Consider the following 115,343-nt stretch of genomic DNA (forward strand, 5'->3'; position numbering starts at 1 on the left):
GCCCGCCGCCGTAGTTCATCACCGGCTGCGCGACGTTGATGCCTGTGATGTTCAGTTCACGCAGGAGTTCGTCGGCGCGCTGATACATCGCCGCGTAATTCATGCGTCCGCCGGGCAGCGTGATTTCGTTGCCGAGGAAAATGTTCTCGGCCACCGACAATTGCGGCACCAGCATCAGTTCCTGATGGATGATGACGATGCCTGCGCGTTCGGTATCGCGGATGTTCTGCGCGATGAGCGGCTTGCCGTCCCAAAGGATTTCGCCGGACCAGTCGCCATGCGGATAGACGCCGGAGACGATCTTCATCAGCGTCGATTTGCCTGCGCCGTTTTCGCCGCACAGTCCGACGCATTCGCCGGGCGCGACGACGAGATCGATGCCGTCGAGCGCCTTCACCCCGGCAAACGATTTGGCGATGCCGCGCAATTCCAGAAGCGCTTGTGCCATGCGTAAAGTCCTGGATGGATGAAAGATGCGCGGGCGCTTCTGTCTGTAACGATCAGAAGCGCCCGCGCCCGCTATCAGTTGCCAGCCAGTTGCGCCTGCGTGTAGAAGCCGTCCTTGATCACGACATCGACATTGCTCTTCGTGAGCAGTGTGGGTTGCAGCAGCACGGTGTCGACCTGCTTCTTGCCGTTGTCGTACTTCGCGTTGTACGCGGGCTTGTCACCCTTCGCGAGATCGACGGCGAGCTTGGCCGCTTCGCCTGCGATGAGCTTCAACGGCTTATACACCGTCATCGTCTGCGTGCCCGCGACCACGCGCTTCACCGCCGCAAGGTCCGCATCCTGGCCGGACACGGGCACCTTGCCTGCCATCTTCTGCGCGGCGAGCGCCTGGATGGCGCCGCCTGCCGTGCCGTCGTTCGACGCCACGATCGCATCGATCTTGTTGTTGTTCGCGGTCAGCGCATCTTCCGTGATGCGCAGCGCCGTCGCCGCGCTCCATTCCGGCACCCACTGCTGGCCGACGATCTTCACGTCGCCGCGATCGATGGCGGGCTTGAGTACCTTGAGTTGCCCTTCGCGCAGCATCTTCGCGTTGTTGTCGGTCGGTGCGCCGCCGAGCAGGAAGTAATTGCCCTTGGGCTGCGCGTTGAACACGCCTTGTGCCTGGAGTTCGCCGACCTTTTCGTTGTCGAACGAGATATAGGCATCGACGTCGGCATCGAGAATCAGCCGGTCATACGACACGACCTTGATGCCTGCCTTGTGCGCTTCGGCGACGACATTGCCCAAGGTCTTCGAATTGAACGGCACGATCACGATCACGTCGACGCCGCGCGAGATCAGGTTCTCGATCTGCGAGATTTGCCGCGCTTCGCTCGCGTCGGCGGATTGCACGGAGACTTTCGCGCCGAGCTTCGTCGCTGCAGCAACGAAATAGTCGCGATCGCGCGACCAGCGTTCGACACGCAGATCGTCGATACAGAAACCGATTTCTGGCTTGTCCTTGCTCGCGTGCGCGAGCGGCGCAATCATCGTCAGGCCGGTGGCCATTACGGCGCAAACGAGGGAACTCAATACGGAACGACGCATTGCAGATTTCATGTCTCACTCCATTTAGGGTTGCGTGCAGTTTCGAATGCGAGAGAGTCGAACCGCCGTCTTAACCTCAGGGTGCGCTGCGAATACCTGTTCGCTAGCGTCAATTTTGAAAGCTGCCCCATTTTGTTCGCACGACAGCGTGTGCCGTGCGCGCCGGCGGGGCAATTGCGAAATCTACCGGCGCTGCTAACGTTTTTTCGTGCCGTTGCCTTGTCTATTTAGCGGCTGAGTAGATTGCCTGATTGACGATGTTCTCGAGACGCTCCTGCTGTCCGCTGACATGACGTGGCGCAATGTTTCGCTGCACTGCATCGCTTGCCAGCGATTCGAGCGTATAGCCGCCCGCCAGCACCTTGCGTCCGAAATCGCTGTCCCAGCCCGCATAGCGCTGCTGTTTGAAGGCGCCCAGTCTGTCGTTCTCGACGAGATGCGCGGCACGCTCCAGCGCGACGGCGATCACATCGATTGCGCCGATATGGCCGTGCACCAGGTCTTCGGGATCGATACTCTGGCGGCGGACCTTTGCATCGAAGTTCATGCCGCCCGTCGAGAACCCGCCGTTGCGCAGGATTTCGAAGAACGCGAGCGTGAGTTCTTCGACACTATTTGGGAACTGGTCCGTATCCCAGCCGTTCTGCGCGTCGCCGCGATTTGCGTCGATACTGCCGAATATGCCGAGCGCGAATGCATTGGCGATTTCGTGATGAAACGAATGGCCGGCGAGCGTTGCATGATTCGCTTCGATGTTCACGCGGATTTCATTCTGCAAGCCGAATTGCGTCAGAAAGCCATGAACCGTCGCGACGTCGTAGTCGTATTGATGCTTGGTCGGCTCTTGCGGTTTCGGCTCGATCAGCAGCGCGCCTTTGAAGCCCAACTTGTGCTTGTGTTCGACGACCATGCTCATGAAGCGGCCAAGCTGTTCGCGCTCGCGCTTCAGGTCGGTGTTGAGCAGAGTTTCGTACCCTTCGCGGCCACCCCACAGCACGTAGTTTTCGCCTTTCAGGCGCTGCGTGGCTTCCAGTGCGTTCAATACCTGGGTTGCGGCAAACGCGAAGACATCGGGATTCGGGTTGGTTGCTGCGCCTGCTGCATAGCGTGGATGCGAGAAGAGGTTCGCTGTGCCCCACAGCAGCTTGATGCCCGTCTGCTCCTGCTTGCGCGCGAGGACGTCGGTCATCGTCTTGAAGTTGTTCACGTAGCTTTTGATGCTGTCGCCTTCGGGCGCTACGTCGGCGTCATGGAAGGTGTAGAACGGGGTGCCGAGTTTCTGGAACAGTTCGAATGCGTGATCGGCTTTGGCGTGGGCCATTTCCAGGGCGTCGCCCGAACGATGCCACGGACGCTCGAAGGTGCCCGATCCGAACATGTCCGCGCCAGGCCACACGAATGTATGCCAGTAGCAGACCGCCAGGCGCAGATGGTCTTCCATTCGCTTGCCGAGTACAAGCTTGTCCTTGTCGTAGTGGCGATAGGCGAACGGGTTCTCCGTGTGCGGGCCCTCGTAGCGCACGGCGGGCAAATGTTCGAAGTAGGACATGCGCGTCTCCTGGAGTGTCGTAGTGATGTGACGTCATGCTGACGCGGGCTCGTTGTCGCGGCAATTGCGAAATTCGCCAGCGAGGGTGGTGATTCTTGGTAGTGGCTGGCGCAGGGAAATGGAGGCGCCTAGAATTGGCGCGGTGGGGTTGGGGTTGGTTTTTGGGTTGGTGTGTCAGGGTTTTTACTGGCATCCGCGTTGTGTCTTTGGTCTGCATGCGTTGCCCCTGTGCGGGGCGGCACCTACTTTTCTTTGCCGCCGCAAAGAAAAGTAGGCAAAAGAAAGCGGCTCACACCGCCAGCACGTATTCTTATCCACGGGCCCCCAACGTCCCCACGCCGCACACGGCACCGCACTTGTTCACCTGCGTTGCCAACGCCTTGAATAAGCGCATCACCCGCTACGAATGCATTTGCACGGGTAAGCGGCAGCGAATGATATGTGCCGCCCAGGTGGCAAACTGTGTGTCGGTTGTTGCGTCGTACGGGGCAGCGCTCGCACAGGGTGGGACGCATGCGCGAGCGTCCGGAGTGAGGCGTGTGGAGCACAGGGAGCCGACACACAGTTTGCCACCTGGGCGGCCGTGGACTATCTGGCGCGGCGGACCAGAATATGGGTGCGTGAAGCGGGTGAGGCGCACAAGTAGCGTGTTGGCAACGGACATGGGTCACGTGGTTGCCGTGTGAAGGATAAGAACCTTTGGGGGCCCTCAGGCAAACACAAGAACTGGCGGTGTGAGCCGCTTTCTTTTGCCTACTTTTCTTTGCGGCGGCAAAGAAAAGTAGGTGCCGCCCCGCACAGGGGCGACGCGTGAAGCACGTATGCATCACGCGGATGCCAGCAAAAGCAAAAGCAAAAGCAAAAGCAAACCACCAATGCCAGCAAAAACCCAAAATCAACCCCCACTGCTCGGAGAGCAAATGCCGCAACGAACTCATCGAATCGCACTGCTCTTCAACGCAAACAAAGTCTACGACAGAGAAATCATCACAGGCATCGGCAATTATTTGCTCTCAACCCGCGTCGCCTGGGACCTCTTCCTGGAAGAAGACTTCCGCGCACGCCTGAACGGCATAGAACGTTTCGAAGGCGACGGCTTCATTGCCGACTTCGACGACCCCGCCGTCTGCGAAGCACTAGCCAACTCCCCTTTACCCGTCGTCGCCGTAGGCAGCTCATACGAAGACGCATCGAAATACCCAGCGAATCTCCCCTACATAGCGACCGACAACATGCAACTCATGTCGCTCGCGTATAAGCATCTGATCGGCGCCGGCCTGCAACGCTTCGCCCTCTACAGCCTGCCCGAATCCCCAACCAACCGCTGGGCGCAGGAACGCGAACTCGCATTCAACACGCTGCTGAAAGCAGACGGAATAGAAGGCGACGTCCACCGCGGCCTGCCGACCAGCGCGCCCGTCTGGCACCAGGCCAGCGTGCAACTCACCGAATGGCTGCAAAACCTGCCCAAGCCCGTCGGCATCATCGCGGTAACAGACGCCCGCGCGCGGCAAGTACTCCAGGCATGCCTGATCAGCGGCATCCCCGTGCCCGAACAGGTCGCCATCATCGGCATCGACAACGATCCGCTCACGCGCTCGCTCACCCGCATTCCACTTTCGTCCGTGATCCAGGGCACCGAGGAAATGGGCCGCACCGCCGCGCACCTGCTGCATCAGATGCTGGGCGGCGCACGCTTCGCAGGCCGCCGCATTCTCGTGCCGCCCGTCGGCATCAACGTCTGCGAATCGACGAAGCATGAGCCGCTCGCGAGCCCCTACGTGATGCGCGCACGTCACTACATCCGGCAATACGCCTGCCAGGGCATCAAGACGGAACAGGTCGCCGATTATGTGGGCGTGTCGCGTTCGTCGCTGGAGGACTACTTCCGCCGCGAACTCGGCTGCACCGTGCATCAGGAAATCCTCAAGCACAAGCTCGATGTCGCCAAGCAACTGCTCACGCAGCAGGACATGTCGAGCGCGGAAGTCGCGATCCGCTGTGGCTTCACTTCGTTGCAGTACATGTACGCCGTGTTCCGGCGCGAACTCGACTGCACGCCGCGCGAGTATCAGGAACGCATGCAAGCCGCCGCGCAATCGACTCACAATGCGCCATCCGCATAAATGCCTTAATCTGGTTTGATCCGCGACCGACATGAATTTCGCCGACATGCACAGCACCGATACCTCTCTCTCATCCAGCGTCCAGACCGAACGCTGGGGCACGTTGCCCGGTCTCGGCGACATTCGTCTGTTCACGCTGCGCAACGCGCACGGCATGCGCGTCACCATCAGCGATCTCGGCGCGACGCTCGTCTCCTGGCATGCGCCCGATCGCGCAGGTCGCGTCGCCGATGTGCTGCTCGGTCACGAAACACCCGCCGATTATCTGGCGAGCCGCTGGTTCTTCGGCTCGACCATCGGACGGTGGGCGAACCGCATCGCACAGGCGCGCTTCACGCTCGACGGCGTCGTCTATCAGCTCGACCGCAACGACGGCGACAATCTGCTGCACGGCGGGATCAACGGATTCCACAAGGCGCTGTGGCATGCGCGCGAAGTGGACGGCGCGCTGGTTCTGTCGCACGAATCACCTGAAGGCGACGCAGGCTTCCCCGGCGCGGTCGCGGCAACCGTGCGCTATGCGCTCGACGACGACGGCGCGCTCACGATCGACTACGATGCCACCGCCGATGCGCCCACGCCCATCAGCCTCACGAATCACGCGTACTTCAATCTGTCCGGCGACGCGTCCGCCGATGCGCCCGATATTCGCGGACATGTGATCACGATCGATGCCGACGCGTTCTTCGCCGTCGATGACGCGATGATCCCCATCGAAAGAAAAGACGTAGCCGGCAGCGTGTTCGACTTTCGCGCGGGCGCGCCGATTGGCGCGCGCCTCGACTGGCCGGATGCGCAACTCGCGCGCGCAGGCGGCTTCGATCATTGCTACGTGCTGCGCGATAGCGCCGCTGTCACGCGCAAGGCCGCCATACTCTACGATCCCGCCAGCGGACGTGAACTGACGGTATCGACGGACGCGAAAGGCATGCAGTTCTACACGGGCAACTTTCTCGCGGGCGTCGATGGTCGCAACGGCAAGACTTACGGGAAGCACGCGGCATTGTGCCTCGAAACAGGCGCGTTTCCGAATCAGGTCAACATGCCGGACGCCGAACAGGTCGTGCTGCGGCCCGGCGAACGTTATCGCCACACCACCGTCTACCGGCTCGGCGTGCGTTGAGCATTGACAGCGGCATAGCTTCCATATTCCTTACGTAATCTGTCGAAACATTGCCGCTGTTGTAATTCGCCCCCGATGATTGCGGCATTCATTACGCCGTGAAATCATAGGCGGCCTTTTCTGATCTCAAAGCCAGCCCACTGCGGCGCCCCGTTCAGGGCAACGCGGCCAGCCAGCCAAACGCCATCGCATCCCCCCGTCGATGGTCATTCCGTCACGAAGCATCACGCGCGTCGCGAGCATCGACAGCCCGACGCGTGCGCCAGCCATCTCGACGACGGTTGCGGTCAGTTGCAACCCTACGCTGTCTTGCCCCTGGAGCGACCTGTGAACACACCCGAAACCGTTGCCATCGATTCCGCCGCGCGCGCTAATGGACAAAGCAAAAGCGCCGGTAACGGCGCGCCGCCCGCCGGATCGCGCCGCATCACGTTCATCCGCTGGTTGCGCAAGGTGCATAGCTGGGTCGGACTGTGGGGCGCGGCGCTCGGTCTTCTGATGGGCACCAGCGGCTTTCTGCTGAACCATCGCGGCGGCCCGCTACGCGTGTCGACGGGCGAGCCGCAGGTCGAATCGCTGCAGGTGAAGCTGCCGGACCCGGCACCCGAATCGCCGCGCGATCTCGCCAAATGGCTCAAGCAGGACCTGAAGGTGCAAGGCAAACCGGGCCGCGTGCAGAAAGAGCCGTCGCATCCCGTCGCATGGGGCGACCGCAAGGCCGTTCAGCCGGAACACTGGCAAGTGAGCTTCGCATCGCCCGGCGAAAATACGCAGGCGGAGTACTGGGTCGGCAATGACTACGTGACCGTCAAGCGCAGCGCCAACACCTTCCTCGCGGCGCTGACGAATCTGCATAAGGGCGTCGGCCTGAGCGTCGGCTGGGTGCTCGTGATCGACACGTTCGCGGGCGGCGTGATCTTGCTGTCGCTCACGGGCGTCCTGCTGTGGACGCAGTTGAACAAGCGTCGCACGATCGGTGCGGTGCTGGTGCTCGGATCGATCGTCGCGGCGATCGTCGCAGGGATGTTCTGACGCGTCGCGCACATCGGATAGAACAAAGGGCGATGCACCGCTGTGCATCGCCCTTTTTCGTTGCGGCCTTGAACCGGCAAAGCCACTGAACCGCTGAACCGCTTAGCGGCGGAAGGCCGGCGCACCCATCGGCGCACCCGTGTTACCGCCGTCGACGACGATCTCCGCCGCCGTCATCCCCGACGCCGCATCCGATGCGAGGAACACAGCCGCTTGCGCCACTTCATCGGCCAGCGCGAAACGGCCCATCGGGATCATCGGCGAAAGCGCCGTTTCCGTCGCGTCGAGCGTCGCGCCTTCACGATCGCCGCGCGTCCAGATCGACGTGCGCGTGCCGCCAGGAATCACCGTGTTCACGCGAATGCCGCGCGTGACGAGTTCCGACGCGAGCACGCGCGCCATGCCGGAAATCGCCGCCTTCGAAGCCGAATACGCCGACGAGCCCGGCGCGCCGAGTTGCCGCATCACCGAGCCGTTCAGCACGATCGAGCCGCCCTCGCCCATCAGCGGCACGGCCGCCTGCACGGTCAGGAACACGGCCGTCACATTGGTGCGCATGATCGCTTCGAACTTCTCGGCCGTCGTGCTGCCGACAGGCGTCGCCCCGCTCACGCCCGCATTCGCGAACACGATATCCAGCTTGCCGAACTTGTCGGCGATCACTTTCATGACTTCATCGATGGCGGCAGGATCGTCGAGGTCCGCGCGGATCGGCAGCGCGTTCGGGCCGAGTTCCGCCGCCGCTTCGTCGAGCTTCTTCTGGTCCCGACCCGTGATCGCAACACGCGCGCCTTGCGCGATCAGGATGCGCGCCGCCGCGAAACCGATGCCGCCGTTGCCGCCCGTGATAAGCGCTGTCTTGTTTGCGAATGACATGACCATTTCTCCATAAATTGAGGGTTTGGGGCGGACTTCCGCCAGCAGCTGCCTTATAATTGCAGTTGCAATCTTAAATTAATGATAGTGACCGCAATCAATACGTGTCAAGCCGTTTTTCTCACCGGTTTGTTGCGGAAGGTGGATCAGCGATGAAAGTCAGCAAGGAAAAGGCGGCGCAAAACCGCGCGGCCCTTGTCGAAACGGCCGCGCGCCTGTTCCGGGAGCACGGCATCGACGGCGTCGGTGTCGCCGAGATTGGCAAGGCGGCGGGGCTCACGCACGGCGCGCTTTACGCGCACTTCCCGTCGAAGGAAGCGCTCGCGGCGGAGGCGCTCGCGCACGGTCTGCAGATTGGCCACGAGCGCATGACCCGAACGCCCGACGGCCGCGCGCCGAGCCTGAGCGAACTGCTCGACAGCTATTTGTCGGAGGAAAAACGCGACGACATCGCGAACGGCTGCGCGATGGCGGCGTCGGCGAGCGAGGTCGGACGTCAGGACGAGACGATCAGCGCGCGCTACAGCGAAGGCTTCGAACTGATGGCGGCTGTGTTCGAAAAGCACCTGCGCGCGCAGAAGGTGAAGGGCGACCCGCGCGAGAAAGCGATTGCGATTTCGTCGACGCTGATCGGTGCGATTGCGGCGTCCCGCGCGGTGTTGAAGGCGCAGCCGGAACTCGCGAACGACATTTTGCGCGCGGTGCGGCGCGCGGTCGGCGATATTGCGGGCGAAAAAGCCTGAGCAAACGCGCTCTGAGCGAAGAACTACTTCAAAAGCGCGACGTCATTCACGCGCGTCGCCTGTGCGCATGCGTCATGCCTTGAAGTCGCGGATGCGATGTCCAATAGTTAGAAGGGAATAAAGAGGACCGCGCCGTAGTTCGTCAATTCATGACGGACGCGCCATTCTTCGAGCAAGGAGTGCATCGTGCGCAAGATCATCGTTTCGCTTCAGGTCACTGCTGCTATCGCGCTGGGTGTTGGCGCGGCGCTATCCAACGCGCAAGGGCTTTCCACTTACGACGACGTGAACGCGCCCGTCAACAGCACGCGGTTGATGCCCAATGCGCCACGCGGCAGCGAGTATCCGACGCATGGCAACCAGCAGGCGGGGGAAATGAATCTGAATCCCACCGATCCGCGCGCGCAACTCGTCACAGGGACCCCGAATAACGCGCAATCAGGCGGGTATGGGTCGCCGCTGGCGGGGGTGCATTCGGCTGTTGCGCCGGGGCAATAGCGGTTTTGTTTTGGGTTCGGTTTGGTTGTTCTTGGCTTTGCGCTGGCATCCGCGTTTTGTTATTGGTGCTTCAAGCGTCGCCCCTGTGCGGGGCGGCACCTACTTTTCTTTGCCGCCGCAAAGAAAAGTAGGCAAAAGAAAGCGGCTCACACCGCCGGTTCTTGTGTTTGCCTGAGGGCCCCCACAGGGTCTTACGCTTCACACGGCAACCACGTGACCCACGTTCGTTGCCAGCGCTCTTGCGATGCGCCTCACCCGCTTCACCCTCCCGCGTTACAGCATGCCGCGCCACACAGTCCATCGCCGCCCAGGTGGCAAACTGTGTGTCGGCCCAAGTGCTCCACACGCCTCACTCCGGACCGATAGCGCATGCGTCCCACGCTGTAAGAGCGCTTACTTACACGACGCGACAACCTACACAGAGTTTGCCACCTGGGCGGCACATACCATTCGCTGCCGCGCACCGTTGTACGGGTGCCTGAAGCGGGTGATGCGATTGTTCGAAGCGCTGGCAACGAGCATCGGCGAGGGCACTGCCGTGTGAAGCGCGGGGACGTTGGGGGCCCGTGGATAAGAACATGGGCTGGCGGTGTGAGCCGCTTTCTTTTGCCTACTTTTCTTTGCGGCGGCAAAGAAAAGTAGGTGCCGCCCCGCACAGGGGCAACGCTTGAAGCACCAGTAACAAATCGCGGATGCCAGCGCAAAAAGCAAACTGCAAATCCCAGCACAAAAAACAAAAACCAAAAAAAGCCCGCTTGCGCGGGCAACCTTCTACCAGGAGACAAACAACAAAAAAAACCTACATCACCCTTTAGTCGCACCAAACGTCAACCCCGCGACAAAGTGCTTCTGCATCGCAAAAAACATCGCAACAGACGGCAGCGCCGCCAGAATCGAACCAGCAGACACCAGATTCCACGCCGTCGTCCATTGCCCTTTTAGCGCCGCGACACCAACCGTAATCGGCGCAGCATCGTCGCCTTGCGTGAGGCACAGCGCCCAGAAATAATCATTCCAGACGAACGTAAAAACGAGAATGGCAAGCGCGGCAAGCGCAGGACGAATCAACGGCAGCACGATACGGAAGAACACGGTCCACTCGCCCGCCCCTTCGATGCGCGCCGCTTCGACCAGTTCATACGGCAACTGCTTGATGAAGTTCCGCAGAAAGAGCGCGCAAAAACCCGTCTGAAACGAAACATGAAAAAGAATCAGCGCGCCAAGCGTATTGAAGATACCGAGGCTCAGCGACAGATCGCGCACGGGAATCATCAGAATCTGGATCGGCACGAAGTTGCCCGCGACGAAGGTCGCGAAGAGCGTCGTGTTGCCACGGAACTTGTAGATGGCCAGCGCGAAACCCGCCATCGCCGCGAGCGCGATCGAACCGACTACGGCAGGCACCGTGATCAGCACGCTGTTCCAGAAGTAATGCAGCATCGGCGACGTGGTGAGCGCTTCGCGATAGTTGTCGATGAGCGCGATGTGCTTCGGCCAGCCCCAGTAATTCCCTTCGCTCAGTTCTTCCGTCGAACGCATCGACGTAACGAGCACGGCGATCATCGGCAATAGCCAGATCAAAAGCGCAATCGGCAACGTCAGCTTGTACAACTGCCGGTTGATCGGCTTCCATTTGGCAACGGGCATCGGATACATATCGTCCCCTCCTTACTGTTCGTTGCGCAGCATGCGGCGCAGGTGATAGACGATGTACACGAGCATGATCGCGAACAGCACGACGGCAATCGATGCCGAATAGCCGATGCGGTAATACTTGATCGCCTGGTCGTACATGTAATAGGCGAGCACGGTCGAGCTTTCGAATGGCCCCCCGCCCGTCATCACCGAAATCAGATCGAAGCTGCGCAGCGCGCCAATCACCGTGACGACGATCGCCATGAACGTGACGGGCCGCAACTGCGGCAACACCACATGCCACAGCATCGACCAGCCCTTCGCGCCTTCCATGCGCGCGGCTTCGATCTGCTCGCTGTTCAGCGATGTCAGACCCGTCAGATAAAGAATCATGCAATACGCGGTCTGCGGCCATAGTGCGGCGAAGATGATGCCGAACGTCGCATAGTGTGCGTCGCCGAGCACGGGCACGCCGTGGCCGAGTATCACTGCAAAGAGGCCGAAGGTCGGATCGTAGAACCACGAGAAGATCAACCCGACCACCACGCCCGACAGTACGAACGGCGCGAAGAACAGCGACTTCACCACGCGTATGCCCGCCACCGCCTGGTTCAGATACAGCGCGACGGCAAGACCCATCGGCGGCGCGAGCAGGAACAGCACGAGCCAGATGAGGTTGTTCTTCAGCGCGGTGTAAAAAGTCGGCGCCTGAAACAGTTCGATGTAGTTCGCGAGACCGACGAAGACCTTGTCGGTCATGCCATCCCAGTTGTAGAAGCTGAGCCAGATCGACGACAGGATCGGCCAGACCACGTACACCGCGACCATGAAGCATGCGGGCGCTAGAAACAGCAGCGCGGCCTTGCGCTGCCGCCGCGCGGTGGGCGACGGGCCGCGCTTTTTGCCCGCGGCTCTGGGCGATGGCGACGCCTGCGGCTGCGACGGCGGCGTGCCGTTGATGTCCTGACGTGTAACGGAGTGCGACACGACGATTCTCCATGCAACGAGATTGCTGCTTCGCGCCGGGCTCGCATTGAATGCACGCCCGGCGCCACTGCTTCACATCCTTACTTCTTGTAGATACGCTTGCGCGTTTGCTCGAGCTGCGCAAGGATCGCATCGATCTTCGTCGGATCGGCGATGAATTGCTGCATGCCCTTCATCCCTTCGTCTGCCATTTCCTTCGTCATGTCGCGATCGTAGAACTGCGCGATGCCGCCCTTCGTGTTCGACAGAATCTGGAAACCGATCTTCGAAATGGGATCTTCCGGCTCGGGCGACTTGCTGTTCGCCGACAGCGAGCCGAGACCCGTCGCCAGCTTCGCGCCCTGCTCCGGCGTTTCGACGAACGCGAGGAACGTATGCGCGTCAGCCTTGTTCTTCGCTTTGGCCGGAATATGCAGCGATTCGACGGGACCATCTTCCGCCGTCGGCACGTTCGAGTCGATGATCGGGAACTGGAAGTAGCTCATGTTCGGCTTCACGTTCGGCGGGAAGCCGCCCGTGATGAACGTGCCCATCAGCATCATCGCAGCCTTGCCCTGGAACAGGAACGGTTGCGCCGCGTCCAGATCGTACGACAGCGAGTTGTCGATGAAATCCTTGTCGTCGAGCAACTGCTTCCACGTCGTATAGACCTTCTTCACGCGCGGATCGGTGTACGGCACTTCGCCCGCCATCAACTTCTGGTGGAACGCGTTGCCGTTGATGCGCAGGTCGAGATAGTCGAACCAGCCCGCCAGCGTCCATGCATCGCGGCCGCCCACTGCGAACGGCGTGATACCCGCCGCCTTCAGTTTCTTGCAGGCGTCCATCAACTGGTCCCACGTCTTGGGCTCCGACGCGATACCCGCCTTCTGGAACAGATCCTTGCGATAGAACAGACCCCACGAGTAGTACACGGTCGGCGCCGCGTACTGCTTGCCGTTGTACGTCGACGATTCCTTCGTCGATGCGTACATGCTGTCCCAGCCGTTCTTCTTCCAGTCGCCGCTCAGGTCCTCGAACAGACCGCGCCGCGCGTAGTACGCCATGCGCTCGCCGTTGTGCCAGTTGACGACATCGGGCGCGACGGTCGACAGCCAGCCCGGCAATTGCACCTTGTACGCTTCCTCATCGACGAACGACGCCTTCACGTCGATGTCGGGATGCGCCTTCTTGAAGTCGTCGATCACCGATTGCCACACCGCGCGCTGGCTTGCACCTTTGAACGCGATGTTGATCGTCATCGTGCCCGCTTCTGCCGTCGTCGCCGCGAACGGCGAGACGGCTGCGGCAACCGCGAGGGCGGCCGCTGCGATTGCGGTGCGCGCGTTGAATTTTCTTGCTGTCATCTTCCTGTCTCCTTGTGTCCTGGTTCTAACCTGCTGGGATCACTGCTACGTTGCGAAGTTATTCCGTGCTTTCCGTGCGATAGGCGGCGACGCCTTGCGGTTCGACCTCGTGCGCGCCGATCACGAAACGCGACGCATCGACGCCTTCGATCACATGCCGCGCATTCGTATAGTTGAAGACATACGTGAGCTTGCCGCGCCGGCTGATACGCACGCTGTCACCCAACGGCGTCGGCGTGAGCCCCGCTTCCGTCGCGATGCGCGCAAACAGCGACTCAGTCAGACGATCGTCGAACAGGCTCGCGAAGTAGTGAACGGAACCATGCTGCACATACGCGGGATGACCGTCGGCAAAACGTGCGCGCACGCCGAAGCTTCGTTCATCAGCGGCATCGATCAGATCGCGCCAATGGCGCGCCTGACCTTCGCGCAGACCGTCGCTTGCGCCGTTCACCTGCACGGGCTCCGTCACGTTCGGCCGCATCGATTCGACGCGCCATACGCGGATGGGCAACAGCGATGCGAGCGCGCCCGGCGGCAGGTTCGCGGGAATCTGCAGATCAGGTGTCTTAGAGCCCGTGCGCGGGCCGAGCACGATCTGCGCGCCCGATGCCGCGAGCCGCACCGCGAAGTCGCCCGGCACGACTGGCAACGGCGGTACGACGATCATCGCGTAGCCGTCGAGCGGCGCGTCGGCAGGAATCACATCGACGTCGAAGCCGAGCGAGCGCAGCGCCGAGTAGTACTCGAACGCGAAGCGCGGGTAATGAAAGTCCGCGCCCTGCGGATGAATTTCAAAGAGCCACTTGGCTTCGTAGTCGTAGATCAGCGCGACCTTGCTGCGCACATTCGCGTTCGCATCGGCATCGGCCGCCGACACCCTGGCGATTTCGTGCGCGACCTGCTCCGCTTCGCTGCCGCCAATATCGAGGCGATTGTCGGGCGTGTTCAGCCCGGCGTGCATCTGCTCCTGCGCGAACGGCGCCTGGCGCCACCTAAAGTAAGACACGCAGCCCGCGCCGTGCGCGAACGCTTCCCAGCTCCACAGACGCACCATGCCCGGCAGCGGCGCAGGATTCCAGTGCGCCCAGTTCACGGGACCGGGCTGCTGCTCCATCACCCAGAACGGCAGCTTCGACATGCCGCGATACACATCGTGATTGAACGACGCGAAGTCGGGATGCCCGGTGCGCAGGAACTTCGCCTTGATCTCCGGCGCGTACCACTGCTCTTCGAGCGCGCCGAGCGGATAGCTGTCCCACGTCGCCACATCGAGATCGCGCGCGACCTTGTAGTGATCGAACTCGGTGAACAGCTGCATGAAGTTGTGCGCGACAGGCCGGCCCGGCGAATGCGCGCGGATGATTTCGACCTGCATGCGGTTGTAGCGCGCGACTTCATCGGATGCGAAACGCCGGTAATCCAGCCGATGCGACGGATGCGCTTCCGTGACGGTCGCAATGGGCGCATCGATTTCGTCGAAGCTGCGGTACTCCATGCTCCAGAACACGGTGCCCCACGCGCGGTTCAATGCGTCGATGTTCTGATAACGCTCCTTGAGCCACAGGCGAAACCGCGCGACGGCAGCAGGCGAATAGCTGACCACTGTGTTGTGACAGCCGAACTCGTTATCCGTCTGCCAGTACGCGACAGCAGGATGCTTGCCGTAACGCTCCGCAACGGCCTCGCAGATCTTGCGCGACGCTTCGAAATACGACGGCGACGAAAAGTCGTAATGACGGCGCGAACCGAATGCACGCGGACGTCCATCCGCGCCCACGGGCAGAATGTCGGGATGTCGGTCGATCAGCCACTTCGGCGGCGTCGCCGTCGGCGTGCACATCACGACCTGCAGGCCAGCATCACCGAGTACGTCGATCGCACGATCGAGCCAGCCCCAATCGTATTCGCCCGGCGATGGCTCGATACGGCTCCATGCAAATTCCGCGATTCGCACCTGCTCGATGCCGAGCGCCTTCATACGGCGCGCGTCGTCTTTCCACATCGATTCCGGCCAGTGCTCCGGGTAGTAACAGACTCCTAGGCGCATGCGCATGTCCCTTATGCGTAGTGTTCGACGGAGTTGAGCGCCTTCACGGCGAATCCGTCTTCGGTGAAAAGATGGCAGGCACGGGCGGGCGCGGCGAATACCACGCGCTCACCCTGTTCGACGCGGGCGTTGCCGGGCACCTTCGCGATCAGCACGGCGCCGCCCGGTTGTTCGAGATGCACGTAGCTGTGCTCGCCCAAATGCTCGATCAGCGAAATGGTGCGCGCGAGCGTTGTATCACGTCGTGATGCATCGTCCGTGACGAGTTCGAGATGTTCCGGGCGCACGCCGAGCGTCACGGGTTGCCCGCCTTGCAAGCTGCTGCCGTCGACTTCGACGCGCAGCGTTTCATTCGTGTGATCGAGCGTGACGTCGACGCCTTGCGCGTCGATCGCCGTCACTCTGCCTGGCAGGAAGTTCATACGCGGCGAGCCGATGAAGCCCGCGACGAAGCGGCTATTGGGCCGGTGATACAGCTCGAGCGGCGCGCCGATCTGCGCGATGCTGCCGTAGCGCTCGGTGTCCTTGCCCGAATGCAGCAGCACGATCTTGTCGGCGAGTGTCATCGCTTCCGTCTGATCGTGCGTCACATAGACAACGCTTGCGGTCGCGAACTGCTTGTGCAGACGCGCGATTTCGATTCGCGTCTGGCCGCGCAAGGTCGCATCGAGATTGGACGAGGGTTCGTCGAACAGAAACACGCCAGGCTCACGCACGATCGCGCGGCCAATTGCGACGCGCTGCCGCTGCCCGCCCGACAGCGCGCGCGGCTTGCGGTCGAGCAGCGCTTCGAGCTGCAGGATGCGCGCGGCCTCCTTCACCTTGCTGTCGATTTCTGCTTTCGGCTTCTTCGCGAGCTTCAGGCCAAAGGCCATGTTCTCGTACACGCTCATGTGCGGAAACAGCGCGTAGCTCTGGAACACCATCGCAACGCCGCGCTCGGCAGCGGGCACGTCGTTGACGATGCGCCCACCGATCGACAGATCGCCGTCCGTCACGTCTTCCAGACCCGCGATCATGCGCAGCAGCGTGGACTTGCCGCAGCCCGACGGACCGAGGAACACACAAAACTCGTTTTCGCCGATCTCCAGATCGACGTTGCGGATCACGGGCGCGTTGTCTCCATACGCTTTCTGCACGCCCTTCAACGAAATGCTCGCCATCGCTTCGACTCCGTGATTTAATCAGCCCGAAGCGGAGATTAAGCGCTTAATCTGAATGGCCGAAAAAACGACCGCATTGCGATCGCTGGCCTTTCTGAAGGCCGTTTGTCGGCCGTGTAAGGCTGTCTCCGATAATTCGTTCTGTCGTTTTGCGCATGGTGCCCCGCCTTCGAAGCCAATGCAAATGATGAACGCGAGTCCCACATATTGAATAAGCGTTGCGAAACATGTCCACCTTGAGCGAAGTCGCACGGCGCGCCGGCGTCACGTCGGCCACCGTTTCGAACGTGCTGCGCAATCGCGGGCGCGTCGGCGAGCAGACGCGTCAGCGCGTCCTCGAAGCCGTCGAGGCGCTCAACTACCGTCCGCATCTTGCGGCACGCGCACTCGCCGAAGGCCGCGCGCCGACCATCGCGCTGATGGTGTCGAGCATCGCGAACCCGTTCTACCCCGAGTTTGCGCTGGCCGTCGAGCGCGCGGCGCGCACCAGCGGCCACTTCGTCATCATCTGCAACACCAATGAAGATCCGCACGCGGGCCGCGCGTATCTGGAGCAGATTGCGGGCACGCTGTCCGAAGGCGTGCTGGTGATGAACGCCAATCTCGACTTCGACGATCTGCGCAAAACGGAAGCGCGCGGCGCGCCCGTGGTGCTGTGCATGTGGGAACGTCCCGACGATCCACCCGGCCTGCCGTGCGTCGCCGTCGATTTCCGCCTTGCGGGCCAACTCGCTGCGCAGCATCTGATCGAGCTTGGGCACACGCGCATCGGCGCGGTTGTCGGCAGCAAACCCTCGGGTATTCACGCATCGCGCTACGAAGGCTTTGTCGATGCGATGCGCGAGGCGGGCCTCAAAGTACCCGCGAAAAACGTGCGTTACGCACCCGATACGACGCAAGGCGGCTATACCGCGGCGCGCGATCTGCTGGAGAAGGACCCGAAACTGACGGCCATCTTCGCGACCAACGACCTGCCCGCGCTCGGCACGATCCACGCTGCGGCCGATCTCGGGCGCGAAGTGCCGCGCGATCTGTCCGTAGTCGGCATCACCGACATTCAGCTTGCGCAGCAATCGCGTCCGCCTCTCACAACCGTCGCCGTGCCGACCGTCGAAGCCGCCGAACTCGCGGTCTCGTTGCTGCGCGAGCTGATCGAGCGGCCTTCCGGCAAGCATGGCGCGCATCAGAAAGCGCCGCGCGTATGCGTGACGTCCGAGCCGCAATTGATCGTGCGTGGTTCCACGCGCAAACGCTGAGCCCGCCGATGCTGCAAAGCTGAGCCTTTCCTCATACATCAGGCGACCAGGCATGACAGGTCCGCATCATTCGATCCTGGTCAAAATCAGTACAAACGCCTGTTGGCATCGTCCGCCACATTGGCGGGACAGAATGAGGACAAGAACCCGCAAAGGCTTGCGCGTCAAAGGCTTGCATTCCGCAGAGCGTTTGTTTATGCGGCTTTGCGCCAGCATTGAATAAAAAAATCCGCTTCAAATCATCGTCGCGCTTGTTAGACTCGAATCGACTTCCCCAAGGGTTTTCGATTCATGAACAACACAGTGGATGATCCAGAAGTCGTGCCGCGCTATCGCATCGGGGCCGTCGCCCGCATGGCGAATCTTCCCGTCGGCACGCTGCGCATCTGGGAGCGCCGCTATGGCGTCGTCGCGCCGCCCACCACGCAATCCGGGCATCGCCTGTACAGCGAAGCCGACGTGCGGCGCGTCGCGATGATCAAGGGGCTCGTCGATCGCGGCTATTCGATCGGCTCGATCGCCACGTTGCAGACGGGCGAACTCGAACGGCTCGCGTTCATGCATGTCGACAAGACGCCTGTGTCGCCGCTCACGGAGGGGCGGCCGGGCTTGCGGCTGCGCATCGTCGGCGCGGCGCTCGCGCAGACCATCCGCCAGCATCTGCACGCGATGCAGGCAGAGCTTGCAAGCGACCCGAAAGTCTTCGAGAACATGACGGCCGCGTTCACCGAACGCATGAACCAGCCCGCCGATGTGCTGATCATTCATCTGCCGTCGCTGCACGCGGACGATGTCGAGCGCGTGCTCGCACTCAGCGCGTCGACTCATGCGGAAAACATCGTCGTGGTGTATTCGTTCGCCGCCGCCAACACGATCAACCTGCTGGAACGCGTCGGCGTACGCACGATACGCGAGCCGCTCGATCAGGCATCGATCGCGCAGATGATGGGCGACATCCAGCGCAAGACGGGACAAGCCGCGATGCAGCCCGACATGCGCGAGCCCGCGCCGCAGCGGCACTACTCCGACGAGACATTGATGGCGATGGCGCATGCGTCGACCACCGTCGCATGCGAATGCCCGAAGCATCTCGCGAGCATCATCATGCAGTTGAGCGCGTTCGAGCAGTACAGCGTCAGCTGCGCTTCGCGCACGCCCGCCGACGCGCTACTGCATGTGTATCTGGCAAATATCTCGGGCCGTGCACGCGCAATGTTCGAGCATGCATTGCTGCGACTCGAACGCGAGGAACGCTGGGTGCTGGAAAATCGCTGAGACGTAAAAGCGCGTTGATGCAATGGGAGCGGCTACGCTAAACGTTTGCGCAGCCGCCCAGACTTCAGCGTTGCGAGCGCTTGTTCGCGTACATCGCACCGTCGGCTTGCGCCAGCAGGTCGTCGATACTCTGGGGGCTGTCGGGCGCAAACGTCGCCGTGCCCACGCTGCAGTGCAATTGATAAGGCGTTTGCGCGGACTGGTTGTGGCCGTCCAGCTGATGCCTGAGGCGCGCGATGGTCTGCGCCGTCCCTTCTTCGTCGGAATCGCTCAAGAGCACGACGAACTCGTCCCCGCCCAACCGGCCGATCACATCGCTGTCGCGCAATGCCGTTTTCAACACCGTTGCAAATGCAATCAACGCGCGGTCGCCTTCCGCGTGACCATACACATCGTTGATCTGCTTGAAGCCGTTCAGATCGAAGAACAGCAGCGACGCCGGTTTTTGCGCGCGCTTGCAGAGTCTGATGGCATGCTGCGCGAGTGCCTCGAAGCCTCGGCGATTCGACAGGCCCGTCAGTTCATCCGTGGTCGCGAGCTGCACGGCGGAGATTTCCTGCTCGGCCATACGCGCGAGATCGCGCAACAGCACCCGCTCTTCATCGTCCAGCGCGCGTGGCTTCACGTCGATCAGACACAGCGTGCCGAGCCGGCTGCCGTTGTCGACGGTGAGCGGATAGCCCGCGTAGAAGCGGATATTCGGGTCGCCGGTGACAAGCGGATTGTCGGCAAAGCGCACATCGAGCAACGCATCGTTCACGAGGAACAGTTCGTCGTCGAGAATCGCGTGGCCGCAGAAAGACACATCGCGCGACGTTTCCGAAGCGTCGATGCCGGGATGCGACTTGAACCACTGGCGATGACTGTCGACCAGCGTGACGGCCGCAATGGGTACGCCGAACAGGCGTCGCGCGAGCCGCGTGAGACGATCGAAACGTTCTTCGGGCGGCGTATCGAGTATATGAAGCGAGCGCAACGTTTCGACGCGTTCGCTTTCGTTATGTGGCATTGATGGTCGCAGCATTCGAGATCCGGATTAAACGCGAACGCACGATACTCCTTTAGCACCGCGCGATCCGCCGCAGGTTGAACGGAACCGGGTACAAATTCTATCCGCAGCCTGCGGTAAATGAAACGAATTAGCCCGCCCGGTCGACTCAAATGCATGCGTAATTGCCCTGGCTGAAAGCTAACCGACACCCGTCGGCCCATTCAGCACGATGCGCACCTTGCGCGCCAGTTCCGCGCGCCGATAGGGTTTGTGAATGATGTCGAACTCGCTGCCGCTCGCATCCGTCCTTTCGAGCGACGCATCGGCATAGCCCGTCGTCAGCAGCACCTTGATCTTCGGCAGCAGGCGCCGCGCCTCGCGCGCGAGCATCACGCCGTTCATGTTGCCCGGCATGATGAGGTCGGTGAACAGCAGATCGACCGTCGTGCCGTCCTGCAAAATCTCCATCGCCTCTTTCGTGTTCAGCACGACACGCGTGCGATAGCCGATCTGCTCGAGCATCGCCTGTGCGACTTCCGCCACTTCGACGCGGTCGTCGACGATCAGGATCATTTCGTTGCCCGCCTTTTCGATCGCCTTCGGCGCCGACGGACGACGCTGCGCATTGCCTTCGACAGCCGGGAAATAAAGCCGCAACGTGGTGCCGACGCCCGGCTCCGAATACAGATTCACCGCGCCGCCCGACTGCTTCGCAAAGCCATACACCATCGACAATCCGAGGCCCGTGCCCTTGCCTTCGTCTTTCGTCGTGAAGAACGGGTCCATCACCCTGTCGAGAATCTCAGGCGGAATGCCGCATCCGTTGTCGGAGATCGCGATACTCACATAGCGCCCCGTCCGCAGGTCGGCGAATCCGACCATTGCCTGATGCTCCAGTTCGACCGTTTCCGTGCGCACGGTCACGACACCGTCGCGCTGGTTCGCGAGTGCGTCGCGTGCATTGAGCAGCACGTTGAGCAAGGCGACCTCGAGTTGGGTCGAGTCGACACGGCAATTGCCGAGACCCTCTTCGTACTCGGTCTTCAGCGACACGTTCTCACCGAGCGTGCGCCGCGCGAGTTCGACCATGCTGTCGGCTAGCGTGTTCAGGTTGACGGTGCGCCCCACGAGCTTCTGCTTGCGCGCGAACGCGAGCAGTTGTTGTGTCAACGTCGTGGCTTTGGCGACTGCGCCGCGGATGCGATCGAGGCTCTGCGCCATCACCGCGTTTTGCGCATTGCCTTCGAGGCCCATCTGCAGCACATCGACATAACCCGCCATCACCTGCAGCAGATTGTTGAAGTCGTGCGCGATACCGCCTGTCAACTGCCCGAGCGCCTCCATTTTCTGAGCCTGATGCAACGCGTCTTCGGCATCGCGGCGCCGGCTCACGTCCAGTTGCGAGCCGAAGAAATACACCAGTTCGCCCTGATCGTTGAAGACGGGAGAAATGAACAACGCGTTCCAGAACGTCGACCCGTCCTTGCGATAGTTGAGAATCTCCGTCGCGATCTCGCGGCGATGCGCGACGGCATCCCGCACTTCGTCGAGAGTGGCGCGATCCGTCTCCGGCCCCTGCAAAAAACGGCAGTTGGTGCCGATGATCTCCGTCAGTTCATAGCCCGTCATGCGCAGAAACGCATGGTTCGCGAAGATCACGGGGTTGTCGGGCAGATTCGGATCGGTGACGACCATCGGCATGCGTGTCGTCGATACGGCTGCAAAGAAGATGTCGTCCCGATGATCGGTGATCTGATGCGCGCCGCTTCGAATGGTGGTGAGTGTACGGTTGGTATCCATGGCATTTGACGCAATACGGTGCGACAGCCACGGTTGTTTCGCTCGACTCTTTACGTGGGCAGTCACACTCCGGTTTGAGAAGCCGCATCGGTCTGCGCAGAGCGATGCGGAATTGCATTGCGTCCGTCAATGCGAAATTCATGCCGGGGCGAAAATGCAGCAGTAATTGCGCAACGGCTCACGAATAAAAGGGAAGAGTTACCGCGCAAAGCCGCCATGGGTCACTGGAAATGCCGGATAAGCGATGCGAGATTTCACAAAAGGAAAGGCGGATAGAAAAATTTTCAATCGGCTCTTACTGCTGGGTCCGCCGCAGCATCGACGCGTCATAGCCCAATGCGCGAACCCGTTCCAGCAGCGCGCGCTGCAGTTCGACAGCGGGCTTCGCTTCGCGCGTGAGAATCCATAGGTACGTGCCGCTCGGTTCGCCGACGATGGACCACGCGTAGTCGTCCGCGTGATCGAGCACCCAGTAGTCGCCGACATAGAACGGCCCGAAGAACGATACTTTCAGCTTTGCGTTGTCTGAATCCGGGACCACTCGGGCCTTGCCGCGCGCAACGCGCCGCAATCCATCCACACCGCCCTCGCGGCCCGTGTTGATCACGCTGATCAAGCCGTCGTCGCGCTTCGCATAGTCCGCGGTGACGAAATCGCGGCCGCGCTCGAAGCGGTTTTCATAGCGCGCGAACTCGTACCAGCGCCCCGTATAGCGGTCCACGTCGACGCTCCTGGCGGGTTCAGGCACGCGCGCATTGCCCTTTTTCCTTCTGATGACAATCGCGCATGCAACCAGCAGGCCCACGGCGACGACTGCCGCGCCAGCAATGACAGCACGCGTATGAGAACTGTTGTGCGCGATCTCCTGACTGACGTTTTCTTCGACACTCATTGGATATCAACCTCGCGGATATGAAACTCGACCCGGCGATAAAGCCGTTTAGACCTTACGCGTCTGAAAAGTTTTCGGCCAGGCGCAATACGGTGTCAGCGCAATGAATGCTTGACGGCAACCCCACCACGCAGATTCGCAATAGCCGCTATGCTCTCTCTTCTGCATTTCCATCCCGCTGCACTCAACCTCTTATAGTTTCCTTCTCGCGGAGTCGATCATGCAATACCGCAAATTCGGCCACACTGGTCTTACTGTCTCGCGTTTGTGTCTCGGTACGATGACTTTCGGCTTGCAAACCGAAGAAGACGTATCGCGCGGCATTCTCGACAAGGCGACGGACGCCGGTGTGAATTTCATCGATACGGCCGATGTCTATCCGCTAGGCGGTGGCGAAAATCTTGCGGGACGCACGGAGGAAATCATCGGGCGCTGGCTCAAGGGCAAGCGCGACCGCTTTATCCTCGCAACCAAAGCCGTCGGCAAGGTCGGTCCGCATGCGTGGAATCAGGGCGCGTCGCGCAAGCATCTGCTCGATGCCATCGACGATTCGCTGCGCCGCCTGAACACCGATTACGTCGATCTGTACCAGCTGCATTCCGACGACCGCGACACGCCGCTCGACGAAACGCTCGAAGCACTCGACGTGATCGTGCGCTCGGGCAAGGCGCGCTATATCGGCGTGTCGAACTATCTGGCGTACCGGCTCGCGCGCATGCTCGGGCGCTCGGACGTGCTGCGCACCGCGCGCTTCGTGTCGGTGCAGCCGCGCTACAACCTGCTGTTCCGGCAGATCGAACGCGAACTGCTGCCGCTCGCCGACGAAGAAAGCCTCGCCGTGATTCCCTACAATCCGCTCGCGGGCGGCCTGCTGACGGGCAAGCATCGACACGACGCGAAGCCCACGGAAGGACGCTTCACGGAAACGGTCGGCAAGGCGGGTGAGATGTACTCGGAGCGCTACTGGCACGAGCGCGAATTCAAGACCATCGAAACGCTGCGCGAGATCAACGCGAAAACGGGCGAACCGATGACGAAGACGGCGATTGCATGGGTGCTGGCGAATCCCACCATCACGTCGGCGATCATCGGCGCGAGCCGCGTCGAGCAGTTGAACGACTCGCTGGCGGCTGTCGACCTCGTGCTCGACCCCGAGATCAAGAAGCAGCTCGACGACGCGACCGTCGAATACCGCTGGGGCGATGCGCCGCGCTGAGCGTCGATGCTGCGCTAGCGTCCGTAGCGCAGCACGGTGCTGCTCGCGGCCAGCACGTGATTCGTGACGGCTGCGAGAAACGCGTCGTGATTGAGATTGGGCGGTAGCGCATCGGGCGCGAGATCGAGCGCGTAGACCTGCAATACATAGTGATGCGGCACGTCGCCGACGGGCGGGCAAGGTCCGTAATAACCGGGCTGCCCGGTGCGATTGATGCCGCTCACGCTGCCTGCGGGCGCCGATGCGCCATGCGGCATCGCGTTCATCGACGCGGGTATCCCGTACAACACCCAATGGATCACGCCAATGCCCTTGGCGCCGTCGGGATCGAAGAGCGTCACCGCAAAGCTGCGCGTACCGGATGGCGTATTGCGCCATTGCACGGCGGGCGACTGATTGCCGCCGCCGCAATTGTTCACGCCGGCTGCGTGGCTCGAATCGATGGTGCCGCCGTCGGGCGTGCCCGGCGACGTCACTTCGAAAGCCTCGGCCGCCACGGCATGCGTGAAGCCCGACGAGAGCGCCATACATAGCGCCATGGCTGCGAGCCGGGTGTGAGAGATAGTTGTTTTCATGGGACGGCTCCGTCGAAAGAGATGCGGTCACGCGTTCATGACCGCATCGGAGGAAACGAACGGCCATGCCCGTTTATTCCCCCGCCCGCTCCTTCAACGGAATACGCCCGACTTCTGGTTCGCTTCCGGCAACTGCCGCGTTTCCCGCACCGACTTCGGATGCCAGAGCCGCGCGCCGCCTTCGATACCCGCCGCGTTCGATACGGTCGCCGCATTCGACGGCAAGTCGAACGTCAGACGCTCCGCATTGCCGCCGCCGATCCACAGCTTGTCGTAGTTGACGAGCGAAGCGAGGATGGCGATCACCTTCTCGACGCGCCGGTTCCAGCGCTTGCTGCCCACCTTCTCGCGCGCCGCATTGCCGATGTACTCGTCATACGTGCGGTCCTTGCTGACGGGATGATGCGCGAGTTCGAGATGCGGCATCAGCTCGCCGTCGCGAAAGAGCGCCGTGCCCGCGCCCGTGCCCAGCGTCAGCACGAACTCGATACCATGCCCTTCGATCGCCGCGAAGCCCTGCATCTCGGCGTCGTTGATCATGCGCACGGGCAAGCCGCCTACACGCGCCGCCAGCTGATCTGCGAGCGCGAAGCCGCGCCAGCTCGCATCGCCGATATTCGGCGCGGTCAGCACGCAGTTATCGCGCACGACGCCTGGAAAACCGATCGACATCAAGGTCGGATGCTGCGCGTCGACGAGCGGCTGAACGAGCTTCGCCAGCGTATCGACGAGTTGCTGCGGCGTGCACGGATGCGGTGTCGCGACGCGCACGCGTTCGCTTTTCATGTCGCCGCCCGCGTCGATCACGGCCGCCTTCAACCCCGTGCCGCCGACATCGATCGCGAGTATCCGCTCGCCGTCGCTCCTGGCGCTGGGTCGTGTCTGTACTTTAGCTTTAGCCAAATCGTCCCCCTTTTCGTTTGTCGTCTGACGGATCTGGACAGGTCCAGACAGCACTACTCTTTGCTCTGCAACGAGCGCCACGCGCGGCCATCGCGCGCGAGCAGTTCATCGGCTTGCGCCGGCCCGCTGCTGCCCGCCGCATAGCCATGCACGGGCAACGCGCCGCCTTCGGGATGCAGCACGCGATCGACCGCGCACCATCCCGACTCGATGCTATCGGCGCGCTGGAACAGCGTCTCATCGCCGAGCATGCAGTCGTAGAGCAGCGTTTCATAGCCGACGTTCGCGCGCTCGTCGAAGAAGTCGTTGTAGTTGAACGCCGAGCGCACGGCGCCGATCTGCATCGCCGGTCCGGGCACCTTCACGTTGAAATCGAAGCGCGTGCCATGCGCGGGATCGATGCGCAGCGTGAACACGTTCGGCGTCAACGCCTCGACGGGCGTGTCGCGAAACATCAGAAACGGCACGCGCTTGAGTTGCACGGCGATCTCAGTGCGACGCGCAGTCATGCGCTTACCGGTGCGCAGATAGAACGGCACGCCTGCCCAGCGCCAGTTGTCGATGAATACGCGCGCGGCTGCGTAGGTTTCCGTCGTACTGTCGCGCGCGACGTCGGGTTCGTCGCGATAGCCAATGCCCGTATCGCCCTTTTCATACTGGCCGAGCACGACATCGTCGCGCTTGAGCGGCTCGATGGCGGCGAACAGTTCGGCCTTCTTGTCGCGCACGGCTTCGGCATCGAACGAATTGGGCGGCTCCAGCGCGACCATCGCGAGCAACTGGAACAGATGATTCGGCAGCATGTCGCGGAATGCGCCCGTCTGCTCGTAGAACTTGCCGCGCCCTTCGACGCCGAGCGTTTCAGCCGCCGTGATCTGCACGCTGTCGATATACTCGCGCCGCCACACGGGCTCGAACATCGCATTCGCGAAGCGCACGGCAAGGATGCTCTGCACGGTGTCCTTGCCGAGAAAATGATCGATGCGATAGACCTGCGATTCGTTCGCGAAACTGAGAATGTGCGCATTGAGATCGCGCGCGGATGCGAGGTCCGTGCCGAACGGCTTTTCGATCACGAGACGCCGGAAGCTCCCCTTGCGCTGCGAGTCTTCTTTCAGCAAGCCGTGCTTGCCGAGACGCTCGACGATCGGCCTGAAAAACCGCGCGCCCACCGCGAGGTAGAAGATTGCGTTGCCGTGCGACGTTTTCTCGATGCGCTGCTTGAGCGCCTCGAATACATCGTCGGTCTCGAATTCGCCCGCCATGTACTCCATGCGCGATGAAAGCCACTTCCAGGCTTTCTCGTCGACCTTGCCGGTATGCGCTTCGCTCGCCTTGTCGGCGGCGAACTGCTGCAGCGACTGGCCGAGATCGCCGAGCCACTCCTTCGTTTCGCGCTCACCGTGATTGACGCCGATGATGTTCATGCCATCGTCGAGCAGGCCGTCGACCGTCAGGTTGTACAGCGAGGGCGTCAGGAGCCGCTTGGTCAGATCGCCGCCCGCGCCGAAGATGACCAGCGTGCATGGCGGCGCAGGCCGCTTGCCGGCGGGACCCGCGGCGGGCGCATGCGGCCCTGCGCCGATCTTGCAGCTTGCTGACGAGGCAGTCGATGTAGCGTCGTTTGCGTCATTGGACATGGCAGTGTTCCATGAATGAGCCATACGGTTGGCGATATCTGAAAGACCCGCCGTCATGCCGCACAGTTCAATCGAACTGCGGCATCAGCTGCGGGCAGCGCGACCTATTTCACCGACGCCGCCACTTCGGCGTCCTGCGTCTCGCCCGCCGCAGGCACGGAGCCCGAGCTTGCGAGTTCGCGCGGCTGCAGCAGCAACGCGACGAGACCCGACCATCCCGTCTGATGCGACGCGCCCACGCCGCGTCCGTTATCGCCATGAAAGTATTCGTGAAAGAGTACGAGATCCTGCGAGCGCGGGTCCGCCTGCAACAGCGGATACGCGGCCATTACCGGACGTTCGTTGTTCTTGTCCTTCAGGAACAGCGTGGTCGTGCGATGCGCGAGCGCGTCGGCGATTTCGGACAATGAAAGCTGCTTGCCCGATCCCGTCGGGTACTCGACGCGAAAATCGTCGCCGTAATAGCGATGAAATTCATACAGCGACTCGATCAGCAGATAGTTGACGGGCATCCAGACCGGCCCGCGCCAGTTCGAATTGCCGCCGAATACGCGCGAATCCGATTCGGCGGGCAAGTACTTCACACAGAAGCTCTGGCCATTGTGCTGATACACATACGGTTGATCGCGATGCACACGCGACAGTGCGCGTATGCCGTGGTCGGACAGGAACTCGGCTTCGTCGAGCGCGCGCTTGAGCAGCGCTTTCATCCGATGCCCGCGCAACAGCGAAAGCAGCAGGCTGTTGCCGCGCCCCGGCTCGTTCCAGCGCGACACCAGCCGCGCGAGATCGGGCTTGTTGCGCAGGAACCAGACGAGGCGGTCGCGCAGACCGGGCAGCGAGCCATGCAGACGCTCTTCGAGCACATGTACGGCAATTAGCGGAATCAGGCCGACAATCGAGCGCACCCGCATCGGCACATTAGAGCCGTCGGGCAGGCGCAGCTTGTCATAGAAGAATTCGTCCTCGCTGTCCCACAGGCCCGTATCGCAGTTGTCTTCGCAACTCACCGCCTGCGCGATATACAGGAAGTGCTCGAAGAACTTCACGCCAATATCGACGAACACATGGTTCGCAAACGCGAGTTCAAGCGCGATGCGCATCAGGTCGAGCGCATACGCGGCCATCCATGCGGTGCCGTCGGCCTGATCGATATGGCCGCCCGTCGGCAGCGGCGACGAACGGTCGAAAATGCCGACGTTGTCGAGTCCGAGAAAACCGCCCTGGAAGATATTGCGGCCGTCAGCGTCTTTGCGGTTCACCCACCACGCGAAGTTGAGCAGCAGCTTGTGGAAGACCAGTTCGAGAAAATCGCGGTCGCCCTTGCCCGTCAGCGCGCGATCGATTTCATACACACGCCACGCCGCCCATGCATGCACGGGCGGATTGGCATCGCTGAACGCCCATTCGTAGGCGGGGATCTGCCCGTTTGGGTGCATGTAGCGATCCTTCACGAGCAGCAGCAACTGGCGCTTCGCAAACGCAGGATCGATCAGCGCAAATGCGGCGGCATGAAACGCGAGATCCCATGACGCGTACCACGGATACTCCCACTTGTCGGGCATCGACACGATGTCCGCGTTGCACAAGTGCCGCCAGTCGCGATTGCGTCCCTGCTTGCGCGATGCGGGCGGCGTCGGCTGCGAAGGGTCGCCGTCCATCCAGCGCTCGACGTCGAACTGGTAGTACTGCTTCGACCACAGCATGCCCGCCAGCGCCTGGCGCTGCACGAGGCGCTCGTCCATGCCTTCGATATGGTGCTGCAACGCCGCATAGAACGCATCGGCTTCAGCGATGCGCTGCGCGAACAGTTGCTCGGCATCGAGCGGTGTTTCATCGGGACAGAACTCGGGACGCCAACGCAGATAGACGACAGCCGTGCCATGGGGCGGCAGATTCAGCGGTACGTGCGCAGCCGCTTTGGTGCCCGCGTCGCGACGGATCGCGTCGGCGTCGCCATGTACGAGGTAGTCGTTGAAGCCGTCCTTGAACGGGCCTTCGGCCTCCATGTTGAAATGGCGCCGTACATTCGTATCGTTCTCGCAGAACAGCCATTCGAAAACAGTCGTATCGGGCGACCATGCCGTCGCCACCATCGGCTCGTGTCCGGGGTGCGTGCCGAGCAGACGCGTGACGCCGTGCACCGTTTCCTTCGTGAGCTTCGGGCGCTCGTCGTTCTCCTTCCACGACCATTTGTTGCGTGCCCAGATTTGCGGCAGCAGATCGAGACAGGCGGATTCGTCCGCCCGGTTCTCGACGGTGACGCGCATCACGATGTCTTCGGGCGTGTTCTTTGCGTACTCGACGGTCACGTCGAAATAGCGCAAGTCGTCGAAGATGCCTGTATCAAGTACTTCATATTCCGGCAGGTCCGCGCCGCGCCGCCGGTTCTCTTCGACGAGATCCTGATACGGAAACGCGCCATGCGGGTACTTGTAGAGCATCCGCATATACGAATGCGTCGGCGTGCCGTCGAGATAGAAATACAGTTCCTTGACGTCCTCGCCGTGATTGCCTTCCTGGTTCGTGAGGCCGAACAGGCGTTCCTTGAGGATGGGATCGGCGCGGTTCCACATGGCGATGGACACGCACCAGTTCAACGTGTCGTCGCCGAAACCCGCGATGCCGTCCTCACCCCAGCGGTAGGCGCGGCTGCGGGCGTGATCGTGAGGAAAATAGTCCCAAGCGGTGCCGTTCGGGCTGTAATCCTCGCGCACGGTGCCCCACTGACGCTCGCTCAGATAGGGACCCCAGCGCTGCCATCGCGCGCACTCGCTGGAGTGCAGACGTATTCCTTCGACGGTGGCAAGCAGGTTTCCGGCGCGCAGCGGAGGCATGGCAGCGTCCTCGTCTCTCGTGTGACGGTGGGAGTCACATCGTAGCGCGGTTTGGGGTGTTCGCGTCGGGGAGGTTGGCATGGGCACCTTCGCCCAACAAAACCCCCAAACGCACCCGCTCCCCCAGCGACCACGCCTGAAACGGCGTGCCGCCCGGCGCGTGTGGTGCGTCGCCCTCCGCGACTTCCGAGATGTGATCGAGGCCCGCGCGATCCAGATGCGCGTCGAGCGGCGCGAGAAAGCGCGTGCGCGCCGCGCTGCGGGCCGACTCATCGGGACGTTGCACGCGCAGCCATGCCTCGACGAATGGCCCGAGCAACCATGGCCACACTGTCCCCTGGTGATACGCACCGTCGCGCTCGAACGGCGCGCCCGCATAGCGCCCGCGATACGCCGGATCTTCCGGCGACAACGTGCGCAAACCCAGCGGCGTCAGCAGATGCGCTTCGACCTGCGCAACAATGGCGCGCGCCGTTTCACCTTCGACCAGCGCAAACGGCAAGCCGCCTGCCGCGAAAATCTGATTGGGCCGGATCGATCTGTCGGCCGTGCCGGACACATGGTCGACGTCGACGTTATCGAACAGCGCGCCCGTTTGCGAATCGACGAAGCGTTGCGCAAACGAGGCCGCCACACGCCCCGCAGCTTCAGTCCATCGCGCGTTCCACTGTGCTGCAATGCGCAATGCGTTGAACCACAACGCCTGGACTTCAACCGGCTTGCCGATGCGCGGCGTCACCACCCAGTCGCCGACCTTCGCATCCATCCACGTGAGCTGCACGCCGGGCACGCCCGCGCGCAGCAGGCCATCGTCGTCGGCGCGGATGCCGTAGCGCGTGCCTTGTGTGTAGCCGGCCAGGATCGTATCGACGGCTTCCTGCAGGCGCGCGCGCGTCGTATCCGATGCATGCCCTGTCGCCAGATAGTCGTGCACGGCAATCGCAAACCAGAGCGACGCATCGACCGAGTTGTATTCCGGCTCGTCGCCGTAATCGGGAAAGCGGTTCGGACACATGCCTTGCGAAATCGTGCCCGCCCAGGCGAGGAGGATCGACTCGGCTTCCGCGAGCCGCCCCGTGGCGATCAGCAGTCCGCGCATCGCGATGAACGTATCGCGGCCCCAGTCGGTGAACCACGGAAAACCGGCGACGATCGTGCGGCCCGCCGAACGCGCAACGACATAGACATCAGCGGACCGATGCAGGCGCGAAGCGAAAGAAACACGGCGATTCGTTTCGGTCTCGGCAAGTGCGTTCGCGTGTTCCATCGCGGCGGCGTGCGCAACAGGCGACGACTGGTTCGCCACGTCCGCGCTCAATATCATGACGGCCGCATCCGAACGAACATCGAACGTGAACACGCCGGGCGTCGCAAGGTCTTCTGTGAAGTCGAGGCCACGCTCACGTTCGCGCACGTAGCAGAAGTTGCGATACCAGTCGGGTGCGTGCTCATACGCGCCGTTCGTGACGACGCGAATCACAGGCAGATCGTGATACGGCTGCCACGCCACATGTTCGCCATCGACAGAAGCAGAAAAATCGAAAGCGCCGTTCTCGTGATGCAGCGCGTGATAATCGCGGCCCGACAGTAACGGACGAACGTGCAGCGTGATCGCATCGTCGCCCTTCGCTTCGCCATCGTTGAGAGCCACGCGCCAGCGCAACACCGTTTCGCAGGTCGCTTTCGCGACGAACGTTTCCGCGATCACACACGTCTGCGCATCGATGCGAAAACGCCATGTCGGCCACGGCGTCGTATCGAACGAGATCAGACTCGCAGCAATGTCGGGATAGACGATATCGGGCGCGTAACGCTGCATCGACAGCGGCGTGCGCACGCCCTTCGTCTCGATCCACGCCTCGATGCCGTTGACGAGCACGATACGGCCCGCTGGCGCACGCGTCGCCGTCAGCAGCAGTGCGTGATAGCGGCGCGTGCGCAGCATGCCGAGCGTGCCCGACGCAAAGCCGCCAAAGCCGTCGGCCTCGAGCCATTCGTCTTCCAGCCGTTCGTGATCGAAAGGAGATTCGACGCGTGTCATCGCAGTGGCCGCCGTGCACGGGCGACGGGATCAGGACAGCCGACAGATTAGCCGCTCGCACATGAAATGTCTTGTGCGTTCAGCCGGCCGCGGCCTTGGACTGCTCGCCCGCCCCTGCCGTGCCCGAATCGCGCTGGATCGGAAGCACGGCCCACACTTCCAGGCCGCCGCCATCGCGCGGATGGAACTCCAGCGTGCCGCCATGCAGCCTCGCAATGCGTTCGACGATAGCCAGCCCCAACCCCGTCCCGCCCGTTTTGCCATGCGCGTTCTTGCCGCGCTGGAATGGCGCCTTGAGCCGTTCCAGTTCTTCAGCGCTCAAGCCTTTACCGCGATCGGCGACGGCCACATGGATCGCGTGCGCGTCTGCCCACGTCCTCACGGCGAGTCCCGTTTGCCCGTACACGACGGCGTTCTGCATCAGATTCATCACGAGCCGCATCATCGTGATGGGCCGGAACGCGTGCTCGGGCAGTTCGCCCAGTTGCAGATCGAACTCGTGTCCAAGGCCCGCGAAGTCCGCGGCAAGCTGGCTGATCAGCGCGTTCAGGTCGCCCGACTGCGGCGTCTCGCGTTCGCCGCTGCCCGCGTAGTCCATGAACTGCTGAAGGATCGTATCGATCTGATCCAGATACGATTCCGCCGCGCCGATGAAAGCTTCGTCGCCATTCGTGTCGTTCGCCATGGCCATCGCGAGACGCAGCTTGGTCAGCGGCGTGCGGATGTCGTGCGAAATGCCTGCGAGCATCAGCGCGCGCGTCGCTTCCGCCTGTTGCAACGCCTGCGTCATCTGGTTGAACGCGCCGCTCACCTGCGCGATTTCCGTCGGACCGTCGACGGGTAAAGGCGGCGGGACTTCCCCCGCGCTCACGCGGCGCGCCGCTTGCGCAAGGTCTTGCAATGGACGGTTCAGATGCGCCTGTAGTGCGAAGCCCGTCAACGCAGCAAGCATGGCCAGTCCGATCGATAGCAACACCGCCGTCAGCATGCCGCCGCCCTGCGCTTCTTCCGGCACCTGCAAGCCGATCCAGTAAGGCGTGCCCGCCACATGCATGCGGATCCACATGCGCGGATGCGGTGCACCTTGCCAGCGTACTTCGGTGCCGGCAGGCAGGTAGCGGTGCAGCGTATCCAGAAACGTCGCCAGCTGATAGGTCCGGTAGAACGCGAGCAGCCGCACGCGCGGCTCGGACACGGCTTCCGCTGGCGGCTCGCTGCGCGCGTCGAGCCGCGCGACGAGCGTGTCGCGCGCGTCCACGGGCGACGCGGCGAGCGCGTTGTCCAGCGTCTTGATGTACGTGCCGAACACGGCCGCGGCGCGTTCGACGCGCGGCTTCTGCACGTAATGAATCAGCACGCTCAACGAGCACACCTGGGTGAAGGCAACAAGCACGATCAGCAGCGCGATGTTGCGTGCAAGCACGCTGCGCGGCAGCAGGCGCGACATGCGCGTGCTCATGCGTCGACGTCGGCGACGAGCATATAGCCGACGCCCCACACGGTCTTGATGTAACGCGGTTTGGACGGATCGCCTTCGATCGCCTGCCGCAGACGCAGAATCTGCACGTCGATGCTGCGGTCGAGCGCATCGTGGTCGCGCCCTCTCGCGCGCGCGATCAGATTGTCGCGGCTTACCGCACGGTTCGGCGACGCGGCGAGCGCCGTCAGCAGCAGCATCTGCGCCGAATGCAGTTCGAGAAGCTCGTCCTGTTTGTAGAGACACTGCTTGCCGACATCGAGCCGGAAGTCGCCGAAACGCAAAGTTTGCGTGGTGACGGTCGGATCGTTCGAAGCGATTTTCTGGCGGCGCAGCAACGCATTGATGCGCGCCACCAGTTCGCGCGGCAGGAATGGCTTGGCGAGGTAATCGTCGGCGCCCGTTTCGAGGCCGATCACGCGATCGAGCGGATCGCCTTTGGCCGTGAGCATCAGAATGGGCAGCGTGTGCCCTTCCGCCCGCAGTTTTGCGCAGATCTGCAAGCCGTCTTCTTCGCCGATCATCAGATCGAGTACCAGCAGGTCATACGGCTCGCGCTGCAGATAGCGTTCGAGCCGCTTGCTGTTTTCGACGGCGCGGACTTCGAAACCATGTCCGCTCAGAAAGCGCTGCAGCATATTGCGGAGTTCCGCTTCGTCGTCGAGCACGATGATGCGGGCGGGTCGGTCCATGCAAGGCTCCTTCGTCGCTTATGGTTTCATTCGTCTAGCAACAGTGTAGCTTCATGCCGACCCGTTTTTTCGTCAGTGCGATCCCGCGCGCTGGGCCATGAACTGCTCGATCTGCGCGAGCGTCACGTAGCCCTGCTTCTGCGTGTCGATCTCGTTGAAATGCTGCGCCACGCGTGGCATACCCGTCTGCGCCTGAGCGAGCGTCAGTTTGCCGTCATGCGTCGCGTTGGCGGCGGCGAAGCGCTCCTGCAGCTGCTGCATCATGCGCTCCATGCGCGGCGATCCCGCCATTGCTTGCGGCGCGGTCTGAGCCATCACGCCCGTCGATGCAATGCACAAAGCCAGAATAGCGATCAACTTCTTCATTTCCCATCTCCATCATCGGTTCGTTCAACTTCTTCGCTACGTCGTGTTGCGATTCGTCGTTGGCGAAGCGAATTCTGGTTGTCCGGGACGCTCGAGGCAATTTCAAAGTTATGTCGATCTATGTCATGTCGGCGCCCCGCATTTTCACGCACGATGCACCGCGTACTACGAAGCAGACGCTTCAAACACGGGCGTGCTTTTTACGACATCGAATGAAATAAGTCATTGCTGCCCTTCATCGAAGGCGTTGCGTATCGTTTGCACGTCGGCGGTCTCATCAGCACTTCACATCGCAATCCGCCGGCATCTGTTTCGGGAGTTTCATGTGAACATTCGCTCTGCTTATACGTCCGCGATCGCCGCCATGGGGATCGCCTGCTCGACGAGTGCCTATGCCGGCACCGTCTTCGTTCATGCGGCCTATGTGCCTGCCGCCGTCTATGCACCGGCGCGCACGCTCTATTACGTGCCGCCGCAACCGCCTGCCGTGGTGCCCATCGTGCCGGCGGCGCCCGTCGTGCCCTACGTCGCCGTCGTGCCGCCACCCGTGCCCGCGATACCGCTGCCTTATGCGACCGTACCCGTCCCGATCATCATTACCCGCTGATCGCAGTCGCGCCGCGATTCACTTGATCTTTGATGAGGCGAGGCCAACAATGAAAGACTCTTTCGTCGTCGACGAATATCGTGGAGGGCCACATGCCAGACATCGAAAAGGACAAGGTCATCGCCGTGCTGAACCAGATTCTCGAATCCGAGCTGGCAGGCGTGGTCCGTTATACGCACTACTCCTTCCTCGTGTTCGGCTTTGGCCGCATTCCGATCGTGTCGTGGCTGCGCCAGCAGGCTGACGAATCGCTGCTGCACGCGCATCAGGCGGGCGAATGGATCACGACGCTCGGCGAGTATCCGTCGCTAGGCATCGGTGCCCTGCTCGATTCGCATACGACGGACATCACGACCATCCTGCGCGAATCGCTCACGGCGGAAGACGTCGCGCTCGGCCTGTATCGCGATCTGCTCGCGCTGGTCAAGGACCGCTCGGTCGCGCTCGAAGAATATGCGCGGCAGATGATTACCGTCGAAGAGATGCACGCGGGCGAAGTGGACAAGATGTTGCGCAAGCCTGGCACGGTGGGCACATCGGGCGAGCGCGGCGCGGCGCATTGAGTTTCTTTGCCGGGTTGTAAGGGTGCAATCGCAAGCACTCTGTTCAATTGTCAAATCAGTCGGCACGCTTGGATCGCGCGCACAACTTTCCATCTAGTCCACCTCCCGGCAAGCGCCGCATACATCAAACCATGATGCATGCGGCGCTTGCGTTTCTGACACCTCGCGCACTGCATTTAACGTTTCGTCCGCCGTCTGGCGCGTCTATTCCCCTAAAGCTTCTGCAAGCATGATCTCGTTTGCAACGACCCATGCTAGGCTATGCGCGGCATCAGGCTGTTGAATTCTGCATTCGCAATTTCGTTCGTAGTCCGCGCGGGTAATACAAGGTGGATAGATGATCGATGACGTCAATGGCAGTTTCAGTCGCAGTCGTTTGCATAGACCTTCACGTTTCGCGTTCGACGCTTCGATCAGCGTAGCCGTCGTCATTCTGGGCGCGGCATTGCTTCCCCTGTCCGGCTGCATGGTCGGCCCCGATTACCGCACGCCCGCCCCGCCCGCCACTGAAACCTATACGCCCACGCCGTTGCCCGATCAGACGGCGTCGTCGCCTGGCGCATCGGGTGTGCCACAGCAATTCATCGCAGGACAGGACATTCCCGGCCAATGGTGGACGCTCTTTCATTGCGAGCCGCTCGACGCGCTGATACGCGAGGCCCTCGCCAATAGCCCGAACGTCGCCGCAGCGCAGGCGGCGCTCAGACAGGCGGCCGAAAACTATCGTGCGGAAGTGGGCAGCGCGCTGTATCCGTCCGTCGATGCAAAGCTCAATGCGACTCGCGAGAAGTTCAACGGTGTCACCTTCGGTCAGCCCGGACTCACGGAAATACTGAACCTGTACAACGCATCGGTGAATGTGTCGTACAACCTCGACGTGTTCGGCGGCTCGCGGCGCGAACTCGAAGCACTGCGCTCGCAAATCGATTACCAGGGCTTTCAGTTGCAGGCCACGTATCTCGCACTGTCGGCGAACATCGTGACGGCAGCGGTCAAAGAAGCGTCGTTGCGCGAACAGATCGATTCGACCGAGCGCATCGCCGCCGATGAAGACGCGCAACTCGGCGTATTGCGCAAACAGTTCGAGCTGGGCGGCGTGGGCCGCACTGCCGTGCTTTCGCAGGAAACGTTGCTCGCGCAAACACGCGCGACGCTGCCGCCGCTGCGTCAATCGCTCGATCAGACGCGGCATCAGCTTGCCGTGCTCGCGGGCAAGCCGCCGAGCGATACGGCCGTGCCCGAGTTCAGGCTGTCGATGTTCACGTTGCCGCAGAGCCTGCCCGTGAGTCTGCCTTCGTCGCTCGTCAGGCAACGGCCCGACATTCTCGCCGCCGACGCCACCTTGCATCAGGCGAGCGCGCAGGTCGGCGTAGCGACGGCGAACCTGTATCCGCAGATCACGCTGTCCGCGAGCTATGGCCCGCAGGCGCTCACGCCCGCCGGACTGCTCAAATACGCGGACATGATCTGGAGTCTCGGCGCGGGTATCACACAGCCCATTTTTCACGGCGGTCAGTTGAACGCGCAAAAGCGCGCGGCCGAGGCCGCATTCGATCAGGCCAACGCGCAGTATCGGCAAACGGTGTTGCTCGCGTTCCAGAACGTCGCCGATACGTTGCGCGCGCTCGAGCACGACGCGACGGGGCTCGCCGCGCAAACGGACGCATGGCGCGCGGCGAGTACGTCGCTCGATCTGACGCGCGGCCAGTTTCGCGTCGGCGGCGTCAGCTATCTGGCGCTGCTCGATGCGCAGCGTCAATACCAGCAGACCGTCGTGAATCTCGCGCAGGCGCAGGCCGCGCGCTATGCGGATACGGCGGCGCTGTTCCAGGCGCTCGGCGGAGGCTGGTGGAACGACGCGACCACGAGCCAGGCCAATCAGGCAAATCCCGCCACGCCGCACTGATTTTCTGCAGTCGCCGCGCGTCGCATGCGATGAGCCCGCAGCGCCGCCGGACGCGTTTCGTGCCTCACCCGTTTGCCGTGCAAGGACATGACGATGACGACGAAAAGACCGATGACAAAGCGGATGATCATCATGCTGATCTGCGTGGGCGTGCTGCTCGCCGCGCTGGTCGGCTTCAACCTGTTCAAGGCGCACATGATCCGGAAGTTCATGGCGAGCAACGCGGCGCCCGCCGCGACCGTCACGTCCGCGGTCGCGCGCTATCAAAGCTGGCAGCCGCAACTGTCCGCCGTCGGCAGCCTGCGCGCGGTGCGCGGCGTCGACGTGACGACGGAAGTGCCCGGCCTCGTGCGCGAGATTCCGTTCAGTTCGGGACAGGAAGTGAAAGCAGGCCAGGTGCTGGTGCGCCTGAACGACGATTCGGACCGCGCGCTGCTTGCGTCGCTGCAAGCCGCAGCGGAACTCGCGCAAACCGTCTATAAGCGCGACAAGGCGCAGTACGACATTCAGGCGATCGCCAAGGCGCAACTCGACGCCGATGCCGCCGACCTGAAAAGCAAGCGTGCGCAGGTGGATCAACAGGCTGCGCTCGTCGAAAAGAAAACCATCCGCGCGCCGTTCGCGGGGCGCGTCGGCATCACGACCGTCAATCCCGGCCAGTACCTCAACCCCGGCGACGCCATCGTCACGTTGCAGGCCATCGACCCGATCTACGCCGACTTCTATCTGCCGCAGCAACAGCTCGGGCAATTGCAGGTCGGGCAAACCGTCGTTGTCGATACGAACGCGTACAACAGCCGCACGTTCGACGGCAAGATCCGCTCGATCAATCCGCGCGTCGACAACACGACGCGCAACGTGCAGATCGAAGCGACCGTCGACAACCGCGAGCGCAAGCTGCTGCCCGGCATGTATGCGAACGTGAAGATCGACGCGGGCAATGAAGAACGCTATCTGACGCTGCCGCAAACGGCGATCACCTATAACCCGTACGGCGCGACCGTGTTCGTCGTCAAACCCGGCGAGCACAAGGACGCGCATGGCAAGGTCATGCCCATCGCGCAACAGGTGTTCATCACGCCGGGCCCGACGCGCGGCGATCAGGTGGCGATTCTGAAGGGCATCGGCGAAGGCACGCAGGTCGTGACGAGTGGCCAGTTGAAGTTGAAGAACGGCACGCCGCTCGTGATCGACAACCGCGTGCTGCCTGCGGACAGCCCGAACCCGACGCCTCAGGAACAATAAGAGGCCGCCCGATGAAATTCACCGATATCTTTATCGAACGGCCGGTGCTCGCGTCCGTCGTGAGCCTGCTGATTCTCGTGCTCGGCCTGCGTGCGCTGTCGACGCTCAAGGTCAGCGAATATCCGCAGACGGAAAACGGCGTGGTCACGATCATGACCGCGTACTACGGCGCGAGCGCCGACACGATGGCCGGCTTCATCACGCAGCCGCTCGAGTCCGCGATCGCGCAGGCGCAGGGCATCGACTACATGTCGTCGTCGAGCACGACGGGCCTCTCGACGATCACCGCGACGCTGCGTCTGAACTACGACTCCAACCGCGCGCTGACGGAGATCAATACCCAGATCGCGTCGGTGCGCAACCAGTTGCCGCCGCAAGCGCAGCAGCCGGTGCTGACCGTGCAGGTCGGCCAGACCACCGACGCGATGTACATGGGCTTCTACAGCGATGTGCTGCCGAGCAACAACGTCACCGACTATCTGCTGCGCGTCGTGAAGCCGAAGCTCGATTCCGTCCAGGGCGTGCAGACGGCGGAAATTCTCGGCGGGCGGCAGTTTGCGTTGCGGGCTTGGCTCGATTCGACGAAGCTCGCCGCGCACAACGTGACGGCTTCCGACGTGTTCGCGGCACTCGGCAACAACAACTATCTGGCGACGCTCGGCACGACCAAAGGGCAGATGATCAGCGTCGATCTGAACGCGGGCACCGACCTGCATTCCGTCGAAGACTTCAGGAAGCTCGTCGTCAAGCAGAAGAACGGCGCGATCGTGCGCCTCGAAGATGTGGGCAATGTCGTGCTCGGCGCGGACAGCTACGACTTCAACGTCGCGTTCAGCGGCAAGCGATCGGTGTTCATCGGCATCAAGGTCGCGCCGGACGCGAACGTGCTCGATGTGGCCAAGCGCGTAAAGGCGATCTTTCCCGACCTGCAGAAGCAGTTCCCGACGGGCATGACGGGCGACATCGTCTACGACGCGACGGACTTCATCAACACCGCGATCGAAGAAGTGGTGAAGACGCTCGTCGAAGCGCTGCTGATCGTGACGGTCGTGATCTTCCTGTTCCTCGGCAGCTTCCGCGCGGTGATCGTGCCGGTGATCGCGATGCCGCTGTCGCTGATCGGCACGTTCTTCGTGATGCAGCTGCTCGGCTATTCGATCAATCTGCTGACGCTGCTCGCGCTCGTGCTCGCGATCGGACTCGTGGTCGACGACGCGATCATCGTGGTCGAGAACGTCGACCGGCACATGAAGGAGGAAGGCAAGCAGCCGTTCGAAGCCGCGATGATCGCCGCGCGCGAGCTGGGCGGGCCGATTCTCGCGATGACGGTCGTGCTGATCGCCGTGTATCTGCCCATCGGTTTTCAGGGCGGGCTGACGGGCGCGCTATTCACCGAGTTTGCGTTCACGCTGGCGGGCGCGGTGGCCGTATCGGGTGTGATCGCGCTGAGCCTGTCGCCCATGATGTGTTCGCGATTTTTCCGCATGGATCAGGAGTCGGGACGCTTCGCGCGTTTCGTCGACAGACAGTTCGAGCGTGTGCATCACGGCTATCAACGGCTTTTGCATTCGATGCTCGACACGTGGCCCGTGTTCATCGTGATGGGAGCGCTGCTGTTGTGCGGCACCGTGTATCTGTTCATGACCTCGCAATCGGAGCTTGCGCCGCAGGAGGACCAGGGCATCGTGCTGTCGCAGATCCAAGGGCCGCCGAATGCGACGATCCAGCAGATGCAGACCTACGCGGACCAGGTGTTCGACATCTCGAAGGACATGCCCGAGTATTCGCAGATGTTCCAGTTGACGGGTGCGCCGACGCTGAATCAGGGGATTGGCGGCGTGCTGTTCAAGACGTGGGACAAGCGCAAGAAGAACGCGACGCAGTTACAGCAGGAGTTGCAGGCGAAGTGGAACGGCATCGCGGGCGCGCGCGTGGCCGCGTTCCAGTTTCCGCCATTGCCGGGCGCGCAGGGCTTGCCGGTGCAGTTCGTGATCAGCACGACGGAGCCGTTCGAGAACCTGAACGAAGTGTCGCAGGCCGTGCTGCAGAAAGCGCGCGAAAGCGGCATGTTCTTTTTCGTCGATAGCGATCTGAAGATCGACAAGCCGGAGAGCGTGCTGGTCGTGGATCGCGATAAGGTTGCGTCGCTTGGGCTCACGCAGAGCGATGTCGGGCAGACGCTGGGTGCAGCGCTGGGCGGCAACTACGTGAATTACTTTTCGATTGCGGGGCGCTCGTACAAGGTGATTCCGCAGGTACTGCAAACGGATCGTTTGAATCCGACGCAGGTGCTCGACTATTATTTGCGTACGCCGGATGGCAGCGTGATACCGGCGTCGACCGTCACGCATCTGAAGCAGAACGTGGTGCCGGAGTCGATCAATCACTTTCAGCAGTTGAACTCGGCGACGATTTCCGGTGTGATTGCGCCGGGGATTTCGCAGGGCGAAGTACTCGACTTTCTGCGCAAGGCCACGACCGATGCCGCGCCGACTGGCTATAGCGCGGATTACTCCGGGTTGTCGCGACAGTTCGTGCAGGAGTCGGGCGGATTTGTGATTACGTTGATGTTCGCGACGATCATTGTGTTTCTGGCGCTGGCCGCGCAGTTCGAAAGTTTTCGCGATCCTGTTGTGATTCTTGTGTCGGTGCCGATGGCATTGTTTGGGGCGTTGATCTTTATTAATCTCGGGCTGTCGACGCTCAATATCTATACGCAGGTTGGGCTGGTTACTTTGATGGGGCTTGTTAGCAAGCACGGTATTTTGATTGTGCAGTTCGCTAATGAGTTGCAACGTGCAGGGCGTTCGAAGCGCGAGGCGCTTGAGGAGGCTGCCGCTGTGCGATTGCGGCCTATTCTGATGACTACCGCCGCGATGGTGCTTGGGGTTTTGCCTTTGGTGATCGCGTCGGGCGCTGGCGCCGCTGGGCGGAATGCAATGGGGCTTGTGATCTTCTCCGGGCTTTCTATTGGCACGCTGTTTACGCTGTTTGTTGTGCCTGCGATGTATATGCTTTTGGCCGCTGATCATCATAAGGATCGGAGTCAGCCGGTTGTGGTTTGAGGATGCAAAGGGGGCTTTTTTGGTTTTGTTGTTGTTTTCGTCTTTTGCCTTTGCGCTGCATGCGTCGCCGCGCGGTGTGCTTGCCTTTGCGCTGGCATCCGCGTTATGTCTTCGTGCTTCAAGCGTCGCCCCTGTGCGGGGCGGCACCTACTTTTCTTTGCCGCCGCAAAGAAAAGTAGGCAAAAGAAAGCGGCTAACACCGCCAGCTCTTGTTATTACCCACGGGCCCCCAACGTCCCCACGCTTCACACGGAAGCACACTTGTTTGCGTGGATTGCCAACGCTCTAAACAAGCGCATCACCCACTTCGAATTCCCATAAAATAGCCAGCGTCGCCAAACACTTTCAGCCCAATAGCGGCAAACTGTGTGTAGGTTGTCGCGTCGTATAGGCGAGCGCTCCTACAGAGTGGGGCGTGTACGCTACCGGTCCGGAGTGAGGTCTGTGAGGTACTACGGCCTACACACAGTTTGCCACCTGGGCGGCGGTGGACTATCTGGCGCGGCGTGCTGTGATGCGGGTGCTTGAAGTGGGTGAGGCGTACGGCAAGAGCGCCGGCAACGAACGTGAGTCACCTGGTTGCCGTGTGAAGCGTAAGACCCTTTGGGGGCCCTCAGGCAAATACTAGATCTGGCGGTGTGAGCCGCTTTCTTTTGCCTACTTTTCTTTGCGGCGGCAAAGAAAAGTAGGTGCCGCCCCGCACAGGGGCAACGCTTGCGAACCGGAAACAAACCGCGGATGCCAGCGACAGCAATATCAAACCACACCAGCGTTCGCAGACAAAAACCCAGGAGCAAAAAAATGTTCAACGCATCACTCTTCCTGACAGCCGCAGGCGTAGGCCTCGCAGTGGCCGCCCCCGTCGGCCCGATGGGCATGCTCTGCATCCGCCGGACGTTGACGGACGGCCCCCGCGCGGGCCTCGCGATCGGTTTGGGCATAGCCGGCGGGGACGCCATCTACGGCCTGATCGCCGCGCTAGGCCTGGTGAGCGTCTCCCATTTCATGCTGGCCTACGACAAGCCGCTCCACATCATCGCAGGCCTCTTCCTGCTCTACCTCGGCATCCGCACGATGCTGCAAAAAGTCCCCGCCGACAACGGCGACAATGGCAACAACACCGAAGGAAAACTCAGCACCATAGGACACTCAGGCGCCATAAAGGCCTTCGCCAGCGCCCTGCTGCTCACCCTCACCAATCCGCAAACGGTCATCATGTTCGCCGCCCTCTTCACGACGCTCGCGCCGCGCGGACCGTTTTCATCGAGTGTCGCGCTCACGACCGTGCTCGGCGTGTTCTGCGGATCGATCGCGTGGTGGTGCTTCCTGGTGACGGCCGTGTCGCTCGCGCGGCATGCGATCGGTCACAAGCTGCGCGTGATCATCGACCGCATCGCGGGGCTGGCGCTGGCCGTGTTCGGCGTCATCGAGGTCAAGCGCGCAATCTGACCGCCTGGTAGCGGGCGCCCTAAGCCCGCCCAAACCGCGCTCGCCACAACCCATCGAGCGAATACAGCGCGAGCGCAATCCAGATGGCGCCATAGCCGATCAGCTGCGCCTGCCCGAACGGCTCGCGATAGATCAGCACGCCAATGATCAGTTGCAGCGACGGCGTCACATACTGGATCAGGCCGAGCATCGACAGCGGAATGCGCCGCGCACCCGCCGCGAACAGCAGGAGCGGCACGGCCGTAATCGGCCCGGCCAGCGCGAGCAGCACCTTCACGCCGAATGACGCCGCGCCGAATCCGCTCTCGCCATGCGACGACGCAAAAAACAGATACAGCACGGCAACAGGAAAGAGCAGCACCGTTTCGAGCGTCAACCCTTCGAGCGCGCCCAGTTGCGCCGTCTTGCGCAGCAGGCCATAGCCCGCGAAGCTGAATGCGAGCGTCAGGCTGATCCACGGCGGATGACCGTTTTCCCAGGTGAGGTACAGCACGCCGCAAGCGGCAATCGCGACGGAAAGCCACTGCACGCGCCGCAGTCGCTCGCCGAGAAACGCAAGGCCGAACAGCACGTTGATCAGCGGATTCACGAAATAGCCAAGGCTCGCCTCGACGATATGCCCCGCGTTGACGGCCCAGATATAGATGCCCCAGTTCGTCGACAGCAACAGCGCGCTCGCGGCGAAACGAACCAGCAAGCGGCGATCGCGCAGCACAGGCGCAAGCCAGCGCCACTGCTGCCGCACGGTGAGCACGATGAAGAGAAACAGCATCGACCACACCATCCGGTGCGCAAGCATCTCGACGGGCGAAATCTGGTGCAGCGATTTGAAGTAGACAGGGAAAAGTCCCCACAAGGTGAACGCGAGCAATGCGTAGGCGACGCCGGGATTCATTTTTATCGGTCTGCGGATGGAAAGGCACGGGGAAGCAGAGACAGAAGCGGCCCGCCAGCGGGCCGTCCGGCGCACGCTGGTCGCCCGAAACGGTTATTGTAAGCCGTCTGTCGGGACAGCCCGATGCACGGTATCCGCCCGCATTCGTACGCGGCCGCGCCGGTTTTGCGACAATAGCGGTCTTTCGCCGCGCCGCCGGCCAGCATGAACGCCCGTTGGGATCATCTGAAAGGCAGCAGGACGCACGGCCACCGGCAAGCTCGCCTGCAACCCCCGCAACCCTTTAAGACCGTCCGCGGTCCGCGCAATGGCACTTCCCCATATCGATCTCCTGTATTCCGCGTCGGGTCTGTTCGTCGGCTTTCTGGTCGGACTGACGGGCGTGGGCGGCGGCTCGCTGATGACGCCGATCCTCGTCCTGCTGTTCAACGTCCATCCGGCGACGGCCGTCGGCACGGATCTGCTGTACGCCGCCGCGACCAAGGCGACGGGCACGCTCGTGCATGGCGTGAAGGGGTCGATCGACTGGCAGGTGACGTTGCGCCTCGCCGCGGGCAGCGTGCCCGCCGCCACGCTCACGCTGATCCTGCTGCACCGCTACGGCATGACGTCGACGCGCGGCGGCCATCTGATCTCCATCGTGCTGGGCGTGGCGCTGCTGATCACCGCGGTCGCGCTGATCTTCCGGCCGCAACTGACCCGGCTCGCGGCTTCGCGCAAGCGCGCGACAGGCCAGGGCAGCACGCTCGCACTGACGATGCTGACGGGCGCGATCCTCGGCGTGCTGGTGTCGCTGACCTCGGTCGGCGCGGGCGCGATCGGCGTCACCGTGCTGCTGCTTCTCTATCCGATGCTGCCGACCACGCGCATCGTCGGCTCCGATATCGCGCACGCCGTGCCGCTCACGCTGCTCGCGGGCGCCGGGCACTGGTTGCTCGGCTCGATCGACTGGTCGATGCTGTTGTCGCTGCTGGTCGGTTCGCTGCCGGGCATCGTGATCGGCAGCTATCTGTCGTCGAAAGCGCCCGAAAAGTTGCTGCGCAATCTCCTCGCGGCGACGCTGACGCTGGTCGGCGTGCGACTCGTCCTGTCCTGACGGCGAGCGGGCATGCACGCCCGCCGCGCGTGGCGGATCACTTGAAGAAGCGGCAGTTCAGGTCGGATTCGAACTGGCGGACCCAGTGGCCGGCCTTGTCCTCGTGATACGACTGCGCCCAGCCGCCGCGCCGGATCGTCAGAAGACGCGAGTGATGCGACGCGTCGTCGGGATCGTCGCTCGCGCTGATGTCGAAATGCGCTGGCGCGAAACCGTGCCGCGCGCACACCAGCTCGAACGCCGCGCGCTCCCCGATGGGAAGGTCGGTGTAGGTGAAGCGGATCGTGTCCATGGCCGTCGCTCCGTGAAGCATCGTCGATAGCTTCACAGTACTGCACCCGACGGGTAATTTGTGTGTCACGGCGCACAAGAACGAACGTCCGTCGCGTTTGGGCGATGGCCGGCGCACAGTCCATTCCCGGCTGGCGAGTTACGCCCGGATTCCTGTCACGCGCCTGTCATGCGGCCCGCCGCTTCTCGTGCAACGGACGGCGAGCCGCGTCTCTATTGCATCACTTCGGCACGTTCACCACGCCTGCTCCCACCTGAATCGCGTTCGAACCCGGGCTCGTCGAAATCGCGGGGAGATTGGCCGTCGTCAGCGCGGGCGCGGCGCCTGCCGTGCCGCCGCGCGGCACCGTGCGGATCACTTGCGACGGCGGCAGCGCCGCGCCGCCCTTCAGATGATTCCACATCAGGTTCAGCGCCTGGATGTTGTAGTAATGCACCGGGACGAAGCGCGTGTCGAAGCCTGCCACGCTCAGGAACGCGTCGAAGTGCTGGCCGTTCAGCACTTCATAGAACGCGAGCTGGCTCTTCGAGCCTTCCGTGATGCTGTTCATCGCCAGATACGCGCGCGACGCGTGGTTCACGGGCACGAGCGCATCGCTGCGACCCTGCACGATGATGGCCGGCTTGCCATGCAGATTCGCGTTCACGCGGATCGCGTTGACGTTCTGCTGCATGCGCGCGTCGCCCGCCGTCCACAGCGCGCGCAGACACGCGGCGCCCGTGAAGCTGCCGTCGGCCGTGGCGAACCGGTGATCCGCGCCGCCCGCCGGCGAGACGTTGTAGACGAGGTTGATGCCGTTGGTCGGCGGCACGCCGTTGCCGAGGCCGAATATGGAGGGCATCGGCGCGACGGCTGGCGCGACGCCCGCTGCGCCCGTCGTCGCGTTCGTCGTGCCGAAGCTGAAATCGCACAGGTTGTCGGTCACGCTCGACTTCGTGTACGCGTTCGCATACGTCACGGCGACGGCAGGCACGGCCTGCGAATCCCACATCGGCGCGTGCAGCAGATCGGAGTCGGTTTCGTAGCCGGCGGCGTGCAGTTTCGCGAGCGCGTCGTTGGCCTGGCTCGTCGCGTCCACGCCGCTCACGAAGCCGCCCGCCGCCAGCGATGCACAGCGTGCCGTGCGGATCGCCTGAGTGGTCGCGAGCGGCAGCGCCGTCAGATACGGTGCGCCCGTCGCCGCCGTCGCGGCTGCCGCGCACGGCATCAGCATGTTCGCGTAGGTCATGTAGTCCGCGAGCGGCGCGCCCGCCGTGGGAATCTGCGCACCGCCTTCGAACACCTTCGCCGCCGACGCCATGTTCATATTGATCTGCGGCTCGCCGACCACGACAGCCGTGATCCACCCTTGCGTGTCCTGCTCGGCGGCCGCGAGCGACGCGCCGCCGCCGTTGCTGACGGAGGCCGCGATCGTCGTGATGCTGCCCGCGCCGTAGCGCACGCCATGCTGCTGCGGGTTGTTGTTGATGGTCGGCGCGAACTGCTGGTTGAGCGCCCAGTATGCGAACTGGATCGCGTCGAGCGTGTCGTGTCCCCAGTCCTGTTCGGGGTTCTGCTGCGAGTGCGCGTGCTTGAACGCATAGCGGTTCGGAAAGCCGGCGTTGAACGCCGCCAGAGCCGCCGACGACACGTTCGCCGTGAACAGGCTCGCCGTACCCGCGCCTGCCGCCGCCGATAGCGTGCCGTTCATCAGCGTGACGAGTCCCGTCTGCATTTCTTCCGCGCCGTTGCCGCTGCCCTTGTCGGTGTAGGCGACTGCGCAGCCGCGCTTGAGGCCCCACTCGCCCGCCGCCGAAATCGCGCCGTACACGCCGCGCGAGCCCGACGACGTCGCCGTGACGATGCACGGATTGTTCGGATCGAACGTGCTGGGCACCTGGACCATCAAGGTCACGTTCTGCTGGCCGGTGCCGTTGTCGGCGTACGCGAGGTATTCGGTGCCGGCGATCTTGCCTTCGCCGAGCGTGTCGTTGCCGTTCAGATCGACGTTGGGCCCCCAGAAGCGGCCATATCCGCCATTCGCCGACATGTCGACGAGCGCGCGGTAGTTCGACCAGATCGCGAGCCGGCGCAACTCCGCCGCTGTCGGACTCGCCGGGTTCGAGAACGAAGGCGCCGTCGCGGAACCGAGGCCCGTCTTGCCGAGCCCGGCCGTCAGCAGATCGTCGCTGTTGCCGTCGTAAGTCGTGGTGGTCACGCTTGCCGACACCACGAACGAAGGCAGTGCGTTGGCGGTCTGGTTCTGATGATCGTCGCCGTGGCCACACGCGGCGAGCAGGATCGAACCGGTGGCGAAGCAAAGGGCAGTGGCAGCACGTCTGAACAACAGTTTCCCTGTCATTACCGTCTCCATTGTCTTGTTGTCGATGCCGTATCGCGCCCATCCGCTATCAGCCGACACCCAGCGGGCGCGGCTGCGGCGGCTGCTGCAATGCAAGTTTCGCGCCGATCTTCTGCCCTTCGCGGCGCTGTCGCCTGATGGCTTGCGCGACGCCGGTTCGCGCGCGATCAGGCGTGCGCGATCGCCACGCGCGTCGTCCTGATCCAGAGACATCCATAGGCATGCGACGCCCGCCGCATTACGCTGAAAGAGCCGCAAACGCCCGTCATGCTTGCTTCGCCGCGCCCGCGTGAGCGATGTCCACGTAAAGAGACGCTACGCGCGCCGTCCCGTTTCGTAGAGCAAAGCCTGCCTTTGCTCGCGTATTGCCGCGCGTTTCGACGCCCGTACCGGATGCGCGCGCAACCAAACGCGGCTCAAAACGAAACGGGCTCCCGTTAAAAACGGGAGCCCGCTTGTCATTCTGACCGGTAAGCACGCCGCAACATTGCAGTGTGCCGTTCGTCAGGCGACCGGCTGGCCGCTGCCCGCGAGCCGGATCATGGTCCGTCGTGCGGCGGCGCGGCCCTTGCCGCTTACTGCTGCTGAACGTTGATCTTGTTCGACACCGACGTCACGCCAGCCACGCCCTTAGCGACTTCGCCAGCCTGCTGGATCTGGTTGTTGTCGGGGGCCGTGCCCGTCAGCGTGACTGCGCCGCCACGAGCGCGAACGTTGATGTTCGACACGTCGAGGCCTTGCGCCTTCGCGAGGGCCGAGCGGACCTTCTTGCCCAGCGCGCGGTTTTCCTGCTTGGCGGCCTTCGAGTTAGCGGCGGGTGCTGCCATCGTGCCGGCGGCCGTGGAGTCGCTTGCCTGGGCATACGTGTGGCATGCGACAACCATTGCGACAACACCACCCAGTGCCTTCAGAAAATCGACCGATTTCATACCTTCTCCTTTTTGCTTTGGTTTGGACCGCGTTTGACTGCGGCTTGGTTACGACTACGGACGGCCCGACTGCACGCGCGCGCGAAGGCGCGACGAGGCATGGCGAGCCAGGAGCGTTGTCACGGTCTGCGAGAGAGGCATTAGAAAGGATGACGGCCGGCGCGATCCACCGCGCAGCGGTGCATGACACCGGCCGTGCGCCGCACAGTTGGCAGCGTGCCCTGGTCTCGTCAGTCTGGCCGGGTCGCGCTGCGCCAACGTCGATGCGCGGCAGCGTTGCCAATGTAATCTAGCCGCGCAAGTTCTGCAAAGGATATCGCGCGTTGTGCGCGGTTCCCGTTGCAGCCCGTTCCCGTCCGAAGCAAAACGGAACTGCCGTGCCAGGCATGCTTCAACGGCCGCCGTGCGGGCGCCGTGGGCCGCATCGCGTCTTTCCAGGTCACTTTTTGTTACGCGTTTTCGACGCCCCGAGCCCGCCGCACGTGCCGCCGGGGCGTCAATCTCCTGTACCATCGGCGCGAATTCATCCGACCGCACAAGCATTCCCATGAAGCCTTCCGACGGACGTCGCCCGGAACGCCCCTCTGACCGCAAGCCGCCGCCCCGCCTCGTCGCCCGCTTCGTGGCGATCTCCTGGCGCGATCTCGCTGTATCGTTCGGGCCCATCCTGATAATCAGCGCCGTTGCGATCTACATCGCCGTGCGGCTGATCCAGCCCGCCCCGCCCAATACGCTGACCATGGCCGCCGGCCCCAAGGGCAGCACCTTCTGGGTCGCCGCGCAGAAGTACAAGGAAATCCTCGCGCGCAACCGCATCACCCTCAACGTGCTGGAGACGGAAGGCTCGCTCGACAACTACCGCCGTCTGACCGACCCGCACGCGGACATCGACGTCGGCTTCGTGCAGGACGGCATCGCGCCGTCCAAATCGACTGACGATCTGATGTCGCTCGGCAGCGTCTCATATGTGCCCGTGGCGATTTTCTATCGCGGGCCGATGATCACGCTGCTGTCCGAGTTCAAGGGCAAGCGCATCGCAATCGGCGCCGAAGGCAGCGGCACCCGCGAGCTTGCCCTGCAACTGCTGAAGGCGAACGGCATCACGCCCGACGGCCCGACGAAGCTGCTGCCGCTGTCCGGCGACGACGCCGCCAAAGCGCTGACGGAAGGCAAGATCGACGCGGCGATCCTGACGGGCGACTCCGCGCAGCCGCCCGTGATGGGCAAGCTGTATCGCACGGCGGGCGTGCAGTTCTACGACTTCACGCAGGCACCCGCGTACGCGAAGCGCTTCCCGTATCTGACGCAGCTCGAAATGCCGATGGGCTCGTTCGATCTCGGCAAAAACCTGCCGTCGACCACGCTGCATATGATCGCGCCGACAGCCGAACTGGTCGCCCGAGATTCGCTGCACCCCGCGTTGTCGGATCTGCTGATCGACGCGGCGCACGAAGTGCACGGCAAGGCGACGGCGTTGCAGCGCGCGGGCGAATTCCCCGCGCCGCTCGCGCACGACTTCCCGATCAGCGAGGACGCCGCCCGCTACTATAAGTCGGGCAAGAGCTTCCTGTACCGCGTGCTGCCGTTCTGGCTGGCGAGCCTCGCGGACCGGCTGCTGGTCGTGCTGGTGCCGATCATCGTCGTGCTGATTCCGGGGCTGCGGCTCGTGCCGTCGCTGTATGCGTGGCGCGTGAAGTCGCGTATCTACCGCTGGTATGGCGCGCTGATCGCGATCGAGCGCGAGGCGCTCAACGAAACATCGGCGGCCGAGCGCGAGGCGCTCATCGTGCGGCTCGACAAGATCGAGGAGTCGGTCAACGGTCTGAAGATGCCGCTTGCGTATGCGGATCAGTTCTATGTGCTGCGCGAGCATATCGGTTTCGTGCGAGCGCGCCTGACCCGAGATTCAGATGCGGCCGCGGCGCGTGACGCGGGCACGCCGGGTACGCCGGGTACGCCTGGTGCGGCAGATGAGCGCCCCGCCGCCGTGGGCCGCGCCGAAGCCCGTGCGGCAATGCACGAGAGCCACGCGACGCAAGAGAATCACGACAAGCCTGACAGCCACGAAAACGAAGCCGGACCCGGCGGCGATCGTCCCGCCCGCACCTCCTGACAGCCGTTGGCGCGTGCGCCAAACCCGCGCCGCGGCATGCGCGGCCGCGGCAACGCCATTTTGTCAAATGATGCGCACGCGGCTTGCTCCGCGTAAGATCGAAACAACCAGAACGGGCCGTAGCGGCATCGCCGGCGGCCCACCAATTCCGGCAACCGGGAGACATCATGACCGATGGCATCGACGCCACGCAGCCACTGTGGTTTTACGACTTTGTCTCACCGTTCTCGTACCTGCTGCTCGAACAGCACGACAAATGGCCTGAACTGCCGTTCGTGCTGACGCCCGTGTTGCTGAACGACTTGTATCGCCACTGGGGCCAGCGGGTCGCCTACGACGTGCCCGCGAAACGCATTTTCACGTACCGGTATGCGCTGTTTCGCGCGGAGCAACTGGGCATTCCGTTCCGCATGCCGCCCGCGCATCCGTTCGATTCGACCAAGCCGATGCTGCTCTCCATTGCGCTTGGCTCCGACCTGCAAACCGTGCGGGAGATTTTCCGCTTCATCTGGCGTGACGGGCGCGATCCGTCGAGCGCCGAAGGCTTCGCCGCGCTGTGCGAAAAGCTGAACGTGCCGGACGGCCAGGAACTGATCGAGCGTGAAGCGACGCGCGCGCAGCTGATGCGCCAAAGCACCGACGCCATCGCGATCGGCGTGTTCGGCGTGCCGACGTTCTGGCTGAACAAGCAGCTGTTCTGGGGCGAAGATGCGCTGCCGATGGTCCTCTATTGCGCGCGCACGCCGAACTGGCTGGACTCGAAGGAAGTGAAGCGGATCACATCGTTGCCGTCGGCGCTGGCGAAGGCCTGAGCGCGCGTCCGCGGCCATTGATGACGTGGCGCAGCGTGGCGCCCAGCAAGTGGGCAGATCGCCGGTTGTGATGCCCGTCATAGGGCATGCGCTATGGCCCGCGCATGGCAAAACGGCCTAAGGTTATAGCTTCGCGCGCGCATGCGGCGAGGCGTCGGGCAAATGGACGCCGCTGCATCGCCATGCACCGTTCGACACAAGCATTCGAAAGCCTTCAACGGGCCATCCCCGCCCCGCCGATTCATGGACGACGACAACGCCGCTTCACTCGATATCTGGCTCGTGCGCGTGCTGCGCACGCTGCTCGTCGAGCGCAGCGTCACGCAGACCGCGTTGCGGCTCAACCAGACACAGCCGGCCATCAGCACTGCGCTGCGCAAGCTGCGCGAAACCCTGAACGACCCGATTCTCGTGCGCGGCAAGTCGGGCATGGTGCCGACTGAATACGGCGAATCGCTGCTCGCGTCCGTGCAGAAAGTATTGCGCGACGTCGATTTCGTCGCGACGCCGCACGGCGACTTCGATCCGGCTCGCTCGCGCCGCACGTTCCGCATCGCCGCGCCCGACTATCTGAACGACTTCTTCATGCCGACCGTGATCGCGCAATTCCGCGAGGCGGCGCCGCATGCGCGGCTCGAGATCGAATCGCTCGGGCCACTGCTCGATCATGCATCCGCGCTCGATGCCGGCGAACTCGATCTGGTGATCGGCAACTGGCCGAAGCCGGACGCGCGATTCGAGCGCAGCGACCTGTTCTCCGATACCGTCGTGTGCATGATGCGCGCCGATCATCCGCTCGCGAAGGCGCCGCTCACGCGCGACGCCTATCTCGCCGCGCCGCATCTTGCGCCCGCTCATTACAGCGGCGCGCGCGGCGGCGCAATCGATACGGGCTTCGCGCGCGCGCATGCGGCTCGCCGCATCGTCGCGACACTTCCGTACTTCGGACTCGTGCCGCACGTGCTACTGCAATCGGATCTCATCTTCACGACGACGCGCCGCTTCGCGCTGCATTATGCGGAGATGCTGCCGTTGGCCGTCATCGATGTGCCGATTCCGTTTCCGCGCATCAAGTGCTATCAGATGTGGCATCCACAGCCGGACCGGCCTGGCGATATCGAATGGTTGCGCGGCTTGATGGCGCAGGTGTCGGAGATGCTGGTGGCGAAGAAGGCAAGGCGCGCGCGGGGAACGGCGAAGGAATTGAAAGGGGAGAAAAAAACGGACGCCGCGAGTCACCCCGCTGCGCCCGTTGGAGGAATCAGTCAGTGAATCAGGCGTCGACGCAATCCGCTTCCTGAACCGACGCAAAATCAGCCAGCGAAATCTGCTGCGACCTCACCTGCAACAGCTCCGCGCATACCGCCACCGCAATCGAAGTCGGCGCCTTGTCGACGATGCCCGGCACACCAATCGGACACGTCATCTCGAACAGCCGCTGTGGATCGACACCGCGATCCAGCAAACGCCGCTCGAACTTCACGCGCTTCGTCTTCGAGCCGATCATCCCGAAGTACGCAAAATCGCGCCGCCGCATGATGCGCTCCGTCAGCGTGAAATCCAGCGCGTGGTTGTGCGTCATCACGAGAAAGAACGCGCCTGCAGGCGCTTCGTCGACGACGGCATCGGGCGTGTCCGTCGCTTCGATCTGCACGTTCGCGGGCACTTCGTCGGGGAACAGTTCGTCGCGTTCGTCGACCCATTGCACGACGCACGGCAGCCGGCCAAGCAGCGCGACGAGCGCATGGCCGACATGGCCCGCGCCGAACAGCACGACGTGCATCGGCGGCGGCAACTGCGTCGCGTGACCGCTGCGCCGGCCAATCTGAACCGGCATCTGCGCGAAAGTCGGAACGTGCATCATGACGAACGCCCTCTTCTAAAGTTTAGTGTCCAGCGGCGCGAACGGCACGAACGGCCTTGAGGATTTCCTCGCCGGTTGCGGGCGCGTTCAGCGGCGGGTTCACCTTGTAATCGCCGACAGCGGCAACAGCGTCGCGAATCGCGAAGAACACCGAGAACGGCAGCAACAACGGCGGCTCGCCCGTCGCCTTCGAACGGTGAATGCTGTCCTCCGCGTTGCGGTTCTTGAAGAGCCGCACGCGGAAATCGGGCGGCGTATCGTTGACGGTCGGAATCTTGTAGGTGGATGGCGCGTGCGTCATCAGCTTGCCGCCCGCGTTCCACCACAACTCTTCCGTCGTCAGCCAGCCCATGCCCTGAATGAAGCCGCCTTCGACCTGACCGACATCGATGGCAGGGTTCAGCGACGCGCCGACGTCGTGCAACGCATCGGCGCGCAGCACGCGCATTTCGCCCGTCAGCGTGTCGATCACGACTTCCGACACAGCCGCGCCATACGAGTAATAGAAGAACGGCCGGCCTTGCAGCTTCGCCTGATCCCAGTAGAGCTTCGGCGTCGCGTAGAAGCCATCGGACCACAACTGCACGCGCGCGAGATACGCCTTCGCGATCACTTCTTCGAACGGCACGATGGCTTCGCCGACCAGCACGCAGTCGCCCGCGAAACGCACCTGCGCCGACGTCACATCGCCCGCGCCGAACTTTTCGGCGGCGAATGCGGCCAGACGCTCGCGCAACTGGCGCGCGGCATCCTGGGCGGCCTTGCCGTTCAGGTCCGAACCCGTCGATGCCGCCGTCGCCGAGGTATTCGCCACCTTCGACGTATCCGTCGCCGTCACACGCACACGGTTGAAGCTCACGCCAAGCTCATGCGCGACGACCTGCGCGACCTTCGTGTTCAAGCCCTGGCCCATTTCCGTGCCGCCGTGATTCACGAGCACCGAGCCATCGGTGTAGATATGAACGAGCGCGCCTGCCTGATTGAAGTGCGTCACGTTGAACGCGATGCCGAACTTGCAAGGCGTGAGCGCGAGGCCTTTCTTCAGCACTTCGTTGTTGCGGTTGAATTCGAGAATCTCCGCGCGGCGACGGCGATAGTCGCTGGTGGCTTCGAGTTCGTCGATCAGTTCGTGAATCACGTTGTCTTCGACGATCTGCCCATACGGCGTCTGATTGCGCTCAGTCTTGCCGTACAGGTTGCGGCGGCGCACGTCGAGCGAATCCTTGCCGAGCGAACGCGCGACATCGTCCATGATGTACTCGATCGCGAACGCGCCCTGCGGACCGCCGAAGCCGCGAAACGCCGTGTTCGACTGGGTGTTCGTCTTGCCGCAGAAACCGTCGATGGCGACGTCCGACAGGAAGTACGCGTTGTCGAAGTGGCACACGGCGCGCGTCATCACGGGGCCGGACAGATCGGCGGAGAACCCGCAGCGCGAAGTCATGTCGACCGTCACACCTTCGATCAGGCCTTCATCGTTATAACCGACGTCGTACGTGTAGTGGAAATCGTGCCGCTTGCCCGTGATCATCATGTCGTCGTCGCGGTCCGGGCGCAGCTTGACCGGGCACAACAGCTTCCACGCCGCGAGCGACGCGCAGCACGCGAACATGCTCGATTGCGATTCCTTGCCGCCGAAACCGCCGCCCATGCGCCGGCACTCGACCAGCACGTTGTGCGAATGCACGCCGAGCATGTGCGAGACGAGGTGCTGCATTTCGGTCGGGTGTTGCGTCGAGCAATACACGAGCATGCCGTCGTCGTCCTTCGGCACCGCGTAGGAAATCTGCCCTTCCAGATAGAACTGCTCCTGGCCGCCGAGCAGTAATTCGCCCGCTTCACGATGTGCCGCGCGTTGCAGCTTCGCAGCGGCATCGCCGCGCGCGAGCTTCATTGGCGGAATCACGCTCTGGTTCGCGGCGCGCGCCTGCTGTGCCGTCAGCACGGCGGGCAGCTCCTCGAATTCGATGTCCGCGCGACGTGCGCCGAGACGCGCGGCATCGTGCGACGTCGCGACGACGATGAACATCGGCTGCCCGACATACTGGACGATGCCATCGGCGAGGATGGGGTCGTCGCCTTTTACGATCGGCGCGCAGTCGTTGTGGCCGGGAATGTCGTCTGCGGTGAACACGGCGACGACGCCGGGCGTCGCGCGCACTTTGTCGAACGACATCGACAGGATCTTCGCGTGCGCTTTCTGAGACGTGCCCAGCGCCGCGTGCAGCGTGCCGGCAAGTTCGGGGATGTCGTCGGTGTAGGTGGCGCGGCCGCTCACGTGCAGATGGGCGGATTCATGCGGACGCGACACGTGGACTTGCGTGAATTCCGCGAGTTCTTTCGCGTCCTTCAGGAACGGTTCGGCTTGCTGGTTCATTCTGTTGGTTCTCCGTTTCCTTTTTGTCCGTCAGGCCGCAGCGCCTGCTGCCAATACCGCGCGCACATCGAGCGCGCTCTTTTGCAGCGGATTGTTCGGGCGCGTTTCGAGCCAGAAGCGGTACAGCGTGTTCGTTGCGGCTTCGAGGCGATAGTCACTGGTCGCGCGCATATCGCTGAGCGGCTGATAGTCCTTTGCGAGCGCGAGCATCGCGATCTGCGCGGTCGCTTCGTGCCATTCGTTGTCGGCGAGCGCGGCTTCGGCGTGCGTCGCGCGCTTCGGCGTCGCGGCCATGCCGCCGAACGCAATGCGCGGTTCGCGGATCGTCTCGCCATCGGCGATGAACGAGAACGCGGCGCACACGGCGGAAATATCCGAGTCGAAGCGCTTCGAAATCTTGTACGTGCGGAACTGGAAGTGCTTGCGCGCCTCGTTGCGCGCGGGCACCTTCAGACCGACGACGAACTCGTGTTCGGCCATATCCTTCTTCTGATACGCGAGGTACAGGTCTTCCAGCGCCAGTTCGCGTTCGATCTCGCCGCCGCGCAGCACGACACGCGCGCCCAGCGCGATCAGGCCCGGCATCGAGTCGCCGATGGGCGAACCGTTCGCGACATTGCCGCCGATCGTGCCCGCGTTGCGAATCGGCAGCGACGCGAAGCGCTGCCACATCTCGGTGAGTTCGGGGTACTGCTTCGCCAGCTCGGCATACGCGCGCTCGACCGTGACGCCCGCACCGATCTCGATCCAGTCCGCCGTCACGTTGATCTTCTGCAATTCCGCGATCTGGCCGACGTACACGATATGGCCGAGGTCGCGCATCATCTTCGTGACCCACAGGCCGATGTCGGTGCTGCCGGCGAGAATGCGCGTCGTGGGCGCGTCGGCCTTGATCTTCGCGAGCGCGGCGACGGTGCGCGGCGCATCGAACTGCTGGCCGTTGCGTTCGTAGTGGAAGGTTTCGCCGCGTTCGAGCGTCGCGAGTTTGCTGGCGAGCGCCTTGACGTCGACGGGCGCTTTGGGCGCGGGCAACTCGAACATGCGCTCGGCCGCTTCGATGATCGGACGATAGCCGGTGCAGCGGCACAGGTTGCCCGTCAGCGCGTTGGCGATATCGGCGCGGTCCGGCACGGTTCTGTTCGCGCATGCGTGCTCGTGGCCGTGCTTCTCGTACATCGACCACATCGACATCACGAAGCCCGGCGTGCAGAAACCGCACTGCGAGCCGTGACACTCGACCATCGCCTCCTGCACGGGATGCAGGCTGCCGTCGGGCTGGCGCAGGTCTTCGACCGTGAAGAGCGCCTTGCCGTCGAGGGTCGGCAGAAACTGGATGCACGCGTTGACCGCCTTGAAGCTGACGCCACCCGCGTCGTTGCGCTCGCCGATCACCACCGTGCAGGCGCCGCAGTCGCCTTCCGCGCAGCCTTCCTTGGTGCCCGTGCAGCGCGCGTCTTCGCGCAGGTATTGAAGGACGGTGCGGGTGACGGGTGCGTCGGTGATCTCACGGATCGCGTTGCGATGGTAGAAGCGGATCGGCTGGCTCATGTCTCGTGCTCGTTTCGGTTGTTCGCGTCCGCGTGGGGCGTGCGGACGGTGCGGCTGATGGTTCGAAAAGTAGCATCATCAATATTCGCAACCCATAGGTCCGATCGCATGGAGGACATATAGCTGGAGCGATAAATTGAGACGGGCGCGGACGCGCGGGCTTATATCTCGATGTCCGTTTGTCTGTATTTTTGTCAAATATAGCTATTAAGCGACAAACGATGCCCAAATGAGATGGGGCGAGAAGGCGTCCAGACCTCGAAGAAATTGACGGGAAACCGTCAAAAGCGCCGCCAAGCCCTGTTTCTCGACGAGAAAATTATTAAGCAAACCCTGCAAGTGAATCGGTTCCATGGGAAAATCACGGCTTCCCGCCAAATTCAAGTCTCGTTTTCCCCATGTCCGCCGACTCCGCTACACCGCGCAGCGAATTTGCGACCACTTTGCAGATCATTCCGGTCGTTTTTTTCACCTTTCTTTGTTACCTGACGATCGGTATTCCGCTCGCGGTGCTGCCGGGCTACGTCCATGACGACCTTGGCTACAGCGCCGTGATCGCGGGCCTGGCGATCAGCGTGCAGTACTTCGCGACGCTCGCGTCGCGTCCGCTGGCCGGCCGTTCGGCGGATACGCTTGGACCGAAGAAGACGGTGACGATCGGCCTGATCGGTTGCGGGGTGAGCGGTGTGCTGTTGCTGCTGGCCGTGCTGCTTGGCCGGTGGCCGACGCTGAGTCTGAGTCTGCTGGTGCTGAGCCGGCTTGTACTGGGCTTTGGCGAAAGCCTGTGCGGCACGGGCGCGATCTTGTGGGGCATCGGGCGGGTCGGCACGACGAACAATGCGCGCGTGATCTCGTGGAACGGCATCGCGACGTATGGCGCGCTCGCGATTGGGGCGCCGCTGGGCGTCGCGATCGCGCATAGCGTGGGGTTTTTCGCGCTGGGTGTGGTGGTGATTGCGCTTGCGGCGACGGGTTTCTATCTCGCGCGCCTGATTGCGGCTGTGCCCGTTGTGCATGGTGAGCGGATGTCGTATCGCAGCGTGTTCACTCGTGTGCTGCCGCACGGGATTGGGCTGGCGCTTGGGTCGGCTGGGTTTGGGTCTATCGCGACGTTCATCACGTTGTTTTATGCGGCCAATCACTGGCCGAATGCGGCTTTGTCGCTGACCGTGTTTGGCACGCTGTTCATCGGCGCGCGCTTGCTGTTTGCTAATACGATCAAGACGTATGGTGGTTTTCGGGTTGCGATTGCTTCGTTCTCTTTTGAGTGCGTCGGGCTGTTGTTGCTGTGGCTCGCGCCGGAGCCGCATATCGCGCTTGCGGGTGCTGCGTTGACCGGGTTCGGTTTTGCTTTGGTCTTTCCGGCGCTCGGCGTCGAGGCGGTTGGGCTCGTGCCGCCTGCTAGCCGAGGTGCGGCGTTGTCGGCTTATTCGGTTTTTCTCGATCTGTCGTTGGGGATTACGGGGCCGCTGGCCGGGTATATCGCCGGTGAGTTTGGATATGGGTCCGTGTTTCTGTTTGCGGCTGTTGCCGCCGCGGCGGCTGTAGCGCTGTCTACGATGCTTTATTTGCGCAATGCGCGGACGCCTAACGCGCCTGCGGCGGCTTGAGGTTGGGGTTAGGTTTTCTGCTGCGCAGGCTTTGATGTTGCCGTGTGCGCTTTTGCGCTGGCATCTGTTAGCTCGTTTCACGCGTTGGCCCGTGCGGTTTGCTCGACTTTGCGCTGGCATCCGCGTTTTGCTTCTGGTTCGCATGCGTTGCCCCTGTGCGGGGCGGCACCTACTTTTCTTTGCCGCCGCAAAGAAAAGTAGGCAAAAGAAAGCGGCTCACACCGCCAGCCCGTGTATTTGCCTGAGGGCCCTCAAAGGGTCTTACACTCCACACGGCAATCACGTCATACATGCTCGTTGCCAGCGCTCTTGCGACGCGCCTCACCCGCTTTGCGCTCCCACGTTACAGCATGTCGCGCCAGACAGTCCGCCGCCGCCCAGGTGGCAAACTGTGTGTCGGCCCGAGTGCTCCACACGCCTCACTTCGGACCGATAGCACACGCGTCCCACCTGTAAGAGCGCTAACTTATCCGTCGCGACAACCTACACACAGTTTGCCACCTGGGCGGCATCGACCATTCGTTGCCGCTTGCCTTGTTGCGGAAGTCTGACGCGGGTGATGAGCACATTCAAAGCGCTGGCAACGCACGCGAACAGGGAAGTTGCCGTGTGAAGGATGGGGACGTTGGGGGCCCGTGGATAGGAACACGTGCTGGCGGTGTGAGCCGCTTTCTTTTGCCTACTTTTCTTTGCGGCGGCAAAGAAAAGTAGGTGCCGCCCCGCACAGGGGCAACGCTAGCAAACCAGAAGCAAAACGCGGATGCCAGCGCAAGAGCCAAACCCACCGAACGGCAACACATGAACCACGAAGGCAAATAGACGGATGCCACCGCAAACCAAACCCAAAGCAAAAGCAAAAGCAAAAGCAAAAGCAAAAGCAAACCACCCTGCAGTCGCAGACACCCCGCCTCAATCCCTCCCAGCCAGCGCTCGCTCAAGCGCCGCCACGCCAGCCGGCAAATCCACCCCAACCCCAAGCTCAACCATCGTCCGCCCAAACGCGTGCAGCGTACGAAACAGATTATGAGCGCGAGCCTGCTCGCCCATCTGCCCGATCCGCACAATAGGCAACCCAAAAGAACCAGAAATCTCAACCTGATGAAACCGCGAGATATGCGCGCAAATATCAGCGGGAGTAAGGCCGGAAGACTTCTGCCCAGCGGGCACCTCGATTCCCACCACAGAGTTCAGCCGGCACTCTGCCGGCGCATACAACTCCAACCCCATGGCACTAACGCCAGCCTGCAACGCCAGCGAGCACTTCAAATGCCGCGCAAACCGCTTCTCCAGCGTCTCCGCGCAAACCAGCCGCAACGCCTCGTGCAAAGCCAGCACGCCGGAAACAGGCGCCGTATAGTGATACCCCGCGTTGTGCCAGAAATTCTCCGCCAGCGACGCATCCAGACACCAATGCGCACTCGCATGCGGACGTCCCTTCACCCGCTCCCAAGCCGCATCCGAAAACGCGATCAGCGAAACACCCGGAATTGACGACAACCCCTTCTGCCCACCCGTAATCACGGCATCGATGCCCCACGCGTCCATATCGAGCGGCATCGTCGACAGCGTGCAGACGGCATCGACGACAACCAGCGCGCCCGCCTGCTTCGCCAGCGCCGCAATGTCCTTCAGGTGATAGTTCCAGACCGTGTTCGACGTCTCGCCCTGCACGATCGTCACGATCTCCGGACGCGTGCGCCGGATCGCTTCCTCGACCTGCTCGAGCGTCGCGACCGCACGGTCGCCAACCTCCAGCAGCGAGACCTCGGCGCCGACGCGCCGCCCCATCTCCGCCATCCGCGCGCTGAAAAAACCGTTCTTGATGCTCAGCACCCGCGTACCCTGCCAGGCGAGATTGGAGATCGCCATTTCCATCGCCGCCGAGCCCGGTCCCGCCACGCCCAGCACCCACTTCGAGTTGGTCTGGAACACGTAGCGCGCCATCGTCTGCACCTGTCCGACCACCTTGGCCATCGTGTTGCCCAGATGGTTGATGACGATCGCATTGGCCTTCGCGACGGCGGCGGGAATCGGCACCGGGCCGGCGCCCATCATCAGGAGTGGCTCTTCGGGAAGAATCGCGTCGAGCGATTCGACTTCAGGACAGGGAACGACGTTGGACGTTGTAATGGTCATGATCGGAACGCATGGAACGGGGAACAGGAACAGGAAAACGGCCCGCTGCGCGCAGCAACACCTGCGGGCGGCGGGCCGTCTTTCGATCATTCACCCATATGTCCGATTGCGCAAGAGATGCATCCCGGTCTTTGCCTGCCGGATTGTCACTTGACCTCTTTGCGTTGAATGTTTTTGCCCGTCTCCTTGTTGTAGCGCTCGACGTATTCATCCGTGAGCTTGCGGATCGCGCGTCCAATCTTGCGATAGTCGGACTCGTTGAGATTCGCGAGCGACACGCGCCCCGAAGGATGCTTCGTGCCGAAGCCCATGCCCGGCAGCAACACGACCCGCGCATCGCTCGCCAGGCGGAACAGCAGCTCCGACGCCTCGGTGTGCTTGAGCAGCCAGTCGACGAACTCGCGGCCATATGCACGCTCGCCGAAGTACTCCATGTCGATGATCGAGTAGTAGTCGACCTGGTTCGCGTCCTTCTCGTCGAACGCAATGCCGATCTCTTCGTAGAGCGCGCGCTTGCGGCTGCGGATCAGGCGTTTGAGCGCATCCTTGTACGCATCCGGCGTATCCATCAGCGAGAACAGCGAGAAGAGCACCATCTGCACCTGTTGCGGCGTCGACAGGCCGGCCGTGTGATTCAGCGCGACCGTGCGGCTGTCCGCGACCAGCCGGTCGATGAACTTCAGCTTGTCCGGCTCGGTCGTGATCGACTCGTAACGATGATGCAGGATCTTCTTGACGTCCTTCGGCAACTCGGCAATCAGCTTGTCGAGAATGTTGTCCTTGTGCGTCGCGATCGTGCCGAGCCGCCAGCCCGTCGCGCCGAAATACTTCGAGTACGAGTACACGAGAATCGTGTTCTTCGGCGCGAGCGCGAACAGCGACACGAAGTCGTCGGCGAAGGTGCCGTACACATCGTCCGTCAGCAGGATCAGGTCGGGGCGCTCCTTGACGATGTCCGCGATGTATTCGAGGCTTTCGTCGCTGATCTTCACGGACGGCGGATTGCTCGGGTTCACGAGGAAGAACGCCTTCACCTTCGGATCGCGCAGCTTGTCCAGTTCGGCCTTCGAGTACTGCCAGTTGTTCTCGACATCGGCATCCAGATTGACGACGTTCAGCTCGTAGTCGTTGAGCGTCGGAATCTCGATGTATGGCGTGAAGATCGGACGGCCGAGCGCGATGGTGTCGCCCGCCTTGATCAGATGGTTCTGCTTCATCGTGTTGAAGATGTACGTCATCGCGGCCGTGCCGCCTTCCACGGCGAAGATGTCGAACTCGCCGACGAACGGATACTTGCCGATCATCTCGCGCCGCAGATACTGCCCAACGATCACTTCCGACAGCTTCAGCATCCGGTCCGGCACGGGGTAGTTCGACGCGAGAATGCCTTCGCACATCTCATAGAGGAAATCGGTGCCCGACAGACCCAGCTGATCGCGCACATACGACACGGCGCCCGCAAGGAACGCAATGCCCGGCACGCCCTTGTTCTCGCGCAGGAACAGTTCGAAGCGCTCGGTCAGTCCCTCGCGCTTCGGAAAGCCGCCGACGCCCTCGGGCATATACGCGAACGAGCGCTCTGACTCGCGCATCGCGAACAGACCGAGTTGCCAGAAGCCGTGGCGCGGAATCGTCGCGAGAAAGTTCGGGTTGCCGCGGCCGGCGTTCAGCATCGAGGCGTTCGCCGGGCGCTCGACAGCGCCGCCGCCTGCCGCCTTGATCAACTCGTCTTTCAGTTCGAACGGGCTGAGCGCCTGCAACGCTGCCTGATCCTTGCCCTTGTTGTCCTTTGCCATGATGCGTTCTCCAGTAAAAGGGGAAATGCGCCGGCGCGTTGCGGGCAATGGCCCGTCCCGGGCGCCGGCTACTTTCCTGACAATCGGTTCCGCCGACGGCGCGCCCGTGCCGTCGGCGCACGCGTTCAGACCAGCCCGACGACGAGCGGTCCCAGCAACGTCAGCAGCACGTTCGCTATCGCATACGTGATCGCGAACGGTACGGTCGGCACCGCGCTTTCGGCCTTGTCTAGCACGCCGCCGAACGCCGGGTTCGCACTGCGCGAGCCGGACAGCGCGCCCGCCAGAATTGCCGCGTTGTCGTAGCGCAGCACGTAGCGGCCGAACAGCATCGTCAGCAGCAGCGGGACCAGCGTCACGACCACGCCGAGCAGGAAGATCGTGACGCCGAGTTGCTTGATCGTCGTCACGGCCTGCAGCCCGGAGTTCAGCCCGACCACCGACACGAACGCGGCCAGCCCGAAGTCCTGCAACAGCCTCGATGCGGCGGGCGGCATGACGCCGTACATCGGATGCTTGCCGCGCATCCAGCCGAACACCAGACCCGCGAGCAGGCAGCCGCCGCCCGAACCGAGCGTGAGCGGGACGCCGCCGATATTGACCACGACCAGGCCGATCAGCAGGCCGATCACCATGCCGATGCCCATGTAGATGAAATCGGTCTTGATCGAGTACGGCAGCTCGTAGCCCGTCGCCGCAACCGCGCGCTTCGTATCCTTCGCGGAGCCGAAGTAGGTCAGCACGTCGCCATGTTCGAGCTTCGTTTCCGGCAGGATCGGCACCGGCTGGCCGACGCGCGTGATGCTTTCGAGAAACACGCCGTGGCGCAGATCGCGGTCGACGGTTTCGCGCACTTTCTGGATCGTCGTGTGGTTCAGGCCTTTTGCCGTGAACACGGCCTGGCGCGTCTGCATGACGGCGCTGACGTCGGTGACATCCGAGATTTCGGTGCCGATCCTCGGCGCGACGGGCACCATGCCCTCGCGCCGCCCGACGACGAGCACGATGTCGTCCGCCGCGAGCACGACGTTCGGTCCCGGCTCGATCTCCTTGCCGGCGCGCCGGATTTTTTCGATCGACACGAAGTCCTGCGCGGCCATTTCGATCTCGGACACCTTGCGCCCCGCCGCCGGCCCGACCTTGAACGCGCGTCCGACCAGTTCGGGCAGCGCCGCCAGTTGTCCCGGCGCGCGCGATGGCGTGCCGCCCGCGAGCTTCGCCTCGGCGTCGAGCGCGGCTGAGCGCAGGTCGCGGCCCATGAACTTCGGCAGGATGTTCACGCATACGATGATCGCGCCGAGCGAGCCGAACACGTACGTCACCGCGTACGCAATCGCGACGTCCGACTGCAGCGACTTCACCTCGTCGGCGGGCAGGCCGAGACGCGCGATCGCGTCGCCCGCCGTACCGATGATCGCCGACTGCGTGAGTGCGCCGCCCGCGAGCCCCGCCGCCAGCCCCTTGTTCAGATGGAAAATCTTCGCGCAGATGAGGACGGTGATCAGCGCCGAAATGGCGAGGAACAGCGCCATCGCGATCTCGCGCAAGGTCTTGCGGTTCAGCGAGTTGAAGAAGCCCGGCCCCGAGTCGTAGCCCACCGCGTAGATGAAGACCGCGAACATCACGGCTTTCACGCCGTTGTCGATCGACACGCCCGCCTGGCTGATCACGACGGCCGCCAGCAGCGAGCCGCCGACGCCGCCCAGTTGAAACTTGCCGAAGTTGATCTGGCCGATGAAGTACCCCACGGCCAGCGACAGGAACAGCGCTATTTCTGGTGACTTGTGAAAGATGCTGTGTATCAGGTCCATCGTGCCCTCTCAGAGAAAACGCACGCGGGCGCCCCGCGCGAAACGCAGCAGACGACGTGGCACTACCGTCCGCAACCCCTGCCCGCACGATCCTTTCGGTCACTTGGGCATTTCGATGTTGCTGTCATTCGCTTCTGTTTTCCTTGTCCGTTCGCAATCCCGCGCCTCGCATGCCGATCGCGCCTATCAGTGCGCAAACTGAGCGGCCAGCCCCACGACGACGGGGCCCATCAGCGGCAGCAGAATGTTCGACAACGCGTAGGTGATCGTGTAGCCGATGACGGGCGTCGAATTGCCCGTCACGCCGACCAGCGCGCTGATCGCGGGCGTGCTGCACTGCTGGCCGGCAATCGCGCCGAGCAGCATCGGCGCGTCGAGCTTCAGGAACATCCGGCCGATCCACAGCGACAGCAGTCCCGGCACCAGCACCATCAGAATTCCGACGACAGGCAGCGCGAGTCCGTATTCGCGCACGAGCTTGATCGCATCCGGTCCGGCCGACAGCCCGACCGCGGCGATGAAGGTCGCCAGCCCAAAGTCCTTGAGGATTTGCGCGGCGGCGGGCGGCAGCGAGCCGACGAGGGGATAGTGCGAGCGGATCCAGCCGAACAGCAGCCCGGACAGCAGGCACCCGCCGCCCGTGCCGAGCGCGAGCGTGACGCCGCCGAAGGTGCCCGACAGCCGCCCGATCGCCATGCCGATCAGCACGCCGAGGCCGAGATAGACGAAATCCGTTTTCAAGGTGGCGGGCAGCAGGTAGCCGAGCCGCTTCGCGCCGCGCAGCACATCCACCTTCGCGCCGACCAGCGTCAGCACGTCGCCGCGGTTCAACTCGGTGCCGGGCAGCGCGGGCACGCGCGACTCCAGCCGCGTGACGGCCGCGATATAGATGCCGCGCCCCTGTTCCGGGTCCGCGCGCTCGCGTAGCTGGCGGATCGTCGCGCCGTGTGCGTCCTTGCGCGTGAGCACGACGTCGACCATATCGGCGAGTGCCGTCGAAAAGTGATGGCCCGATGCGACTTCGTCGCCGATCGACGGCGCAGCGGCGACCAGCGCCTCGCGCCTTCCGCCGACCAGCACGAGATCGCCCGCCGCGAGCATGAGATCGGGCGCGACGCAAAGCGACGCGCCGCCGCGCTCGATCTGCTCGACCGTCAGGTTGTGGCCGTATCGCGCCTCGAAGGCGCCAATCGCGACACCCGCCGCCGGACCGACGCGGAACGCGCGCCCCACCAGCGCGGGCGCGGCGAGCCGCTCCCCTTCCCCGAGCGAGTCGCCGCCGCCGAGTTGCCGCCATACGCGCTCGGCTTCGTCGCGCAGATTCACGCGTAACAGCAGTGCGGCGAACTGGCTCGTGAACAGCACGATCGTGATAAGCCCGAACAGATAGCTGACGCTGTAGGCGGTGACGATATTCGCCTGCAGGCGCAACGTCTCGGCTTCGGCCATACCGAGCTTCGCGACGGCTTCCGAAGCCGTGCCGATCACGGCCGATTCCGTCGCCGCACCTGCCAGCAGCCCGGCTGCCGTGCCTGGATCGAGATGCAGCAGCCAGACGGCGAGCATCACGAGGGTCAGCACCGAAACGATTTCGACCACCGACAGCAGCCCGTAGCGCCAGCCGCGCCCGATATTGGCAAAGAACTGCGGCCCGCCCGTGAAGCCGAGCGCGAAGATGAACAGCGCGAACGCGATGTTCTTGAGATCGGGGCTGATGCGCGCCCCCGTTTGCCCGAGCAACAGCGACACGATCAGCGTGCCGCACACGCCGCCGAGCTGGATCGGGCCGATCTTGAACGAGCCAATCAGATAGCCGAGTGCAAGACTCGCGAACAGCGCAATCTCCGGCTGCGACTTAAGCAATTCGGCGACCATGTTCCGATTTCCCGGCAAAGCGGATCGTTGTATGAATCTTTTTAAAAATGTGGCCCGCGATAATCCGCACGGCAATTAGTCGCGTTAATTGAAGCGCGTGAATATCTACCGGAATTAACCGGCCATATTCGAGGCGGATGTAATGCGCCGCACTGACGGATTTACGTCAGACGAAATGGCGCGAGCGGTGAGAAGCCTTGAATCAGCTTGTGTTGCTTCTGTTGACAGACATCGTTCCCTCGCAAAGTTGTCGAACAACCGGAACACGATTCGTGCAGCCGAAGGCTTTTTTATGTCCGCATTTGAAGCGTGCGGAAATCGTTTAGACCGTTTCCGCTATATGACAGAAATGCCAGCCTTTTTACAATTTCGAAATAGCGTCGTCGTTTTAATAGATATTGTAATTGCCAGCGACTGTCAATATTATTTTTGTGCCGGATCTGCAAAATTTATGAACCCTCAGATTGTCTGCAATCTGACGGTACGACACCCGCAAAGGCCGACGCAGAAAGCTGCCGCACGCCACAGCCGGGTCAACGACGCGCGGCAGCACCGCGCTAGACGAGGGCGCCACCATGAATCAGATCTACGCCATGCGGGTCTTTGTCCGGGTCGCCGAAACACAGAGCTTCAGGCGAGCGGCCCAGCAACTGAAAGTATCGAACGCGCTCGTGACGCGCTCGATCGCCACACTCGAAGCGCACCTGCATGCGCGCCTCATTAATCGCACGACGCGCAACCTTTCGCTGACCGAAGCCGGCACGCATTATCTGGAAGGTTGCCGCGGACTGCTCGAGGAACTCGATCATCTGGAAGGCTCGGTCGCCGGCACCGAGCGCGAGCCGGGCGGCACGCTGCGCGTCGTCGCGACGGGCGCACTGTCGGCCCAGGCACTCACGCAACTGCTCGACGGTTACCGCCGGCGTTTTCCGAAGGTGCGTATCCGGCTCACGCTCGCCGAGCGCCTGCCGCATCTGATCGAAGACGGCTATGACGTGGGCCTGTTCATTGCGGGTCCGTCGGCGGCGGGCGCGTCGGCGGATACCGACAGCGTCGAACTGTCGTTCGCGACGCAACGCCTCGTGCCGTGCGCCGCGCCGTCGTATCTGGCCGCGCGCGAGGAGCCGCGCCATCCCGATCATCTGGCGCTGCATTCGTGCATCGCGACGCCTTCCGAGCAACGCGGCCCGACCGTCTGGCATTTCATCGAAAGCGACGGCGACGCGCAGCCTGTCACGCTCGATCCGTCGTACATGGTCAACAGCCCGCTGCTGGTGCGGCTCGCGGCGATTGCCGGAATGGGCGTCGCGGTGCTGCCCGAGCCGCTCGTCGCCGACGACTTCGCAACGGGCGCGCTGAAGCGCATCATGCAGGATTACACCGTCGACGAATCGCAGGCCAAGGTGTCGCTCGTCTATCCGCGCCGCCGTCATCTGCCCGCGAAAACCCGCGCGTTCGTCGATTACACGCTCGAGCATGCGGGTTGTCCCGCGTCAGCGCTGCCTGCCGACGCGCATGCGATCATCCCGCACGACCTGCATCCCGCCGCGCAGCACGCTTCGTGAGCCACGCGCGGTTGCTCACGCATCGATGACGCCCCGCGGGCGTCCATCAGGAGGCCAGTGACCATGCGCATGATTTTGTTCAGCAGCCGCCAGTACGACATCGACACGTTCACCGAGGCGAACGCCGCGTTCAGCTTCGAGTTGCACTTCCAGGAGTCGCATCTCGAAGCGGACACGGCCATCCTCGCCGAGGGTTACGACGTCGTGTGTCCGTTCGTCAACGATCTGGTCGACGCCGCCACGCTCGAACGCCTGCATGCGGGCGGCACGCGGCTGATCGCGCTGCGCTCGGCGGGCTTCAATCATGTCGATCTCGCGGCGGCGCAGCGGCTCGGCATCGGCGTCGTGCGCGTGCCCGCCTATTCGCCGCACGCGGTCGCGGAGCATGCGGTCGGGATGATCCTGGCGCTGAACCGCAAGCTCGCGCGCGCTGTCGCCCGCACGCGCGAAGGCGACTTCTCGCTGAACGGGCTGCTGGGTTTCGACCTGCACGGCAAGACGGTCGGCGTGATCGGCACGGGGATCATCGGCCGCTGCTTCGCGCGGATCATGGCGGGGTTCGGCATGCAGGTGCTCGCGCACGATCCCGGGCCGCCCGCCACTGAGTTGCTGGCGCTCGGCGGGCGCTACGTGCCGCTCGACACGCTGCTCGCGGATTCGGACATCGTGAGCCTGCATTGCCCGTTGCTGCCGTCTACGTATCACATGATCGATCGCCACGCGCTCGCGAAGATGAAGCGGGGTGCGATGCTGATCAACACCGGGCGCGGTGGGCTAGTTGAGAGCAACGCGCTGGTCGGCGCGCTCAAGAGCGGCCAGTTGGGGCATCTCGGGCTCGATGTGTATGAGGAGGAAGGTGGGATCTTCTTTGAGGACCACTCGAATCTGCCGTTACAGGATGACGTGCTCGCGCGGCTTTTGATGTTTCCTAATGTGATCGTCACCGCGCATCAGGCTTTTTTCACACGCGAGGCGATGACGGAGATCGCGCAGACGACGCTCGGGAATGTGGAGGCGTGGCGGGATGGGACGCCGAGGAATGTGGTTCAGGTGTAGTTGGTTTTTGGTTTTTGCCGGCCGGCGGCTGGAGGGTGCTTGCTGTTTTGCGCTTGCGCTTGCTCTTGCGCTTGCTCTTGCGCTGGCATCCGCGTTTTGCTTTCGTGCTTCAGGCGTCGCCCCTGTGCGGGGCGGCACCTACTTTTCTTTGCCGCCGCAAAGAAAAGTAGGCAAAAGAAAGCGGCTCACACCGCCAGAGCTTGTTCTTATCCACGGGCCCCCAACGTCCCCATGCTTCACACCGCAACTTCCCTGCTGGCATGCGTTGCCAGCGCTTTGAATGTGCTCATCCCCTACGTCAGACTCCCGCACAAAGGCCAGCGGCAGCGAATGGTCTACGCCGCCCAGGTGGCAAACTGTGTGTAGCTTATCGCGTCGTATGCGTTAGCGCTCTTACGGGTGGCACGCGTGCGCTATCGGTTCGAAGTAAGGGGTGCGGAGCACTTGGGCCGACACACAGTTTGCCACCTGGGCGGCCGTGGACTTTCTGGCGCGGCGTGCCGAGACGCGGGCACATGAAGCGGGTGAGGCGTACAGGGAGAACGTTTGCAGCGGGCGCGGAATGGCGTGTTGCCGTGTGAAGCGTAGGACCCGCTGGGGGCCCTCAGGCAAACACAAGAACTGGCGGTGTGAGCCGCTTTCTTTTGCCTACTTTTCTTTGCGGCGGCAAAGAAAAGTAGGTGCCGCCCCGCACAGGGGCAACGCTAGCAAACCAATAACATCACGCGGATGCCAGCGAACAAACCCCAAAAAACCAAACCAACGGCGTCGCCGACAAACCCACACAAAAACCCGCTCAGGAACGCGGCCCGCCAGCCACATTCCCCGAACTGGGTCGCAACGCAGTGCGCGCATCATCGGACGCGCCACAATATTGGCGCAAGAGCGCCGCCTCCCGCTCATGCACTTCCACTGGAAACCACACGGCGCCCGCCGCCATCATGTACCGCGCGCGATGCTGCCCGTTGCGGAACGCGACCACGCCTTCATGCTCCAGCCTGAGCCAACCGAGCAGCCCCGGCGCGCAGCGCGTCGAAATCGTCACATAGGGCATATGCGGAATCCGCGCATTCGATGGATCGAGAAACTCACGGATGCCGCGCAACTTCCCGGGGTGCCATTCCTGCACAGGAGGCAACACGTAATCGGTGTCGTCGCGATCGGCGCACGCAATGAGCTTGCGCGCATCGACCAGCACGACCTGATGGCGCGTGCCGTCCGTCGCGAAGACGCGCTTCAGGCGCACGTGGCCATACGGCGGATGCTCGTGCAGCGGAACGATCCAGACAGGCTCGCTGCCGGACGACGGCGCTGCCTCGGGAGGCGTAATCGGTAGTTCCATCAATGAGGACATAGGGCGGACTCCATGCGCCGGTGCGAGCGCGCGCCCTGGCTGTTCGAAATTCGCCTAAGCTACGAGTCGATTGTTAAAACCGCGTGACTTGTCGGCAAGCGATTCGCGCTGCATCGCCGCCCGTGCGCCACGCATCGTCGCGAAGGCTGTTGCTTCCGGTTTAGCGGTCGTTTTGCGCAGTTCTTTAGGGTGTCGCCACGCGCACAACCGTGTTTTTTTCAGTGCTCTTCATCCAGTCTAGGTCTTGCAGCGCAGCCCGAAACGGAGAGAACGATGGCTAGCGAACAGTTCGGCGAATTCGTGCGAATCGAAACTGCACAAAAAACCCCAAGTGCACAGAAACAGCAAGTTGCGCTCCCGTCCGATGCCGTCGCAACGATCGTCATCGACCGCCCCGCGCGCCGCAATGCCATCGACCGTCCGACGGCGCAAGCCCTCGCTGCCGCGTTCCGCCGCTTCGAGGCCAACGACGCGTGGCGCGCCGCCGTGCTGACGGGCGCAGGCGGCACCTTCTGCGCAGGCGCGGACCTCACTGCTTTACAAGACGACGAGCGGCGCAACGAATTGCACGCCGACGGCAGCGGCCCCGGACCGATGGGACCGACACGCATGATGTTCACCAAGCCCGTGATCGCGGCGATTGCAGGGCATGCGGTGGCGGGCGGCCTGGAACTCGCGGCAATGTGCGATCTTCGCGTGATGGAAGCGGACGCCGTGCTGGGCGTGTTCTGCCGGCGCGTCGGCATTCCTCTGATCGATGGCGGCACGATCCGGCTGCCGCGTCTGATCGGCCACTCGCGCGCGCTCGATCTGATCCTGACAGGCCGCGCAGTCACGTCCGACGAAGCACTCGCGTTCGGCCTTGCCAACCGCGTCGTGCCGAACGGCGCCGCGCGCGCCGCCGCCGAGCAGCTGGCCGCCGAACTGGCCGCCTTCCCGCAGGCGGCGCTGCTGGCCGACCGCCGCTCCGTCTATGAAAACTCGCCGCTCGAGGATCTACCCGAAGCGCTGCGCCGCGAGGGCGCGGGCGGCTACGCGGCCGTGTTCTCGCAAGGGGTAGCGGGCGCGGCGGCGTTTGCCGCCGGGGCGGGCCGTCACGGCAGCGGGTTCGACAAAAAAGTCCCTTGAAATAAGGGGTATTCGCAGCGCAATCGCATCGGATTGGCGCCGCAATCGACGAAATACAACAGTGCGTGAAGCAGACCGCACAGCCGTAATGGCTTAGGTACAATCCCCTACTGATTTACCCTTTGCCGACGCCTGCGCACTCGTCCCGAAGACGCGCGACGGCAACGCGAACGGCCTTCCCGTCCGCCGCCGCGACCCTCCCGTGAAAGTCCCATCATGCCTTTGCCCCTGCTTGCACTTGCCGTTGCCGCGTTCGGAATCGGTACCACCGAGTTCGTCATCATGGGGTTGCTGCCCGATGTCGCGCGCGATCTGAGCGTGTCGATCCCGGCAGCGGGCATGCTGGTGTCGGCGTATGCGCTCGGTGTGACGATCGGCGCGCCGATCGTCGCGATCGCCGTCGCCAACATGCCGCGCAAGAAAGCGCTGATGAGCCTGATCGGCATCTTCATTCTCGGTAATCTGTTGTGCGCGATCGCGCCGGGCTATGCGGTGCTGATGGCCGCGCGCATCGTCACGGCGTTCTGCCACGGCGCGTTCTTCGGCATCGGCTCGGTCGTCGCGGCTGGCCTCGTTGCGCCAAACCGCCGCGCACAGGCCATCGCGCTGATGTTCACGGGCCTCACGCTCGCCAACGTGCTCGGCGTCCCGCTCGGCACGGCGCTCGGTCAGGCCGTCGGCTGGCGCGCGACGTTCTGGGCGGTAACGGGCATCGGCGTGATCGCGGCCATCGCGCTCGCCGTGTGTCTGCCGTCGAAAATCGAAATGCAGAAAGCGAGCCTCGTCCACGAGTTCACCGTGCTGAAGAACCCGCAAGTGCTGATGGTGCTCGGCACGAGCGTGCTGGCGTCGGCGAGCCTGTTCTCGACCTTCACCTACATCACGCCGATTCTCGAAGACGTGACGGGCTTCACGCCGCATGCCGTGACGATGGTGCTGCTGCTGTTCGGCCTCGGACTGACGGTGGGCAGCACGATTGGCGGCAAGCTCGCCGACTGGCGCCCGGTGCAGTCGCTGCTGTCGTTCCTGCTGGCCATCGTCGCGATCCTGTCTATCTTCGCGATGACGATGCACAGCGAAATCCCCGCGATGATCACGATTTTCCTGTGGGGCGTGCTGGCGTTCGCCATCGTGCCGCCGCTGCAGATGCTGATCGTCGATCGCGCGAGCAGCGCGCCGAACCTGGCTTCGACGCTCAATCAGGGCGCCTTCAACCTCGGCAATGCGACGGGCGCGTGGCTCGGCGGCATGGCGATCGGCGCGGGTGCGCCGCTCACGTCGCTGCCATGGGTCGGCGTCCTGACGGCGGCGGCGGCCGTCGCGCTGACGTGGTGGTCGGTGTCGCTCGACCGGCGCCTGCCCGTGGCGGGCTGAACCCGCCACGCGACATAACCGGAGCGTGCACCTCGCCATCACAGCGCGTGACATGCGGGCGGTGTAGCATTTCGCCCGATATGAAAGTCGTCTTCTCCCGTGATTTCCTCGCGCTGATCCTGAGCGTGGCCGTAGTCGGCCTCGGCAGCGGCGCGACCCTTCCCCTCACCGCCCTCGCGCTGACGCAAGCAGGCTACGGCACCGACGTCGTCGGCCTGCTGACGGCCGCCCAGGCGGGCGGCGGCCTGCTCATCGTGCCGATTGCCGGTTGGGTTGCCGCGCGCTGCGGCGGCCGGCACGCGATCATCGGCTCGGTGCTGGTCGTCGCGATCGCCACCGCGCTGATGCAGTTCACCGCCAATCTGTTCGTCTGGGCCGTGCTGCGCGCGCTGTGCGGCGCGGCGCTGATGCTGCTGTTCACGATCGGCGAAGCGTGGGTCAACCAGCTCGCCGACGATGCATCGCGCGGCCGCGTGGTCGCAATCTATGCGACGAACTTCACCCTGTTCCAGATGGCGGGCCCCGTGCTCGTCAGTCAGATCGCGCAGTTCGAGCACTGGCGCTTTCTGATCTGCGGCGCGATCTTTCTGATCGCCCTGCCCGTCCTGTCGATGATCCGCTCGGCGCCGCACGCGTCCGATGAACACGAACCGCACGGCAGCTGGCGTCACGTATTGCCGCAGATGCCCGCGCTCGTGATCGGCACGGGCTTTTTCGCGCTGTTCGATACGATCGCGTTGTCGCTGATGCCGCTCTTCGCGATGGCGCATGGCATTCCGAGCGAAATCGCGGTGCTGTTCGCTTCCGCCCTGCTGCTCGGCGACACGACCATGCAGTTTCCGATTGGCTGGCTTGCGGACCGGCTCGGCCGCGAGCGGGTGCATATCGGTTGCGCGGTGCTGGTCGTCGTGCTGTTGCCGCTGTTGCCGTGGGCCGTGCAGTCGCCGTGGCTGTGCTGGCCGCTGCTGTATGTGCTCGGCGCCGCGGCGGGCGCGATCTATACGCTGTCGCTCGTCGCGTGTGGCGAGCGCTTTCGTGGCGTGGCGCTGGTGTCGGCGAGTTCGCTGGTCGGCGCGTCGTGGAGTATTGCGAGCTTTGGCGGACCGCTGATCGCGGGCGCGCTGATGAAGAGCGTCGGCAATGACGCGATGATCGGCGTGGTGCTCGCGAGCGCGCTGGCGTTTCTCGCGGCGGCGTTGTGGGAGAAGCGGCGCGGTATGGTGAACGCGGCGTCCTGAAGACGCAAAAAAATCCGCGCGAGCTGATCGCCACGCGCGGATCGTTTGATCGAATCGCCTACAGCATCATTTATGCGCCGGAAGGATCTCACCGACGCAAGTACCAAAGCCGACGCGATAGCCATCGCCCTGACACCAGCCCGCGAGCGTCAGTTCGTCGCCGTCTTCGATGAACCCGCGTGTGCCGCCGTCCTTCAGTTGCAGCGGATTCTTGCCGTTCCAGGTCAGCTCCAGCAGGCTGCCGAACGAATCGTCGGCGGGTCCGCTGATCGTGCCCGAACCCATCAGATCGCCGACGCGCGTATTGCACCCCGACACCGTGTGATGCGCGAGTTGCTGCGCCATCGTCCAGTACATGTGGCGGAAGTTCGTGCGCGAGATGGTCGTCGCCTCTTTCGCGCCGTGCGGCTTGAGCAGCACTTCGAGCGAGATGTCGAACGCGTGATCGCCGGCGTGGCGCAGATAGTCGAGCGGCTGCGGGTCCTGCGCGGGCTGCGCAACACGAAACGGTTCGAGCGCGTCGAGCGTGACGATCCACGGCGAAATGGTCGTCGCGAAGGTTTTCGCGTTGAACGGTCCGAGCGGCACGTATTCCCATTGCTGGATATCGCGCGCGCTCCAGTCGTTCAGCAGCACCATACCGAAGATGTGATCCTCCGCTTCGCCGCACTTGATCGACTCGCCAAGCGCATTGCCGCGTCCGACGATAAAGCCCGTTTCCAGTTCGATATCGAGCTTGCGGCACGCGCCGAACACGGGCCGCTCCTGATCGGGCAGCTTCAACTGGCCATTCGGACGGCGCACGGGCGTACCGCTCACCACCACCGACGAAGCCCGTCCGTTGTACCCGATCGGAATCTCCAGCCAGTTCGGCAGCAACGCGTTCTTCGGATCGCGGAACATCGAGCCGACGTTCGTCGCGTGCTCCTTCGACGAATAGAAATCCGTATAGCCCGGAATCTGCACGGGCAGATGCAGCGTCGCGTCGGCCTGACGGATCAGCGCGCGGCTACGCAACTCGGCGTCGTCGTGCAGCGTCGTGTTGCCGCGCGCCAGCAGCTTGCTCAGCTGGATGCGCACGCTACGCCACGTGTCGCGGCCAAGCGCGATGAAATCGTTCAGCGAGTCGCGCACGAACACGCTGTCACCCGCGCCCGACGACGGCACCGTCAGCAGGCCCGCGCTTTCGAGCGCGGCCAGGTCGGCGATGCAGTCGCCGATCGCCACTCCGGCGCGGCGCGTCGCATTCAGCCCGTCGCTGAAGATGCCGAACGGCAGGTTCTGGATCGGGAAATCGCAGGACGGATCGTTCGCCGATTCGACCCAGCTTTTGCGCGACGCGTCGAGGGTCGCCTGAAGATCGCTCGATGCGTTCATCGTTGCTCCGGATTGAAGTGTTTCTTGAGACCTTGCCAGCATTCGAAGTAATGCGCCTGAAGCTGCGCCGTTTCGAGCGCGAAGCGGGTCGGCTTGAGCAGCGTGCGCGTCTCGAACATGAAGGCCATCGTGTTGTCGACCTTGTTCGGCTTGCTGGTGTCGATGTTCGACGCCTTCTCGAACGTGTCGGCGTCCGGACCGTGGCCCGACATACAGTTGTGGATGCTCGCGCCGCCCGGCACGAAGCCTTCCGCTTTCGCGTCGTACGCGCCATGCACGAGGCCCATGAATTCGCTAGCGACATTGCGGTGGAACCACGGCGGGCGGAAGGTATCTTCGGCGGCCAGCCAGCGCGGCGGGAAAATCACGAAGTCGATCGTATCGACACCCGGCGTGTCGCTTTGCGATTGCAGCACGAGGAAAATCGACGGGTCCGGGTGGTCGAAGCTGATCGAGCCGATCGTGTTGAAGTGGCGCAAATCGTACTTGTACGGCGCGTAGTTGCCATGCCACGCGACCACGTCGAGCGGCGAATGATCGATGTCCGCGCGCCACAGATGACCGTTCAGCTTCGCGACCAGTTCGAAGTCGCCTTCGCGGTCTTCATACGCGGCGTGCGGCGTGAGGAAATCGCGCGGATTCGCGAGGCCGTTCGAGCCGATCGGCCCGAGGTCCGGCAGACGCATCTGCGCGCCGAAGTTCTCGCAGATATAGCCGCTCGCACGACCGTCTGGCAGCGACACCGAAAAGCGCACGCCGCGCGGAATCACTGCGATCTCGAAAGGCTCGACGTCGAGCTTGCCCATCTCCGTGAAGATCGAAAGACGCCCGGCTTGCGGCACGATCAGCAGTTCGCCGTCGGCGTTGTAGAAGTAGCGGTCCTGCATCGACTGGTTGGCCGCGTACACGTGGATCGCGCAGCCGCTCATCGCTTCCGCCGAACCGTTGCCCGCCATCGTCACCCAGCCGTCGATGAAATCGGTCGGCTCGGCCGGCATCGGCAGCGGGTCCCAGCGTAGCTGGTTGGGCGGCGTGGGCGGCACGTCGGCGAAATTCGCGACGAGCCGGTGCGACGGCAGCGCCGTGAACGGCTGATGCACGGCGGCAGGACGAATTCGATACAGCCATGAGCGGCGGTTATGGCCGCGCGGCGCGGTGAACGCGGTGCCCGACAGTTGCTCGGCATACAGCCCATAGGGCGCGCGCTGCGGCGAGTTGCGGCCTTGCGGCAGCGCGCCGGGCAAAACCTCGGTAGCGAATTCGTTGGCGAAGCCGGACTGATAGCCCGGCTGGATTTCGCGTCGTGTGGATGATTCCATGCAAAGTCTCCAATGAATCTCAAGCAGTCTGCGCTTTGGCCAGGCCGCCGCGGCGACGCGTGGCGGCGGCGAGCGTCAGCACCAGCAATGCGGAACACAGTACGGGCAAGGCGGCCGCGTGGAACAGCTGCGCATTGCTCCAGTTCAACGCAATCAGTTGTCCGCCGACCAGCGGCCCGATCACCGAGCCGATCCGGCCGATGCCGAGGCTCCACCCGATGCCCGTCGAGCGCAGCGTGGTGGGATAGAAGTGTCCGGCGAGCGCATTGACGGCCGGCTGTCCGCCGACGATGCAGAAGCCGCCCGCGAACACGACAACCAGCAGCCACGCAAGTGCATGCGACACCGCGCCGATCGCGCCGACACTCAGCGCGCCGAGCGCGAAGCAGGCGAACAGCACGCGCACGAAGCCGAAACGTTCGATGAACCACCCGAGCAGCAGCGTGCCGACCACGCCGCCCGTCTGCAGCACGGTGCCGACGATCACGGCTGTAGACGGCGAATAACCGGCGTCGCGCATCACGGTCGGCAGCCAGTTCGACAGGAAGTACAGATCGATCAGGTTCATGAAGCTGATGCCCCAGAGGATCAGCGTGACGGGCGCGCGCCCCGCGCGGAACAGCTCGGCGACGGGCGCGCCGCCACCGGCTTTTTCCTGCACGACGAGGCGCGTGCCGGGACCGACGCCAAGCGATGGATCGAACTTCGCCAGCCACTGCCGCGCGCGTTCATTGCGGCCCTTCAGCACGAGAAACTGCAGCGACTCGGGCAGCGCGGCGAGCATCGCCACGGCCAGCACGAGCGGCACCGCGCCGCCAACCCAGAATACCGCGCGCCAGCCGTACGCGGGAATCAGCGCCGCGCTGATGAAGCCGCCAATGGCCGCGCCGAGCGTGAAGCCGCACGACACCAGCATCATCCGCTTGACGCGGTGCGCAGGCGTCGAGAACTCGCCGACCAGCGCCATTGCATTCGGCATGATGCAGCCGAGGCCCAGTCCCGTGATGAAGCGCAGCGCGATCAGCGCGGGAATGGTCGAGACGAACGGCGTCGCGAGCATCGACAGCGCGAAGAAGAACGTCGAGCCGATCAGCACCGGTCGCCGTCCGATCCGGTCGGCCAGCACCGACAGCCCGAGCGCGCCCAGCAGCATGCCGAACAGGCTCGCACTGAACACCGGCCCGAGCGCCGCCTTCGATACGTGCCATTCGCCAATCACGCTCGGCGCGACGTAGCCCATGGCTTGCGCATCGAAGCCGTCGATGACGAGGCACAGCCCGCACAACACGAGCAGCATCAACTGGAACGTCGGCCGATGCGCATCGGCCAGCGCGCGCTCGACTTCGATCACATCGGCAGAACGGTGGGAATCGCTCATCTTTCGCTTCCTGCGGAACGGTAAAGGGTTGCTGCGTGAATTTACGAATAGTAAAACAGATTCCGATTAGTGAAATTAACGTAAACCCTCGATCCGGCGTCGATTGCCACACGAACGGCGAAATCCATATCAGTATTTGGTGCATGAAAGAGCGGCCGCCGCTGCTACCATCGAACCGTGCGGCGCCCCGCCGCGATCCAAGCCCGCTCTCCACGTATTCATGATCCCGCTGACCATCCCCGAACTCGTCGAACGCGCTTCCACTCACCCGTTTCTCGGCGAGCATCTGAGAATGGGCACCGGCCCACGCAGCGGCGAAGCCATCGCGACTTACGGCGACGTCGAGCTTGGCAGCAGCTATGAGCCGATCTTCGACATCTCGGTGCATGCGCTCGCGCAGTCGCTGTCGTCGTCGCCCGATAGCGCGGACCGTTTCGGAGATGAACTGGGTGTCCAGGCCGTCACGCAACTGGCTGACGGCACGCCGCTCGACAGCTTCGACCCGTTCGATCACGTGCCCGACGACCAGCAACTGGTTGCGCTCGACCGGATGTCCCGCGCGATGCATGCCGTCAACTTCTTCGGCCCGCAGCGGCACGGCCTGCTGTTCCTGCGCGTGCACGAGCGGCTATTAAAGAGCGTGCGGTATGACCACGGCCGGCATTTCTCGGCTGTGCTGATGTCGTTTGGATTGAATCCGTCGAGAGTCGTGATCGAGCTGCCGCCTGCGGCAGTCGCGCATAAGACGTTTCTTGGCTATCTGACCAAGAGTTATCAGCACTACGGATTCAAGGTCGCCGGCAATCTGCCGAACGCAGGGCAGATTCTGTCCGTGTCGGACATGGCGAGGCTGGACTTCATCAAGATGGACGCTGCATCGGCGTTGCGCGATTCGATGGTGAAGCCGCTGGTGAGCTATGCGAATCGGCTAAAAATTCCGTTGATCTTCAATCGCGTGGCGACTGAAGCGCAGTTCGATCTGCTGCAGCAATACGATGTGCGGTTCGTGCAGGGCCCGTTGTTCATCGTGCACGACAACCGGGCGGCTTAAGCTCCTCCCGGGGCCGGCCCCAAACGGCGCGCCAATGCCTTCAGACGCGGCGCAACCACCTCCCGAAACACGCTCTCGCCCATCGACGACGCCGGGCCGCTACAGCTCAGCACCAGCAGCCGCCCGTCTCGCGGGTCGCTGAACGGCACGGCCACGGCGTTGACATCGTCGTGCCAGTCGCGAAACGAATAGCAGCAGCCCTCTCGCGCGAACGTCTCGATCTCCTCTTGTGCCTGCGCGACCAGTTGCGCGCCTTCATCGCCCGCGGCACGCTCCAGCTCGGCCAGCAGCGCAGCGCGCGCGTCGGCGGACTGCACGGCCAGATACGCGCGACCCATTGAACTCGTCAGCATCGACAGCTTCGAACCCGATGCGAGCCCGAGCGTGAGCGCCGTCTCGCTGCGGATCGTCTCCAGATAGATCATGTCCATACCGTCCCGGCAACCGAGCGACACGGCCGCGCCGACCTCACGCGCGAAGTTGCGCATATGCGGGCGGGCGAGTTCGAGCGTATCGGTGCCCGACAGCAGTGCAAAACCGAGCGACAGCACGCCGGCATCGAGTGCGTATTTGCCGAGCGCCTCGTCGAAGCGCAGATAGCCGAGCACCGTCAACGTGTAGGCGAGCCGGTTCACCGTCGCCTTCGGCAAGCCCGTGCGCTCGACGAAGTCGCGATTGCCCAGCAGCGTCTCGCCCGGACGGAACGCGCGCAGCAGATCGAGCCCGCGCGCCAGCGCGACGACGAACTTGCGCTCGTCGACGGAAGCCGACGACGAGGACGTTGGGGATGTTATGGATGCAGGTTTCGACATCGGGTGCTAAACTCAGTCGTCGTTTTGCAAAACATTGTTTCGCAGAGCGGAACTCAAGTCAAGCATGAGATCAGAATGCGGCGTTTCGGTGCTCCGCTCTGGTCGGTCTAGGAGATACGTCATGGCAGCCGCCGCGCAATTCAATTGGGAAGACCCGCTGCTCCTCAACCAGCAGCTCACGGAAGAAGAACGCATGGTGCGCGACGCCGCGCACGCCTACGCGCAGGACAAGCTCGCGCCGCGCGTGCTCGAAGCGTTCCGCAACGAGAAAACGGACGCCACGATCTTCCGCGAGATGGGCGAACTGGGCCTGCTCGGCCCGACCATTCCCGAGCAATACGGCGGCCCCGGCCTCAACTACGTGAGCTACGGCTTGATCGCGCGCGAGGTGGAACGCGTGGATTCGGGCTACCGGTCGATGATGTCGGTGCAGTCGTCGCTGGTGATGGTCCCCATCTTCGAATTCGGCTCCGACGCGCAGAAAGACAAATATCTGCCGAAGCTCGCGACGGGCGAATGGATCGGCTGCTTCGGCCTGACCGAGCCGAACCACGGCTCCGATCCGGGCAGCATGGTCACGCGGGCGAAGAAAGTCGACGGCGGCTACTCGCTGTCCGGCTCGAAAATGTGGATCACGAACTCGCCGATCGCTGACGTGTTCGTCGTCTGGGCGCAGCTCGAAACGGACGGCAAGGATGAGATTCGCGGTTTCATCCTTGAGAAAGGCTGGAAGGGCTTGAGCGCACCTGCGATCCACGGCAAGGTCGGCCTGCGTGCGTCGATCACGGGTGAGATCGTTCTCGATGAAGTGTTCGTGCCGGAAGAAAATCTGATGCCCGGCGTGAAGGGCCTGCGCGGACCGTTCACCTGTCTGAACTCGGCCCGCTACGGCATTGCGTGGGGCGCGCTGGGCGCGGCGGAGGACTGCTGGCACACCGCGCGTCAGTACACGCTCGACCGCAAGCAGTTCGGCCGGCCGCTCGCCGCGAACCAGCTGATCCAGAAGAAGCTCGCCGACATGCAGACGGAAATCACGCTCGGCTTGCAAGGTGTGCTGCGCCTCGGCCGGATGAAGGACGAAGGCACGGCCGCCGTCGAAATCACGTCGATCATGAAGCGCAATTCGTGCGGCAAGTCGCTCGACATCGCGCGGATGGCGCGTGACATGCTGGGCGGCAACGGCATCTCGGACGAGTTCGGCGTCGCGCGGCACCTGGTGAATCTGGAAGTCGTGAACACGTACGAAGGCACGCACGATATTCACGCGCTGATTCTCGGACGCGCGCAGACGGGCATTCAGGCGTTCTTCTGACGCCCGGCGTTCCGTCGCACGGCTCTTCGATCAGGCCAGAAAAAAGCCCGCGTTCTCAATGAACGCGGGCTTTTTGCTATTGAGCCTTGCGAGCAGCAGGCGCTTACTTGTTTGGTTGCGGCGTCATCCGCAGATACGGACGCAGCGCCTTGTAGCCCTTCGGGAACTTGCGCTTGATCTCTTCTTCGTCCTTCAGCGACGGCACGATCACGACGTCGTCGCCATGTTTCCAGTTGCCCGGCGTCGCGACCTGATAGTTGTCCGTCAGTTGCAGCGAGTCGATCACGCGCAGCACTTCATCGAAGTTGCGGCCGGTGCTGGCTGGGTACGTGATGATCAGACGCACCTTCTTCGCCGGGTCGATGATGAACAGCGAGCGGACCGTCAGCGTGGCGTTCGCGTTCGGATGGATCATGTCGTACAGTTCCGACACCTTGCGGTCGCCGTCGGCGAGAATCGGGAAGCCGACGCTCGCGGCCTGCGTCTCGTTGATGTCCTTGATCCACTCGCTATGCGATTCCTTGCTGTCGACGGACAATGCAATCGTCTTCACGTTGCGCTTGTCGAATTCGCTCGCGAGCTTCGCGGTCAGGCCGAGTTCCGTCGTGCAGACAGGCGTGAAGTCGGCGGGGTGCGAAAACAGGACGCCCCAGCTGTCGCCGAGCCATTCGTGGAACCTGATGCGGCCAATGCTCGACTCCTGCTCGAAATCGGGTGCGACATCGCCAAGACGTAGACTCATAGTGCAGCTCCTTGAAGTTGTTCGAATGATTTGCCCGTCCGGCCGGACGAGGGGTACAAATTAGAGCATAAGGGATCAGGACATGCACTTCTAACGAACATTGGCTGCAACGCTTATCAGGTTTTGTAATTTTCTTCCGGATGTACGAAACTTAGCGGGACAGATCAACTCCATCAAACGGTGGCGTGTTCTGCAACACGTTGAGCGGGACAGTCCGAAGCAGGCAATATGAAACGCCTGTGACGTTCGGGAACGCTTCATGCAATGGCGTTCGGGTATTGCGCACTTCACGCGTAGCCCATGACGCACGGTCAGTCGTAAGGTCGGCTGGGTCGCCAGCGGCCGTTTCTTTGGTTTACGATTCACGCGTAGCGTGCACGAAGGGAGCAGTCAATGTCGGAAGTCAACAAGGAGAGATTGATGTCGGATATCAAAACCGTACTCGCAGACGCGGAAGATCTGCTGAAGCAGGCCGCGAGCGCCACGGGCGAACGCGCTTCTGAACTGCGCGAGACGGCGCTCTCGCGTCTCAAGCAGGCGAAGGAAAAGGCAGCCGACGTGCAGGTCGTGGTCGTCGAAAAAGGCAAGAAGGCCGCTCGCGCCACCGACGACTATGTCCACGAACATCCGTGGGCATCGATTGGCATCGCAGCCGGCGTCGGCGTGCTGGTGGGCCTGCTGATCAATCGCAAGTAACGCACGTGAAAGCGCGCGTGAAGCGGCCGGCTGCGAGGTCGTGCGGCCGGCGCGCTTCACTGACAGGCGGACGGGCGCACGCGCCCTGTCCGCACCTTCTTCGCGCATCCTCGCGCGCAACACGCTGAAGCCATGATCGATACACAAACGCAGAGCGGGGACCGCGGGCCATTGCGGCGCATTCTCAGTTCGTTCTTTTCGATCCTGCAGACGCGGCTCGAACTGATCGGCATCGAGCTGGCCGAAGAAAAAGACCGGCTGCTGATGGTGCTGTTCATGGGCCTCGCCGCGATGATGCTCGCCACGATGGCGCTGATCGCGCTGACTGCGCTGATCGCGATTGCCTTCTGGGACACTTACCGGTGGCAGTCGCTCGCGGGCATCACGATCGTCTACGCGGTCGCGGCAATTGGCTGTGCGCTGCGGGCACGCAGCGGCTTGCACAACTCGCCGATGATCTTCGAAGCCACGCTCAACGAATTCGAGAAAGACCGCGAGATTTTCCGCAAACGCTGAACGCAGCGCAGCTCTGTCCGCTGTCCATTGCCATCGATCAACCATGAGCCAGGTCCATTCCGAGAACGCCTTCCGCAGCCGCCGACCGACCGCCAAAGACCTGAGCGCGCCGCACCTGCGTGCGCTGCGCAAGGAACTGCTGATCGTGCGCGCTGACGTCGAGCGCATGGAACTCGCGCAGGCGACGCTCGACCTGCGCAACGCCGTCACGCATTTCAGCTGGCTCAAGTTCATCGTGCCGGGCTTCGCCGGCGCGATGCCTTGGGGACGCCGGCGCGGCGCGTCGGCGGGAATCGGCGCCCTGCTCAAGGAATACCCGCTGATCAGTTCGATCGTCTCGCTGGTACTCGCCAAGCCGCTCCGCGCCACCGTGTTCGCGACCGCGAAGCCCGTATTCAAGTGGGGCAGCGTCGGCCTCGCCGCGTGGGAAGCGTTTCGGATCTATCAGCAGGTGAAGCGCGAATCGCGCAAACCCGGGGCGTCGGCTGCCGGGTCCGATGCGGATATGAGTCCGCCCTGACTGGGCACGTTTCGCGTCCCGTTTCATCGTCTAGCGCGCGCTCCAGCATTCGTCCGGGTCAGCGCCCGATGCGTTCCTGTTCGACTTCGAGCCCGTCGCGTCGAGTATGAACGTGCCGCACGAGTCTTCCGCCATCGGGCCGTTATCCAAAGGCTGCGCTTCCAGCGCGTAGCCACCGTTCGAATCGTCGGCAGGCAGAATGCGCAGCCGGTACACCGCCCTTCCGCCCTGCGGCGCCTGATCGAGACCGGACGGCAACGGCGCGCCGTCGACGTGCGCCGCAGACTCCGCGAACTGCGCCGCACGATAGAGCGCGGACGCAGCGTCGGTACGGTGCGCCTTTGCGATATGGCCGCGATACGACGGGATCGCGACGACGGCCAGCGTCGCAGCAATTGCCAAAGCGACGACCAGTTCGAGTAGCGAGAACGCCTGGGGTTTGGGCTTCTTTGCGACGGACATGGCTGGATGTGCACTCAAAAAGGGCGCGCGGCAACGCGACGCCAATGTTTTTCGACAGAGCTTCCCTCGATCACCAGCTGCAATTGCAGCCACATCTGCGAATCCACCTTGCGCCCATAGCCTCTTGCGGTGACGAGCCAGGCTTGCGCGCTTGCGCGGTTCGTCAGTTGCCACGTTTCGATCAGGCATTGCGGTGCACGAAACGACAGCGACGTCGGCCACGATGCGAATGGCGCAATTGCATTCGATTCAAAGGTCGTTTGCGATTTCCAGCCGATGGGCTCTCCGCCGACACCTGGGATACCCGAAAACGAACCGTTGACGACATTGCGCGCACACGTCGACAGAGCCGAGTCCGCCGCGTGTAGCGCGATCAGATGGTCGGCCATGCCCGCCGCGTTTCGCGCAGCAGCCACCGATTGCTCGAACCATGCGGCCGAAGTCGTGAGCATCATCGCGGCGATCAGCAGTACGACGGGCAGCGCAATGCCCCGATCGCGCGCATGCCGCTGCAACCGTCGCCCGTGTCTACCTGGCGGAGAGATCATGCCGCGCTCCCCTCGTTGTTGCGTATCGCGACGCGCCGCCAGAACGCCCGCCTCACGCGCGCATCGGCGCTGAGCGTGGGCACGCCATCACAGTCGACATAGCGCGTATGCGGCGTTTGCGGCACGCCTCGAACGAGCACGCACACGTCGACGGCGACGACATTGGGCCATTGCGCGGGCGACAGCTGCGCTGCGTCAATCGCAGAAGATGCGCCGGCAAGCCAATACCGCAAGCGCACACGCTCGACACCTTCGACAAGCGGCTGCGATGAATTAGCCTTCCCCGTTCCCTCGCAGTACAGCTCGGGCTCGCCCGTCGAGCCGCTGGTCTTCGCATAGAAGCGGTTCACGATGGACACGCCCGGCATATCGGCGTCCGTCTTCGTGACGCCCTGCCCGAGACAGTCGGTCGCAAGACCGGCTGCGGATGGCCACGTCGAAACGTTATCGGCGACGTAACGCACCGCGACGCCGTCCGAATGCGATGCCAGCGATTCGCAGGTCAGGCTGTCGTCGGCGCCGATTGGCCTGCCGCCCGTGCAGCCGAACAACCCCGGCCGCGCGGTAAACGTACGGGGGATGTCTGCGGAAACGAAACCTGCCATCTGCAACTGCTCGCCGATCAATGTCAACGCGGCCACGCCGGCGTCGTTTATCTGCACGGCATCGGCGGCCTGCGTGAAGGCGATTCGCTGCGAGCGGTAAAGCGACACCGCGCCCGCGGTCACGATCAGGCCGAGCGCCATCGCTATCGTCATTTCGAGGAGCGTATGCCCGAAGGCCACGCGGTGACTGCGTGCACGCATGCAGAGAGCAAACGACTTCATCGGGCAAACGCCATCACGACGCACTGCACGCCTTGCGGCACGTCCGCATCCCCGCACGAAGCGGGCATGTCGATCACGTCACCCGGATTCGAAATGCTGGCCGGCAAGCTGTCCCGCCAGGCCCATGTCGCGCGTGCAAAGGAAAGACCGGCGCCACCGCTTGTGCCCGCATCGCCCTTCGGCAACAGATTCGCGGCACGCGTTCTCCATTGCGCAATCGCCGCATCGTTGGGATTCGGCGCGCGCGCCGCCTCGGCGATTGCATCGGCAACGAGCGCGGCCTGCTCGCGATAGAACATCGCACGCGCGTCTCGCGCAATCGACCACTGCACGGCAATCAGGCCAAGCACGGTGACGGCCGTGACAGCCACCGCGACGAGCACTTCTAGCAGGCTCTGGCCGCGCTGCGAGACACGATCAACGCGGATCATGCCGCCGCTCCGCATGCGCCATCGACGATGCGCGCCCGTCCACCCGCCGCGATGCGAATGCAGCGTCGCCAGTCTTTGCCTTGCGTCGCTCTGGATTCGACACGCGGACCGATATCGAAGCTGCGAAAGCTGCCGTTGGCCTGGCCCGCGGGTGGCGTGAACGTGAGATTGGTAAGCGCGCCGACGATGCTGACTGGCGCAAGATCGGGCAGCGCCCGCAACAGGTAAAAGCCACCCCCGCGCTCGATCATCACGGCCCATCCGCAGGACCAGTCAAGGACGCCCGTTTTGCACGGCTGACCCGCAGCAAGACAGTGGCGCGCGGCATCGATCCGGCACACGGTCACGCGCGCGCCGCGCCGCAACGCCTCGCCGCGCGCGTAACTGAGCGTGGACAGCAGCGCGCGGGCGCGCGCGTCGACCTGATCGCGCAGATGCCACGCGACGAACGACGGCACCGTCAACGTCGCGACGATCGCGAGCAACGCAATCACGATGAACGTTTCGAACAGTGTGAACCCGCGGCACACGTGCGGCGCATGAGCATTCCGTTTCATCAGCATTCCTCGATATCCGCCAAGAATGCGACGACTCTAACGACGTGCAACGACGCCCACAATTAGCCGGATGGCCAGGTGGCGGACGCACGAATCCCTGCACGAGAATGTCCGTGCATCAGGTGAATTCGCGGCAGAACTTCAGGGAGAGAAAATGCGGATGCGCGACAAATCAGCGCTTGCGGGTAGGCTTCGCGGGCGCAGCCGGAGCGTTCATCCGGCGAAACTCTTCAATGACGTCCTCGAACTCGGAGACGTCTTCGAAACGCCGGTACACGGAAGCAAAGCGCACGTAAGCGATGGTGTCGAGCGCGCGCAGTTCGTTCATCACGAGCTCGCCCAGACGCTCGCTGCGCACTTCGCGCTCGCCGCTGCCGAGCAATTGATACTCGATGCGCGACGCGGCGGCATCGATGGCGTCGGCAGCAACTGGACGCTTGCGCAGCGCCAGTTGCATGCTCGCGACGATCTTGCGGCGATCGAATTCCGTGCGGCTGCCATCCTTCTTGACGACCGACGGCAACGCCAGCTCGACCCGCTCGTACGTCGTGAAACGTTTGTCGCAGGCCGGGCAGCGGCGGCGGCGCCGGATCGCGGCGCCGTCCTCGGACACACGCGAGTCGACGACCTGTGTATCGTCATGCCGGCAAAAGGGGCAGCGCATGGTGGCTTAGCGGTAGACCGGGAAGCGTTGGGTCAACTCGGCGACCTGCGCGCGCACGCGCTCGATCGTAGCCGTGTCTTCCGGGTTGTCCAGCACGTCGGCGATCAGGTTGCCGACCTGCTCGGCTTCCTTCGTGCCGAAGCCGCGCGTGGTCATTGCCGGCGAACCCAGGCGGATACCGCTCGTCACGAACGGCTTTTCCGGGTCGTTCGGGATCGCGTTCTTGTTCACGGTGATGTGCGCCGCGCCGAGTGCCGCTTCCGCTGCCTTGCCCGTGATCTTCTTCGCGCGCAGGTCGACCAGCATCACGTGGCTTTCCGTACGGCCCGACACGATGCGCAGGCCGCGCTTGACGAGCGTTTCAGCCAGCACGCGCGCGTTGTCGACGACGTGCTGCTGGTATTCCTTGAACTCCGGCGTCAGGGCTTCCTTGAACGCGACAGCCTTGCCCGCGATCACGTGCATCAGCGGACCGCCCTGGATGCCCGGGAAGATCGCCGAGTTGATCTGCTTCTCGAACTCGGCCTTCATCAGGATCACGCCGCCGCGCGGGCCGCGCAGGCTCTTGTGCGTGGTCGTCGTGACGAAGTCGGCGAACGGCACCGGGTTCGGGTAGACGCCTGCTGCGATCAGGCCGGCATAGTGCGCCATGTCGACCATCAGGTACGCGCCGACCGACTTCGCGATCTTCGACAGACGCTCGAAGTCGATGCGCAGCGCAAACGCCGAAGCGCCCGCGACGATGATCTTCGGCTTGTGTTCCTGGGCGAGCTTTTCTGCCGCGTCGTAGTCGATGTCCTCGGCTTCGTTCAGACCATAGCTGACGACGTTGAACCACTTGCCCGACATGTTGACGGGCGAGCCGTGCGTCAAATGGCCGCCGTGCGCGAGGCTCATGCCCATGATCGTGTCGCCCGGCTTGAGCATCGCGAAGAACACGCCCTGGTTGGCCTGCGAGCCCGAGTTCGGCTGGACGTTCGCGGCTTCGGCGCCGAACAGCTGCTTCACGCGGTCGATTGCGAGCTGCTCGACGACGTCGACGTATTCACAGCCGCCGTAGTAGCGCTTGCCCGGGTAGCCTTCGGCGTACTTGTTGGTGAGCTGCGAGCCCTGCGCGGCCATCACGGCCGGGCTCGTGTAGTTTTCCGACGCGATCAGTTCGATGTGCTCTTCCTGACGGCGGTTTTCGTCCTGGATCGCGCTCCAGATTTCCGGATCGACATTGGCGATGGTGCTTTGGGCTTTGTCAAACATGCTGGTTCCGTTAAGTGTGTTCAGGTTGACCGGATCGTGCGCAGGTCGTGTGCCGGGAGCGTATTGGGTACGCAGCACTGCTGGCCACCGCTGATGGTGGGAGCCTTGACGTGGCGTATGAAGGAGGTGCCGCACACGCGAGTCAGGACAACCACCGGCAGCGCAAACGACGGCGCGCGCGAAACATGGCTGCCCAGGCGAACGGCAAAACGGCACCCTGCGCTTCACGGTGGGACGCTCCACCTTGAACCCGTCAGGCTTGACAGCATGGGGTTCTATCGCCAGTCACGCAGGGATGAGCGCGTTAGTTTATTGGAACCGGGTCGAATAGGCAACCGAGGCAACCGAGCCGGCCGGCGCGCCGCCACGGCGGCCAGAAGCCCCGGCCCGCCGTGGCGGCGGCCGCCCGGCGGGCTGCCCGAACGTGCCTCCGCGCGGCGGGGTCATTCTTGCCGCATCGCCACAATGGAAGTAGGCTTGTGGCCTTTCTTCACCGACCAGGGAACAGCAATGATCGTGTTCGTCACCGGCGCGTCCGCAGGGTTCGGCGCCGCTATCGCCAGGGCTTTCGTCAAGGGCGGCCATCGCGTGGTCGCGACCGCGCGCCGCAAGGACCGCTTGCAGGCGCTCGCCGACGAGCTCGGCGAAAACCTCCTGCCCTTCGAGCTCGACGTGCGCGACCGCGCAGCCGTCGAAGCCGTCCCCAACGCCCTGCCCGCCGACTTCGCCGCCGTCGACGTGCTCGTCAACAACGCCGGCCTCGCGCTTGGGCTCGAGCCCGCCCAGCGCGCCGTGCTCGACGACTGGACGACGATGATCGACACCAACTGCATGGGTCTCGTGCAGGTCACGAGGGCCTTTCTGCCGGGCATGATCGAGCGCAGTCGCGGGCATGTGTTCAATCTGGGGTCGGTGGCGGCCATGTACCCGTATCCGGGCGGCAACGTGTACGGCGCGACCAAGGCGTTCGTGCGCCAGTTCAGCCTGAACCTGCGCGCCGACCTGCACGGCACGCCTGTCCGCGTAACGGACATCGAGCCGGGCCTGTGCGGCGGCACCGAGTTTTCGAACGTGCGTTTCCGCGGCGACGACGAGAAGGCTGCGGGCGTCTATCAGAACGTCCAGCCGCTCACGGCCGAAGACATCGCCGATTCGATCTACTGGATCGCGACGCGCCCCGCGCACGTCAACATCAATACGATCGAACTGATGCCTGTCGCGCAGTCGTTTGCGGGCCTGAACATCCACCGCGGCTAGGTTTCACGGGCGCGCCGCGTCGACAGGATCGTGCGGCAGCGACGCGGCACCCGTCGTGCAGGTCGAACGCAACCGGACACGAAAGTGCCCAAAAATGCGGCGCGCTTTTGCGTTCCGGTAAAATGCGCGCCATGAATATGTCTGACAGTCAGTCCGGCGCGCCAATCGGCTTCATCTGGCCGATTCGCGTGTATTACGAAGACACCGACGCCGGCGGCATCGTGTTTTACGCGAACTACCTGAAGTTTTTCGAGCGCGCGCGCACCGAATGGCTACGCGCGTGCGGCGTCGATCAACGCAAGCTGGCCGAAGAATCGGGCGCGCTGTTCGTCGTGCGCAGCACCGCGCTCGACTACCTTGCGCCTGCCCGGCTCGACGACATGCTGCGCATCGTCAGCCGGATCGAGCGGCTTGGCCGCGCATCGGTGGATTTCGCTCAGGAAGCCTGGCGCGACGACACGCTGCTGGCAACGGGCACGATCCGCGTCGGCTGTGTCGACTCGAAATCGATGAAGCCGGCCGCCATTCCTCCGCCGGTTCACGCCGCGTTGCGGCGCGAACCGGGCCCCAGCGTGTCAACGGCAAGTATTTGAGCGTCGTTGTTAGCTGGACAGTGAACTCGTAACGGTCACAACAAGACCAAGCATGGTTCGGCGAAGAGTCCGCCGAAGCTTCCGGTTTGCCAACCAATTGCCAACCAAACGCTTCGACTCACCTTGCAGCCGGACGCCCCACCCGGGACGTTACAACGAACCTCTATGAACACTACACAAGATCTGTCGATCATTTCCCTCGTTCTCAATGCGAGCCTGCTGGCGCAGGCAGTGATGGCGCTGCTGTTGCTGCTGTCGCTGATGTCGTGGACTTTCATCTTCCGCAAGTGGTTTGCGATTCGCCGCGCGCGGGCGCAGACTGAACGCTTCGAACGCGATTTCTGGTCGGGCGGCGACCTGCAGGCGCTGTATCAGAGCGCCGCGAACAACCGTCACACGATCGGCGCGCTCGAACGTATTTTCGAGTCGGGCATGCGTGAGTTCCTGAAGGGCAAGGAAAAGCGCCTCAACGATCCGGGCGCGATTCTCGACGGCGCGCGCCGTGCCATGCGCGCCGCGTTCCAGCGCGAAATGGACGTGCTCGAAGCCAACCTCGCGTTCCTCGCATCGGTCGGTTCGGTCAGCCCGTATATCGGTCTGTTCGGCACGGTGTGGGGCATCATGAATGCGTTTCGCGGCCTCGCGAACGTCCAGCAGGCTACCCTCGCGAACGTCGCGCCAGGCATCGCCGAAGCGCTGACGGCAACGGCCATCGGCCTGTTCGCCGCGATCCCCGCCGTGGTCGCCTACAACCGCTACGCGCACGATATCGACCGCCTCGCGATCCGCTTCGAAACCTTCATCGAAGAGTTCTCGAACATCCTGCAACGTCAGGCCCATTAAGGAGTCCACGATGGCCGGTTCAGCCCGTTCCAGCATGCGCGGCAGCCGCTCGCGCCGCGCGATGGCCGACATCAACGTCGTCCCGTACATCGACGTGATGCTCGTGCTGCTCGTGATCTTCATGGTGACGGCCCCGCTCGTGGCGCCGTCAATCGTGAACCTGCCGACTGTCGGCGGCGCCGCGCCGCAGCAGCAGACCCCGCCTGTCGTCGTCAACATCAAGGCGGACGGCAACATGAACGTCAAGTACAAGGACGACGCGGGCGCGACGCAACAGGAGACGATGACGCAGGCCGATCTGCGCAGCTTCGTCACCGACCGTCAGGCGTCGCATCCCGACCAGCCCGTCGTGATCGCCGCCGACAAAACCGTCAAGTATGAAGTCGTGATGAACGTGATGTCCGACCTGAAGGCTCGTGGCGTCAAGCGCGTTGGATTGCTCGTCAAATCGCAATGACCCGCCAGAAAAACGCCTACCCGCTTCGACCGCCGCGCGAGCGCGGCACGTGGCGCGCGTTCGCGCTCGCCGCGCTGATGCACGTGCTGCTGGGGTTCTTCCTGTATCACGGCATCCATTGGCAGAACAGCACGCCCGCGGGCGCGGAAGCCGAACTGTGGACGGAAGTGCCCGACGTGCCGACGCCGCGCGTCGTCGTGCCGCCGCCCGTCCCCGTCAAGCCCGCGCCACAGGTCAACGACGAACAGGCCGATATCGCGCTGCAGGAAAAGAAACGTAAGCAGCAGGAAGCGCAGCGCCAGGCTGAAATCGCCGAGCAGCAACGTCAGCAGAAGCTGCAGGCCCAGCAGGAAGCCGAGGCGAAACGCCAGCAGCAGCTCGCCGCCGACCAGGCCGCGGCAGCCGCCGCCGCGAAGCTCAAGCAGCAACAGCAGCAACAGGCCGACAAACTCAAGCAGCAGCAACTCGCCCAGCAGAAGCAGGAGCAGTTGAAGAAGCAGCAGGAAGAGCAGAAGGAACAGCAAAAGGAACAGGAAGCGAAGCAGGCGCAAGCCGACGCGCAGGCCAAGGCCGACGCGGCGAAGGCCGCCAAGGCGAAGGCTGCGGCCCAGGCCGCCGAAGCCGCGAAGAAGCTCGATGCCGAGCGACGCCAGCGTCTTGCCGCGCTGCAAGGCGTTGCGGGCGGCGAAGGCTCGACGGGCAACGGGCTGGCGAAGAGCGGCACGGGCACGGGTTCGGGCGGCAATTCCACGTCGCCGGGCTATGCGGAGAAGGTCCAGCGCCGCGTGCGTCCGAACATCATCTGGTCCGGCGATACGTCGGGCCTGCAAACGGTCGTCTCCGTGCGCTGCTCGCCGACGGGCACGCTGCTGAGCGCGACCGTCACCCGCAGCAGCGGGAACCAGGCGTGGGACGACGCCGCGCTGCGGGCCGTCCAGCGGTCGGATCCGATGCCGCAGGATATCGACGGCAAGACGCCCGGCAGTTTTACGATCACGCTGCGTCCAGCCGCCTGACGCAGGCGTTTCCGATTCGCACGCTGTCGCATGCGGACCGGGAACGAAATCTGCGTAGGTCGGTCTGTTTGTAGTCGTGAAGTGTTAGTAATTCGTTTTTGGGGAACCTATACAGAATGAGTTTGATGACCAAGCTAGGCCTGCGAGCGCTGGTAGCGTCGTGCCTGATCGCCGCTGGCGGTGCCGCCCATGCACAACTCAACGTCCTCGTGACGGGCGTCGGGTCCACCCAGTTCCCGATCGCCACGGCAAATTTTGCCAACGAGGCCAATTCTCCCCAGCAGATCAGCACGATCGTCCGCCAGGACCTTCAGCGCAGCGGTAAATTCACCAACATCGACGCCGGCAGCGCGCCCGTTTCGGAAGGCGATTCCGTCGATCTCGGCGCCTGGAAGGCCAAGGGCGCGAATGCGTTCGTGGCGGGCAGCGTCACCAAGCTGCCGAACGGCCAGTATCAGGTGCGCTTCAAGCTGTACGACACCGTCAATCAGCAAAGCCTCGGCGGCCTCGAACTGGTCAGCCCGGAAAGCGGCCTGCGCATGAGTGCGCACAAGGTGGCCGACTACATCTATGCGAAGCTGATGGGCGGTCGCGGCGTGTTCGCAACGCGTCTGTCGTACGTGATCAAGACGGGCAACCGTTATCAGTTGCAGATTTCCGACTCGGACGGCCAGGACGCGCACATCGCCCTCTCCAGCCCCGAGCCGATCATCTCGCCGGCATGGTCGCCTGACGGTACGAAGGTCGCATACGTGTCGTTCGAAAAGAAGAAGCCGATCGTCTACATCCACGACCTGCCTACGGGCCGCCGCGTGGTCGTGTCGGACCAGAAGGGCAACAACAGCGCACCGGCGTGGTCGCCTGACGGCCGCACGCTCGCCGTCGCCCTGTCGCGCACCGGCAGCACGCAGATTTTCGCCGTCAACGCCGACGGCAGCGGCCTGCGCCGCCTCACGCAAGGCAGCGCCATCGACACCGAGCCGTCCTACTCTCCTGACGGCCAGTCGATCTACTTCACGAGCGACCGTGGCGGCCAGCCGCAAATCTACAAAATGCCGGCCGGCGGCGAGTCCGCGGGCGGCGCGCAGCGCGTGACCTTCACGGGCAACTACAATACGAGTCCGCGCGTGAGCCCGGACGGCAAACAGCTCGCTTACATCTCGCGCACGGGCGGGGGCTTCAAGCTGTATATCCAGGATCTGGGGTCGGGCGTCGCGACGGCGCTCACTGACACCACACATGACGAATCGCCGAGCTTCGCGGCGAATGGTCAGTACATTCTTTACGCCACTCAGGTGAACGGCCGTGGCGTGTTGGCCGCAGTATCGACAGATGGTCGGACGCGGCAGGTCCTGTCCGTTCAGGGAGGCACCGTACGCGAGCCTTCCTGGGGCCCGTTTATGCAATAACACACAAGGAGAGTGAAGCATGATGTCCAAACTTCGTATCGCGTTTGCCGTGGGTATGGTTGGCGCGCTGGCTGCATGTCATTCGGGCGTGAAGCTCGACGAAAACGCCAACAAGGGTGGCGCGACGGGCGCGCAGCCTAACCCGAACGATGTCGCTACGGTGAACGTCGATCCGTTGAACGATCCGAACAGCCCGCTGGCCAAGCGCAGCATCTATTTCGACTTCGACAGCTACTCGGTCAAGGACGACTACCAGCCGCTGCTGCAGCAACACGCGCAGTATCTGAAGAGCCATCCGCAACGTCACGTCCTGATCCAAGGCAACACCGACGAGCGCGGCACGAGCGAATACAACCTCGCACTCGGCCAGAAGCGTGCTGAAGCTGTTCGCCGCTCGCTGTCGCTGCTGGGCGTTCCGGATTCGGAAATGGAAGCTGTGAGCCTGGGTAAAGAAAAGCCGCAGGCCACGGGTCATGACGAAGCGTCGTGGGCGCAAAACCGCCGCGCGGACCTCGTCTATCAACAGTAATAGGTGACAAGCCGTATGACGCACCGTTTCTCCTGGCTGCGCATGGCCGCAGCCGCCTGCGTCGCGGGAACGGCCGTGATGGCCCTGCCCGCGCACGCTGGCATGTTCGACGACGATCAGGCTCGCCAGGCGATTCTCGATCTGCGCACCAAGACCGAGAGTCTGTCGAGCCAGTTGTCGGCGGCTCAACGCACGATCCTCGATCAGTCCAACCGTCTCGACCAGCTGAACCAGCAGGTCGCGACGCTGCGCGGGCAGAACGAGGACCTCGCCAATCAGGTCGCCACGTTGCAGAAGCAGCAAAAGGACTACTACACCGACCTCGACGGTCGTCTGAAGAAGTTCGAGCCGCAGCAGCAGACCGTCGATGGCGTCGAGGGCTCCGTGCAACCGGGTGAAACGGACGCGTTCAACGCGGCTTCGCAGCAGTTCCGCAACGGGGACTTCAAGAACGCGGCGACGTCGTTCCGCAGTTTCATCACGAAGTACCCGCAAAGCCCGTATCAGCCCACGGCGCAATACTGGCTCGGCAACGCGCTTTACGCGCTGCGCGACTACAAGGGCTCGACGGCCGTGTGGCAAGGCGTCGTGCAGAAGTATCCGCAGCATCCGCGCGCGCCGGAGGCATTGCTGGCCATCGCGAACAACCAGCTCGAGCAAGGTCAGAAAGCCGCCGCGAAGAAGACGCTCGAACAGATCGTCGCGCAGTACGGCGGCTCGGATGTCGCGCAGTCGGCGCAAAGCAAGCTTTCGCAGATCAAGTGACGTGTGGTGTCCGGCACGAGCCGGGCGTCATTGAAGTTCGTTTGCTGAATGCAGTAAAACGCGCAGTGTCGACGCTTCAATAACCGATGCGCGCGCCTCTCGCCGGAAAGCCCGGGACTTCACCGTTCCGGGCTTTTCTTTTGAGTGGATTGCTTGCTGGCTGCCCGCCATCGGTTGACACGTTTTGGCGCGGCCGATATAATTCCGCTTCTCTTTTGGGTCGTTAGCTCAGCTGGTAGAGCAGCGGACTTTTAATCCGTTGGTCACAGGTTCGAATCCCGTACGGCCTACCAAAAGATTCAAAGGGCTTAGCTTCGGCTAAGCCCTTTTCATTTCTGGCGGCAATTTCGTCATGCAAATTAACCGTCGCCATTCAGCGCCTCTACAGTCGTCAGCGGTGCCGCGTCAACATATTGGCATCGGCCCGGCTACTCGCAAACGCCGCCATTCCACACGAAAAAATTACCCATCCCGAGTTTTATTTTCATTAAGGCTACGCCAAAATTACTGCATCGATTCAAATTGCAAACTTCATTCCGGCCAATAAAAATCCTTAATTAAATCCGAATGTCACCTGCAAACAATATGTTTTTAGAGTAGTCGTTGCACGACATCCAACACTTCAATTTCCGCCTTAAACCCTTGCCTGGCCTGCACCAGACACATGCATCGCAATAACGGGCGCGCACCGTTTCAACCTTGTCTCAATCGGGATTCAGCCAAAATAGTGTTTTCCCGACAATAAACCCTTCTCCATAGTCAATTTCAGCCAATTAATCCGCGTAAGCGAATTGTCTACTGCATAATTCAACCGGCCTTCAATCATCAGCGCATCTCTAACCTGAAAAGGGTTGATCCGGTGACCGACAAATTGCTTACCGATTGGAGTACTGCGTCGCTGGGAAAAAGCACGGCGGCCGCCGACAAGCGAACCGTGTTCTACGTGCAGCCGTTGATCGCCCACTACCGGATGGAGGTCGTCGAGTCGCTGAACCGGCTCTTTTCCGTCAAGCTTTTTGCCAGTTCGGCAGGGATGGAATCGAACGGTTTTTCGCGGGAGAACCCCGCCTGCGAGGAATTCGTCGAAACGCAGATCAGCCACGTTTTCTCGCCGGGCATCAACATGCAGCGAGAAGTCGTCGGAAGAATCGTGCGCGAGCGCCCCGCTGCCGTGCTGATGTTCGCGGACATCCGCTACCTGTCTCTCTGGCTCGCGCTGATGGCCGGTCGCGCGATGCGCATTCCCGTCCTGATCCATGGTCAGGGCCTATACCGGCATGAAGACGACGTCGGCATGATCCGCACGCTGTGCTACCGGATCGCCGTCGCACTGTCGACACAGTACATCTGCTACACCGAGGCGTCCAAGCGTTCGCTGGAAAGCGTCGGTTGTCCTTCCGGGAAACTGATCGTGGCCGATAACTCGCTGACCGTCGAACACACCGTCGCTCCCGCCGAAAAGTCCGGCAAGGAAACGGGCATCCTGTTCCTTGGACGGCTGCGCGACGACTCGAACGTCGGCGCGCTGATCGAAGCCGTCGGCCGTCTGCGCAGCGAGGATCACCAGATCACGCTGCATCTGGTCGGCGGCGGCAAGCACGGCGCGCAGCTCAAGCGCGTGTACGGCGACCGGGACTATGTCATCTGGTACGGACCCGTGTTCGACGAGAGCCGCATCGCGGCGATCAGCCGGTTTTGCCGTATCGGCTGCTATCCCGGCGCAGCGGGGCTGAGCGTGGTCCACATGTTCGGGCTGAGCCTGCCGCCGCTCGTTCACGACGAGCTACAGCGGCACATGGGCCCGGAACCTGGCTATGTCGAAGAAGGCAGTACGGGGTTCTTTTATCCGCGTGAAGGCGGCGTCGATGCGCTCGCGGATACGCTGCGGCGCGTCTGGACGATGTCGCCTGAAGCGATGCGCGCAGCGAGCGTCGCCGCTTATTCGAAGTATCAGCAGCTGAATTCGCCGACACTCGGAAGAAGACTGGCCGAGATCGTTCGCGCGTCGCTGAAGCCATGACCGGTTCTTAAGCAGAACCCACACGGCATCCTTTCATCTCGTCTCGAACGGAGCAGGCACCCTAAGCCCGCGCGCCGATCACCTGCTGCGCCAACGCCAGATAACGCTGCGCCGTATCCTGCAGCGTCAAGCCCGCCAGCGACCTCTGAACCTTGGGCTGTGCCAGTGCGCCCAGCAGCGCGGCGGCGTAGGCGGCCGTATCGTCGGTATCGACGAGTTGCACGCAAGGCAGCGTCTTCGCGAACTGGAATGGCGCGATCGTGCTCGCGACGACAGGAATCCCCGACGCCAGCGCCTCCAGAAACGCAATGCTGTGCCCTTCCGAGCGCGACGGCATCGCGAACACACTCGACGCGCGCAGCACGCCGCTCACGTCCGTATGCGGACCATCCACGCTCACCCGGCCTTCGAGCCCGAGCTTTTTCACCAGATCCTGGATCGCGGCCAGATAGGCCGGGTCCTCGACGACGCCATACAACTGCAGCCGCACATCCGTCACCTGCGCCGCGACCTCGCGAAACGCATGCACCGTCTGCAACTGGTTCTTCACCGACGTGTACCGGCCGATCTGCACGATCTGCGGCGGCGTATCGCCCGTGCGCGGCCGGTCGTCGAAGGCAAAGCGCGACATGTCGACACCGTTCGGGATCATCGTCAGCAGCGGATGCGAGCCGACGCAGTCCGTGTAGTCCCGCAGGTTCGCGGGCGACACGCCGATGATTGCCCTCGCCCGTGACGACAGCACGCGCTCGACGTTGCGAAACAGCTTGCGCTCGAAATCGTTGACGGCCGAATGCATCACGTAGATCACGGGCACCTTGCTTGGCAGCGCGCGCGCATAGAACGCGGGAATCGTCGCGTGCGCAAACACGACGTCGGGCCGGAAGCGGCGCAGCACGCCCGCCAGATGCATCAGCTTGCCGGGCAGGCTCGAGCGCTTTGCCGGAAACACGCACTCGACACCGTGGCTCCCCAGTTCGCGGGTGAACGGCGCGAAGTCCGGCCGTTCGGGCATCAGCGCGGTCACGCCGACCACGCTGCCGTCGCGCTGCTGATGTATCGCGAGATCCTTCGCCAGCACTTCCGCACCCGACAGACGCGGCTCCAGCACGAGATGAAGTATCCGCATCACATCACCCGCGCCGTGCGATAGATCATCCACGCAGCCGCCGAGCTCAGGCCGACCGTCATCGCCCATGCAATACCCGTGACGCCCCAGTAATGCGTCGCGGGCGGTACGCAGGCGATCAGCACGAACACCTGGATCACCGACGCCTGCGTCGTCGCTTTCGCGTCGCCGACGGCCCGCAGATACGACACTAGCACCGCGATCAGCGCACCGATCGCCATGTTGATCACGAAGATCTTGAAGAGCGGCACGGCGGGCAGCCAGGCCGGGCCGAGGATCAGTGCGAAGAGCCAGTGCGCCGCGAGCCGCAACACGATCACGACCACCACCAGCCCCAGCGCGATCACGCCGATATAGCGCTTGAAGAGCCGCGCGGCGGCATTCGGATCGGCGCGATGGCGCGCGGCGAAGGTCGGAAACAGGTATTGCGACATCGCGATAGCGGCATCGGCGAGCAGCATCTGCGCGAGCCGCGACGACATCTGATACGCGCCGAGTTGCGCGGGTCCGAGCAGCTTGCCGACCACCACCTTGTCGAACTGGTTGAGGATCAGATTGACGACGCTGCCCGCCCAGATCCAGCGGCTAAAACCAATGTAATGGCCGATACCTGACCAGCGCAGCCGGATAGGCGGACGCGGCGACATCGTGATCCACGTGAGCGACGTCTTCAGCGATTCGCCCACGATCATCCCGAGCAGCACCGAATACGCACCCGCGCCCGCCAGCGCGAGCGCCAGCCCGCAACAGCAGTCGACGAACGCCGCCGATACCTCGATGATCGCGACATGCTGGAAACGCCGCTCGCGCTGCACGACGTAATATGCAGGCGACGCGACGCCGCGCAACAGCGGCAGCAGCGCGGCGAGCTGCAACAGCAGCAGCGCGCCGCCGAGATGGAACTGACTGTTCATCAGCGGCGCGATCGCAACGAGCGCCGCGCCTATGACCACGCCGCGGGTTGCCAGCGTGGTCCAGACGGCGCCGAGTTCATCGCGTGTCGGCGCGGCCTGCCCCTGGATCACGGCCTGCGACAGGCCCGTATCCGACATGGCTTCCGCGATCGCGACAGCGAGCAGCGCGACGCTCACGCTGCCGATCGCCTCCGGCCCGAGAATGCGGCCGATCGCGAGAAACTTGACGGCGACGAGCCCACGCATCAATACCTGCTGCAGCAGCACCCATGTGGCTGCGCTTGAACCCAGGCCTGCCCTGAACGAAAACGCCGGTAGCCTCATCGTCCGCAATGTTCTTCTCCCATGCAAAGCTGTCGACCAGAGTTGGCGCTTCAGCGCTTACTCTGGTCCCATGCAAAGCTGTCGACCAGAGTTGGCGCTTCAGCGCTCACCCCGGTCCCCGTAACCCGTTGCGCCCACATGCGAGCTGACAGACACAATCCGTCCGCCGACTCACGCACGCCGTCCCTCAAGGTAACCCGCCATACCCGCACCCGGACGCCATCTGTCAGTCAGATTCGGCAACCCGCCCCCTCCGACTGTCCGTTGTCGCCAAACAAATGGCGAAATTGTCGGTTCGCGCCGAAGACGTAATGCTAAGGTGACCGCAAGGCTGCTCCTTAAGATCGCCATGGAACGCGCAACCCATCTAGTGCCCATCGAAACCCCCATCGCTGACGCTGCGAGACTCGGCTACGTCGTCATCATCGAGCCAAATTTCACCGGGCATCGGTGGCGCTATGTCGAATGGATCGCACAGGCCTGCATCGAAGCCGGCTATCCCGTTCTCGTCGTGACAGAGAACTCGAACGAAGACCATCGCCTCGCCCGCGAGATCATGTCGGCGCGACGCGAGGACTTGCAGATCGCCTTCGTCGACACCGAAAGCAAGCGTCACAGCCGAGGCCTGAAGCGCATCAGCTATGCGCGCTTCCACGCGTATTTCAAGCTCGCTTACGACTCGGTCAAGCGCGCCGAACGCGTGCGTCTCGTCGTCGTGCCGTATGTCGATTACTTCTTTCATGCGCTGCCGCTGCTCGGTTCGCCGTTCGGCAAGACGCCGTGGATCGCGATCACGATGCGCACGACGTTCCATCATCGCAAGGTCGGTGTGCGCACGCCGGGACGGCCGATCGTCAATACGGTGAAGTCGCTGCTGTTTCGCCGCGCCGTACATACGAAAGGACTGCGCACGCTGCTGTCGATCGATCCGACGTTGCCCGAATGGGTCGGCCGCGTGAAGCCGAAACATGGCGCATCCGTCGGCTATGTCGCCGATCCGTTCCCCGATGCGAAGGCCGAAGATCCCCTCGTCGCGCGCGAGCGCCTCGGGCTCGATCCCGCGGGCCGCTATCTGCTCGTCTACGGCTCGATCAGCGAGCGCAAGGGCATCTGCGAACTCGCGGAAGCACTCGCAGGCATGAAGGACGCGCCAACATTGCTGCTCGCCGGCGAACAGGACCAGGAAGTGCGCGGCTTCATGCGCGCGTTCATTCCAATCCTGAAGCCTGCGCCCGTGATCCTCGATCAGTTCGTTTCGAACGAGATGGAGCGCGACCTGTTCTCCGCGTGCGACGTCGTCTGGCTCGGCTACAAGGGCCACTATGGGATGAGCGGCGTGCTGGTCCAGGCATACCGATTCGACAAGCCCGTCGTCGCGACGAGCGATGGGCTGATCGGCTGGTTCTGTCGCGGTGGGCAACTCGGGCCGTGCCTCGACGATCTGTCGGCGGCATCGATCACGCAAGCGCTCGGCGAAGTCGCGGCGCAATGGGAGCGCGGCGAGAAGCATCAACGTCCGCTCGATCATCTGCTCGCGCGCAACACGCTCGGTCAATTCAAGGAAACGCTGCGTCAGGCGATCACAGCGGCTGTCGGAACACGCGTCTGATCCGGCGCGTGCATCGCAGCCGCGATCCCATCGTGCATCAGCGTGTGCGCAGGCGTACTGCTCAATCAGACGTTTCGCTGCTCACCCGCTCGATCCGTTTCTCGCGCGCGACGCGCGGCAGCAGCACCTGGCGCGCCCATTGCGCGCAAGGCCGCTCGATGCGCGTCGCGCTGATCCGCGCGGCCACATAGCTCGCGCAGCATGCGAACACGGCGGCGATCATGAATCCGAGCACGGGCACGCGGTGATCGAGCGCATCGAGGGGCGTCTTCAACGCAACGCGCACGGCCAGGATCACGACGAAGCTCCAGATATACAACCCGTAGCTGTTCTGCCCGAAGGCGGCAACGATCCGCGCGCCCGGATAACGGCGCGGCAGTTGCGCGAGCAGCAGCAACAGCGCGGCCGCCGCGCACGCGGCGACGGTCGGCGCGAGCCAGTGCGCCAGACCAAGCCCCGAACCCGTCGCGTACAGCAGCGCGAGTAACGCGGCACAGGCAGCGAGCGTGCACGCGATGCCGAACATCGACAGCTTCATGCCGTCGCGCAACAGAAGCCGCTTGCCATAGCGCGCGAGCACGAAGCCGACGACGAAGCATGGCAGTTGCGTCGGCGGCCAGTAGTAGAGGAACGAGTTGTTTTCGACGGTGCAGACTTCGTCGGTGCAGGCGCCCGCCGTCAGTGCCACGGCGCTGATCACCAGCAGCGCCAGCGACGTGCGCCACAAGCCGCGCCGCGTGCGCGTCGCGATGAAGATGAACGGCGCGAACAGATAGAAGCACATCTCCACGCCAATCGACCATCCGCCCGGCACCACCGTATTGACGGCGCTCGGCACCCACGCATGGATGAAAACGAGATTCGCGACGACATCGCTGACGCCATGTGGCGCTGTGACCTGCGTATCGAAGCGGCCCGCCAGATGATTGCCGAGCGAATACACGGCAATCGCGACGTAATACAGCGGTGCAATGCGAAAGAAACGCTTGATGTAGAAGCGTCGCGCAATCAACGAACGATCGTTGCCGAAGCGCCTGGATTCTTCTTCGAGCGTCAGCATGATCGTCACAGCGCTGATGACGAAGAACAGCTGCACGCCGTATTGCCCCATATCCGACACGGCTTGCAGCCACGCGGGGAGCGCGGGCATGAAGAGCGCGAGATGCACGAGAATCACGCCGACGATAGCGAGCGCGCGGCCGGCATCGAGCGCGGCGACGCGAGCTTCTTCGTGCGCCGCGGCCTTCGAAACGGACGCACTCGCCGCCGCGTTTCCTGACGAGACGTGTGCAGCGACATGCGTAGCCGCGTGCGCGCCAGGCGTCCCCGCCGCGCTCGCGCGGGTCCGCTCCACGCAGCGGCTGCCGATGCGATCAAGCCATGTCAGCGTTCCTGTGAAGCTCACGCAAATCCTCCCCTTGCGAGCCGGATGCTTCGCCCGCCTGCGCGCACGCGACGCGTGCAGCATGCTGCAGCAATGAATGGGCCGGAATCAGGACAGCTGCCCACCGACGGGCATTTCCTCACGCACCGACGCATTGCGTTTGGCCGGGAACAGCGCATTGCGCAGCCGCAGGAACGGATACTCGACGGCACGCGTCATCACGTAGCCCGCGATGATCGCGACGGCAGCCTGCGCGGCCAGCGCGACGAACCAGATCGCGGCGGGCGGCAAGCCAAGCGCCGTCGCCTTGCGGATCACGATGTCGCCGGGCGCGAGCGCGAGCGAATGCCACAGGTAGATACCGTACGAATACACGCCGAGCCACGCAACCCCGCGGTACACGCGCGAAGCGCGCACTTTGCCCGAGTGTTCGAGCATCAGCACGATGAACGCGCAAAAGCCGATCGCCTGAATCGTATAGCCGATGCTTTCGTCGAGCGGCTCGTGCTTCGTCGCGAGCACGAGCCACGCGACCAGCACGGCCACGACGGCCAGCAGCCAACCGGTACGCTTCGCGATGCCTTGATAGACATCGGGCTTCATCCAGTAGATCGCGGCAAGGATCACGCCGTACAGCAAACTGTCGATCCGGTACTGCGTATAAAAAAACGCGGCCTGCAGATCGCCGCCCGCGACTACGAGGCAACGCGCGATCAGCACGATCACGCAGATCCCGCCGAGCACGCTGATGATCGAGCCGGCGCGCATCTTCCAGCGCGCGAACAGCAGCAGCAACGCGGGCAGAAAGAGATAGAAGTGCTCCTCGACGGCGAGGCTCCACGTCTGCGAGATCGACGTGCCGAAGTAGTTCTGCAAGTGCGTCAGGTTCTGCCAGAGAAACGAATCCAGCGGATGACGGCCGACAACCGAATGAAACAGGATCAGCACGTAGTAAGCGGGCCAGATCTTGAACATCCGCCGCACGATGAAGCGGCCCGCGTCGACGTGGCCCTTCTCCGCGTATTGACGCAGCAGCAGCCCGCCCACCAGAAAGCCGCTCAGCGTGAAGAACAGGTTCACGCCCTCGCGGCCGAAGTTCTTCAGCGGATACTCGATGATCGAGATCAGCGCGCTGCCCGTATGATTCACATGAAAGTGGTAGCCCATCACCGCGATGATCGCGATGCCGCGTACGAAGTCGAGTTCGACCGACCTGCCTCGCATCATCGATTGCGCGCTGCCGAATAGCTTCATGCCCGTTCCCCTTCGACGTCGTTTGCTGGTCTTGATTGTGAGCCGCCACGCGGAGAGCCACTGCCTTTCGTACCTTCAGTGCCTGACGCATTCAGATGCATGCAAACATGCGTCGACAGGCACTTTTCGCACGATATTCCAGCCATGTTGCTTGCTCGGACGCGCACTCGCACGCCAAGTTGCTGTCCTTGTCGGACAGCCGGGCTGCGCGCGCCGAACCGTCTGACCAGAGGCTTTTGGCGCATCGTTTGACCCCGCCAGAACCCAGGCGTATTACGCCTGCGCCGGACTTCACGCAAGGCGCTCCATTTATATTCAGACTGAACAGTGACGCGCGTCGCGCTGCCACGATGAACATCGCACCGGGAGAGGGAGAATCGTCGATGCGCAACAAGTACGCTACGTTGTGGATCTGGATGTGCTTGTGCCCACTCGCGCTCGACTACAAGGCACCGGACGCGGATTCGGGCCATGCAGCGCAGATCCTGCTCGTCGCGCCGACTTTCGCCGCTGCGCTCGCGCTGATTTTCATCGCGCCGCGCTTTCGGGACGCGTCGCCGTTGCGCCGCTTCGTCACGCTTTGCCTCGTGTTGAGCGTGCCCGGCAGTCTGATTTCGCAGATGGTGCAAGACAACGACTTCGGCAACTATCTACGCGTCGTGTTGCCATTTCTGCTGTTCCTGCTCGGCTACGCGGTGGCGTGCCATCCGTGGCATGAAAACCGCATCGGGCAGATGGAAAAGGCGCTCTTCTGGGCGAACCTCATCTGTCTGGTCTTCACGTTCGTCTTCGGCATTGCGACGGGCGGCGGACTGGGCGGTATCGCCGACGTGCGCTTCCGTATCGTCTCGGTGACCCTGCTCGGGCTGCAAGGCGTACTGCTGCACGAATTCGTGCTCGCGCGGCGCTTTTCGCCATTCATGCTCGCAGTGTTTCTCGGTACGGTGCTCGTCGAGCTGTTGAGCGTGACGCGCAGTCTGCTGGTCGGCACGGTGTTGCTGTTCATGCTGGCCGCGTGGATGAGCGCGCCGTCGCTGCGTTACCTGCTGCGCTCGGCCATTCGTACGTTCATCGTGAGTATCGTGCTCGGCGCGATGGGCGCGCTCGCGATACTGAGCATGCCGTCCGTCAGCGAGCACTGGATGCAGCGCTTCACGGCCGCCTCCAATACGCAGACGGGCAAAGACCCGACGACGATCACGCGTCTTGCCGAAATCAAGGACCAGTTCGATCAGGTCACGTCGTCGACGCAATCGCTGCTGCTCGGCGAGGGCTACGGCCATTACTACCGCTATTCGCCGCAATATCTGCCCGATCTCGCGGGACAGATCAGCGAAAAGGACTTCTACGCGATCCGCGAATGGGCGGCGGGCCACAACTTCTGGATTTATCAGCTGTTCGCGGGCGGCCTGCTGTTCGGACTCGCGCTGCCGCTCGCCGTCCTCTTCACGCTGGGACACTGCACGCTCGCCTACCGACGATGGCGCGCAAAAAGCCCCGGTGCGCCACTTCTTCCCGTGTTCGGCCGCTCGATCCTGCTGCTTGCCGCGCTGCCTGCCACGTCGATCGGCGGCAATCCACTCGGCCCGCGTTTCTCGGGACTCGTATTCGGCGTCGCGCTCGGTTTGACGGTCGCGACGTATTGTCGTTTGCATCGACAGCTGGACGCCAAGGCGCGCCTGAAAGTCGAGCCCGTGACGCCGCCGCCATCGGCGCGCGCGACGGCCGTCGCGCAGAAACCGCCGACCCAGCCGCCCGTCCAGCCGCCCCGCCCCGCGCCGTTCGCGTCGGCTGCCGCGCGAGGCACGCTGAAAGACGCAACAGGGTCAGAACCGTACGACGCAGACCGCACACGCGATCTGCGTCAGCGAGGCATGCCGGCGTCCGCGTGACGTGCGCTCCGGCGCATGTCGTGCATCACGCGGATCGTCTCGTTTCATCGCCCGGCTGCGCCGGTCCTTTTCGCACTACGCCGTGTTATTCGCCAATGAAAATTCTTCATCTACTTTCGACAGTCGACCCACGGGCAGGTGGACCGACTGAAGGTGTACGACAGAGCGGCGTCGCGATGGCGGCGCTGGGTCACGAGATCGAGGTCGCGTCGCTCGATGCCGCCGATGCGCCGCATGTCCGCGACTTCCCGTTGCCCGTGCATGCGCTCGGTCCGGGACGCAACTACTACGGCTTCACGCCCGATTTCGTGCCGTGGCTCGCACGCGAGGCGCAGCGCTTCGACGCGGTGATCGTGCATGGACTGTGGCAATACCATGGCTTCGGCGCATGGCGCGCGCTGCGCGCGTCGAAAGTGCCGTACTACGTGTACACGCACGGCATGCTCGATCCGTATTTCAAGCGCACGTATCCGCTCAAGCATCTGAAGAAGTGGGCGTACTGGCCGTGGGCGGAATATCGCGTGCTGCGCGACGCGGCCGCCGTGATTTTCACCACGGAGGAAGAGCGGCTGCTCGCGCGGCAATCGTTCTGGCTGTATCGCGCGAACGAACGCGTCGTGCCGTTCGGCACCAACCCGCCGCCGCCGCATGCACAGGCGCTGCGCGAAGCATTCTGGAGCGCTTATCCGCAGCTGCGCGGCAAGCGGATCGTGCTGTTTCTCGGGCGCATCCACGAGAAAAAGGGCTGCGATCTGCTGATTCACGCCTTCGCCGATCATGCGCAGCGCGACCCGGATGCGCATCTCGTGATTGCGGGTCCCGATGCGACGGGCTGGCAGCGGCCGTTGCAGGCGCTCGCGCGCTCATGTGGAATCGAAGAACGGATTGCGTGGCCGGGCATGCTGCAAGGCGATCTGAAATGGGGCGCCTTCTATGCGAGCGATGTGTTCGCGCTGCCGTCGCATCAGGAGAACTTCGGCGTGGCCGTCGCGGAAGCGTTGGCGTGCGGCCTGCCCGTGCTGCTGTCGGACAAGGTCGGCGTGTGGCGCGAAGTGGAAAACGACCATGCGGGCTTCGTATCGAGCGACACGATCAACGGCATGCAGCGCAATCTGCTGAACTGGCATACGCTCGACGCCGCCGCGAAGGGGAACATGCGCGAGCAGGCGCGCAGGACGTTCGACGCGCGCTTCGGTATCGAGAGCATGGTCGATTCGTTGACTGCGCTGCTCCAACCGCAACCTGCCGTTGTGACTCGCAGCGCCGATCAGCAGTCGCCGCAGAACACGCCTGGTGCGATGCCGAGGAAGGTGCCGGCGCAGAGGGAGCCGTCGGTGAATTGAGAGTTGCCGTGACCACGCTATGGGCCAGGATCGGTAACGCGATCCTGGCCCATTTCTTTCAGTTCCCGCCTATTCGCTTCCCTATACCCCACCCGATTGATTTCTTCTGGCGATTTCCCTTCGAACTATCGCGACCTCAACTAATCCATCGTTATCCTGAAAATAGGGGTTCGTGACGTGGGTTGATTGGTGACGTTGCTTCGATTTACTATGCACCGGCCTCTGCGTCGCCAATAGTAAAGGCACCCCACATCAACACGTCTCGACGTTCAGGATCTTCTGATGACACATGACATTTTCTTAAGAATTCAAGGCATCGACGGAGAATCACAAGACGCGAGCCACACAAATGAAATCGATGTGCTCGACTGGACGTGGAAGGTGACACAGCAGTCAAGCATGATGTCCGGTTCGGGGGGTGGCGCAGGGAAGGCGACTGTATCGGACCTTGAATTTACACATCAGATTGACAAGGCAAGTCCCAATCTTGCCCGGTACTGCTTTACAGGTACCCACATCCCCGACGCCAGGCTGGTCATGCGTAAGACAGGCGGTGTCCCACACGAATTTCTACGCATCACGATGTACGACGTACTCATTTCACACGTCGAACCGTTTGTTGACGAGAACGGTGCTATCGAATGCGTGCGACTGTCCTTCGCGCGAATGAAAAAGGAATACGCTCTTCAAAATGCGTTGGGGGGCAATGGCGGGACCGTTACTGCGTTGTTTGATGTCAAACAGAACGTTACGCGGTGAGGCGCTTGTGCATGAGTGACAACACTTATAAGTTTCAAGACCACTACAACCTGTCGCCGCCTGAATTGTTCCTTTTCATCGCGTTGGATCAAACAAAAAGGCAGCTGGGCTTTGCCGACCTTGCAGCAGTTGCAACATGGCTTCTTGGTGTCAACGACGTTCCCGTTCCGGGGAAACCCATTACCGCAACGCCGGGAACATCCGTGATGTCTCTGTTCTTTCGAAACGTCATCACGAAAAAGACGAAAATGCCGCTCCCAACCTTGACGATGAAAAGCTTCAGCACCAAGGGAGTCAGGCTTATTTACACGCGTAGCCTCGGGGCTTTCATCGGTCGTGCCATTCCCGTTGTTGACCTGATGTTCATGGGCTATGATGCGACCCTCATCATGTACCGTTCCGTGCAAAGGTACAACGCAATGGTCAAACGGGAAGACCAGCTTGGATGATCCTCTCTGGAAAGAACTGACCGCCTTCACGCGCGAAGAAGTCGGTGGGACCCGGCTGTTCGGAAAAGAGCCGACGCTCACGCCGTCAACGCGCATTCTCGATGACCTTCGTATCGATGGCGTCGACGCGATTGAGTTTGTTGACAAGCTATTCGAAAAATTCGCCGTCGAGGGCGATTTTCCTTATGCGCGCTATATCGGTCCCGAAAGCCCGGCCAATATCCTTTGCGCAATCCCCGCGCTGATTTGCGGCTTGTTCAACCGCAACCGCCCGCCGCACCCCGATGAACACCCGCTCACGCTCGGGATGCTTTACGAAGCGATGCGGGCCGGCCGATGGGATACCAAAGAGGTTGAAGCGAATCAAAGAAAGGCTTCATAGGAGGCAAGGACCTTCGCCTGCCAACCTGATCAGCCGGTATGCGATGCGGGGGCCGCAGAAGCACAACTGCGCCGCCCTCAGATCGCCTCATTCCCCCCAGCCCGAACCAGCGACTGTGCCGCAATCGGCAGCTTGCCCAATTCGGCGTTCGACACGCCAAACCGCATGCTCCCGGCCGCCTCGCCGATCGGCAGTATCGTCGCCGTATCAGGCTTGCCGAGCCGCTGCGCGAGATGCTCGCCCAGCCGCAATGCGAGCGCCGAGATCGTGATCGTCGGGAAGTTGGCGCCGACCGTCGGAAACACCGAGCTTCCCGCGACATACAGATTGCTCATGCCATGCATCTTGCAGTCGCGGTCCACAACGCCTTCGCGCGCTGAATCGTGCATCCGCGTCGTGCCCATGTGATGCCACGTGCCTTCGAGCTTCGACGGCAACGACGCGCGGCCTTCGAGTGGCTCGTCGAGCTCGACGTCAGCGACGCCCATCATCTTCAGTTCGTCGGCGAGCAGCTGGAACGTTCGGTCGAACGTGCGCTGCACCAGTTCCGTGAGACGCCAGTCGACTTTCACGCGCGGCAGGCCAAGCGCATCCTTGCGATCCGATAGCGTGACGCGGCTGTCGCGGTTCGGCTCCGCTTCGACGATCGCCTGCAGCTTCACGTCCGAAATCAGCGCACGCAATTGCAGCAGACGCGTGAGACCGAAGCCGACGGTATCGACGGGATGCGCGGCCATCGTCAGATAATCGTCGCGCGCGCGGCGGCCCGGCTGTTCCTTGCGATGCAGCGCCTCGCGGCAGCGGATCAACGCTTCCGATCCCGCACTGCCTTCACCGAAGAAACGCGAGAAGAACCATACGCGCGAATTGAGCAGCTTCTCGCGCTTGATGACGTCGTGCGTCAGCGCGAACTGCGACGAGATATGCGTGCCGTGCGCCGCGACGGCGGCGTTCTGGTAGTGATACTTGATGTCGTACAGCTTGTTGCGCGACCATTCTTTCGTGAACTTCACCGTGCCCGTCATCAGGCGCGGATGATCCATGAAGAAGCGGCCCACCAGATCGTGCCCGTTGCCGAGTCCCGCTGCCTGCACCTTGTTCGACGCGAGCAGCAACCGCGCGTTCTCGATGCCGCCTGTCGCGAGCACGAACACCTTCGCGTTCACGCGAAAGCGCTTGCCCGTCAGCGTCGCGACATCGACGCCCGTGACTTCGGACGCCTGCGCATCGGAGTCGATATTCACGACGTTCGCATGCAGGAACACGCGCACCCGTTCCGAGCGCCGCAATACCTCGCGATACACCTTGCCGAAGCGCACAGGCGGGCTGAACTGCGAAACGGTGTCGCGCACGTTGCCCGACATCATCGGATAGCGCCGCACGTCGGTCCGGTTGATCTGTTGCTCCCACCACGCGGGGTCGAAATTGTGCGGGCCGAGCTTGAGCAGCGCATGGGTGCGCAGATAATACGGCGCAAGCTCTTCGAGGCCGAATGGCCAGCCGCTATGCGCGACCCAGTCCTTCTTGTCGAAGTCCCACGGATCGAGCGGACGGCACCAGCCGCCCCAGCAATTGCTGCTGCCGCCCAGATAGCGGCTGCGGCAGCCGTCCGCAAAGGCGTACGGAATCCCGACGTTCTCGCCGCGATAGAGATCGCGCGTTTCGTCGTCGGCCTTGTAGCCGCCACTTTCGAGCACGCAGCAGTCGATGCCCGCGCGTTCCAGTTCCATCGCGAGCGTGATACCCGCGACGCCTGCCCCGATGATGCATACCGTCGTCGACACAGCGACGCCCTGTTCGACACTGCGGGTATCGATAAACATCCCCTGCTCCCAGCTTGTGTTCTGTTCGTACCTTGTACGGCCGCGTCCAGCTTCGACCGTTCTGGCCCCCCGCCGAGCATGCGAGCCAGGCTCGTCATGCGTCAACGCCCTGTGGGTTTGCACGAGCGGGGCGTTTGCGCACGCATACTGTATTCCCGCGCCAGCCAGTGCTTACGTAGGATGATGGCTCTGCGTAAGGCAGTTCATCCGCCAACTTCGCGCTTCCGGCAGACAGAACCATGCATCCGATGCCAGTTACGAGGGGCTTCCCACATCCGTGTCGAAACGCTTGCGAATAAAGCGGCAAGGATTGCCGCCATATACGCCTTCCGCGTCGAGCGAGCGGTGCACGACGGATAGCGGGGTCACGACAGCCGACCGGCCGATCGTCACGCCCATCTGCACGACGCACTTCGATGAAATCCACGCGCCGTCCTCGATGACGATGGGCGCGACGCGCAAATCCATGTTTGTTCGCATCTCATGCGAGCCCGCGCTCAGAAAGCTTCCTTGCGATATGCAGACATTCGAGCCGATGTGAATGGGCGCCTGGTTGTAGATCCATACGTCGACGCCGAACCAGCAGTTGTCGCCCACGGTGAGATTCCACGGCGCCTTCACCCGCACGGGATGCACGAAGCGGCAGTTCGCGCCGATCTTCGCGCCGAACAGCCGCAACAGCGCCACGCGCACCGACGACACGGGCAGCAGCTTGTTGTTGATCACGCACGCCTCGATGAAGAACCAGATCAGCTCGACCAGGAAACCGCGCGACGCGACGTAGTTGCCCTTGCCCGCCAGGCTCAGGTCGATCACGCGGCCCGGCGCAGAGGGCGGTGCAGGCGGCGTGGCATGCGGGTCTTTCGTGCTCGCGGCCCGATTGTCCGCAGCACGATCGTCCGCGGCCCGTCCGATCGTGGAGCTGATCGTGTTGTCCATAGTTCTTCTCCAGTCGATGAACGCGCCTCGCCGTCCGTCCGGTGCTTCAGCCCTTGTAGCCGCTTGGCGCGCCCTGTTCTGATCGATTATCTGGCCCATGCGCGCTGATGGACGGCCGCTGTCCGCGCCGTGCGGAGTTTTGGCGGATCGAAGCAGAGTGTCCGTATCACCATGGCAGCATGGCTTCATGACGTTTGCAGGAGGAAGACGACAATGGCTGCTCATCTCCGCTCGCGGCAACGCCCGGCGCGCGTGCATCCGTTGCGCGTCGGACTGCGCTCGCGCGTGCTGCTGCTCGCCGCCGCGCTGGCATCGGCGCTCGCGCTGATGCCGCACGCGCACGCGCAGGACAATCCGGCGCAAGGCAACGGCCAGAATGCCGCCGCGCCCAAGGGCAACGCCAACGCCAATCCCAATGGCGCGCCGGCGCGCAAAACGGCTTCGCAACGCTCGCAGGAGGACGCGCAGCGTCTGCTCGGCGGTCCATCGGCGACGCTTGGCGGCTATGACCCCGGCGGCGCGACGCCCGATTCGCAACGCGATGCGCTACTCAACAGCGAGCGCATGCGCGTCGCCAAACCCAACACGCAGGCAATGGGCGGCCCCACTGCCTTAGGCGGCGGCGCGGCGCCCGCAGGTGGTGGCGCGATCCGGCGTCCCGCACGAGGCGCGGCGGCAGGCGGCGGTGCTGGCGATAACGGCGGAGCGGCGGGTGCCGCGGCACAGCGCGCCGCAGCCGTGAATGCCGCCAACGCGGGCGGTGGTGCCACGGTGTACAGCAGTCCGTATAGCGAACGAGCGGGCCGGGAAGTATTCAAATCGCCCTGGTGAATCCGTCGCTTCCACAACGTAAAAAACCGAAGGGCCGAATCCGAACCGCTAAACACGGTTCGCATCCGGCCCTTCGTCCCTGCCCGCGTCGATGACGCGCGTCACTCCACTTCCGACTCCTCGACCCGCGCCGACAAGATGGGCTGATTCGCCATCGACGTGGCCGCCGGCTTCGCGCCCGGTACGGCAGCGCCCGTCAACAGAGCGAGGCGCGTATCGAGCGTGAGCAGCGTCGAGAGCGGCGACAGCATCGTCTCCGCGTAACGCCGCCCTGCCGCGCCAATGGCAGCGCGTCGCGCGCCGTCTTCGGCGAGTGTCGCGATTGCGTCGACGAGTTCCCCTGTGTCCTCGGGCGGCACGATCATGCCGTTGTTCGACACGGCTTCGTAGAGCGCCGTGCCGGGGCGCGCCATGGCAATCACCGCGCCGCCGCTCGCGAGCATGCCCGTCAGCTTCGACGGCATCACGAGATCGGCTGCATCGCCGCGCTGGGGCAGCACGTGAATATCGGCGACATTCAACAGCTCGTTCAGCGATGACGCCGGCTGCAGCGGCAGGAACCGGCAGTTGGACAAACCCTCGCAACGCTTGAAGAGATCGTCCCGCGCCGCGCCGGCGCCGCAGAACACGAAGGTGATGTCGTCACGCGCAGCAAGCGCGCCCGCAGCGTCCGCAAGCGTCTCGAGACCCTGCTTCGCCCCCATGTTGCCCGAGTACAGCACGACCGTATTGGTGGCGGGAATGCCGAGCGTCTCGCGGTATTCGCTCACGCGACCCAGCGGAAAGATGTCGCGCGTGTCGACCCAGTTCGGCAGGAACTCCGTGTTGGCCGCGTCGACGCCTTTGCCGACCGCGCGCTCGACCATCTGGTTCGTGATCGACGACACGACGTCGAAGCGCTTCAGGACGAGCCGCTCGATCCCATATGCGATGCGCGCGGCACGCGCGCTCTTCAACAGGCCGAGATCGAAGGCGGCATCCACTTCGTAGTCCTGGACATGCAGCCACGCTTTCGCGCCCGTCACGCGTGCGAGCGCCAGCGCGCCCGGCGCGCAGGCCATGGTGGGCGCAATCAGCATCACGGCGCCAGGGCGCCAGGTGATTTGCCTCGCGAGCAACGGCAGCGACGACAGCGCGAACGACGCGAGATGCAGCATCCGCTTCAGGCCGCTTGGCTTTGGCGGCACCCACAACGGTGCGCGCCAGATGTGCACGCCGTGCATGATGTCGCGCCGATAGCGCCACATCGAGTAGCCGCTCGCGACCTTCCAGTCGGGATAGTACGGGGGCGCGCACACGACGCGCACTTCATGACCGCACCCGGCCAGCATCTGCGCCATTTCGGCCGTGTACTTACCCGCGCCCGAAAGCTCAGGCGCGTAGTTGAGACCATAGATCAAGATCTTCATATTTGACTTCCACGACGACTATCCGTCATGCGGCAGCGCACCGCGCTACGCCCTCCCCCAGCTCCCGACACGGCCCGGCACGCTCACGCCGAGACCGCGCGTTTTCTTCCCCCCGTCTCAAGTACCCAGCATCAATGCACAGCCGCGCGCGATATTGGCCGCCGCCGACGGCGGATCGAAACGCCGGATCACGTCCATGCAGCGTTGCGCCGATGCTTGCGCGTCGGCGAATGCTTCCGTTGCCTTCAGCAGCGTGCGCTGCAGTCCCGCGCCGTCGCCCGCCGTGAACGCGTAGCCACTCACGCCTTCGTGCACGAGCTCGGGCACGCAGCCGCAGCTCTCGCTGACCACCACGGGACAGCCATGCGCGAGCGCCTCGTTGACGACGAGTCCCCACGGTTCGCTGCGGCTCGGCAGCACGAGGCAGGTCGCGCCGTAGTATTCGCGCGACAGCGGTTCGTCCTGCAGACTGCCGACGAACGTGATCGAGCGATCCAAACCCAGCTCGCTGACGCGCTTGCGCAAGTCGCGTTCGAGCGGTCCCGTGCCGACGATGCGCAACTGCGGATCGGGCAGGCGCTTCGCGATGCCCGCAAACGCGTCGATCAGCGTGGTAATGCCCTTCTCTTCCGACAGCCGCCCGACGAACAGAAACACAGGCGCGTTGCCCGCGCGGTACTGCATGCGCTCGGCGAGCGCGCGCTCGGGCGAGAACGTGACGGGCAGCGCGGCCGCCTGACACGGAATGAAAATCTTGTCGCGCTTCGCGCCCAGCGACACCAGATAGTCGCGGCTGCGTTCGCCGAAACCGAAGTAGCCGTCGCACAGCGCGAAGAACACGCGCTTCGGAATCGACGTCAACAGACGCTTCGGA

97 protein-coding genes, 1 tRNA gene and 1 riboswitch (2 of these 99 only partly in view) are annotated in these 115,343 nt (G+C 63.1%); of the genes, 46 read left to right on the forward strand and 52 right to left on the reverse strand.

Annotation, left to right across the window (positions count from 1 at the left end):
* The 3 genes from xylG to xylA all read right to left on the reverse strand — a co-directional run.
* A protein-coding gene (gene xylG, locus PPGU16_RS12770; protein WP_180720305.1) for a D-xylose ABC transporter ATP-binding protein crosses the window boundary here: on the reverse strand, window positions 1-448 show its beginning. 1,130 nt of this gene lie to the left of the window's left edge; 448 of the gene's 1,578 nt are visible here — the first part of the coding sequence; it begins with the start codon at window positions 446-448; the stop codon falls past the left edge of the window.
* Between the two features lie 74 nt (window positions 449-522).
* Window positions 523-1,551 (reverse strand): D-xylose ABC transporter substrate-binding protein, encoded by a 1,029-nt coding sequence (gene xylF / locus PPGU16_RS12775; protein ID WP_180720306.1) that lies wholly within the window; start codon window positions 1,549-1,551, stop codon window positions 523-525.
* 211 nt (window positions 1,552-1,762) lie between these two features.
* The gene (gene xylA / locus PPGU16_RS12780; protein WP_180720307.1) at window positions 1,763-3,088 is read right to left on the reverse strand and encodes a xylose isomerase; all 1,326 of its coding nucleotides are present in this window, start codon (window positions 3,086-3,088) and stop codon (window positions 1,763-1,765) included.
* A 920-nt stretch (window positions 3,089-4,008) separates the two neighbouring features.
* Between xylA and PPGU16_RS12785 the strand changes: the two genes are divergently transcribed.
* The 3 genes from PPGU16_RS12785 to PPGU16_RS12795 all read left to right on the forward strand — a co-directional run bounded on the left by PPGU16_RS12785 (window position 4,009) and on the right by PPGU16_RS12795 (window position 7,369).
* A complete protein-coding gene (locus tag PPGU16_RS12785; RefSeq protein ID WP_180720308.1) occupies window positions 4,009-5,214 on the forward strand; it encodes a XylR family transcriptional regulator in 1,206 nt (401 codons plus the stop codon).
* Window positions 5,215-5,245: 31 nt separating this feature from the next.
* Window positions 5,246-6,337, forward strand: coding sequence for an aldose epimerase family protein (locus tag PPGU16_RS12790; protein ID WP_180720309.1), 1,092 nt, complete (start codon window positions 5,246-5,248; stop codon window positions 6,335-6,337).
* 327 nt (window positions 6,338-6,664) lie between these two features.
* Entirely contained in the window at window positions 6,665-7,369 is a 705-nt protein-coding gene (locus PPGU16_RS12795; protein ID WP_180720310.1) for a PepSY-associated TM helix domain-containing protein, read from the forward strand.
* A gap of 102 nt (window positions 7,370-7,471) precedes the next feature.
* On the opposite strand, the gene PPGU16_RS12800 is transcribed toward PPGU16_RS12795, so the two are convergent.
* Window positions 7,472-8,245, reverse strand: coding sequence for an SDR family oxidoreductase (locus tag PPGU16_RS12800; RefSeq protein WP_180720311.1), 774 nt, complete (start codon window positions 8,243-8,245; stop codon window positions 7,472-7,474).
* A gap of 152 nt (window positions 8,246-8,397) precedes the next feature.
* Between PPGU16_RS12800 and PPGU16_RS12805 the strand changes: the two genes are divergently transcribed.
* Both PPGU16_RS12805 and PPGU16_RS12810 read left to right on the forward strand, forming a co-directional pair.
* Complete coding sequence (locus PPGU16_RS12805) at window positions 8,398-8,988, forward strand: TetR/AcrR family transcriptional regulator (protein ID WP_180720312.1); 591 nt, start codon at window positions 8,398-8,400, stop codon at window positions 8,986-8,988.
* A gap of 186 nt (window positions 8,989-9,174) precedes the next feature.
* Window positions 9,175-9,486, forward strand: a complete 312-nt coding sequence (locus PPGU16_RS12810) for a hypothetical protein (protein ID WP_180720313.1) — start codon at window positions 9,175-9,177, stop codon at window positions 9,484-9,486.
* 804 nt (window positions 9,487-10,290) lie between these two features.
* On the opposite strand, the gene PPGU16_RS12815 is transcribed toward PPGU16_RS12810, so the two are convergent.
* From PPGU16_RS12815 to PPGU16_RS12835, 5 genes are all read right to left on the reverse strand, one after another.
* Complete coding sequence (locus PPGU16_RS12815; RefSeq protein WP_180720314.1) at window positions 10,291-11,142, reverse strand: carbohydrate ABC transporter permease; 852 nt, start codon at window positions 11,140-11,142, stop codon at window positions 10,291-10,293.
* Between the two features lie 12 nt (window positions 11,143-11,154).
* Window positions 11,155-12,108, reverse strand: a complete 954-nt coding sequence (locus PPGU16_RS12820; protein ID WP_180720315.1) for a carbohydrate ABC transporter permease — start codon at window positions 12,106-12,108, stop codon at window positions 11,155-11,157.
* 80 nt (window positions 12,109-12,188) lie between these two features.
* Window positions 12,189-13,454, reverse strand: a complete 1,266-nt coding sequence (locus PPGU16_RS12825) for an ABC transporter substrate-binding protein (protein WP_180720316.1) — start codon at window positions 13,452-13,454, stop codon at window positions 12,189-12,191.
* 58 nt (window positions 13,455-13,512) lie between these two features.
* Complete coding sequence (locus PPGU16_RS12830; protein WP_180720317.1) at window positions 13,513-15,504, reverse strand: beta-galactosidase; 1,992 nt, start codon at window positions 15,502-15,504, stop codon at window positions 13,513-13,515.
* Window positions 15,505-15,515: 11 nt separating this feature from the next.
* Complete coding sequence (locus PPGU16_RS12835) at window positions 15,516-16,667, reverse strand: ABC transporter ATP-binding protein (RefSeq protein ID WP_180720318.1); 1,152 nt, start codon at window positions 16,665-16,667, stop codon at window positions 15,516-15,518.
* A 227-nt stretch (window positions 16,668-16,894) separates the two neighbouring features.
* Here PPGU16_RS12835 and PPGU16_RS12840 point away from each other — a divergent pair, with 227 nt between their 5' ends.
* Together PPGU16_RS12840 and PPGU16_RS12845 are read left to right on the forward strand one after the other, a co-directional pair.
* Window positions 16,895-17,923: a LacI family DNA-binding transcriptional regulator gene (locus tag PPGU16_RS12840; protein ID WP_180720319.1), complete on the forward strand. Its 1,029-nt coding sequence runs from the start codon at window positions 16,895-16,897 to the stop codon at window positions 17,921-17,923.
* Window positions 17,924-18,214: 291 nt separating this feature from the next.
* The gene (locus PPGU16_RS12845; protein ID WP_180720320.1) at window positions 18,215-19,198 is read left to right on the forward strand and encodes a MerR family transcriptional regulator; all 984 of its coding nucleotides are present in this window, start codon (window positions 18,215-18,217) and stop codon (window positions 19,196-19,198) included.
* Between the two features lie 64 nt (window positions 19,199-19,262).
* Here the strand turns inward: PPGU16_RS12845 and PPGU16_RS12850 are convergent, their stop codons facing one another.
* From PPGU16_RS12850 to PPGU16_RS12860, 3 genes are all read right to left on the reverse strand, one after another.
* Window positions 19,263-20,222, reverse strand: a complete 960-nt coding sequence (locus tag PPGU16_RS12850; RefSeq protein WP_180720321.1) for a sensor domain-containing diguanylate cyclase — start codon at window positions 20,220-20,222, stop codon at window positions 19,263-19,265.
* 165 nt (window positions 20,223-20,387) lie between these two features.
* On the reverse strand, window positions 20,388-21,989 hold the full coding sequence (locus PPGU16_RS12855) for a hybrid sensor histidine kinase/response regulator (protein WP_180720322.1): 1,602 nt from the start codon (window positions 21,987-21,989) through the stop codon (window positions 20,388-20,390).
* 295 nt (window positions 21,990-22,284) lie between these two features.
* Window positions 22,285-22,881: a lipocalin family protein gene (locus tag PPGU16_RS12860; RefSeq protein WP_180720323.1), complete on the reverse strand. Its 597-nt coding sequence runs from the start codon at window positions 22,879-22,881 to the stop codon at window positions 22,285-22,287.
* 220 nt (window positions 22,882-23,101) lie between these two features.
* Between PPGU16_RS12860 and PPGU16_RS12865 the strand changes: the two genes are divergently transcribed.
* The gene (locus tag PPGU16_RS12865; protein ID WP_180720324.1) at window positions 23,102-24,097 is read left to right on the forward strand and encodes an aldo/keto reductase; all 996 of its coding nucleotides are present in this window, start codon (window positions 23,102-23,104) and stop codon (window positions 24,095-24,097) included.
* A gap of 14 nt (window positions 24,098-24,111) precedes the next feature.
* Here the strand turns inward: PPGU16_RS12865 and PPGU16_RS12870 are convergent, their stop codons facing one another.
* The 8 genes from PPGU16_RS12870 to PPGU16_RS12905 all read right to left on the reverse strand — a co-directional run bounded on the left by PPGU16_RS12870 (window position 24,112) and on the right by PPGU16_RS12905 (window position 34,628).
* Window positions 24,112-24,624, reverse strand: coding sequence for a YbhB/YbcL family Raf kinase inhibitor-like protein (locus PPGU16_RS12870; RefSeq protein ID WP_238271412.1), 513 nt, complete (start codon window positions 24,622-24,624; stop codon window positions 24,112-24,114).
* A gap of 141 nt (window positions 24,625-24,765) precedes the next feature.
* Window positions 24,766-25,575 (reverse strand): ROK family protein, encoded by an 810-nt coding sequence (locus tag PPGU16_RS12875; RefSeq protein ID WP_180720326.1) that lies wholly within the window; start codon window positions 25,573-25,575, stop codon window positions 24,766-24,768.
* A gap of 53 nt (window positions 25,576-25,628) precedes the next feature.
* Window positions 25,629-27,215 carry a glucose-6-phosphate dehydrogenase gene (gene zwf / locus PPGU16_RS12880; RefSeq protein WP_180720327.1) on the reverse strand — a complete coding sequence of 529 codons (1,587 nt, stop codon included), beginning with the start codon at window positions 27,213-27,215 and terminating at the stop codon, window positions 25,629-25,631.
* A 104-nt stretch (window positions 27,216-27,319) separates the two neighbouring features.
* Window positions 27,320-30,052: an MGH1-like glycoside hydrolase domain-containing protein gene (locus tag PPGU16_RS12885; RefSeq protein ID WP_180720328.1), complete on the reverse strand. Its 2,733-nt coding sequence runs from the start codon at window positions 30,050-30,052 to the stop codon at window positions 27,320-27,322.
* A 34-nt stretch (window positions 30,053-30,086) separates the two neighbouring features.
* Window positions 30,087-32,093: an amylo-alpha-1,6-glucosidase gene (locus PPGU16_RS12890; protein WP_180720329.1), complete on the reverse strand. Its 2,007-nt coding sequence runs from the start codon at window positions 32,091-32,093 to the stop codon at window positions 30,087-30,089.
* Window positions 32,094-32,172: 79 nt separating this feature from the next.
* The gene (locus tag PPGU16_RS12895) at window positions 32,173-33,552 is read right to left on the reverse strand and encodes an ATP-binding protein (protein ID WP_180720330.1); all 1,380 of its coding nucleotides are present in this window, start codon (window positions 33,550-33,552) and stop codon (window positions 32,173-32,175) included.
* Window positions 33,549-34,262 carry a response regulator gene (locus PPGU16_RS12900; protein ID WP_180720331.1) on the reverse strand — a complete coding sequence of 238 codons (714 nt, stop codon included), beginning with the start codon at window positions 34,260-34,262 and terminating at the stop codon, window positions 33,549-33,551. The genes PPGU16_RS12895 and PPGU16_RS12900 overlap by 4 nt, the downstream gene beginning before the upstream one ends.
* A gap of 72 nt (window positions 34,263-34,334) precedes the next feature.
* Window positions 34,335-34,628 (reverse strand): EF-hand domain-containing protein, encoded by a 294-nt coding sequence (locus PPGU16_RS12905; RefSeq protein ID WP_180720332.1) that lies wholly within the window; start codon window positions 34,626-34,628, stop codon window positions 34,335-34,337.
* A 325-nt stretch (window positions 34,629-34,953) separates the two neighbouring features.
* On the opposite strand from PPGU16_RS12905, the gene PPGU16_RS12910 reads away from it, so the two are divergent.
* From PPGU16_RS12910 to PPGU16_RS12935, 6 genes are all read left to right on the forward strand, one after another.
* Complete coding sequence (locus PPGU16_RS12910) at window positions 34,954-35,235, forward strand: hypothetical protein (RefSeq protein WP_180720333.1); 282 nt, start codon at window positions 34,954-34,956, stop codon at window positions 35,233-35,235.
* Window positions 35,236-35,327: 92 nt separating this feature from the next.
* Window positions 35,328-35,798 carry a ferritin-like domain-containing protein gene (locus PPGU16_RS12915; RefSeq protein WP_007734771.1) on the forward strand — a complete coding sequence of 157 codons (471 nt, stop codon included), beginning with the start codon at window positions 35,328-35,330 and terminating at the stop codon, window positions 35,796-35,798.
* A gap of 337 nt (window positions 35,799-36,135) precedes the next feature.
* Entirely contained in the window at window positions 36,136-37,704 is a 1,569-nt protein-coding gene (locus PPGU16_RS12920) for an efflux transporter outer membrane subunit (RefSeq protein WP_180720334.1), read from the forward strand.
* Window positions 37,705-37,797: 93 nt separating this feature from the next.
* Window positions 37,798-38,949, forward strand: coding sequence for an efflux RND transporter periplasmic adaptor subunit (locus tag PPGU16_RS12925; RefSeq protein ID WP_180720335.1), 1,152 nt, complete (start codon window positions 37,798-37,800; stop codon window positions 38,947-38,949).
* Window positions 38,950-38,960: 11 nt separating this feature from the next.
* Window positions 38,961-42,014: an efflux RND transporter permease subunit gene (locus PPGU16_RS12930; RefSeq protein WP_180720336.1), complete on the forward strand. Its 3,054-nt coding sequence runs from the start codon at window positions 38,961-38,963 to the stop codon at window positions 42,012-42,014.
* A gap of 801 nt (window positions 42,015-42,815) precedes the next feature.
* A complete protein-coding gene (locus tag PPGU16_RS12935) occupies window positions 42,816-43,463 on the forward strand; it encodes a LysE family translocator (protein WP_180720337.1) in 648 nt (215 codons plus the stop codon).
* A gap of 19 nt (window positions 43,464-43,482) precedes the next feature.
* On the opposite strand, the gene rarD is transcribed toward PPGU16_RS12935, so the two are convergent.
* A complete protein-coding gene (rarD, locus tag PPGU16_RS12940; protein ID WP_180720338.1) occupies window positions 43,483-44,358 on the reverse strand; it encodes an EamA family transporter RarD in 876 nt (291 codons plus the stop codon).
* Window positions 44,359-44,665: 307 nt separating this feature from the next.
* Here rarD and PPGU16_RS12945 point away from each other — a divergent pair, with 307 nt between their 5' ends.
* Window positions 44,666-45,454, forward strand: coding sequence for a sulfite exporter TauE/SafE family protein (locus tag PPGU16_RS12945; RefSeq protein ID WP_180720339.1), 789 nt, complete (start codon window positions 44,666-44,668; stop codon window positions 45,452-45,454).
* A 37-nt stretch (window positions 45,455-45,491) separates the two neighbouring features.
* On the opposite strand, the gene PPGU16_RS12950 is transcribed toward PPGU16_RS12945, so the two are convergent.
* The 3 genes from PPGU16_RS12950 to PPGU16_RS12960 form a co-directional block, all read right to left on the reverse strand.
* On the reverse strand, window positions 45,492-45,746 hold the full coding sequence (locus PPGU16_RS12950) for a hypothetical protein (protein WP_180720340.1): 255 nt from the start codon (window positions 45,744-45,746) through the stop codon (window positions 45,492-45,494).
* A 220-nt stretch (window positions 45,747-45,966) separates the two neighbouring features.
* Window positions 45,967-48,087 carry a D-(-)-3-hydroxybutyrate oligomer hydrolase gene (locus PPGU16_RS12955; RefSeq protein WP_243460543.1) on the reverse strand — a complete coding sequence of 707 codons (2,121 nt, stop codon included), beginning with the start codon at window positions 48,085-48,087 and terminating at the stop codon, window positions 45,967-45,969.
* Window positions 48,088-48,662: 575 nt separating this feature from the next.
* Window positions 48,663-49,016, reverse strand: coding sequence for a BON domain-containing protein (locus PPGU16_RS12960; RefSeq protein WP_180720342.1), 354 nt, complete (start codon window positions 49,014-49,016; stop codon window positions 48,663-48,665).
* Window positions 49,017-49,563: 547 nt separating this feature from the next.
* On the opposite strand from PPGU16_RS12960, the gene PPGU16_RS12965 reads away from it, so the two are divergent.
* From PPGU16_RS12965 to PPGU16_RS12975, 3 genes are all read left to right on the forward strand, one after another.
* Window positions 49,564-51,129, forward strand: coding sequence for a TAXI family TRAP transporter solute-binding subunit (locus PPGU16_RS12965; protein WP_180720343.1), 1,566 nt, complete (start codon window positions 49,564-49,566; stop codon window positions 51,127-51,129).
* A 167-nt stretch (window positions 51,130-51,296) separates the two neighbouring features.
* Window positions 51,297-51,941, forward strand: a complete 645-nt coding sequence (locus PPGU16_RS12970; RefSeq protein WP_180720344.1) for a 2-hydroxychromene-2-carboxylate isomerase — start codon at window positions 51,297-51,299, stop codon at window positions 51,939-51,941.
* Window positions 51,942-52,184: 243 nt separating this feature from the next.
* Window positions 52,185-53,213 carry a LysR substrate-binding domain-containing protein gene (locus tag PPGU16_RS12975; protein ID WP_180720345.1) on the forward strand — a complete coding sequence of 343 codons (1,029 nt, stop codon included), beginning with the start codon at window positions 52,185-52,187 and terminating at the stop codon, window positions 53,211-53,213.
* A gap of 1 nt (window position 53,214) precedes the next feature.
* Here the strand turns inward: PPGU16_RS12975 and xdhC are convergent, their stop codons facing one another.
* The 3 genes from xdhC to xdhA are packed head-to-tail and all read right to left on the reverse strand — an operon-like array spanning window position 53,215 to window position 57,730.
* Window positions 53,215-53,805, reverse strand: coding sequence for a xanthine dehydrogenase accessory protein XdhC (gene xdhC, locus PPGU16_RS12980; protein WP_180720346.1), 591 nt, complete (start codon window positions 53,803-53,805; stop codon window positions 53,215-53,217).
* Between the two features lie 22 nt (window positions 53,806-53,827).
* Window positions 53,828-56,182 carry a xanthine dehydrogenase molybdopterin binding subunit gene (gene xdhB / locus PPGU16_RS12985; protein ID WP_180720347.1) on the reverse strand — a complete coding sequence of 785 codons (2,355 nt, stop codon included), beginning with the start codon at window positions 56,180-56,182 and terminating at the stop codon, window positions 53,828-53,830.
* Between the two features lie 30 nt (window positions 56,183-56,212).
* Window positions 56,213-57,730: a xanthine dehydrogenase small subunit gene (xdhA, locus tag PPGU16_RS12990; protein ID WP_180720348.1), complete on the reverse strand. Its 1,518-nt coding sequence runs from the start codon at window positions 57,728-57,730 to the stop codon at window positions 56,213-56,215.
* 398 nt (window positions 57,731-58,128) lie between these two features.
* Between xdhA and PPGU16_RS12995 the strand changes: the two genes are divergently transcribed.
* Window positions 58,129-59,340 (forward strand): MFS transporter, encoded by a 1,212-nt coding sequence (locus tag PPGU16_RS12995; RefSeq protein WP_180720349.1) that lies wholly within the window; start codon window positions 58,129-58,131, stop codon window positions 59,338-59,340.
* Between the two features lie 909 nt (window positions 59,341-60,249).
* Here the strand turns inward: PPGU16_RS12995 and PPGU16_RS13000 are convergent.
* The 4 genes from PPGU16_RS13000 to aspT (PPGU16_RS13015) form a co-directional block, all read right to left on the reverse strand.
* Window positions 60,250-61,476, reverse strand: a complete 1,227-nt coding sequence (locus tag PPGU16_RS13000) for a pyridoxal-phosphate-dependent aminotransferase family protein (protein WP_180720350.1) — start codon at window positions 61,474-61,476, stop codon at window positions 60,250-60,252.
* Window positions 61,477-61,622: 146 nt separating this feature from the next.
* Window positions 61,623-63,272: a bifunctional aspartate transaminase/aspartate 4-decarboxylase gene (locus PPGU16_RS13005; protein WP_180720351.1), complete on the reverse strand. Its 1,650-nt coding sequence runs from the start codon at window positions 63,270-63,272 to the stop codon at window positions 61,623-61,625.
* A gap of 125 nt (window positions 63,273-63,397) precedes the next feature.
* Complete coding sequence (gene aspT, locus PPGU16_RS13010) at window positions 63,398-65,083, reverse strand: aspartate-alanine antiporter (protein ID WP_180720352.1); 1,686 nt, start codon at window positions 65,081-65,083, stop codon at window positions 63,398-63,400.
* 186 nt (window positions 65,084-65,269) lie between these two features.
* Window positions 65,270-66,958 carry an aspartate-alanine antiporter gene (gene aspT, locus PPGU16_RS13015; protein WP_180720353.1) on the reverse strand — a complete coding sequence of 563 codons (1,689 nt, stop codon included), beginning with the start codon at window positions 66,956-66,958 and terminating at the stop codon, window positions 65,270-65,272.
* A 575-nt stretch (window positions 66,959-67,533) separates the two neighbouring features.
* On the opposite strand from aspT (PPGU16_RS13015), the gene PPGU16_RS13020 reads away from it, so the two are divergent.
* Together PPGU16_RS13020 and PPGU16_RS13025 are read left to right on the forward strand one after the other, a co-directional pair.
* Entirely contained in the window at window positions 67,534-68,523 is a 990-nt protein-coding gene (locus PPGU16_RS13020; protein ID WP_180720354.1) for a LysR family transcriptional regulator, read from the forward strand.
* A 63-nt stretch (window positions 68,524-68,586) separates the two neighbouring features.
* Window positions 68,587-69,579, forward strand: a complete 993-nt coding sequence (locus PPGU16_RS13025) for a 2-hydroxyacid dehydrogenase (protein ID WP_180720355.1) — start codon at window positions 68,587-68,589, stop codon at window positions 69,577-69,579.
* A 796-nt stretch (window positions 69,580-70,375) separates the two neighbouring features.
* Here PPGU16_RS13025 and PPGU16_RS13030 read toward each other — a convergent pair.
* Window positions 70,376-70,933: a plasmid fertility inhibition factor family protein gene (locus PPGU16_RS13030; RefSeq protein WP_180720356.1), complete on the reverse strand. Its 558-nt coding sequence runs from the start codon at window positions 70,931-70,933 to the stop codon at window positions 70,376-70,378.
* A 273-nt stretch (window positions 70,934-71,206) separates the two neighbouring features.
* Between PPGU16_RS13030 and PPGU16_RS13035 the strand changes: the two genes are divergently transcribed.
* From PPGU16_RS13035 to PPGU16_RS13045, 3 genes are all read left to right on the forward strand, one after another.
* On the forward strand, window positions 71,207-72,061 hold the full coding sequence (locus PPGU16_RS13035; RefSeq protein ID WP_180720357.1) for a crotonase/enoyl-CoA hydratase family protein: 855 nt from the start codon (window positions 71,207-71,209) through the stop codon (window positions 72,059-72,061).
* A 216-nt stretch (window positions 72,062-72,277) separates the two neighbouring features.
* A complete protein-coding gene (locus PPGU16_RS13040; protein ID WP_109482375.1) occupies window positions 72,278-73,435 on the forward strand; it encodes an MFS transporter in 1,158 nt (385 codons plus the stop codon).
* A gap of 80 nt (window positions 73,436-73,515) precedes the next feature.
* A complete protein-coding gene (locus tag PPGU16_RS13045; protein WP_180720358.1) occupies window positions 73,516-74,673 on the forward strand; it encodes an MFS transporter in 1,158 nt (385 codons plus the stop codon).
* Window positions 74,674-74,739: 66 nt separating this feature from the next.
* On the opposite strand, the gene fahA is transcribed toward PPGU16_RS13045, so the two are convergent.
* The 3 genes from fahA to PPGU16_RS13060 are packed head-to-tail and all read right to left on the reverse strand — an operon-like array spanning window position 74,740 to window position 78,747.
* Window positions 74,740-76,050, reverse strand: coding sequence for a fumarylacetoacetase (gene fahA, locus PPGU16_RS13050; protein WP_180720359.1), 1,311 nt, complete (start codon window positions 76,048-76,050; stop codon window positions 74,740-74,742).
* Complete coding sequence (hmgA, locus tag PPGU16_RS13055) at window positions 76,047-77,369, reverse strand: homogentisate 1,2-dioxygenase (protein ID WP_180720360.1); 1,323 nt, start codon at window positions 77,367-77,369, stop codon at window positions 76,047-76,049. The genes fahA and hmgA overlap by 4 nt, the downstream gene beginning before the upstream one ends.
* 19 nt (window positions 77,370-77,388) lie before the next feature.
* On the reverse strand, window positions 77,389-78,747 hold the full coding sequence (locus PPGU16_RS13060) for an MFS transporter (RefSeq protein ID WP_180720361.1): 1,359 nt from the start codon (window positions 78,745-78,747) through the stop codon (window positions 77,389-77,391).
* 220 nt (window positions 78,748-78,967) lie between these two features.
* Here PPGU16_RS13060 and PPGU16_RS13065 point away from each other — a divergent pair, with 220 nt between their 5' ends.
* Window positions 78,968-79,798, forward strand: coding sequence for an EAL domain-containing protein (locus PPGU16_RS13065; protein WP_180720362.1), 831 nt, complete (start codon window positions 78,968-78,970; stop codon window positions 79,796-79,798).
* Here PPGU16_RS13065 and PPGU16_RS13070 read toward each other — a convergent pair.
* Complete coding sequence (locus tag PPGU16_RS13070; RefSeq protein ID WP_180720363.1) at window positions 79,795-80,610, reverse strand: IclR family transcriptional regulator; 816 nt, start codon at window positions 80,608-80,610, stop codon at window positions 79,795-79,797. The two genes, PPGU16_RS13065 and PPGU16_RS13070, sit on opposite strands and share 4 nt — an antisense overlap.
* A gap of 121 nt (window positions 80,611-80,731) precedes the next feature.
* Here PPGU16_RS13070 and PPGU16_RS13075 point away from each other — a divergent pair, with 121 nt between their 5' ends.
* Window positions 80,732-81,922 (forward strand): acyl-CoA dehydrogenase, encoded by a 1,191-nt coding sequence (locus PPGU16_RS13075; RefSeq protein WP_007738163.1) that lies wholly within the window; start codon window positions 80,732-80,734, stop codon window positions 81,920-81,922.
* A gap of 103 nt (window positions 81,923-82,025) precedes the next feature.
* On the opposite strand, the gene PPGU16_RS13080 is transcribed toward PPGU16_RS13075, so the two are convergent.
* Window positions 82,026-82,664, reverse strand: a complete 639-nt coding sequence (locus tag PPGU16_RS13080) for a peroxiredoxin (RefSeq protein ID WP_180720364.1) — start codon at window positions 82,662-82,664, stop codon at window positions 82,026-82,028.
* 393 nt (window positions 82,665-83,057) lie between these two features.
* On the opposite strand from PPGU16_RS13080, the gene PPGU16_RS13085 reads away from it, so the two are divergent.
* The 3 genes from PPGU16_RS13085 (at window position 83,058) to PPGU16_RS13095 (ending at window position 84,396) form a co-directional block, all read left to right on the forward strand.
* Window positions 83,058-83,360, forward strand: a complete 303-nt coding sequence (locus PPGU16_RS13085) for an ElaB/YgaM/YqjD family protein (protein WP_007584918.1) — start codon at window positions 83,058-83,060, stop codon at window positions 83,358-83,360.
* 132 nt (window positions 83,361-83,492) lie between these two features.
* Window positions 83,493-83,876: a phage holin family protein gene (locus PPGU16_RS13090; RefSeq protein WP_054928893.1), complete on the forward strand. Its 384-nt coding sequence runs from the start codon at window positions 83,493-83,495 to the stop codon at window positions 83,874-83,876.
* 43 nt (window positions 83,877-83,919) lie between these two features.
* Window positions 83,920-84,396, forward strand: coding sequence for a DUF3318 domain-containing protein (locus PPGU16_RS13095; RefSeq protein WP_180720365.1), 477 nt, complete (start codon window positions 83,920-83,922; stop codon window positions 84,394-84,396).
* A gap of 30 nt (window positions 84,397-84,426) precedes the next feature.
* Here PPGU16_RS13095 and PPGU16_RS13100 read toward each other — a convergent pair whose 3' ends face one another.
* The 7 genes from PPGU16_RS13100 to glyA all read right to left on the reverse strand — a co-directional run bounded on the left by PPGU16_RS13100 (window position 84,427) and on the right by glyA (window position 89,139).
* A complete protein-coding gene (locus PPGU16_RS13100; protein ID WP_180720366.1) occupies window positions 84,427-84,858 on the reverse strand; it encodes a type IV pilin protein in 432 nt (143 codons plus the stop codon).
* A 14-nt stretch (window positions 84,859-84,872) separates the two neighbouring features.
* Window positions 84,873-85,406, reverse strand: a complete 534-nt coding sequence (locus PPGU16_RS13105; RefSeq protein WP_180720367.1) for a pilus assembly PilX family protein — start codon at window positions 85,404-85,406, stop codon at window positions 84,873-84,875.
* Complete coding sequence (locus PPGU16_RS13110; RefSeq protein ID WP_434064399.1) at window positions 85,403-86,233, reverse strand: PilW family protein; 831 nt, start codon at window positions 86,231-86,233, stop codon at window positions 85,403-85,405. The genes PPGU16_RS13105 and PPGU16_RS13110 overlap by 4 nt, the downstream gene beginning before the upstream one ends.
* Window positions 86,230-86,664, reverse strand: a complete 435-nt coding sequence (locus PPGU16_RS13115) for a prepilin-type N-terminal cleavage/methylation domain-containing protein (protein WP_180720368.1) — start codon at window positions 86,662-86,664, stop codon at window positions 86,230-86,232. The genes PPGU16_RS13110 and PPGU16_RS13115 overlap by 4 nt, the downstream gene beginning before the upstream one ends.
* Window positions 86,661-87,221 (reverse strand): GspH/FimT family pseudopilin, encoded by a 561-nt coding sequence (locus tag PPGU16_RS13120; protein WP_180720369.1) that lies wholly within the window; start codon window positions 87,219-87,221, stop codon window positions 86,661-86,663. The genes PPGU16_RS13115 and PPGU16_RS13120 overlap by 4 nt, the downstream gene beginning before the upstream one ends.
* A gap of 172 nt (window positions 87,222-87,393) precedes the next feature.
* Window positions 87,394-87,885, reverse strand: coding sequence for a transcriptional regulator NrdR (gene nrdR, locus PPGU16_RS13125; RefSeq protein ID WP_180720370.1), 492 nt, complete (start codon window positions 87,883-87,885; stop codon window positions 87,394-87,396).
* A 6-nt stretch (window positions 87,886-87,891) separates the two neighbouring features.
* Window positions 87,892-89,139, reverse strand: coding sequence for a serine hydroxymethyltransferase (gene glyA, locus PPGU16_RS13130; RefSeq protein ID WP_180720371.1), 1,248 nt, complete (start codon window positions 89,137-89,139; stop codon window positions 87,892-87,894).
* 184 nt (window positions 89,140-89,323) lie between these two features.
* Window positions 89,324-89,438, reverse strand: a riboswitch (ZMP/ZTP riboswitch).
* A gap of 211 nt (window positions 89,439-89,649) precedes the next feature.
* On the opposite strand from glyA, the gene ydfG reads away from it, so the two are divergent.
* The 10 genes from ydfG to PPGU16_RS13180 all read left to right on the forward strand — a co-directional run bounded on the left by ydfG (window position 89,650) and on the right by PPGU16_RS13180 (window position 98,028).
* The gene (ydfG, locus tag PPGU16_RS13135; protein WP_007584934.1) at window positions 89,650-90,396 is read left to right on the forward strand and encodes a bifunctional NADP-dependent 3-hydroxy acid dehydrogenase/3-hydroxypropionate dehydrogenase YdfG; all 747 of its coding nucleotides are present in this window, start codon (window positions 89,650-89,652) and stop codon (window positions 90,394-90,396) included.
* A gap of 122 nt (window positions 90,397-90,518) precedes the next feature.
* Complete coding sequence (ybgC, locus tag PPGU16_RS13140) at window positions 90,519-90,989, forward strand: tol-pal system-associated acyl-CoA thioesterase (protein ID WP_180720372.1); 471 nt, start codon at window positions 90,519-90,521, stop codon at window positions 90,987-90,989.
* 165 nt (window positions 90,990-91,154) lie between these two features.
* Window positions 91,155-91,832: a protein TolQ gene (gene tolQ / locus PPGU16_RS13145; RefSeq protein ID WP_007584943.1), complete on the forward strand. Its 678-nt coding sequence runs from the start codon at window positions 91,155-91,157 to the stop codon at window positions 91,830-91,832.
* 10 nt (window positions 91,833-91,842) lie between these two features.
* Window positions 91,843-92,289 carry a protein TolR gene (gene tolR / locus PPGU16_RS13150; RefSeq protein ID WP_007733411.1) on the forward strand — a complete coding sequence of 149 codons (447 nt, stop codon included), beginning with the start codon at window positions 91,843-91,845 and terminating at the stop codon, window positions 92,287-92,289.
* Complete coding sequence (tolA, locus tag PPGU16_RS13155; RefSeq protein WP_180720373.1) at window positions 92,286-93,305, forward strand: cell envelope integrity protein TolA; 1,020 nt, start codon at window positions 92,286-92,288, stop codon at window positions 93,303-93,305. The genes tolR and tolA overlap by 4 nt, the downstream gene beginning before the upstream one ends.
* 116 nt (window positions 93,306-93,421) lie before the next feature.
* Window positions 93,422-94,714, forward strand: coding sequence for a Tol-Pal system beta propeller repeat protein TolB (gene tolB / locus PPGU16_RS13160; RefSeq protein ID WP_180720374.1), 1,293 nt, complete (start codon window positions 93,422-93,424; stop codon window positions 94,712-94,714).
* Window positions 94,715-94,733: 19 nt separating this feature from the next.
* Window positions 94,734-95,243: a peptidoglycan-associated lipoprotein Pal gene (gene pal / locus PPGU16_RS13165; protein ID WP_007584951.1), complete on the forward strand. Its 510-nt coding sequence runs from the start codon at window positions 94,734-94,736 to the stop codon at window positions 95,241-95,243.
* Between the two features lie 15 nt (window positions 95,244-95,258).
* A complete protein-coding gene (gene ybgF, locus PPGU16_RS13170) occupies window positions 95,259-96,008 on the forward strand; it encodes a tol-pal system protein YbgF (protein ID WP_180720375.1) in 750 nt (249 codons plus the stop codon).
* Window positions 96,009-96,225: 217 nt separating this feature from the next.
* A tRNA-Lys gene (locus tag PPGU16_RS13175) sits at window positions 96,226-96,301 on the forward strand.
* A 566-nt stretch (window positions 96,302-96,867) separates the two neighbouring features.
* Entirely contained in the window at window positions 96,868-98,028 is a 1,161-nt protein-coding gene (locus PPGU16_RS13180) for a glycosyltransferase (RefSeq protein WP_180720376.1), read from the forward strand.
* Between the two features lie 61 nt (window positions 98,029-98,089).
* Here the strand turns inward: PPGU16_RS13180 and PPGU16_RS13185 are convergent, their stop codons facing one another.
* Together PPGU16_RS13185 and PPGU16_RS13190 are read right to left on the reverse strand one after the other, a co-directional pair.
* Window positions 98,090-99,157, reverse strand: coding sequence for a glycosyltransferase (locus PPGU16_RS13185; protein WP_180722628.1), 1,068 nt, complete (start codon window positions 99,155-99,157; stop codon window positions 98,090-98,092).
* Window positions 99,157-100,404, reverse strand: coding sequence for an oligosaccharide flippase family protein (locus PPGU16_RS13190; RefSeq protein ID WP_180720377.1), 1,248 nt, complete (start codon window positions 100,402-100,404; stop codon window positions 99,157-99,159). The genes PPGU16_RS13185 and PPGU16_RS13190 overlap by 1 nt, the downstream gene beginning before the upstream one ends.
* A 340-nt stretch (window positions 100,405-100,744) precedes the next feature.
* Between PPGU16_RS13190 and PPGU16_RS13195 the strand changes: the two genes are divergently transcribed.
* Entirely contained in the window at window positions 100,745-102,004 is a 1,260-nt protein-coding gene (locus PPGU16_RS13195) for a glycosyltransferase (RefSeq protein ID WP_180720378.1), read from the forward strand.
* Window positions 102,005-102,065: 61 nt separating this feature from the next.
* On the opposite strand, the gene PPGU16_RS13200 is transcribed toward PPGU16_RS13195, so the two are convergent.
* Window positions 102,066-103,409 (reverse strand): acyltransferase family protein, encoded by a 1,344-nt coding sequence (locus tag PPGU16_RS13200; RefSeq protein WP_180720379.1) that lies wholly within the window; start codon window positions 103,407-103,409, stop codon window positions 102,066-102,068.
* Between the two features lie 87 nt (window positions 103,410-103,496).
* A complete protein-coding gene (locus PPGU16_RS13205) occupies window positions 103,497-104,642 on the reverse strand; it encodes an acyltransferase family protein (RefSeq protein ID WP_180720380.1) in 1,146 nt (381 codons plus the stop codon).
* A gap of 383 nt (window positions 104,643-105,025) precedes the next feature.
* Here PPGU16_RS13205 and PPGU16_RS13210 point away from each other — a divergent pair, with 383 nt between their 5' ends.
* From PPGU16_RS13210 to PPGU16_RS13230, 5 genes are all read left to right on the forward strand, one after another.
* Window positions 105,026-106,534: an O-antigen ligase family protein gene (locus PPGU16_RS13210; RefSeq protein ID WP_180720381.1), complete on the forward strand. Its 1,509-nt coding sequence runs from the start codon at window positions 105,026-105,028 to the stop codon at window positions 106,532-106,534.
* Between the two features lie 95 nt (window positions 106,535-106,629).
* On the forward strand, window positions 106,630-107,877 hold the full coding sequence (locus PPGU16_RS13215) for a glycosyltransferase (protein WP_180720382.1): 1,248 nt from the start codon (window positions 106,630-106,632) through the stop codon (window positions 107,875-107,877).
* Between the two features lie 282 nt (window positions 107,878-108,159).
* Window positions 108,160-108,636 (forward strand): Hcp family type VI secretion system effector, encoded by a 477-nt coding sequence (locus PPGU16_RS13220; protein WP_180720383.1) that lies wholly within the window; start codon window positions 108,160-108,162, stop codon window positions 108,634-108,636.
* Window positions 108,637-108,647: 11 nt separating this feature from the next.
* A complete protein-coding gene (locus tag PPGU16_RS13225; RefSeq protein ID WP_180720384.1) occupies window positions 108,648-109,085 on the forward strand; it encodes an STM2901 family protein in 438 nt (145 codons plus the stop codon).
* Complete coding sequence (locus PPGU16_RS13230; protein WP_243460544.1) at window positions 109,078-109,467, forward strand: DUF1493 family protein; 390 nt, start codon at window positions 109,078-109,080, stop codon at window positions 109,465-109,467. Before PPGU16_RS13225 ends, PPGU16_RS13230 begins: the two co-directional genes overlap by 8 nt.
* Before the next feature lie 77 nt (window positions 109,468-109,544).
* Here the strand turns inward: PPGU16_RS13230 and PPGU16_RS13235 are convergent, their stop codons facing one another.
* On the reverse strand, window positions 109,545-111,290 hold the full coding sequence (locus PPGU16_RS13235; RefSeq protein ID WP_180720385.1) for an FAD-dependent oxidoreductase: 1,746 nt from the start codon (window positions 111,288-111,290) through the stop codon (window positions 109,545-109,547).
* 255 nt (window positions 111,291-111,545) lie between these two features.
* Window positions 111,546-112,229, reverse strand: coding sequence for a DapH/DapD/GlmU-related protein (locus PPGU16_RS13240; RefSeq protein ID WP_180720386.1), 684 nt, complete (start codon window positions 112,227-112,229; stop codon window positions 111,546-111,548).
* A gap of 213 nt (window positions 112,230-112,442) precedes the next feature.
* Between PPGU16_RS13240 and PPGU16_RS13245 the strand changes: the two genes are divergently transcribed.
* Window positions 112,443-113,060 carry a hypothetical protein gene (locus tag PPGU16_RS13245; RefSeq protein WP_180720387.1) on the forward strand — a complete coding sequence of 206 codons (618 nt, stop codon included), beginning with the start codon at window positions 112,443-112,445 and terminating at the stop codon, window positions 113,058-113,060.
* Window positions 113,061-113,161: 101 nt separating this feature from the next.
* Here the strand turns inward: PPGU16_RS13245 and PPGU16_RS13250 are convergent, their stop codons facing one another.
* Together PPGU16_RS13250 and PPGU16_RS13255 are read right to left on the reverse strand one after the other, a co-directional pair.
* A complete protein-coding gene (locus tag PPGU16_RS13250; RefSeq protein WP_180720388.1) occupies window positions 113,162-114,469 on the reverse strand; it encodes a glycosyltransferase WbuB in 1,308 nt (435 codons plus the stop codon).
* A gap of 117 nt (window positions 114,470-114,586) precedes the next feature.
* A protein-coding gene (locus PPGU16_RS13255; RefSeq protein WP_180720389.1) for a glycosyltransferase family 4 protein crosses the window boundary here: on the reverse strand, window positions 114,587-115,343 show its 3' portion. Its footprint extends 386 nt past the window's final position; the window shows 757 of its 1,143 coding nt (coding positions 387-1,143); its start codon lies off the right edge, out of view; its stop codon occupies window positions 114,587-114,589.

Source organism: Paraburkholderia largidicola (genome assembly GCF_013426895.1).
GTDB lineage: Bacteria > Pseudomonadota > Gammaproteobacteria > Burkholderiales > Burkholderiaceae > Paraburkholderia > Paraburkholderia largidicola.

What these genes read in the sequence shown, in the direction of transcription:
- xylF (WP_180720306.1), bottom strand. Translation starts at nt 1,551, where the DNA reads ATGAAATCTGCAATGCGTCGTTCCGTATTGAGTTCCCTCGTTTGCGCC.
- xylA (WP_180720307.1), bottom strand. Translation starts at nt 3,088, where the DNA reads ATGTCCTACTTCGAACATTTGCCCGCCGTGCGCTACGAGGGCCCGCAC.
- PPGU16_RS12785 (WP_180720308.1), top strand. Translation starts at nt 4,009, where the DNA reads ATGCCGCAACGAACTCATCGAATCGCACTGCTCTTCAACGCAAACAAA.
- PPGU16_RS12790 (WP_180720309.1), top strand. Translation starts at nt 5,246, where the DNA reads ATGAATTTCGCCGACATGCACAGCACCGATACCTCTCTCTCATCCAGC.
- PPGU16_RS12800 (WP_180720311.1), bottom strand. Translation starts at nt 8,245, where the DNA reads ATGTCATTCGCAAACAAGACAGCGCTTATCACGGGCGGCAACGGCGGC.
- PPGU16_RS12805 (WP_180720312.1), top strand. Translation starts at nt 8,398, where the DNA reads ATGAAAGTCAGCAAGGAAAAGGCGGCGCAAAACCGCGCGGCCCTTGTC.
- PPGU16_RS12815 (WP_180720314.1), bottom strand. Translation starts at nt 11,142, where the DNA reads ATGTATCCGATGCCCGTTGCCAAATGGAAGCCGATCAACCGGCAGTTG.
- PPGU16_RS12825 (WP_180720316.1), bottom strand. Translation starts at nt 13,454, where the DNA reads ATGACAGCAAGAAAATTCAACGCGCGCACCGCAATCGCAGCGGCCGCC.
- PPGU16_RS12830 (WP_180720317.1), bottom strand. Translation starts at nt 15,504, where the DNA reads ATGCGCCTAGGAGTCTGTTACTACCCGGAGCACTGGCCGGAATCGATG.
- PPGU16_RS12835 (WP_180720318.1), bottom strand. Translation starts at nt 16,667, where the DNA reads ATGGCGAGCATTTCGTTGAAGGGCGTGCAGAAAGCGTATGGAGACAAC.
- PPGU16_RS12840 (WP_180720319.1), top strand. Translation starts at nt 16,895, where the DNA reads ATGTCCACCTTGAGCGAAGTCGCACGGCGCGCCGGCGTCACGTCGGCC.
- PPGU16_RS12845 (WP_180720320.1), top strand. Translation starts at nt 18,215, where the DNA reads ATGAACAACACAGTGGATGATCCAGAAGTCGTGCCGCGCTATCGCATC.
- PPGU16_RS12850 (WP_180720321.1), bottom strand. Translation starts at nt 20,222, where the DNA reads ATGCTGCGACCATCAATGCCACATAACGAAAGCGAACGCGTCGAAACG.
- PPGU16_RS12855 (WP_180720322.1), bottom strand. Translation starts at nt 21,989, where the DNA reads ATGGATACCAACCGTACACTCACCACCATTCGAAGCGGCGCGCATCAG.
- PPGU16_RS12860 (WP_180720323.1), bottom strand. Translation starts at nt 22,881, where the DNA reads ATGAGTGTCGAAGAAAACGTCAGTCAGGAGATCGCGCACAACAGTTCT.
- PPGU16_RS12865 (WP_180720324.1), top strand. Translation starts at nt 23,102, where the DNA reads ATGCAATACCGCAAATTCGGCCACACTGGTCTTACTGTCTCGCGTTTG.
- PPGU16_RS12870 (WP_238271412.1), bottom strand. Translation starts at nt 24,624, where the DNA reads ATGGCGCTCTCGTCGGGCTTCACGCATGCCGTGGCGGCCGAGGCTTTC.
- zwf (WP_180720327.1), bottom strand. Translation starts at nt 27,215, where the DNA reads ATGTCCAATGACGCAAACGACGCTACATCGACTGCCTCGTCAGCAAGC.
- PPGU16_RS12885 (WP_180720328.1), bottom strand. Translation starts at nt 30,052, where the DNA reads ATGCCTCCGCTGCGCGCCGGAAACCTGCTTGCCACCGTCGAAGGAATA.
- PPGU16_RS12890 (WP_180720329.1), bottom strand. Translation starts at nt 32,093, where the DNA reads ATGACACGCGTCGAATCTCCTTTCGATCACGAACGGCTGGAAGACGAA.
- PPGU16_RS12895 (WP_180720330.1), bottom strand. Translation starts at nt 33,552, where the DNA reads ATGAGCACGCGCATGTCGCGCCTGCTGCCGCGCAGCGTGCTTGCACGC.
- PPGU16_RS12900 (WP_180720331.1), bottom strand. Translation starts at nt 34,262, where the DNA reads ATGGACCGACCCGCCCGCATCATCGTGCTCGACGACGAAGCGGAACTC.
- PPGU16_RS12905 (WP_180720332.1), bottom strand. Translation starts at nt 34,628, where the DNA reads ATGAAGAAGTTGATCGCTATTCTGGCTTTGTGCATTGCATCGACGGGC.
- PPGU16_RS12915 (WP_007734771.1), top strand. Translation starts at nt 35,328, where the DNA reads ATGCCAGACATCGAAAAGGACAAGGTCATCGCCGTGCTGAACCAGATT.
- PPGU16_RS12920 (WP_180720334.1), top strand. Translation starts at nt 36,136, where the DNA reads ATGATCGATGACGTCAATGGCAGTTTCAGTCGCAGTCGTTTGCATAGA.
- PPGU16_RS12925 (WP_180720335.1), top strand. Translation starts at nt 37,798, where the DNA reads ATGACGACGAAAAGACCGATGACAAAGCGGATGATCATCATGCTGATC.
- PPGU16_RS12930 (WP_180720336.1), top strand. Translation starts at nt 38,961, where the DNA reads ATGAAATTCACCGATATCTTTATCGAACGGCCGGTGCTCGCGTCCGTC.
- PPGU16_RS12935 (WP_180720337.1), top strand. Translation starts at nt 42,816, where the DNA reads ATGTTCAACGCATCACTCTTCCTGACAGCCGCAGGCGTAGGCCTCGCA.
- rarD (WP_180720338.1), bottom strand. Translation starts at nt 44,358, where the DNA reads ATGAATCCCGGCGTCGCCTACGCATTGCTCGCGTTCACCTTGTGGGGA.
- PPGU16_RS12945 (WP_180720339.1), top strand. Translation starts at nt 44,666, where the DNA reads ATGGCACTTCCCCATATCGATCTCCTGTATTCCGCGTCGGGTCTGTTC.
- PPGU16_RS12950 (WP_180720340.1), bottom strand. Translation starts at nt 45,746, where the DNA reads ATGGACACGATCCGCTTCACCTACACCGACCTTCCCATCGGGGAGCGC.
- PPGU16_RS12955 (WP_243460543.1), bottom strand. Translation starts at nt 48,087, where the DNA reads ATGACAGGGAAACTGTTGTTCAGACGTGCTGCCACTGCCCTTTGCTTC.
- PPGU16_RS12960 (WP_180720342.1), bottom strand. Translation starts at nt 49,016, where the DNA reads ATGAAATCGGTCGATTTTCTGAAGGCACTGGGTGGTGTTGTCGCAATG.
- PPGU16_RS12965 (WP_180720343.1), top strand. Translation starts at nt 49,564, where the DNA reads ATGAAGCCTTCCGACGGACGTCGCCCGGAACGCCCCTCTGACCGCAAG.
- PPGU16_RS12970 (WP_180720344.1), top strand. Translation starts at nt 51,297, where the DNA reads ATGACCGATGGCATCGACGCCACGCAGCCACTGTGGTTTTACGACTTT.
- PPGU16_RS12975 (WP_180720345.1), top strand. Translation starts at nt 52,185, where the DNA reads ATGGACGACGACAACGCCGCTTCACTCGATATCTGGCTCGTGCGCGTG.
- xdhC (WP_180720346.1), bottom strand. Translation starts at nt 53,805, where the DNA reads ATGATGCACGTTCCGACTTTCGCGCAGATGCCGGTTCAGATTGGCCGG.
- xdhB (WP_180720347.1), bottom strand. Translation starts at nt 56,182, where the DNA reads ATGAACCAGCAAGCCGAACCGTTCCTGAAGGACGCGAAAGAACTCGCG.
- xdhA (WP_180720348.1), bottom strand. Translation starts at nt 57,730, where the DNA reads ATGAGCCAGCCGATCCGCTTCTACCATCGCAACGCGATCCGTGAGATC.
- PPGU16_RS12995 (WP_180720349.1), top strand. Translation starts at nt 58,129, where the DNA reads ATGTCCGCCGACTCCGCTACACCGCGCAGCGAATTTGCGACCACTTTG.
- PPGU16_RS13000 (WP_180720350.1), bottom strand. Translation starts at nt 61,476, where the DNA reads ATGACCATTACAACGTCCAACGTCGTTCCCTGTCCTGAAGTCGAATCG.
- PPGU16_RS13005 (WP_180720351.1), bottom strand. Translation starts at nt 63,272, where the DNA reads ATGGCAAAGGACAACAAGGGCAAGGATCAGGCAGCGTTGCAGGCGCTC.
- aspT (WP_180720352.1), bottom strand. Translation starts at nt 65,083, where the DNA reads ATGGACCTGATACACAGCATCTTTCACAAGTCACCAGAAATAGCGCTG.
- aspT (WP_180720353.1), bottom strand. Translation starts at nt 66,958, where the DNA reads ATGGTCGCCGAATTGCTTAAGTCGCAGCCGGAGATTGCGCTGTTCGCG.
- PPGU16_RS13020 (WP_180720354.1), top strand. Translation starts at nt 67,534, where the DNA reads ATGAATCAGATCTACGCCATGCGGGTCTTTGTCCGGGTCGCCGAAACA.
- PPGU16_RS13025 (WP_180720355.1), top strand. Translation starts at nt 68,587, where the DNA reads ATGCGCATGATTTTGTTCAGCAGCCGCCAGTACGACATCGACACGTTC.
- PPGU16_RS13030 (WP_180720356.1), bottom strand. Translation starts at nt 70,933, where the DNA reads ATGTCCTCATTGATGGAACTACCGATTACGCCTCCCGAGGCAGCGCCG.
- PPGU16_RS13035 (WP_180720357.1), top strand. Translation starts at nt 71,207, where the DNA reads ATGGCTAGCGAACAGTTCGGCGAATTCGTGCGAATCGAAACTGCACAA.
- PPGU16_RS13040 (WP_109482375.1), top strand. Translation starts at nt 72,278, where the DNA reads ATGCCTTTGCCCCTGCTTGCACTTGCCGTTGCCGCGTTCGGAATCGGT.
- PPGU16_RS13045 (WP_180720358.1), top strand. Translation starts at nt 73,516, where the DNA reads ATGAAAGTCGTCTTCTCCCGTGATTTCCTCGCGCTGATCCTGAGCGTG.
- fahA (WP_180720359.1), bottom strand. Translation starts at nt 76,050, where the DNA reads ATGAACGCATCGAGCGATCTTCAGGCGACCCTCGACGCGTCGCGCAAA.
- hmgA (WP_180720360.1), bottom strand. Translation starts at nt 77,369, where the DNA reads ATGGAATCATCCACACGACGCGAAATCCAGCCGGGCTATCAGTCCGGC.
- PPGU16_RS13060 (WP_180720361.1), bottom strand. Translation starts at nt 78,747, where the DNA reads ATGAGCGATTCCCACCGTTCTGCCGATGTGATCGAAGTCGAGCGCGCG.
- PPGU16_RS13065 (WP_180720362.1), top strand. Translation starts at nt 78,968, where the DNA reads ATGATCCCGCTGACCATCCCCGAACTCGTCGAACGCGCTTCCACTCAC.
- PPGU16_RS13070 (WP_180720363.1), bottom strand. Translation starts at nt 80,610, where the DNA reads ATGTCGAAACCTGCATCCATAACATCCCCAACGTCCTCGTCGTCGGCT.
- PPGU16_RS13075 (WP_007738163.1), top strand. Translation starts at nt 80,732, where the DNA reads ATGGCAGCCGCCGCGCAATTCAATTGGGAAGACCCGCTGCTCCTCAAC.
- PPGU16_RS13080 (WP_180720364.1), bottom strand. Translation starts at nt 82,664, where the DNA reads ATGAGTCTACGTCTTGGCGATGTCGCACCCGATTTCGAGCAGGAGTCG.
- PPGU16_RS13085 (WP_007584918.1), top strand. Translation starts at nt 83,058, where the DNA reads ATGTCGGAAGTCAACAAGGAGAGATTGATGTCGGATATCAAAACCGTA.
- PPGU16_RS13090 (WP_054928893.1), top strand. Translation starts at nt 83,493, where the DNA reads ATGATCGATACACAAACGCAGAGCGGGGACCGCGGGCCATTGCGGCGC.
- PPGU16_RS13095 (WP_180720365.1), top strand. Translation starts at nt 83,920, where the DNA reads ATGAGCCAGGTCCATTCCGAGAACGCCTTCCGCAGCCGCCGACCGACC.
- PPGU16_RS13100 (WP_180720366.1), bottom strand. Translation starts at nt 84,858, where the DNA reads ATGTCCGTCGCAAAGAAGCCCAAACCCCAGGCGTTCTCGCTACTCGAA.
- PPGU16_RS13105 (WP_180720367.1), bottom strand. Translation starts at nt 85,406, where the DNA reads ATGATCTCTCCGCCAGGTAGACACGGGCGACGGTTGCAGCGGCATGCG.
- PPGU16_RS13110 (WP_434064399.1), bottom strand. Translation starts at nt 86,233, where the DNA reads ATGAAGTCGTTTGCTCTCTGCATGCGTGCACGCAGTCACCGCGTGGCC.
- PPGU16_RS13115 (WP_180720368.1), bottom strand. Translation starts at nt 86,664, where the DNA reads ATGATCCGCGTTGATCGTGTCTCGCAGCGCGGCCAGAGCCTGCTAGAA.
- PPGU16_RS13120 (WP_180720369.1), bottom strand. Translation starts at nt 87,221, where the DNA reads ATGAAACGGAATGCTCATGCGCCGCACGTGTGCCGCGGGTTCACACTG.
- nrdR (WP_180720370.1), bottom strand. Translation starts at nt 87,885, where the DNA reads ATGCGCTGCCCCTTTTGCCGGCATGACGATACACAGGTCGTCGACTCG.
- glyA (WP_180720371.1), bottom strand. Translation starts at nt 89,139, where the DNA reads ATGTTTGACAAAGCCCAAAGCACCATCGCCAATGTCGATCCGGAAATC.
- ydfG (WP_007584934.1), top strand. Translation starts at nt 89,650, where the DNA reads ATGATCGTGTTCGTCACCGGCGCGTCCGCAGGGTTCGGCGCCGCTATC.
- ybgC (WP_180720372.1), top strand. Translation starts at nt 90,519, where the DNA reads ATGCGCGCCATGAATATGTCTGACAGTCAGTCCGGCGCGCCAATCGGC.
- tolQ (WP_007584943.1), top strand. Translation starts at nt 91,155, where the DNA reads ATGAACACTACACAAGATCTGTCGATCATTTCCCTCGTTCTCAATGCG.
- tolR (WP_007733411.1), top strand. Translation starts at nt 91,843, where the DNA reads ATGGCCGGTTCAGCCCGTTCCAGCATGCGCGGCAGCCGCTCGCGCCGC.
- tolA (WP_180720373.1), top strand. Translation starts at nt 92,286, where the DNA reads ATGACCCGCCAGAAAAACGCCTACCCGCTTCGACCGCCGCGCGAGCGC.
- tolB (WP_180720374.1), top strand. Translation starts at nt 93,422, where the DNA reads ATGAGTTTGATGACCAAGCTAGGCCTGCGAGCGCTGGTAGCGTCGTGC.
- pal (WP_007584951.1), top strand. Translation starts at nt 94,734, where the DNA reads ATGATGTCCAAACTTCGTATCGCGTTTGCCGTGGGTATGGTTGGCGCG.
- ybgF (WP_180720375.1), top strand. Translation starts at nt 95,259, where the DNA reads ATGACGCACCGTTTCTCCTGGCTGCGCATGGCCGCAGCCGCCTGCGTC.
- PPGU16_RS13185 (WP_180722628.1), bottom strand. Translation starts at nt 99,157, where the DNA reads ATGCGGATACTTCATCTCGTGCTGGAGCCGCGTCTGTCGGGTGCGGAA.
- PPGU16_RS13195 (WP_180720378.1), top strand. Translation starts at nt 100,745, where the DNA reads ATGGAACGCGCAACCCATCTAGTGCCCATCGAAACCCCCATCGCTGAC.
- PPGU16_RS13205 (WP_180720380.1), bottom strand. Translation starts at nt 104,642, where the DNA reads ATGAAGCTATTCGGCAGCGCGCAATCGATGATGCGAGGCAGGTCGGTC.
- PPGU16_RS13210 (WP_180720381.1), top strand. Translation starts at nt 105,026, where the DNA reads ATGCGCAACAAGTACGCTACGTTGTGGATCTGGATGTGCTTGTGCCCA.
- PPGU16_RS13215 (WP_180720382.1), top strand. Translation starts at nt 106,630, where the DNA reads ATGAAAATTCTTCATCTACTTTCGACAGTCGACCCACGGGCAGGTGGA.
- PPGU16_RS13220 (WP_180720383.1), top strand. Translation starts at nt 108,160, where the DNA reads ATGACACATGACATTTTCTTAAGAATTCAAGGCATCGACGGAGAATCA.
- PPGU16_RS13225 (WP_180720384.1), top strand. Translation starts at nt 108,648, where the DNA reads ATGAGTGACAACACTTATAAGTTTCAAGACCACTACAACCTGTCGCCG.
- PPGU16_RS13235 (WP_180720385.1), bottom strand. Translation starts at nt 111,290, where the DNA reads ATGTTTATCGATACCCGCAGTGTCGAACAGGGCGTCGCTGTGTCGACG.
- PPGU16_RS13240 (WP_180720386.1), bottom strand. Translation starts at nt 112,229, where the DNA reads ATGGACAACACGATCAGCTCCACGATCGGACGGGCCGCGGACGATCGT.
- PPGU16_RS13245 (WP_180720387.1), top strand. Translation starts at nt 112,443, where the DNA reads ATGGCTGCTCATCTCCGCTCGCGGCAACGCCCGGCGCGCGTGCATCCG.
- PPGU16_RS13250 (WP_180720388.1), bottom strand. Translation starts at nt 114,469, where the DNA reads ATGAAGATCTTGATCTATGGTCTCAACTACGCGCCTGAGCTTTCGGGC.